General features: G+C 40.1%; 97 protein-coding genes, 2 tRNA genes and 2 riboswitches (1 of these 101 running past the window's edge). Of the genes, 36 read left to right on the top strand and 63 right to left on the bottom strand.

All coding sequences use genetic code 11. The features are described from left to right. The 4 genes in view from D2V08_RS00510 to D2V08_RS00495 are tightly spaced (at most 8 nt apart) and all read right to left on the bottom strand, a layout consistent with a single transcriptional unit that may run on beyond the window. Positions 1-811, bottom strand: partial view of a bifunctional 3-deoxy-7-phosphoheptulonate synthase/chorismate mutase type II gene (locus D2V08_RS00510; protein ID WP_119606198.1) — the 5' portion only. Its footprint begins 272 nt before the window's first position; only the first 811 of its 1,083 coding nucleotides appear in the window; its start codon is at positions 809-811; its stop codon lies beyond the left edge, outside the window. A gap of 8 nt (positions 812-819) precedes the next feature. After that, positions 820-1,680, bottom strand: coding sequence for a prephenate dehydrogenase (locus tag D2V08_RS00505; RefSeq protein WP_119606197.1), 861 nt, complete (start codon positions 1,678-1,680; stop codon positions 820-822). Positions 1,681-1,683: 3 nt separating this feature from the next. Further along, entirely contained in the window at positions 1,684-2,826 is a 1,143-nt protein-coding gene (locus D2V08_RS00500; protein ID WP_119606196.1) for a pyridoxal phosphate-dependent aminotransferase, read from the bottom strand. Continuing rightward, the gene (locus tag D2V08_RS00495; RefSeq protein ID WP_119606195.1) at positions 2,826-3,653 is read right to left on the bottom strand and encodes a prephenate dehydratase; all 828 of its coding nucleotides are present in this window, start codon (positions 3,651-3,653) and stop codon (positions 2,826-2,828) included. Before D2V08_RS00495 ends, D2V08_RS00500 begins: the two co-directional genes overlap by 1 nt. 376 nt (positions 3,654-4,029) lie before the next feature. Between D2V08_RS00495 and gldA the strand changes: the two genes are divergently transcribed. Together gldA and D2V08_RS00485 are read left to right on the top strand one after the other, a co-directional pair. Then, a complete protein-coding gene (gene gldA, locus D2V08_RS00490; protein ID WP_119606194.1) occupies positions 4,030-4,923 on the top strand; it encodes a gliding motility-associated ABC transporter ATP-binding subunit GldA in 894 nt (297 codons plus the stop codon). A gap of 96 nt (positions 4,924-5,019) precedes the next feature. Then, positions 5,020-6,471: a pyridoxal phosphate-dependent decarboxylase family protein gene (locus D2V08_RS00485; protein WP_119606193.1), complete on the top strand. Its 1,452-nt coding sequence runs from the start codon at positions 5,020-5,022 to the stop codon at positions 6,469-6,471. Here the strand turns inward: D2V08_RS00485 and D2V08_RS00480 are convergent. From D2V08_RS00480 to metK, 21 genes are all read right to left on the bottom strand, one after another. Further along, positions 6,468-8,789 carry a TonB-dependent receptor domain-containing protein gene (locus D2V08_RS00480; RefSeq protein WP_147374016.1) on the bottom strand — a complete coding sequence of 774 codons (2,322 nt, stop codon included), beginning with the start codon at positions 8,787-8,789 and terminating at the stop codon, positions 6,468-6,470. The two genes, D2V08_RS00485 and D2V08_RS00480, sit on opposite strands and share 4 nt — an antisense overlap. 65 nt (positions 8,790-8,854) lie before the next feature. Continuing rightward, the gene (locus D2V08_RS17430) at positions 8,855-9,574 is read right to left on the bottom strand and encodes a helix-turn-helix transcriptional regulator (protein WP_220473363.1); all 720 of its coding nucleotides are present in this window, start codon (positions 9,572-9,574) and stop codon (positions 8,855-8,857) included. 42 nt (positions 9,575-9,616) lie between these two features. Next, entirely contained in the window at positions 9,617-10,633 is a 1,017-nt protein-coding gene (locus D2V08_RS00470; protein ID WP_245980443.1) for a serine hydrolase domain-containing protein, read from the bottom strand. Between the two features lie 135 nt (positions 10,634-10,768). Beyond that, on the bottom strand, positions 10,769-11,572 hold the full coding sequence (locus D2V08_RS00465; RefSeq protein ID WP_119606190.1) for a head GIN domain-containing protein: 804 nt from the start codon (positions 11,570-11,572) through the stop codon (positions 10,769-10,771). Further along, entirely contained in the window at positions 11,569-12,669 is a 1,101-nt protein-coding gene (locus tag D2V08_RS00460) for an acyloxyacyl hydrolase (protein ID WP_119606189.1), read from the bottom strand. Before D2V08_RS00460 ends, D2V08_RS00465 begins: the two co-directional genes overlap by 4 nt. Before the next feature lie 151 nt (positions 12,670-12,820). Further along, positions 12,821-13,774 carry a methylenetetrahydrofolate reductase [NAD(P)H] gene (gene metF, locus D2V08_RS00455; RefSeq protein ID WP_119606188.1) on the bottom strand — a complete coding sequence of 318 codons (954 nt, stop codon included), beginning with the start codon at positions 13,772-13,774 and terminating at the stop codon, positions 12,821-12,823. A 3-nt stretch (positions 13,775-13,777) separates the two neighbouring features. Further along, entirely contained in the window at positions 13,778-16,474 is a 2,697-nt protein-coding gene (gene metH, locus D2V08_RS00450; protein WP_119606187.1) for a methionine synthase, read from the bottom strand. Between the two features lie 10 nt (positions 16,475-16,484). Further along, positions 16,485-17,486, bottom strand: a complete 1,002-nt coding sequence (locus D2V08_RS00445; protein ID WP_119606186.1) for a homocysteine S-methyltransferase family protein — start codon at positions 17,484-17,486, stop codon at positions 16,485-16,487. Between the two features lie 71 nt (positions 17,487-17,557). Continuing rightward, positions 17,558-17,698: riboswitch (SAM riboswitch) on the bottom strand. Positions 17,699-17,839: 141 nt separating this feature from the next. Next, positions 17,840-18,601 (bottom strand): SDR family oxidoreductase, encoded by a 762-nt coding sequence (locus D2V08_RS00440; RefSeq protein WP_119606286.1) that lies wholly within the window; start codon positions 18,599-18,601, stop codon positions 17,840-17,842. Between the two features lie 138 nt (positions 18,602-18,739). Beyond that, positions 18,740-19,801, bottom strand: a complete 1,062-nt coding sequence (locus D2V08_RS00435; protein WP_119606185.1) for an NAD(P)/FAD-dependent oxidoreductase — start codon at positions 19,799-19,801, stop codon at positions 18,740-18,742. 75 nt (positions 19,802-19,876) lie between these two features. Beyond that, positions 19,877-20,653 (bottom strand): uroporphyrinogen-III C-methyltransferase, encoded by a 777-nt coding sequence (gene cobA, locus D2V08_RS00430; RefSeq protein ID WP_119606184.1) that lies wholly within the window; start codon positions 20,651-20,653, stop codon positions 19,877-19,879. Continuing rightward, positions 20,646-22,736 carry a ferredoxin-like domain-containing protein gene (locus D2V08_RS00425; RefSeq protein ID WP_119606183.1) on the bottom strand — a complete coding sequence of 697 codons (2,091 nt, stop codon included), beginning with the start codon at positions 22,734-22,736 and terminating at the stop codon, positions 20,646-20,648. Before D2V08_RS00425 ends, cobA begins: the two co-directional genes overlap by 8 nt. Positions 22,737-22,808: 72 nt before the next feature. Beyond that, the gene (locus D2V08_RS00420) at positions 22,809-24,056 is read right to left on the bottom strand and encodes a sulfate adenylyltransferase subunit 1 (RefSeq protein ID WP_119606182.1); all 1,248 of its coding nucleotides are present in this window, start codon (positions 24,054-24,056) and stop codon (positions 22,809-22,811) included. Between the two features lie 47 nt (positions 24,057-24,103). Beyond that, positions 24,104-25,012: a sulfate adenylyltransferase subunit CysD gene (cysD, locus tag D2V08_RS00415; protein WP_262696686.1), complete on the bottom strand. Its 909-nt coding sequence runs from the start codon at positions 25,010-25,012 to the stop codon at positions 24,104-24,106. 94 nt (positions 25,013-25,106) lie between these two features. Continuing rightward, positions 25,107-25,730: a phosphoadenosine phosphosulfate reductase domain-containing protein gene (locus D2V08_RS00410; RefSeq protein WP_119606180.1), complete on the bottom strand. Its 624-nt coding sequence runs from the start codon at positions 25,728-25,730 to the stop codon at positions 25,107-25,109. Positions 25,731-25,741: 11 nt separating this feature from the next. Then, positions 25,742-26,005 (bottom strand): DUF2061 domain-containing protein, encoded by a 264-nt coding sequence (locus D2V08_RS00405; RefSeq protein ID WP_119606179.1) that lies wholly within the window; start codon positions 26,003-26,005, stop codon positions 25,742-25,744. A gap of 180 nt (positions 26,006-26,185) precedes the next feature. Then, complete coding sequence (locus tag D2V08_RS00400; protein ID WP_119606178.1) at positions 26,186-26,593, bottom strand: RrF2 family transcriptional regulator; 408 nt, start codon at positions 26,591-26,593, stop codon at positions 26,186-26,188. 56 nt (positions 26,594-26,649) lie between these two features. Continuing rightward, positions 26,650-27,822, bottom strand: coding sequence for a trans-sulfuration enzyme family protein (locus D2V08_RS00395; protein WP_119606177.1), 1,173 nt, complete (start codon positions 27,820-27,822; stop codon positions 26,650-26,652). Further along, the gene (gene thrA / locus D2V08_RS00390) at positions 27,819-31,202 is read right to left on the bottom strand and encodes a bifunctional aspartate kinase/homoserine dehydrogenase I (protein ID WP_119606176.1); all 3,384 of its coding nucleotides are present in this window, start codon (positions 31,200-31,202) and stop codon (positions 27,819-27,821) included. The genes D2V08_RS00395 and thrA overlap by 4 nt, the downstream gene beginning before the upstream one ends. Before the next feature lie 83 nt (positions 31,203-31,285). After that, a riboswitch (SAM riboswitch) is annotated at positions 31,286-31,389 on the bottom strand. 109 nt (positions 31,390-31,498) lie between these two features. Next, positions 31,499-33,433 (bottom strand): CocE/NonD family hydrolase, encoded by a 1,935-nt coding sequence (locus D2V08_RS00385; protein ID WP_119606175.1) that lies wholly within the window; start codon positions 33,431-33,433, stop codon positions 31,499-31,501. 105 nt (positions 33,434-33,538) lie between these two features. After that, positions 33,539-34,792 carry a methionine adenosyltransferase gene (gene metK / locus D2V08_RS00380; RefSeq protein ID WP_119606174.1) on the bottom strand — a complete coding sequence of 418 codons (1,254 nt, stop codon included), beginning with the start codon at positions 34,790-34,792 and terminating at the stop codon, positions 33,539-33,541. 324 nt (positions 34,793-35,116) lie between these two features. On the opposite strand from metK, the gene D2V08_RS00375 reads away from it, so the two are divergent. The 3 genes from D2V08_RS00375 (at position 35,117) to D2V08_RS00365 (ending at position 37,967) form a co-directional block, all read left to right on the top strand. Further along, positions 35,117-35,734, top strand: coding sequence for a deoxynucleoside kinase (locus D2V08_RS00375; RefSeq protein ID WP_119606285.1), 618 nt, complete (start codon positions 35,117-35,119; stop codon positions 35,732-35,734). A gap of 101 nt (positions 35,735-35,835) precedes the next feature. Beyond that, on the top strand, positions 35,836-37,113 hold the full coding sequence (locus tag D2V08_RS00370; RefSeq protein ID WP_119606173.1) for a serine hydrolase domain-containing protein: 1,278 nt from the start codon (positions 35,836-35,838) through the stop codon (positions 37,111-37,113). Positions 37,114-37,250: 137 nt separating this feature from the next. After that, complete coding sequence (locus tag D2V08_RS00365) at positions 37,251-37,967, top strand: energy transducer TonB (protein WP_119606172.1); 717 nt, start codon at positions 37,251-37,253, stop codon at positions 37,965-37,967. A gap of 86 nt (positions 37,968-38,053) precedes the next feature. On the opposite strand, the gene D2V08_RS00360 is transcribed toward D2V08_RS00365, so the two are convergent. The 4 genes from D2V08_RS00360 to D2V08_RS00345 form a co-directional block, all read right to left on the bottom strand. After that, the gene (locus D2V08_RS00360) at positions 38,054-40,456 is read right to left on the bottom strand and encodes a sodium-translocating pyrophosphatase (RefSeq protein ID WP_119606171.1); all 2,403 of its coding nucleotides are present in this window, start codon (positions 40,454-40,456) and stop codon (positions 38,054-38,056) included. 116 nt (positions 40,457-40,572) lie between these two features. After that, entirely contained in the window at positions 40,573-41,100 is a 528-nt protein-coding gene (locus D2V08_RS00355; protein WP_119606170.1) for an inorganic diphosphatase, read from the bottom strand. A 76-nt stretch (positions 41,101-41,176) separates the two neighbouring features. Next, positions 41,177-43,672, bottom strand: a complete 2,496-nt coding sequence (locus tag D2V08_RS00350) for a DUF5686 family protein (RefSeq protein WP_119606169.1) — start codon at positions 43,670-43,672, stop codon at positions 41,177-41,179. 155 nt (positions 43,673-43,827) lie between these two features. Continuing rightward, positions 43,828-44,808 (bottom strand): pyruvate dehydrogenase complex E1 component subunit beta, encoded by a 981-nt coding sequence (locus D2V08_RS00345; RefSeq protein ID WP_119606168.1) that lies wholly within the window; start codon positions 44,806-44,808, stop codon positions 43,828-43,830. 167 nt (positions 44,809-44,975) lie between these two features. Between D2V08_RS00345 and D2V08_RS00340 the strand changes: the two genes are divergently transcribed. The 9 genes from D2V08_RS00340 (at position 44,976) to D2V08_RS00300 (ending at position 52,435) form a co-directional block, all read left to right on the top strand. Beyond that, positions 44,976-45,722, top strand: coding sequence for an electron transfer flavoprotein subunit beta/FixA family protein (locus D2V08_RS00340; protein WP_119606167.1), 747 nt, complete (start codon positions 44,976-44,978; stop codon positions 45,720-45,722). A gap of 16 nt (positions 45,723-45,738) precedes the next feature. Beyond that, the gene (locus D2V08_RS00335; RefSeq protein ID WP_119606166.1) at positions 45,739-46,707 is read left to right on the top strand and encodes an electron transfer flavoprotein subunit alpha/FixB family protein; all 969 of its coding nucleotides are present in this window, start codon (positions 45,739-45,741) and stop codon (positions 46,705-46,707) included. Between the two features lie 89 nt (positions 46,708-46,796). Next, positions 46,797-47,426 (top strand): bifunctional nuclease family protein, encoded by a 630-nt coding sequence (locus D2V08_RS00330; protein ID WP_119606165.1) that lies wholly within the window; start codon positions 46,797-46,799, stop codon positions 47,424-47,426. 9 nt (positions 47,427-47,435) lie between these two features. Next, positions 47,436-48,896 carry a NupC/NupG family nucleoside CNT transporter gene (locus D2V08_RS00325; protein ID WP_119606164.1) on the top strand — a complete coding sequence of 487 codons (1,461 nt, stop codon included), beginning with the start codon at positions 47,436-47,438 and terminating at the stop codon, positions 48,894-48,896. A gap of 184 nt (positions 48,897-49,080) precedes the next feature. Next, positions 49,081-49,905, top strand: coding sequence for a thymidylate synthase (locus D2V08_RS00320; RefSeq protein ID WP_119606284.1), 825 nt, complete (start codon positions 49,081-49,083; stop codon positions 49,903-49,905). An 83-nt stretch (positions 49,906-49,988) separates the two neighbouring features. Beyond that, on the top strand, positions 49,989-50,555 hold the full coding sequence (locus D2V08_RS00315) for an isochorismatase family protein (RefSeq protein ID WP_119606163.1): 567 nt from the start codon (positions 49,989-49,991) through the stop codon (positions 50,553-50,555). A 389-nt stretch (positions 50,556-50,944) separates the two neighbouring features. Then, on the top strand, positions 50,945-51,373 hold the full coding sequence (locus D2V08_RS00310) for a Dabb family protein (RefSeq protein ID WP_119606162.1): 429 nt from the start codon (positions 50,945-50,947) through the stop codon (positions 51,371-51,373). Between the two features lie 9 nt (positions 51,374-51,382). Continuing rightward, positions 51,383-51,763: a VOC family protein gene (locus tag D2V08_RS00305; RefSeq protein WP_119606161.1), complete on the top strand. Its 381-nt coding sequence runs from the start codon at positions 51,383-51,385 to the stop codon at positions 51,761-51,763. Between the two features lie 15 nt (positions 51,764-51,778). Continuing rightward, positions 51,779-52,435 (top strand): HAD family hydrolase, encoded by a 657-nt coding sequence (locus tag D2V08_RS00300; protein WP_119606160.1) that lies wholly within the window; start codon positions 51,779-51,781, stop codon positions 52,433-52,435. Between the two features lie 73 nt (positions 52,436-52,508). On the opposite strand, the gene D2V08_RS00295 is transcribed toward D2V08_RS00300, so the two are convergent. Together D2V08_RS00295 and D2V08_RS00290 are read right to left on the bottom strand one after the other, a co-directional pair. After that, the gene (locus tag D2V08_RS00295; RefSeq protein ID WP_100817310.1) at positions 52,509-52,805 is read right to left on the bottom strand and encodes an isoamylase early set domain-containing protein; all 297 of its coding nucleotides are present in this window, start codon (positions 52,803-52,805) and stop codon (positions 52,509-52,511) included. Between the two features lie 143 nt (positions 52,806-52,948). After that, on the bottom strand, positions 52,949-54,040 hold the full coding sequence (locus D2V08_RS00290; RefSeq protein WP_119606159.1) for an aminotransferase class V-fold PLP-dependent enzyme: 1,092 nt from the start codon (positions 54,038-54,040) through the stop codon (positions 52,949-52,951). 54 nt (positions 54,041-54,094) lie between these two features. Between D2V08_RS00290 and D2V08_RS00285 the strand changes: the two genes are divergently transcribed. Both D2V08_RS00285 and D2V08_RS00280 read left to right on the top strand, forming a co-directional pair. Next, positions 54,095-54,487 (top strand): 2TM domain-containing protein, encoded by a 393-nt coding sequence (locus D2V08_RS00285; protein WP_119606283.1) that lies wholly within the window; start codon positions 54,095-54,097, stop codon positions 54,485-54,487. Then, positions 54,484-54,975, top strand: a complete 492-nt coding sequence (locus D2V08_RS00280; RefSeq protein ID WP_119606158.1) for a dihydrofolate reductase — start codon at positions 54,484-54,486, stop codon at positions 54,973-54,975. The genes D2V08_RS00285 and D2V08_RS00280 overlap by 4 nt, the downstream gene beginning before the upstream one ends. A gap of 3 nt (positions 54,976-54,978) precedes the next feature. On the opposite strand, the gene murI is transcribed toward D2V08_RS00280, so the two are convergent. The 8 genes from murI to D2V08_RS00240 form a co-directional block, all read right to left on the bottom strand. Next, entirely contained in the window at positions 54,979-55,758 is a 780-nt protein-coding gene (murI, locus tag D2V08_RS00275; protein ID WP_119606157.1) for a glutamate racemase, read from the bottom strand. Between the two features lie 87 nt (positions 55,759-55,845). Continuing rightward, positions 55,846-56,355 carry an OmpH/Skp family outer membrane protein gene (locus D2V08_RS00270; protein WP_119606156.1) on the bottom strand — a complete coding sequence of 170 codons (510 nt, stop codon included), beginning with the start codon at positions 56,353-56,355 and terminating at the stop codon, positions 55,846-55,848. A gap of 50 nt (positions 56,356-56,405) precedes the next feature. Next, positions 56,406-57,227 (bottom strand): OmpH/Skp family outer membrane protein, encoded by an 822-nt coding sequence (locus D2V08_RS00265; protein WP_119606155.1) that lies wholly within the window; start codon positions 57,225-57,227, stop codon positions 56,406-56,408. Between the two features lie 98 nt (positions 57,228-57,325). Beyond that, positions 57,326-59,989, bottom strand: coding sequence for an outer membrane protein assembly factor BamA (bamA, locus tag D2V08_RS00260; RefSeq protein WP_119606154.1), 2,664 nt, complete (start codon positions 59,987-59,989; stop codon positions 57,326-57,328). Continuing rightward, a complete protein-coding gene (uppS, locus tag D2V08_RS00255; protein WP_119606153.1) occupies positions 59,961-60,701 on the bottom strand; it encodes an undecaprenyl pyrophosphate synthase in 741 nt (246 codons plus the stop codon). Before uppS ends, bamA begins: the two co-directional genes overlap by 29 nt. 1 nt (position 60,702) lies before the next feature. Further along, positions 60,703-61,386, bottom strand: a complete 684-nt coding sequence (gene porG / locus D2V08_RS00250) for a type IX secretion system protein PorG (RefSeq protein ID WP_119606152.1) — start codon at positions 61,384-61,386, stop codon at positions 60,703-60,705. Between the two features lie 112 nt (positions 61,387-61,498). Beyond that, positions 61,499-62,380, bottom strand: a complete 882-nt coding sequence (locus tag D2V08_RS00245; protein ID WP_119606151.1) for an NAD kinase — start codon at positions 62,378-62,380, stop codon at positions 61,499-61,501. A gap of 1 nt (position 62,381) precedes the next feature. Further along, positions 62,382-63,038, bottom strand: a complete 657-nt coding sequence (locus D2V08_RS00240) for a CBS domain-containing protein (protein ID WP_119606150.1) — start codon at positions 63,036-63,038, stop codon at positions 62,382-62,384. 86 nt (positions 63,039-63,124) lie between these two features. Between D2V08_RS00240 and D2V08_RS00235 the strand changes: the two genes are divergently transcribed. The 7 genes from D2V08_RS00235 (at position 63,125) to clpX (ending at position 70,185) form a co-directional block, all read left to right on the top strand. After that, complete coding sequence (locus D2V08_RS00235; protein ID WP_119606149.1) at positions 63,125-63,841, top strand: pyridoxine 5'-phosphate synthase; 717 nt, start codon at positions 63,125-63,127, stop codon at positions 63,839-63,841. Next, positions 63,841-64,611, top strand: coding sequence for an alpha/beta fold hydrolase (locus D2V08_RS00230; protein WP_119606148.1), 771 nt, complete (start codon positions 63,841-63,843; stop codon positions 64,609-64,611). Before D2V08_RS00235 ends, D2V08_RS00230 begins: the two co-directional genes overlap by 1 nt. 136 nt (positions 64,612-64,747) lie before the next feature. Next, positions 64,748-66,247 carry a G-D-S-L family lipolytic protein gene (locus D2V08_RS00225; protein ID WP_119606147.1) on the top strand — a complete coding sequence of 500 codons (1,500 nt, stop codon included), beginning with the start codon at positions 64,748-64,750 and terminating at the stop codon, positions 66,245-66,247. Between the two features lie 78 nt (positions 66,248-66,325). Continuing rightward, complete coding sequence (locus D2V08_RS00220) at positions 66,326-66,670, top strand: phage holin family protein (RefSeq protein WP_119606146.1); 345 nt, start codon at positions 66,326-66,328, stop codon at positions 66,668-66,670. Between the two features lie 99 nt (positions 66,671-66,769). Next, positions 66,770-68,092: a trigger factor gene (tig, locus tag D2V08_RS00215; RefSeq protein WP_119606145.1), complete on the top strand. Its 1,323-nt coding sequence runs from the start codon at positions 66,770-66,772 to the stop codon at positions 68,090-68,092. Positions 68,093-68,182: 90 nt separating this feature from the next. After that, on the top strand, positions 68,183-68,860 hold the full coding sequence (gene clpP, locus D2V08_RS00210; protein ID WP_119606144.1) for an ATP-dependent Clp endopeptidase proteolytic subunit ClpP: 678 nt from the start codon (positions 68,183-68,185) through the stop codon (positions 68,858-68,860). A gap of 89 nt (positions 68,861-68,949) precedes the next feature. Next, positions 68,950-70,185, top strand: coding sequence for an ATP-dependent Clp protease ATP-binding subunit ClpX (gene clpX / locus D2V08_RS00205; protein ID WP_119606143.1), 1,236 nt, complete (start codon positions 68,950-68,952; stop codon positions 70,183-70,185). Here the strand turns inward: clpX and D2V08_RS00200 are convergent. The 4 genes from D2V08_RS00200 to D2V08_RS00185 form a co-directional block, all read right to left on the bottom strand. Further along, complete coding sequence (locus D2V08_RS00200) at positions 70,182-70,721, bottom strand: hypothetical protein (RefSeq protein WP_119606282.1); 540 nt, start codon at positions 70,719-70,721, stop codon at positions 70,182-70,184. The two genes, clpX and D2V08_RS00200, sit on opposite strands and share 4 nt — an antisense overlap. 201 nt (positions 70,722-70,922) lie before the next feature. Then, complete coding sequence (locus tag D2V08_RS00195) at positions 70,923-71,372, bottom strand: hypothetical protein (RefSeq protein ID WP_119606142.1); 450 nt, start codon at positions 71,370-71,372, stop codon at positions 70,923-70,925. Between the two features lie 94 nt (positions 71,373-71,466). Beyond that, on the bottom strand, positions 71,467-72,576 hold the full coding sequence (locus tag D2V08_RS00190) for a helix-turn-helix domain-containing protein (RefSeq protein WP_119606141.1): 1,110 nt from the start codon (positions 72,574-72,576) through the stop codon (positions 71,467-71,469). A gap of 24 nt (positions 72,577-72,600) precedes the next feature. After that, positions 72,601-74,109, bottom strand: coding sequence for a GH3 auxin-responsive promoter family protein (locus D2V08_RS00185; protein ID WP_119606140.1), 1,509 nt, complete (start codon positions 74,107-74,109; stop codon positions 72,601-72,603). A gap of 98 nt (positions 74,110-74,207) precedes the next feature. Between D2V08_RS00185 and D2V08_RS00180 the strand changes: the two genes are divergently transcribed. From D2V08_RS00180 to D2V08_RS00165, 4 genes are all read left to right on the top strand, one after another. Further along, entirely contained in the window at positions 74,208-75,002 is a 795-nt protein-coding gene (locus D2V08_RS00180) for a DUF2797 domain-containing protein (RefSeq protein WP_119606139.1), read from the top strand. Positions 75,003-75,053: 51 nt separating this feature from the next. Further along, on the top strand, positions 75,054-76,331 hold the full coding sequence (locus tag D2V08_RS00175) for an APC family permease (protein ID WP_119606138.1): 1,278 nt from the start codon (positions 75,054-75,056) through the stop codon (positions 76,329-76,331). A gap of 96 nt (positions 76,332-76,427) precedes the next feature. Next, the gene (locus tag D2V08_RS00170) at positions 76,428-77,762 is read left to right on the top strand and encodes a YfcC family protein (RefSeq protein WP_119606137.1); all 1,335 of its coding nucleotides are present in this window, start codon (positions 76,428-76,430) and stop codon (positions 77,760-77,762) included. Positions 77,763-77,798: 36 nt separating this feature from the next. Next, positions 77,799-78,563, top strand: coding sequence for a DUF6090 family protein (locus D2V08_RS00165; RefSeq protein WP_119606136.1), 765 nt, complete (start codon positions 77,799-77,801; stop codon positions 78,561-78,563). Between the two features lie 140 nt (positions 78,564-78,703). On the opposite strand, the gene D2V08_RS00160 is transcribed toward D2V08_RS00165, so the two are convergent. The 3 genes from D2V08_RS00160 to sppA are packed head-to-tail and all read right to left on the bottom strand — an operon-like array spanning position 78,704 to position 83,951. Beyond that, complete coding sequence (locus tag D2V08_RS00160; protein ID WP_119606135.1) at positions 78,704-81,406, bottom strand: AsmA-like C-terminal region-containing protein; 2,703 nt, start codon at positions 81,404-81,406, stop codon at positions 78,704-78,706. Positions 81,407-81,441: 35 nt separating this feature from the next. Further along, complete coding sequence (locus D2V08_RS00155; RefSeq protein WP_119606134.1) at positions 81,442-82,149, bottom strand: queuosine precursor transporter; 708 nt, start codon at positions 82,147-82,149, stop codon at positions 81,442-81,444. Positions 82,150-82,190: 41 nt separating this feature from the next. Continuing rightward, positions 82,191-83,951: a signal peptide peptidase SppA gene (gene sppA / locus D2V08_RS00150; RefSeq protein WP_119606133.1), complete on the bottom strand. Its 1,761-nt coding sequence runs from the start codon at positions 83,949-83,951 to the stop codon at positions 82,191-82,193. A gap of 69 nt (positions 83,952-84,020) precedes the next feature. Between sppA and folK the strand changes: the two genes are divergently transcribed. Next, positions 84,021-85,166 (top strand): 2-amino-4-hydroxy-6-hydroxymethyldihydropteridine diphosphokinase, encoded by a 1,146-nt coding sequence (gene folK, locus D2V08_RS00145; RefSeq protein WP_119606132.1) that lies wholly within the window; start codon positions 84,021-84,023, stop codon positions 85,164-85,166. Between the two features lie 115 nt (positions 85,167-85,281). Here the strand turns inward: folK and D2V08_RS00140 are convergent, their stop codons facing one another. Next, a complete protein-coding gene (locus D2V08_RS00140; protein WP_119606131.1) occupies positions 85,282-85,821 on the bottom strand; it encodes an RNA methyltransferase in 540 nt (179 codons plus the stop codon). 147 nt (positions 85,822-85,968) lie between these two features. Between D2V08_RS00140 and mutS the strand changes: the two genes are divergently transcribed. The 5 genes from mutS (at position 85,969) to D2V08_RS00115 (ending at position 91,866) form a co-directional block, all read left to right on the top strand. Beyond that, positions 85,969-88,551 (top strand): DNA mismatch repair protein MutS, encoded by a 2,583-nt coding sequence (gene mutS, locus D2V08_RS00135; protein WP_119606281.1) that lies wholly within the window; start codon positions 85,969-85,971, stop codon positions 88,549-88,551. A 75-nt stretch (positions 88,552-88,626) separates the two neighbouring features. Then, positions 88,627-88,699: transfer RNA gene (locus D2V08_RS00130), tRNA-Gly, on the top strand. Positions 88,700-88,744: 45 nt separating this feature from the next. Beyond that, positions 88,745-88,829: transfer RNA gene (locus D2V08_RS00125), tRNA-Leu, on the top strand. 230 nt (positions 88,830-89,059) lie between these two features. Further along, positions 89,060-90,178, top strand: a complete 1,119-nt coding sequence (locus tag D2V08_RS00120; RefSeq protein WP_147374015.1) for a hypothetical protein — start codon at positions 89,060-89,062, stop codon at positions 90,176-90,178. Positions 90,179-90,981: 803 nt separating this feature from the next. Next, positions 90,982-91,866 carry a hypothetical protein gene (locus D2V08_RS00115; protein ID WP_119606129.1) on the top strand — a complete coding sequence of 295 codons (885 nt, stop codon included), beginning with the start codon at positions 90,982-90,984 and terminating at the stop codon, positions 91,864-91,866. Here the strand turns inward: D2V08_RS00115 and D2V08_RS00110 are convergent. The 9 genes from D2V08_RS00110 to D2V08_RS00070 all read right to left on the bottom strand — a co-directional run bounded on the left by D2V08_RS00110 (position 91,850) and on the right by D2V08_RS00070 (position 99,198). Beyond that, positions 91,850-92,419, bottom strand: a complete 570-nt coding sequence (locus tag D2V08_RS00110; RefSeq protein WP_119606128.1) for a hypothetical protein — start codon at positions 92,417-92,419, stop codon at positions 91,850-91,852. The two genes, D2V08_RS00115 and D2V08_RS00110, sit on opposite strands and share 17 nt — an antisense overlap. A gap of 6 nt (positions 92,420-92,425) precedes the next feature. Continuing rightward, entirely contained in the window at positions 92,426-93,475 is a 1,050-nt protein-coding gene (locus D2V08_RS00105; RefSeq protein ID WP_245980451.1) for a DUF6371 domain-containing protein, read from the bottom strand. Positions 93,476-93,479: 4 nt separating this feature from the next. After that, complete coding sequence (locus D2V08_RS00100) at positions 93,480-95,036, bottom strand: DNA primase family protein (protein WP_119606126.1); 1,557 nt, start codon at positions 95,034-95,036, stop codon at positions 93,480-93,482. 71 nt (positions 95,037-95,107) lie between these two features. After that, the gene (locus D2V08_RS00095) at positions 95,108-95,953 is read right to left on the bottom strand and encodes a hypothetical protein (protein WP_119606125.1); all 846 of its coding nucleotides are present in this window, start codon (positions 95,951-95,953) and stop codon (positions 95,108-95,110) included. A gap of 5 nt (positions 95,954-95,958) precedes the next feature. Next, positions 95,959-96,741 (bottom strand): helix-turn-helix domain-containing protein, encoded by a 783-nt coding sequence (locus D2V08_RS00090; RefSeq protein ID WP_119606124.1) that lies wholly within the window; start codon positions 96,739-96,741, stop codon positions 95,959-95,961. A 76-nt stretch (positions 96,742-96,817) separates the two neighbouring features. Next, a complete protein-coding gene (locus D2V08_RS00085; protein WP_119606123.1) occupies positions 96,818-96,997 on the bottom strand; it encodes a hypothetical protein in 180 nt (59 codons plus the stop codon). After that, positions 96,994-97,278, bottom strand: a complete 285-nt coding sequence (locus D2V08_RS00080; RefSeq protein ID WP_182835447.1) for a helix-turn-helix domain-containing protein — start codon at positions 97,276-97,278, stop codon at positions 96,994-96,996. Before D2V08_RS00080 ends, D2V08_RS00085 begins: the two co-directional genes overlap by 4 nt. Positions 97,279-97,690: 412 nt before the next feature. Beyond that, on the bottom strand, positions 97,691-97,924 hold the full coding sequence (locus D2V08_RS00075; RefSeq protein ID WP_119606121.1) for a hypothetical protein: 234 nt from the start codon (positions 97,922-97,924) through the stop codon (positions 97,691-97,693). 11 nt (positions 97,925-97,935) lie between these two features. Continuing rightward, positions 97,936-99,198: a tyrosine-type recombinase/integrase gene (locus D2V08_RS00070; RefSeq protein ID WP_119606280.1), complete on the bottom strand. Its 1,263-nt coding sequence runs from the start codon at positions 99,196-99,198 to the stop codon at positions 97,936-97,938. A 307-nt stretch (positions 99,199-99,505) separates the two neighbouring features. On the opposite strand from D2V08_RS00070, the gene D2V08_RS00065 reads away from it, so the two are divergent. Then, positions 99,506-100,423, top strand: a complete 918-nt coding sequence (locus tag D2V08_RS00065; protein WP_119606120.1) for a TolB family protein — start codon at positions 99,506-99,508, stop codon at positions 100,421-100,423. A 15-nt stretch (positions 100,424-100,438) separates the two neighbouring features. Here the strand turns inward: D2V08_RS00065 and D2V08_RS00060 are convergent, their stop codons facing one another. The 4 genes from D2V08_RS00060 to D2V08_RS00045 all read right to left on the bottom strand — a co-directional run bounded on the left by D2V08_RS00060 (position 100,439) and on the right by D2V08_RS00045 (position 105,179). Then, on the bottom strand, positions 100,439-101,752 hold the full coding sequence (locus D2V08_RS00060) for a serine hydrolase domain-containing protein (RefSeq protein WP_119606119.1): 1,314 nt from the start codon (positions 101,750-101,752) through the stop codon (positions 100,439-100,441). 60 nt (positions 101,753-101,812) lie between these two features. Beyond that, on the bottom strand, positions 101,813-102,613 hold the full coding sequence (locus tag D2V08_RS00055) for a helix-turn-helix transcriptional regulator (protein WP_119606118.1): 801 nt from the start codon (positions 102,611-102,613) through the stop codon (positions 101,813-101,815). Positions 102,614-102,739: 126 nt separating this feature from the next. Further along, complete coding sequence (locus tag D2V08_RS00050) at positions 102,740-103,450, bottom strand: gluconate 2-dehydrogenase subunit 3 family protein (RefSeq protein ID WP_119606117.1); 711 nt, start codon at positions 103,448-103,450, stop codon at positions 102,740-102,742. Between the two features lie 4 nt (positions 103,451-103,454). After that, the gene (locus D2V08_RS00045; RefSeq protein WP_119606116.1) at positions 103,455-105,179 is read right to left on the bottom strand and encodes a GMC oxidoreductase; all 1,725 of its coding nucleotides are present in this window, start codon (positions 105,177-105,179) and stop codon (positions 103,455-103,457) included. A 223-nt stretch (positions 105,180-105,402) separates the two neighbouring features. Here D2V08_RS00045 and D2V08_RS00040 point away from each other — a divergent pair, with 223 nt between their 5' ends. Together D2V08_RS00040 and D2V08_RS00035 are read left to right on the top strand one after the other, a co-directional pair. After that, positions 105,403-107,778: a S9 family peptidase gene (locus D2V08_RS00040; protein WP_119606115.1), complete on the top strand. Its 2,376-nt coding sequence runs from the start codon at positions 105,403-105,405 to the stop codon at positions 107,776-107,778. Positions 107,779-107,859: 81 nt separating this feature from the next. Next, complete coding sequence (locus tag D2V08_RS00035; RefSeq protein ID WP_119606114.1) at positions 107,860-109,104, top strand: NRAMP family divalent metal transporter; 1,245 nt, start codon at positions 107,860-107,862, stop codon at positions 109,102-109,104. A gap of 1 nt (position 109,105) precedes the next feature. Here D2V08_RS00035 and D2V08_RS00030 read toward each other — a convergent pair whose 3' ends face one another. From D2V08_RS00030 to D2V08_RS00020, 3 genes are all read right to left on the bottom strand, one after another. Next, positions 109,106-111,052, bottom strand: coding sequence for an OmpA family protein (locus D2V08_RS00030; RefSeq protein ID WP_119606113.1), 1,947 nt, complete (start codon positions 111,050-111,052; stop codon positions 109,106-109,108). A gap of 1 nt (position 111,053) precedes the next feature. Next, the gene (locus D2V08_RS00025; protein ID WP_119606112.1) at positions 111,054-112,043 is read right to left on the bottom strand and encodes a PorP/SprF family type IX secretion system membrane protein; all 990 of its coding nucleotides are present in this window, start codon (positions 112,041-112,043) and stop codon (positions 111,054-111,056) included. 1 nt (position 112,044) lies between these two features. Continuing rightward, the coding region (locus D2V08_RS00020) for a T9SS type B sorting domain-containing protein (protein ID WP_119606111.1) at positions 112,045-115,343 on the bottom strand (3,299 nt) is incomplete at its 5' end.

Here is a 115,343-nt window from a genome sequence, read left to right as displayed (position 1 = left end):
TATTGTATTCCGCTTCCTCATCAGTCTCTTTTCTAATACGAAGATCTTTCATCATCTGAACCAAGGTTTTTGGGGTTACCTGCTGAGCGGCATCACTCCAAGCATTGTCCGGATCATAATGTGTTTCTATCATCAAACCATCAAAATTCAAATCCAACGCAGTTTGAGAAACATCAAAAACCATATCGCGTTTTCCTGTAATGTGACTTGGATCGTTTATGATGGGCAAATCAGGGAACTTGGTCTGTAACTCAATGGCCAACTGCCATTCTGGAATATTACGGTATTTGGTTTTTTCGTAAGTGGAAAATCCTCTGTGGATAACACCCAACTTCTCAATATTGGCAGAATGCAATCGTTCCACAGCTCCCAACCAAAGGGATAGATCAGGGTTTACTGGATTCTTCACCAAAACAATTTTATCGGTTCCTTCCAAAGCATCGGCAATTTCTTGAACAATGAACGGACTTACGGTAGAACGTGCACCAATCCACAACAAATCAATATCGTGTTCCAAGGCTAGGTCTACGTGTGCCCTATTGGCAACCTCTGTAGCGGTTTTTAGACCGGTCTCTTCCTTTACTTTTTGCAACCACTTCAAGCCAATGGCCCCTACTCCTTCAAAATTTCCTGGACGAGTTCTTGGTTTCCAGATTCCGGCACGGTAGTAGCTTACATCGGTATCCTTAAGCTCATGGGCTATTTTCAGCACTTGGTCCTCGGTTTCCGCACTGCACGGACCTGCAACTACCAATGGATGACCCAAATTCATATCATCCAACCATTTTCTCATTTCCTTTTTGTTTTCCATAATACTCTCTATTTTTTTGTAAGTGGTATTCCTTTTAGTATTTGTTTTATTTTATTGGTGTTACTCATTTCTAGGTGGACATTCTCAAAATCATTGTCCAAAATCATTTGCTTAAAAGTGGTAAGGTTTTGAATGTACTCTTCCAATGTTTCTACAACATTATCTTTATTCTGTTCAAAAATTGGCGTCCACATATCGGGTGAACTTTTTGCCAAGCGAACCGTACTCTCAAAACCACTTCCCGCCATGTCAAAAATATCACGCTCATTTTTTTCTTTCTCAATAACCGTCTTTCCCAACATAAAAGAGCTGATGTGTGATAAATGAGATACGTAGGCGATGTGTTTATCGTGTGCTTCGGGGTTCATATACCGAATTCGCATGCCTATTTCCTGAAAAATAGCCAATGCTTTTTCTTGAAGCTTGAATGCTGTTTTTTCTACTTCACAAATAATCATGGTCTTGCCCGTGTACAGACCTTCGAATGCTGCTGCTGGTCCGGAAAACTCGGTACCTGCAATAGGGTGACAGGCCATAAAATTTCTTCGTTTTGAATGATTGGCAACTTGTTCGCAGATCAAGCGCTTGGTGGAACCTGCATCTACCACCACGGTCTCATCTCCTGCAGCATCCAGTATTTTGGGCAATTCGGTGACCAAAACATTCACCGGAATACCTAAGTAAACCAAATCTGCCGTTGCCAAAGTCGAATAATCTCCTTTTTTATCAATGATTTGAAGTTGTAAGGCTTCATCCAGATGGGCATCACTTTTATCCACACCAATGATTTCTACTTCGGGATGCAACTTTTTTACATCCTTAGCAAAAGACCCGCCAATTAATCCAACTCCTATGATGACTACTTTCATAATCTAAAATCTTTCTATGGCTTCCTTGATTTTGTCCTCTTTTACACAAAGGGAAAAACGAATATAGCCTTCACCATTGCTTCCGAATATGGTTCCCGGCGCAATGAAAATATTTTTATCGTACAACACTTTATCTATAAATTCTTCGGATGGTTCAGCTCCTTTGGGCAATTTGCACCACACAAACATTCCCACCGCATTTTTATCGTAAGTACAACCTAATTTGTCTGCCAGTTGGAACATCAGTTCCCGTCTTTCGGTGTAGACCTTATCCAATGCCTCGAACCATTCGGGACCACTTTGCAAGGCAGCAATCGCCCCTTTCTGAATACCGTAGAACATTCCTGAGTCCATATTGCTCTTCACTTTCAACACTGCATTGATGTGTTCCGCACTTCCAAGTACCATTCCCACACGCCAACCTGCCATATTAAAGGTCTTGCTTAAACTGTTTAGCTCCAAAGTGCAATCTTTTGCTCCTTCGATAGACAAAATACTGGTCGGGTTACTGGAGAGCACAAAGCTGTAAGGGTTATCGTTCACCAAAAGTATCTGGTTGGAATTGGCAAAATCTACAAGCGACTTTAACTGTTCCATATTTGCAGTAGCGCCAGTGGGCATATGTGGATAACTGATCCACATTAATTTCACTTTGGACAAGTCTTTCTTGGAAAGTTCCTCCAAATCTGGAAACCAACCATTTTCCGCTTTCAAATCATAGGTGACGGGTACACCACCCACCAAATTAGTGACAGAGGCATAGGTTGGGTAACCCGGATTGGGCAACAATACCTCATCTCCCTCATTTAAAAAGGCCATACTAATATGCATGATTCCTTCCTTGGAACCCATCAAGGGCAATATCTCCGCATTGGGATCTACCGATACTTCAAACTTTTGCTGATAGAAGTCGGCAATGGCCTCCCTCAATTGAGGTAATCCTTGGTAGCTTTGATATTGGTGTGCCCCCGCCTCGATTATAGAATCCCGAAGCGTTTCCAACACCTGCGGCGATGGTGCCAAGTCCGGACTACCAATTCCCATATTGATGATGGGCTTGCCCTGGGCAATCAACCCCCTTACTTCCCTTAATTTTTTAGAGAAGTAATATTCCTGTACGCTATTTAACCTATCTGCTGTTACCATTACAACAATGCATTTTTATATTCACCCAAAACCCTAAAATCTTCGGCCATGATCTGCAATAAAGATTTTGTTTTGGCAAAGTGTTCGTATTTATCAAAAGTGACATCGACAAAAAAAGCATACTTCCAAGGGGTCTCGATTACGGGCAAAGACTGAATCTTGGTCAGGTTCATATTGCAATCGCTCAGCACGTTCAACACAGTGGCCAAACTCCCTCTTTTGTGATCGGTTATAAATCGTAAAGATGCCTTATTGATCTCTTCTTCTGGAAGTACTTTATTTTGTTTTTTGAGGATGATGAACCTCGTGGAATTGTTCACAATGGTCTGGATATTGTCCGCAATAATTTCCAAATCGTATAAATCAGCCGCCATTTTAGGGGCAATTGCAGCAATATGCTCTAAATTTCCCTCATTGATTCGTTTCGCTGTTTCGGCCGTATCCACACTTTCCACTAATTTAATTTGAGGATGTGCCTTAAAAAACTCTTTACATTGCAACAGCGCCATGGGGTGTGAATGTACCTCTTTGATATCATCAAAAGTTTTCCCCTTCATAACCATAAGGTTATGGTGGATGTTAAGGTAGTGCTCCCCAATTACATGAATGTTATTGTGATATACCAGATTGTAATTAGAGATAATAGATCCTGCGATAGAGTTTTCTATGGCCATAATTCCTTTGTCAGCAGTGCCTAACAATAGGTTATCTACTACCGCGTCAAAAGAGCTGCATTCGAGCAAATCAATCTTATCTCCGAAAAAATCCGTGGCCACCTGATGGTGGTTCGATCCTTTTATTCCTTGTATGGCGACTTTTAATTCCATTGCAAAAAAAAAGCCCCGATTGTATCGGGACTTTATAAATTGGTTATACTTTAAACGTATCTACAATAGTCCCGCTCCTCTTTGAAAAAAGAAGTAAAAATAAAAACGGTTCCAGAAATACGTGTTTGTCATCTTGTTATTAATTAAAGGCTAATTTAGGTATTCAATCCGAAAAGGACCTGTATTCACAAATTTTTTTTGATATTTCTCAAAAAAGCCATTTTAACTGCACATTATTTTACAGAAACCATACTTTTTTAAGAATTCTTACTCCTATGATTATTTCCCCATGATTAAAAACCATGCATCCTGGATTTTGAAACCCAAGGATTAAAACATCTAAAAGTGTATTTTTGGAATCAAGAAATTATTTTGAATGTCCATCACCGTACAAAACATTACAAAAACCTTTGGTTCGCAAAAAGCACTGAACAACGTTTCGTTCACTATCAACAAAGGTGAAGTCGTAGGTTTTTTAGGTCCCAACGGGGCCGGAAAGTCTACCATGATGCGAATTCTCACCACATATTATAAAGCTGATAATGGTGAAGCAGCCGTAAATGGCTTTGATGTTTTAGAGGCTGAAAAAGACGTTCAAAAAAGTATTGGCTATCTCCCAGAGCATAATCCGCTGTATTTGGAAATGTATGTAAAGGAGTACTTGGCCTTCAACGCAGATGTGTACAAAGTAGACAAGTCCAAGATCAATGATGTTATTGAACAAACCGGGCTATCTCCCGAGGCCCACAAAAAAATCGGTCAGTTATCCAAAGGATACCGCCAACGCGTAGGTCTTGCTGCCGCCTTGTTGCACGACCCAGAAGTTTTGATTCTTGATGAGCCCACCACAGGACTAGACCCCAACCAATTGATCGAGATCCGAAAACTGATACGTGAAATTGGGAGAGAGAAAACCATTCTACTATCCACTCATATTATGAAAGAAGTGGAAGCTGTTTGCGACCGCGTAATCATCATAAACAAAGGGGAATTGGTGGCAGACAAAAAACTAGAGGAACTTCGCGAAGCGGAAGAACAAATTATTGAAGTGGAATTTGACTATCGCGTAGAAGAACAACTATTGCAGCAAATGCCCAATGTTTCAAAGGTAAAAAACACGGGAGGCTTTGTTTACGAAATCACTTTTGGCACATCAAAGGATATGCGACCAGTGGTATTCGATTTTGCCCATGACAATAAATTAAAGACCCTCCAACTCAGTAGAAAGAACAAAAACTTGGAGAGCCTCTTTACGGAACTCACTTCCTAACTTTCTTTTTATCCCAATTGATTGGACAACCGTCCAAAATGGGATGGAAAACCGTTCCAAATATGGTACTTTTGCGGTTCAGTTGAAACAGGACTTATGAAGAAGAACAAAGCCAGATTGGAACTTTCCAAAGAAGAAATGAAAAGCTATGGGTATCAAATTGTGGATGCCATAGTGGAACATCACGCTACACAAGACCAAAAATTACCTGTAGCACTTGGGTCCCGCAAAGAAATGGATTCGCTTTTTTTGGAAGAGGCCCCAGAAAAAGGTTCAGACCCATCCCAAGTACTCGACTTTGTTTTGGAAAAGGTAATGACCAACAGTGCCAACTTGGCTCATCCGAGATCATTTTCATTTGTTCCTGGTCCTAGTAATTATATTAGTGTTATGGCCGATGCCTTGGCCACAGGTTATAATATTTTTTCTGGGGGATGGGCCGCCAGTCCTGCTGCAGCTGAACTAGAGATTGTAACCATTCAATGGTTATTAAAGGTTTTTGGTTTTCCGAAGAAAAAAGGTGGAGGTATATTTACCAGTGGTGGTTCCATGGCCAACCTTACCGCTGTTGTTACCGCTCGCAGAATAAAATGTGGCGATGATTTCTCCAAAGCGGTCATCTATTTGTCCGATCAGGCACACTCTTCCAACATTAAAGCAATTCGGGTGTTGGGCTTCAAAAAAGAACAGATTAGGATAATTCCCACTGACAATGAACTCAAGTTTTCTGTAAACAAATTGAAGAACTGCATTGCCAAAGATAGATTAGAAGGACTTCAGCCATTTTGCTTGATTGCCTCTGCTGGAACCACAAACACTGGAACCGTGGATCCCTTGGTGGAATTGGGGAACATTTGCAAGAAAGAAGATATTTGGTACCATATTGATGGTGCCTACGGTGGAGCGGCTATCTTATCCAAAAAAGGCAGACAGGCCATGAAAGGGATTGAAAAGGCAGATTCATTAACCGTGGATCCACATAAATGGTTCTTCCAACCTTATGAAATGGGCTGCCTATTGATAAGAAATCATAAAAACCTGAGCCATACATTTACCGAAAAACCTGAATATTTAAGGGATATCGAGGGGAATACCTCCGAAATCAATTTTTATGACCATGGGATTCAGTTGACCCGTAGATTCCGAGCCTTAAAATTTTATATGTCTTTAAAAACCTTTGGTTTAAAAGAATTCCGAGATGCTATCACCTACAATATTGATTTGGCCGAAGAAGTGGAAACGATGTTGAGAGGCAGTAAGAGTTGGGAAGTTGTTTTCCCAGCCACCTTGGCCGTTATTAATTTTAGATACAACCCTATCAATAAAAAATACTCGGAGAAGGAGTTGGATAAAATCAACCAGTACATTTCAGAAAAAGTAGTGGAATCACGCAAAGCTTTGCTTGTCACCACTATTTTAAATGGACAAATTGTACTACGAATGTGTTTGATCAATCCAAGAACCACTATGAAAGATGTTACGGATACCTTTGAGCTTTGCAAAAAATATGCGTTGGAGATTGAAGAGGAATTGGCAGGTAAAGTCTAATTGATTCGATTTAGGTTTTCATCAACATCTTTGTTCTTGAATTTGGAGGTTTTGTTACCAAACTTATATTTTACGGCAACAGCAATTTCCCTGGCATCCACAAAATAGGTTCCGTTCGCCTCTACTCCATTTATGGAATAACGCTCCTCAAAATTCATGGCTTTGGTGATATCATTCAAGCGGATAGCACATTGGAATTTTTCAAAAAAAGTTTTGGTCACAGAGGCGTTCAGGACCAACATAGCATTCCTAGTATAAATTCCTTCGTTACGTTCGGTCATCATCCATCCGCCAAAAGAAACAATGGTACCTGTGGCAACTTTAAATTGTTGGTCGGTATAAGCATACACATAAGGCTTTGCTGTTGCTAAAATCGCTGAAGAATCCTTGATCTTATTATAGTTTAAACTCACAGAGGTCGTGGAAGTCCAAATTTTGTACGAAAATGGCAGGGTAACCCCTGCGTAAAAACCCGACTCCTTTTCCAAATTGGTAGGCGAAAGGGTTGCTGTGGCATCCGGTGTTTCATAACTTATGGCATAGTACGATGGATTGTCCTTTTGGTAAACATCCATAAAAAATGATTTGTTCTTCCATTGCAGATTGGAAGTAATCCGGTGGGAAATAGTAGGCAACAGGTTTATATTATTGGTAGCTTCCAAAAAAGGATTGATGAATACCGAAACGGAGCTAGTTTGCGAAAAATTGGGCCTAACAATATTTCGAGAATAGTTCAATGAAAGAGTTTTGGTACTGTCCAACTTAACATTGAGACCAGCTTTGGGAAAAATTCTAGTGCTTTCTCTATTGACCAGAGGACTTGTTTCGTTGTTCAGCATACCATTTACATTATTGTGTTCCACCCTAACCCCAATGTTAAGTTCCAGTTTCTTATTCAGATTTGAACTAAAGTTCAAATAGGAAGCATACAGCTGTTCTTTATAATCATAATCAGCATTTACTTCATTTTGGGCATCCAATTGCTGAACATTGGAATGGGCATTGGCCCGTCCTTCGTTCCAACTTACCCCAAATTCACTTTTTAATTTATCGGAAATTGCATGTTCAACATCACCTCTAGCGGCAAAAGAACCTATTTTGTATTCTTGGTATCTGGATTCATCCAAGGAAAAACCTTCATTGTTGTAATTGTTAAAAATATCCGTGTCCAACTTTTGCTTGAAGGAAGAATATTGGATTCCCGTGAAAAGATTCCAATCGGAATCTATCTTTTTATTGTAATTGAAATTGCCACTAAAGTATCCTCGACGATTATCGTTTTTAGGTTCGGATAAAATTTGATTCTCTTCGACTCCATCCCGAACAAAAGTGTTTGTTTCAAAATCAGCATCGTCCATTTGATGCTTCATTGTGGTATTGAAGGATACATAATCACTATCGTTAAAAGGGTAGTAAAATCCAAGACCACCATTAATTTGAACCCTTTTATTATTTGGAATCAGCACCAAATAATCCGAATAAATGTCCTCCTCGGGAATTGCAAATTCAAAAGTATTGCTCTCCCATTGCCCAATTACATTATAATTGAGATTGCCCCGAACACTCCATTTTCCATTGGAAAAACTTCCGTTGGAACTCAGGTAATTGTTAGTATTTTGCCTAAAAGATATCGTTTCGCCAAGACTCAGGGTAACTCCCTTATCCGTACTAGTCTTTATATGAATCAAAAGCACAGCTTGGCCTTCAGCTTCATATTTGGGTGATGGATTGTTGATAAGTTCAATGCTCTCAATCCCTTCTATGGACAACCCTTTGAATTCATCCAAACTGATACGCTGATTGCCCAAATAAATTAAAGGGCTCCCTTTAGAAATCACCGAAATGGATTCACGATCTGGTGAAATTTGAATATTGGGAACTTTTGAAAGGACTTCCATAGCATCCACGACGGAAGCAAAAACAGGATTTTGTACATCAATCTTAAGATTGCCATTAGCTGTGGTTATGGGATTTTTCAAGGCAGTGACCTCAACAGCTTCAAGCTCGGTCAATTGATCTTTCAACTGAATAGAAAATTCAAGATTTTCACCCAAGATAATCTGCTTGGAATATTTTTTAAAACCCAAAGCAGATACTTCTAATAGATACTTGCCTCCATTTACCTCATTAAATAAAAACTCGCCATTCACCAAGGAAGTGTAAGCTATTAAATTTTCTTTATTGGAATCAAACAAAAGGACATCTCCAATAGAGACCATCTGATTATTTTCATCAACAACACTTCCCTTAAAAGTGAATTGTTGTTGACCATAACTTGAAATGTATAATGCAAAAAATAAAAAAGAAAGCTGCTTCAAAACGGTTCGATTTTGAAACAAATTACGAGGGTAAATTGGCTCAGATAAAGCCTAACAGGTCTGATTTAGGTGCTAGCACCCGTACTATTTTCCAACAATTCCCGCCTATTGGCCACATTTAATTTACTGTAAATGTTAGTGATGTGGCTTTTTACCGTGCTTAAACTAATATAAAGTTCGTTGGCTATTTCCTTATTGCTTTTGCCTTGAAGGATAAGGTTGCGAACCAATGTTTCCTGTTTGCTCAACTTGGGAAGAATTGATTTGTTTTGTCCCTTTCTTTGCCTTACCACCGCATAGGCCAATAATAATATAAGTGCAATTAGACCAATGTTCACCGACCTACTCCATTTTAATTTCTCCATTACCTTCTCTTGGTTGATATACGCCAGTTTCTCTTCCAGAAAAAGATATTCGGAGGGAGAAATGTTGCTATCTTTTAATTTCCCCAGCAATGACACGTAGTAAGATGGATTATCGGCAATATCCCTGTTCAAAAGACTTTTCTCCTCTAAAACTTTAATAGCAATGAGCTTTACCTTCAATATTTTTAGTGAATCTCGTGCATAAACCGTCAACTGTTCTTCCTTTTCACTTTCAGTTAACCCTGAAGTATGCAGCACTTGCTCAAATTTTTTAAATTTTTTCCATTCTATCGAGGTTAACCCACTGTCAAGACTATCGGTTTGCAAAAAAACTTTTTCCAAAGAAAAATTTTCCCTAGCATACAAGCTTGTGGTAAACATCTGCACTAATAAGAATAAAAGGAGTGGTAAATATTTCAAAATGACCGTGTTTGGATTAAATTTCAGTAAAAATCTTGAGGTTCACAAATTCAAAACTGAATCAATCGCCTCATCCAAAATAGGTTGCACCTTTGGGTCTGTACAGTTAATGAGAATAGCAACCACTTTTTCCTTTTCGGGATAAACAAAAAGGTTGGTATAGGCGCCAACGCTATTTCCAACGTGTCCTACAAATGGTCTGCCCTTGGCGTCTTGGCTAACTTGAAATCCGAGACCGTAGTAAGTGGGGTTGCCATCGATAATTTGAGATCTCAATAACTGGTCGTAGGTTTCTTTTTTGAGCAATTTTTGCACTAAGATGGCTTGTCCTAATTTTGCTGCATCCTTACAGGTTGATAAGTATCCTCCACCAGCCAGTTTGTAAGTATTATTTACCTCAACTGCCTTTTTGAAGCATAACGACCTTTTGGCATAGAACTCTGCTATGCTTTCAACTGCGCCCGAACTGACAATTTTTTGCGGTGCAAAAGTGTTTTTTAAACCCAAGGGTTTCAATATATTTTCCTTTACGTATTGTTGAAATGATACCCCACTCGCTTCTTGCATTGCCAAGGATAACAACACAAAATCGAAACTATTGTAGAGATAACTAGTTCCTGGCTCGAAAAACAAGGGATCGTTTTTAAAGACCTCTATCCCTTCTTTAATAGAATAATCTTGATTCAAGGCAAATTCTTTGCCCCGATACCCACGAATCCCTGCTGTATGACTCGCCAATTGCCGAAGCGTAAAATCATATTTCTTTTTGGGGTAGTAGGGCACATAGGTGTAAAAAGATTCATCCAAATCCACGATGCCATCTTCCATCATTTTGCCCAATGCCAATCCTGTGATGCATTTCGAAATACTGGCGATGCGAAAAACAGTCCGCTTTGGGTCAATTTTTTTCCTGTTTTCCAAATTGGCAAAACCATATCCTTTTTGATGTTGGATTTCTCCTTTCTCCAAAATGATCACCGCCAAACCGGGCACTTTTTTTTCTGCCACCAGATTATGGAAAAGAGCATTGGCTTTTTCCAACCCGTGTAATCCTTTCATCAATTTCACCTTTGGAAACGGAACGAACAAGTTTTTGATATGTGTAAAAAGATTTCCCAAGTACTCGATTTAAACTTCGAAATTAACGAGAAATAGTATAGGCCATGACGATTTATGTCATAGTTTGAAGCTATATCAATCTTGGAATATCAATCTACCATTGAATAATTCCTCAACATCTACCTCCGTAGGTCGATTCACGCTAATCACATCACCTGTGCCACGAATCACGCCGCTTAAACTTTGTTGCGGATTCACAAACACATCGTTGGAACCTCTGTGATTAATGGTTACACTTTGTGCAACTAATTCTTCCGCCTCAATCCTTGAATCCCCTGCTGCTACAGTCACAATAAAATTTTCAGTATTTCCTTGAAGATTGAAATAGGCTATTCCATTTACTACGATTCTAACTGTGGTTGCATTTAAATTCAAATCAAAAGAGCCATCCGTCGTAGCAGCATCAGGATTGTTAAAGCTTTCTGCAACCAAATTAAGACTTGGATAATTCAATATACCATCACTGGAAATGGGCAAGCCTGTACTGCTTCGTATTTCTGTAATATTAGGTGAGGTGACATAAATTGTGGTCAATCCATAATCCCTAACATAATTGCAGCTGTTTTCGTTCCGCAATATCAATCGGTCATCTTCTACAACGGCAGAAACATCATTTAACAGATATTCTCCTGTCTCTACCTCTACTTGTTGTTCAGTACCCTGTTTTAAAACTACATTCAAGTTTTCGAAAACAGTTATAGTACTAAACTCTGGAACATCCAATGTTACTAGAACTATCTCTCCTTCATTCTGAAAACAATCTGGTACGTTGTCACCGTTGCAGGAAATCAACAGAAAGGCAAATAGCATCAGATACACCCCTAAAGCTCCTTCAAGGAGATACTTTGTATTTTGTATTTCATACTTCCTCCGTTTCATAATCTTACCCCTATTCCAAATTCAACCGCCTCTGCTTTGGCTCCATGTGATTTTAAAGTTATGACGCCAAAGATTTTATCTCCAAAGTATCGTTTCATCCCAATTCGGTTATAAACCTTTCCCTCAAAATCAAATGGATAATAAATATAATATCCCAACTGGGCCACAACACTTATTTTATTCACAAAAAGCTCATGCCCCACAAACAAGCCCACTCTTTTATAATCAGTGTCAGGGTCTACGTTAAGTTCGGGAAATGCAATGGATTGATATCGAATCAATTCTTTTAGAAAGTTAGAAAAGAAAACGTCGGTTCCCAATTGAATGGCACTTCGCTTGCCCAAACGTTTATCCGCATAAGCAGAAACAATAGCAAAGCCATACCTTCCCATATTAATCACATCACTTTCGTTGGCACCTCCCCTCAGTACTAAATTATAACGAACGGGTTCCGTAATTTTCACTTTAGATTCTGGCTTTAAATAATTATATACTGCTTCCTTATCAAGATTATAAGTCAAGCCAAGATTAAATGCAAATGTGTTGGTAGATGTATTGGGCGCCTTAAAATTAGCATTGGAATAGTGAATAAAGGAAAGTCCCGCATTCACACCCAAACCTGCAAAGAGGTTTTCCTTATGATAGTTCAACATTAATAAGGTGCTACTTAAAATATGACTTCCGTAAGCGTTATTTCTAAAATTTTCATCCTTATTATAGGGGTTGGTATTATAGGCAATTCCTTGGGCTATTCTAAGTTGAAGGTTTCTATTTAAAAGATAGAAGTTGTAATGTCCGTATACACTATACAGTTCACCTAATGTTGGGTTATTGGTATTTTGATAAACAAATGTGTAACCGGTATCAGGATATCCAAAATCAGCCTCCCATTCTTTATGTCCATAGGTTTTTCTACTAATACCCAAAATTACGCCGCCAGGATGATCGGTAATCAAATGGGAAATATCGGGATTGTGCAAAAGAATAGAACCGTAGAACAGGTTAGCATCAAACACAAAATCCTTTGAAACTTCGGTAGTTTGAGAAATTCCAAAAAATGAAATCAACAATAAGATTAGGCAAAGTAGGTACCTCATGGGGCGCTAAAGTAGCAAATTAAAAAAACACCTTTGTTCATCGAACAGGAAATTACTTCAAAAGACAATCTTGTCATTCTGAACGCAGTGAAGAATCTTTTTAATCTCTTCAAAGATTCTTCGGTCATTATTCTCCCTCAGAATGACATCTTTAAAAAAGTTCCTTTGCAATTGCCTTTACATTATCTGATTTTCCCATAGAGTAATAATGCAATACGGGCACTCCAGCATCTCTTAATTCCTTAGATTGTTGAATGGCCCATTTCACCCCAACTTGACGTACTTCTTTATTGGTTTTGCAGGCCTCAACGGCATCAATTAAATCTTGAGGAAGATCCACCCTAAAAACTTGTGGCAATAAATGCAAATGCCTTTTTACAGCAATGGGTTTAATCCCCGGAATAATGGGCACATTAATTCCCATTTCCCTAGCGGCCTCCACAAATTCAAAGAATTTTTGGTTGTCAAAAAACATTTGGGTCACTACATAATCCGCACCCAAATCCACTTTTTGTTTCAACCGCTTTAAATCAGATTGCAAGGATGGTGCTTCCATATGCTTTTCAGGATAACCTGCCACACCAATGCAAAAACTACTCAAATCACTAGATTCAATGGTATCGTGCAAATAATTACCCTCATTTATATTTTGAATCTGTTCTACCAATTCGGTGGCATATTGATGTCCTCCTTTGGTAGGCGTAAAATATTTTTCCTCTTTTCTGGCATCGCCTCGTAGCGCCATTACATTTTCTATCTCCAAGTACTGGCAATCTACCAATAGGTATTCGGTCTCTTCTTTAGTGAAACCACCACAAATCACATGGGGCACGGTATCCACATCGTATTTATGTTTTAATGAGGCGCAAATGCCCAAGGTTCCGGGACGAGTGCGGGTCAGTTTTTTGTCCAACAGCCCATCTTTTTCTTTGTAAACATACTCTTCCCTAGAGGTGGTCACATCAATAAAAGGCGGTTTAAACTCCATCAAAGGATCAATATTGTTATACAGTTCCTGAATGCTTTTTCCCTTTACAGGCGGCACAATCTCAAAACTAAACAGCGTTTCTCCCTTTGCCTTTTTTATGTGTTCTGTTATTTTCATTGGTTAATCGTCAACTATATTAGGAGCCAGCCATTTTTGAGCCTCATCCAATTTAATATTTTTTCGCTCAGCAAAATCCTGAACTTGATCTTGCTTTATTTTTCCCAATCCAAAATACTTGGCCTGTGGATGCCCAAAATAGTAGCCGCTCACACTGGCAGCTGGCCACATGGCTAAACTATCGGTCAGCTTAACTCCTATTTTTTCTTCTACGTCCATCATATCCCAAATGGTGAGTTTTTCCAAATGGTCAGGACAAGCAGGGTAGCCTGGAGCTGGTCGTATTCCACTATATTTTTCTTTGATCAACTCTGTATTGTCCAAGTTTTCATCCACCGCATAGCCCCAGTATTTTGTTCGTACTTCTTTGTGAAGATATTCGGCAAAAGCTTCCGCCAATCTATCAGCCAAAGCTTTAATCATGATGGAATTGTAATCATCGTGATTCTTTTCAAACTCAATAGCCAACTCTTGGGTACCAAATCCAGTGCTTACACAAAAACACCCGATGTAATCCTTAATTCCAGAATCCTTGGGAGCAATAAAATCCGCCAATGCTATATTGGGAACTCCTTCGCGTTTTTTCAATTGTTGACGAAGGGTCCTAAAAATGAAGGTTTCTTTCCCGGTCTCGACTCCGCTCGAACTGACAACCTCAATGTCGTCTTCATTAATTTGATTGGCCAGAAACAAACCGAAGATAGCCTTGGCTTTCAATAATTTTTCATCTAGAACCTTTTTCAAAAGCAATTTGGCATCTTCAAAAAGTTCGGTGGCTTGCTCTCCCACTACATCATCCGTTAAAATATCAGGATATTTACCATGCAGGTCCCAACTACGGAAAAATGGCGTCCAGTCGATAAATTCTTCCAATTTGGTCAAATCAAAATCCTCCCAAACTTGAATACCCAATTGATTCGGTTTTTTTATGTCTGATGGGTTCCACTCAATTTGAAGTTTATTCTGCCTAGCGTGTTCCAAGGTCAGATATTCTTTTTGCTTGGAACGATTTAAAAATTTATCCCTAAAACTTTCGTAATCCAGTTTGATGGATTTTTTATACTTGACAGAGGTCTCATCCTGAAGTAAATCACCCACCACTGTTACAGCTCTCGAAGCATCGTTAACATGCACCACAGCTTGACTGTATTGTGGGTCGATTTTTACTGCCGTGTGGGCCTTACTTGTGGTCGCACCACCTATCAATAAGGGAACATCAAAGTTTTGACGCTCCATTTCCTTGGCCAAAAACACCATTTCGTCCAATGATGGGGTTATCAAGCCGCTCAAACCAATAATATCAACTTGTTCTTCCTTTGCCTTATTGATGATTTTTTCCGGAGGTACCATCACTCCCAAATCCACAATTTGGTAATTATTACAGGCGAGCACCACGCTTACAATGTTTTTTCCAATATCGTGCACATCACCTTTAACGGTGGCCATCAATATTTTGCCCGCCGCCTTGCTATTTTTATCTTTTGATGCTTCAATATAAGGAGTCAAATAGGCTACGGCTTTCTTCATCACCCTTGCGGATTTCACCACTTGTGGCAAAAACATTTTTCCACTTCCGAAAAGATCTCCAACCACATTCATTCCTGTCATCAAGTTACCCTCGATTACCTGTAAAGGTTTCGCTGCCTGTTGGCGTGCTTCCTCTACATCTTCAATGATGTATTGATCTATTCCCTTAACAAGAGCACGGGTAATACGATCTTGAAGCGGTTCTTCTCTCCAAGAGAGATCTACTTTTGATTCTTTTTTTGTGCCTACAACAGTTTCTGCAAACTCTAACAATCGCTCCGTGGCATCGTCCCGTCTATCTAACAGCACATCTTCTACATGTTCCAATAAATCTTTAGGGATATCGTCATACACCTCCAACATAGTTGGGTTTACGATTCCCATATTCATCCCCGCTTTTATGGCATGAAACAAAAAGGCCGAGTTAATAGCCTCCCTGACAGGATTGTTCCCTCTAAACGAGAAGGAAACATTACTTACCCCACCACTAACGCTACAATAAGGAAGATTCTCCTTCACCCAACGGGTTGCTTCAATAAAATCGATGGCATTGCGCCTATGCTCTTCCATTCCCGTGGCCACTGGGAAAATGTTCAGGTCGAAAATGATATCCTCTGGAGGAAAATTCACCTTGTTGACCAGCACATCATAAGATCGTTTTGCGATTTCAATACGACGTTCCAAATTATCTGCCTGCCCCACTTCGTCAAAGGCCATAACAATTACGGCAGCCCCGTAACGCTTGATCAACTTGGCATGGCGAATAAATTCCTCTTCTCCTTCTTTTAAACTGATAGAATTCACCACACATTTACCCTGTACCACCTGCAATCCAGCTTCGATGATTTCCCATTTGGAACTATCAATCATTATAGGCACTCGTGCAATATCAGGCTCAGAAACGATTAGGTTCAAAAACTTGACCATGGCCTTCTTACCATCGATCAAACCATCGTCCATATTAACATCAATAATTTGGGCGCCGCCCTCCACTTGATCTCGGGCAACGTCCAAGGCCTCATCAAATTTTTCTTCCTTGATCAGCCTTAAAAACCGTTTGGAACCTGCTACATTGGTGCGCTCCCCCACATTAATGAAATTGCTTTCCGGGGTCACAACCAAGGGTTCAAGGCCACTTAGTTTTAGATATCGTTGTTCTTTCCATTTTGCCATAAATCCTAAACTACGCTGGAGTCAAAAGTTTTCTCGGTTTATAATCCTTTACCACATTGGCAATAGCTTTTATGTGCTCTGGAGTAGTTCCGCAACAACCTCCCACAATATTCACTAGACCTTTGTCCACATATTCCTTAATTTGAACGGCCATTTGTTCTGGCGTTTCATCGTACTCACCAAAGGCATTGGGCAATCCCGCATTGGGGTGTGCGGAGGTGGCAAATTCTGATTTTGCCGAAATTACTTCCAAGTGAGGTACTAATTGTTCAGCTCCCAACGCACAATTGAATCCAACAGATAAAATCGGGATATGTGAAACCGATATCAGAAAGGCCTCTGCGGTTTGTCCAGACAATGTTCTTCCCGATGCATCCGTAATGGTTCCACTAACCATAACCGGCACTTCAATATTACGTTCCTCTTTTACCTCTTCAATGGCAAAAAGGGCTGCTTTGGCATTCAAGGTATCAAAAATGGTCTCGACCAACAAAAGGTCGACGCCACCATCGAGTAAGGCCTCTACTTGTTGTTTATATGCCATTCGGAGTTCATCAAAAGAGATTGCACGATACCCAGGGTCGTTGACATCGGGGGACATACTGGCTGTTTTGTTGGTCGGCCCCATACTTCCCGCCACAAATCTGGGCTTGCTTGGGTCTTTATCCGTAAATTCTTGGGCTACTTGCTTTGCAATCTTTGCAGATTCATAATTCAGTTCGTACACCAATTCTTCCATACCATAATCGGCCATGGCAATTGTTGTTCCTGAAAAAGTATTGGTTTCGATGATGTCTGCACCCGCTTCCAAAAACGACCTATGCACCTCTTTGACGGCCTCTGGCTGAGTCAAGGACAACAAATCGTTGTTTCCCTGTAAATCACTTGGCCAATCCTTGAAACGTTCTGCTCTAAAATCAGCTTCTTGGAATTTATAGCGCTGTAACATGGTGCCCATGGCCCCATCCAACACTAAAATCCGTTTCTTCAATATATCTTCAATTTTTTCCATAGTACAATTTACCTTCAAAAAAGGATGTAGTGAGATCAAGAAAAGTGCGTAGATGCTGTGCTGTATGCTTTACGTTATCCTTCCCCTTACTAGTTAAACTTCCTAAAGGTCTTGAAACCAGTTCAAGACAAGGGTAGAATGTAGCACCTTCTCGAAGTCGAGGGTTGCTAAGGCTTCACAGGGTCCAATCCCTCCACCTTTCTTGATAACACTTTCAACTTATTAATGAACTGAACTGCAAAGAAACGGCACTCCTTAGTGAAAAGCAAAAAAACCCCTTTAATTTTTAGAAAACCAACAATAAAAAACGGATTGATTGCTCAACCCGTTTTTTTGGGTTTTTGTGATGTTTTTTAAATCATAATGCCACCTGAAACTTCGATACGCTGTGCGTTGATCCATTTGGCCTCTTGGGTGCATAAAAAAGCGACCACACCACCAATGTCGTCGGGCTCTCCGACTCTGCCAAGAGCCGTGAAATTAGTTATGGCCTCCCGTTTGGTTTCGTTGGTCTTGTTCTCTCCTCCTCCAAAATCGGTTGCCACGGCACCTGGAGCTACGACATTTGCCCTGATTTTCCTGTCCGCGAGTTCCTTGGCCAGATATCTTGTAAAGACCTCTACACCACCCTTTATGGCTCCATAGGCCGATGAGTTGGGAAGACTGAACCTTGCTAAGCCAGAGGAGATATTGATAATCCTTCCTTCATCATTCAGATAAGGCAAAGCCTTTTGGGTAAGAAAATAAACTCCTTTCAAATTAATGTTCACTAATTCATCAAACTGCTCTTCGGTTGTTGACACAAAAGGCTCATAAATTCCGATTCCCGCATTGTTAATGAGAAAATCAAACTTGGATACGCCCATAATCTCCTTCAAACTTCTTTCCAATTGTCGGTAAAAGGCATCAAAAGTTTTAACATTGGAAGTATCCAGTTGCAGTGCCAAGGCTTTTTGTCCCAATTCCTGGATTCTTGAAACTACATCTTCAGCCATTTTTTTATTGGTGTGATAGGTCAGTACCACATCTATACCTTTTTGAGCAATATTTATAGCAATATCCTCACCCAATCCGCGGCTTCCGCCGGTAACCAATGCTATTTTACTATTTGCCATTTCCCCGTTGATTTTAATTTTCAAACAAATTTAATGGGTTCATCTCTTATAAGTAGTTTTAAATCCATTTTTTCCAAAAACAAAAACACCCTCCAAAATCACTTTCAAAAGGTGTCTCCGAGAACTATATAATTGATTTTAATTGATGCTCTGTACTACTTCTTTTTTGGCTTCTTTTTTAGATCCATCAAATCCTTGCACACCACCCACCGTAGTATACTTCATTACAAATCGCTTATCTGGATTGATGATTTGATAGGCAAATTGGCACATCACAGCTGCTTCGTGGAATCCTGACAGAATCAACTTCAGCTTACCTGGATACGTATTGACATCTCCAATAGCAAATACTCCCGGAAGATTGGTCTGGTAATCCTTTGCGTTGTTTACTTTGATGGCATTTTTCTCTATCTCCAGGCCCCAATTACCAATGGGCCCAAGTTTGGGAGATAATCCAAACAACGGAATAAAGTAATCTGTTTCCACGTAGGTTGGTTCCTTCTCTTCATCGTTATACTTGATCACTACCGCATGAAGGTCTTCCTTACCATGGATTTCCTTTACCTCAGCTTTGGTGAACAATTGAATTTTCGCCAACTCGGCCAATTCACGTGCTTTTTCCACAGAATCGAGCGCTCCTCGGAATTCATTTCTTCGGTGTACCAAGGAAACTTCGGAGGCTATATCGGCCAAAAAGATGGCCCAATCCAATGCAGAATCTCCGCCACCCGATATCACCACTTTTTTATCCCTAAATTGCTCCGGATCCTTGATCATATACTCGACTCCCTTGCTTTCAAAGAGTCCAATATTTGGAATCATTGGTTTTCTTGGTTCAAAAGAACCAAGTCCGCCGGCAATTACAACAACCGGTGCGTGGTGTTGTGTTCCCTTGTTGGTGATAACGATATAGGAACTATCTTCTTGCCTATCCAAAGTTTCCGCACGTTCTCCCAAAGTAAAGCCAGGTTCAAATGGTTTGATTTGTTCCATAAGGTTATCCACCAAAGTACCCGCTAAAATTTCGGGATAGGCTGGAATATCATATATGGGTTTCTTTGGATATATTTCTGAACATTGCCCTCCGGGTTGTGGCAAAGCATCGATTAAATGACACTTAAGTTTGAGCAGTCCCGCTTCAAATACAGTGAATAATCCCGTTGGCCCTGCACCGATTATAATGATGTCTGTTTTTATCATAATTCTCCTTTTTGAATGATCTTGAAGCCCCCTTCGACTATGCTCAGGGTAACATACTTCGACCTGACATTTTGATTAAATTTTTTCTAGCAATTCTTTTCCCTGATTTTGATATTCATTTTGAATATCCAAGAGTTTTTGGCGATGGTTCACCACTTCTCCTATAATAATAATGGCTGGATTGGATAACTGCTGCTCCCTTGCCTTGTCCTCAATGGAAGCAACAGTGCTAACTCCAATCTTTTCATTTTCAGTTGTCCCATTTTGAATAATGGCAACCGGTATATTTTCTTTTCCTTCTCTTTTGAAAAGTTCCATGATTTCCCCAAGCTTGGACATCCCCATCAAAATAATGACCGTTGCATTGGATTTTGCAGCCAATGCCACATCCGTTGAAAGTTTGTGTTCTTTGGTAGTTCCGGTAATTACCCAAAAACTTTCGGCTGTACCTCTCTTGGTGACAGGAATATTTTGTGATGCTGGAACGGATACCGAAGATGAAATTCCAGGCACTACGGCCACATCAATTCCATATCCAGATACATACTCCATCTCTTCAGCACCTCTTCCAAAAACAAAGGGGTCACCACCTTTTAACCGGACCACTTGTAATCCATGAGTGGCTCTTTCAACAATCAAATCGTTAATTTGTTCTTGTTGATACGCGTAGCATCCTTTGCGTTTCCCTACAAATATTTTTTCGGCATTCGTGGCATATTCCAATAACTCTGTGGACACCAATGCATCGTACAAAACCACGTCTGCACGCTGCAGGGCTTTGATTCCTTTTAGGGTTATTAAATCCACATCACCTGGGCCTGCACCCACCACTGTCAACTTTCCTTTACGCATGTTCCAACTCTAATTTTCTAAACGTCTCCAACTTCTGCAAAACAGTTTTGGCATCTTCCAAGTAGCTTTTAGCAAAGGCTTCGGATGGTTCGTTCTTGTTCAATTGAAGGGCTACTTCCCCAATCCCTCCCTCAAAGGCTATTTTACCTTCTTCCACATACAGCTTATCAAAATCCCTGATAATGCTTGCATGGGTATTTACCTTTACTTTCTCCGCAGTCAATAATGCCTTGGCAGAATTCACAATGGATTGATAGGAATAGTAGATACTTGCCGCCCATTTTCCTTCGTTGATAGTTTCTTCGGCATTTTCTATTTTCTCTTGGCTTTCAAAGAACAATGTGGCCACCAAGTCAACGATAACACCAGCACATTCCCCAATTCCTATTTCTTTTTTATACTTTTCTTCGTTGCCCCAGTCGATAAAATCATCTTGGGCTAGATTATCCACATCCGTTAAAGGCTTTAGGAAGTCGTAGAAATAATGTTGCCCTTTTTCCTCATAATAATCGATAAAAGATGCTCCGTTTCCATTGGCTTCAAAATCATCCAAAATGAGACGTAAGGCTTGCGGACCTCTTTTACTTGGAATCTTGGCAACTTTATCGGCAAATCTTGCCTTTCCATCACCAAAATTTCCTCCACCCAACAAAACCTGAAGAGCAGGTGCCACCAATTTATCCTTGGTTCTCACGGACATTCCTTGGAACCCGATGTGAGCCATATTGTGCTGTCCGCACGCATTCATACATCCACTAATCTTGATGACAACATCTGGATTTTTGATGTAATGTGGGTATTCTGCCTTGATAACTCTTTCCAGCTCATCGGCGATTCCTGTACTGCTGGCAATACCTAAGTTACAGGTATCCGTACCTGGGCAGGCTGTAATATCCAACGCCTTGTTATACCCTGCTTCGGCAAAGCCCAATTTCTTTAATTCTTGGTAAAAGAAAGGAACCAATTCCTCCTTCACATAAGGAATCAATATATTTTGTCTAAGTGACAAACGAATCTCCCCGGCTGCATAGTCCTGAACCAATTTTGCTAGCTCACGAGCTTTGTCAGTATAGAAATCACCTAAAAGCACTTTGATACCAATGGCGACATAGCCTTCTTGTTTTTGGGGCACCAAGTTGGCGGACTTCCATTGTTCGAAAGCTTCTTGGTCCTCTATGGAAGCTTTAGGAGTTTCAACCTCAGTTACTTTTACTTCAGGATATTCTTCAATATTGATTGGGTAGGTTTGATGAGGGATGGCCAATTGTTCTTCTTCAAGCAATTTTTTGAAGCCATCCAGACCAATGTCCTTTAACAAAAACTTCATTCTGGCTTTTGCCCTACTTTTACGCTCTCCGTATCTATCAAACACACGGATTACACCTTCCATTAAAGGAATAATTTTATCGGTGGGCAAAAAGCTGTACAGTTCATCGGCGTGGCGTGGTTGTGACCCCAATCCACCGGCCAACATCACCTTAAAACCCCTTTCTCCATCTTTCACCTTGGCAATAAAACCAAGATCATGCATATAGGAAAGTCCTGTATCGGCATCACTGGCGGAGAAGGAAACCTTGAACTTTCGTCCCATTTCCTGACCGATGGGGTTTCTTAAAAAGTATTCGAAAACAGCTTGCGCACAAGGAGAAACATCGAAAGGCTCATCTACATCAATCCCAGCGGTTTCGCTTGCGGTTACATTACGAACCGTGTTTCCACAGGCTTCACGAAGGGTAACCTTGTCTTTTTCCAGTTGTGCCCAAAGCTCAGGCGTACGTTCCAAATCCACATAGTGAATCTGAATGTCCTGACGGGTTGTGATATGCAATCTTCCTCTGGAATATTCGTCGGAAACATCTGCAATTCGGAGCAATTGATTGGAGCTTACCTTTCCATACGGCAACTTGATTCGAATCATCTGCACACCTTGCTGACGCTGACCGTAAACACCGCGGGCCAATCGTAGACTTCGGAATTTTTCCTCATCAATATTTCCACCTTTGAACTGGCGAATTTTCTTCTCCAATTCAATGATATCCTTTTCTACAACTGGGTTTTCTATTTCTGTTCTAAAACTTTGCATAATCTAGTTTTCCTATCTATTTAATAGAGTTAATACAAATAAACTCCCTTTCTTTCCGCCGAAGCAGAAAAACTATTCAATAAATCCTACGCCTGCTGTTGTGTTGGTTCGACTGTCGATTATAATGAAAGAACCATTGGTACGGTGGTCCTTGAACCTATCATAAAAAATAGGTTTGTTCAGCCTTAAGTGCACTTTGGCAATGTCGTTCATTTGAAGTGAGGTTACATTCTCCTCAATTCCCGAATAATCCGGATTAATTTTATGCTCGATGGCATCCACCTTTGCCAACACCTTATTTACTCCATGTTGAAGCACGTATTTTCCCCCTGGAGTAAAGTTATCGCTATCCATCCATGATACGGTTGCGGTCAATTGTTTGTCCATGGTTGGCAAGTCATCAACTTTCACCAACATATCTCCCCTACTTACATTTACCTCGTCTTCCAAAGTAATTGTTACTGAAGATCTTCTTGGTGCTGTTTGATATTCTTTATTGTAAAAATAAATGTCTTTGATTTTGGATCGGGTCATAGAGGGTAGTACTACTACTTCATCACCCACACTAAGCTCTCCACCATATACTTTCCCAGCAAACCCACGAAAATCGTGAAAATCTTCAGTCTTTGGACGGATTACATACTGAACGGGAAAACGCGGAGTCCCTGTATTGTAAACATCTTTTTGATCTAATTCCTCTAAATGCTCCAATAAGGTTTGCCCTTTGTACCAAGGCGTATGTTCGGAACGATTTACCACGTTGTCACCTTTTAAAGCACTAACAGGAATAAAGGTTATGTTTTGATCTTGATAATCTCTTTTTTCCATCAATTCCTCGAAATCGGTTTTGATGTTGTTGTACATTTCTTCAGAGAAATCCACCAAGTCCATTTTATTGATGGCCACAATCACATCTTTTACCCTCAAGAGGTTATTGATGAAAAAATGACGGTGCGTTTGCTCAATCACTCCTTTTCTAGCATCTATCAAAATAATGGATGCTTGCGATGTTGATGCTCCTGTAACCATGTTTCGAGTATACTCTACATGACCAGGGGTATCAGCAATAATGTAACTTTTAGTCGGTGTGGAAAAGTATATATGGGCCACGTCAATGGTGATACCCTGCTCTCTTTCAGCCACTAATCCATCGGTTGCCAACGAAAAATCAAGATAATCGTATCCTTTTTGTTTACTGGTTCTTTCAATGGCCTCCAATTTATCGTCGGTCATTGATTTTGTATCGTACAGTAATCTTCCGATCAAGGTACTTTTGCCGTCGTCTACACTACCTGCTGTTGCTATTTTTAAAACTTCCAATGCTTTATTTTTTAGATTTCCACTTTCGTGGAAATTACTTTTGATTTTTAGAAATATCCTTGCTGTTTACGTTTTTCCATGGCTGCTTCGGAACGTTTGTCATCAATCCGTGCGCCTCTTTCCGAAATTCTGGAATCCCTAATTTCCGCCACTACTTTATCAATGGTATCGGCGTATGACTCTACTGCTGCCGTGCAGCTCATATCTCCCACAGTTCTAAAACGAACCATTCTTTCTTCTACTTGCTCATCATCTGCCCTAAACACTACGTCATCTTCCGCAGACCAAATCAATCCATCCCTGAGGAAGGTGTCTCGTTTGTGCGCGAAATAAATGGAAGGAATTTCTATACCTTCCTTTTGGATATAACTCCAAACATCCAATTCGGTCCAGTTGCTGATTGGGAACACCCTTACGTTTTGACCTATTTCAATTTCACCGTTTAGCATATCGAACAATTCTGGACGTTGATTCTTTTCGTCCCATTGTCCAAAATCGTCACGCACGGAAAAAATACGTTCCTTGGCTCTTGCTTTTTCTTCATCTCTGCGGGCTCCACCGATACAGGCATCGAACTTAAATTCCTCAATGGCATCCAATAAAGTTGTGGTCTGCAACATATTTCTACTGGCGTATTTTCCTGTTTCTTCTACAACTTTTCCCTCATTGATGGAATCCTGAACATTTCGCACAATCAACTCTACACCAAGCTCCTCAACCAACCTATCCCTAAACTCGATTGTTTCTGGGAAGTTATGACCAGTGTCGATATGCATTAATGGGAATGGTATCTTGGCCGGCCAAAATGCCTTTTGAGCCAAACGTACCAAGGTGATGGAATCCTTGCCTCCGGAAAATAACAGGACAGGTTTTTCAAATTGTGCTGCCACTTCGCGCATGATGTAAATCGCTTCGTGTTCCAGAGCATTCGCACTAGGTCTTTCAACGTCGTTCAAGGTCTCTGGTTTTTTAATTTCTTCTGTGAGTGTACTCAAAGTTTTATTTTGTTTTTACCTCTCGCTGATGCTCAAGGTGATCATTCATATTTTATTAGGTATGCAAACCACATTCCCGGTTTGCCAATACTTTAGTTGGGTCGAAATATTTATGTTCGTTGGGTAATTCCTGTTCTTTCAAATAAGCATCCAATTGGGTATCGATCCAATGGTAGAACGGACTTACTTTTAACACTCCGTCCTTGCTCAAACTCAAAACATCCAATGAATCCCTATGTGCTGTTTGCCCTTTACGAAGGTTAGTAAACCAAACATCGGGTTTGTGCTCTTCCATCGCCCTGCGGAATGGCTCCAACTTTACTTGCTCCGTGAACTCTTTGTGCAATGGATTGTCAATATCTGGAATACCCATAACCGCATCACGATGAGCGGATGTCTGCTTTGGAACGTATAGTTTTATGTTAAGCCCTAAACGAGTTATCAACTCCTCGGCATGCTTGTACGTTTGCGGAGTATTGTAACCCGTATCGCACCAAATCACGGGAATTTTATTATCCACTCCAGTGACAGCATGAAGAATGGCCACCTCATAAGGCCTAAAATTGGTAGTAACCACGGATTTTTTGCCATGACCAATGGCCCATGAGATAATTTCTTCTGGTGGTATTCCCTTAAACTGGCGATTCAAATTCTGTATTTCTTCTTGAGTCAATGCCATTGTCCTATATTTTATTTACCCCATTTAATGGAGTTCCATATTCTTTCGTGAAAAAAGTAAAGTACCATCTTGGTGACCAACTCAACCAATCCAATTGAAAAAGCCAAACTTAGTGTTCCTGTTACAAGCCATGATATTAAAATGGTATCCAATGTTCCTACAACCCTCCAACTTACAGACTTAGCAATGCTTCTTTTAGGACTTTCAGAAGTACTGTCTTTGGTATAAGTACTTTTCTCCTTCTCGTTCTTTATAATCAGCTGATCGGTAACCATTTTCACTTAAATTAATTATCCTATAGGATTAGTAGGAATTTCAAAAGTAAAATTTATTTTTAAAAGAAAAAGTAAAACATGACTTAATATTACTTTTGTCCGATAGTTTTAGTAGATTATGTAAAAAGGATACCGGATTTTTAAAAAATCTTACTGGATAAGCTTCAATTTTAAGGAACGCTACAGTAAATCTGCCAATGTGTTATTTCTGTAGACATCTAGAGCGCTATCTCTTACCTGAAGCATTAATTTGTGCACGGAACATTCTTCCTCATTAGGACAATCATCGCACTTTTCGTAGAAATTAAGGCTAACGCAGGGCACCATGGCAATAGGTCCTTCCAAAACGCGCATTACGGTGGTCATCAAAATATCTTCCGGCTCCTTGATAAGGTAATAGCCTCCCCCTTTTCCTTTTTTGGACCCTAACAATCCGTTTCTTCGAAGGGTGAGCAAAATACTTTCCAGAAACTTTTGGGAAATATTCTCGTGCTTGGCTATTTCCGCAATTTGAATGGGTTCCCTATCCTTTACTTTGGCAAGAAATGTAAGTGCCTTTAATCCGTATTTTGTCTTCTTTGAGAGCATCACACGAATATAGGGAAAATTAACAATCTACCCCCTAAAAATAGCCTTCCATAGCATTAACCCAGCGCCTGTTTTATATCCGCAATAATGTCATCGATATGCTCCAATCCAACAGAAACCCGAACCATACCATTGGAAATCCCTACAGCCTCCCGTTCTTCTGTTGTCAACTTACTATGTGTAGTAGATGCAGGATGCGTTACAATACTTCTAGCATCTCCCAAATTGGCGGATAAGGACAGTAACTGAATACTATCGAAGAATTCTCTGCCCGCTTCCAGACCTCCTTTTACTTGAAATGCCACAACACATCCACCAGCTTTCATTTGTTTTTTGGCAATTTCATGCTTTGGGTGCGATTTCAAAAATGGATATTTGACCCATTCAATTTTATCATGACTTTCTAAATAGGTTGCCAATTTTAAGGCGTTTTCACAATGTCTATCCACTCTAATCGCCAAAGTTTCTAGGCTTCGGGACAACACCCATGCATTAAAAGGAGACAAAGCAGGTCCTGTAATTCGGGAAAAACGATATACTTTATCCATCAAGTCACCACTACCTACCGTGATTCCAGCCAAGACTCTTCCCTGTCCGTCCATCAACTTAGTACCAGAGTGAATGACTAAATCCGCTCCAAATTTTATGGGTTGTTGTAAATATGGCGTCGCAAAACAATTGTCTACAATAAAAATGAGGTTGTGTTTTTTGGCAATCTTGCCCAACACTTCCAAGTCCAGCACATCTACCCCTGGGTTGGTAGGCGTTTCAGCATAAAGTATTTTGGTATTGGGTTGAATCAACCCTTCAATTGTTGATAAATCGTTGGCATCAAAATAGCTTGTGCCAATGTTCCATTTGGGAAAAAATTGCGTAAACAAGGTATGGGTAGACCCAAAAATACTCTTGGATGATATCACATGGTCTCCAGCATCCAATAAAGCTGCCAAGGTGGAAAAAACTGCTGCCATACCCGAAGCATAGGCAAAACCATTCTCGGCACCTTCCATCTTGCACACTTTTTCAATAAGTTCGTTCGAATTGGGATTGGAATACCGCGAATAAATATTGCGTTGCTTTTCCTCCGCAAAAGAGGCACGCATGTCCTCCGCGTCTTCAAAAACAAAGCTCGATGTCATATAAATGGGGCTGGAATGCTCCAAATTTTGACTGCGCTCCATTTGGGTTCTTATTGCTTCTGTTTCGAATTTTTTGCCCTTATTGCTCATATCTTTTCTGCTATTCTTAAAATGTCACCAAATACTCCTCTTGCCGTAACGGCGGCTCCGGCGCCAGCTCCTTGAATCACCAAAGGGTGCTCTCCGTAGGATTCCGTGTAAATCTCTATTATGGAATCGGAACCTTTCACCTGCCCCAAGGCACTTTCTTTGGGTACGGAAACCAATTTCACATCCAAAACTCCTTTGTCTTGCTGTAAATCTCCATGTAAATCTCCAACATAGCGCAAAACATAACCTTGTTTCTGGTCCTCCTTAATTTTCCTATAAATGTCATCCATCTCTCCGATGCGACCCATAAATTTCTCAAAATCCAAGGTTTGAAGCTCCTCAGGAATCAGGTTTTGTACATCAATATCGGAAAACTCGTTTTGAAGGTCCAGCTCCCTAGCCAAAATCAACAATTTCCTTCCCACATCATTACCAGACAAATCCTCCCTTGGGTCAGGCTCGGTAAACCCACTTTCCATCGCCTCCTTCACAATCTCCGAAAAGGAAACATCTTTCTCTGAAAAGGTATTGAAAATATAGCTCAACGACCCAGAGAACACCCCTTTGATTCGGGTAATGTTCTCCCCTGATAAATGTAATAACTTAATGGTATCTATCAGCGGAAGCCCTGCCCCCACATTGGTTTCGTAGAGGTATTGCTTTTGATTTTTATCTAAACACTTCCGTACCGATTTATATTTCTCAAAACTAAGTGTGTTTGCAATTTTGTTTGATGAAACCAAATCAAATCCATGCTCAATCAATGATTCGTATTGCTCCACAAATGTTTTGCTCGCCGTATTGTCTACAGCAATCAGATTTTCTAAATGATGTTGCTTGGCGAAGGCAGTAATATCTTCAATTTGATAGGGCTGTCCCTCTTTTTCCAAACGTTTTTTCCAATCTGCGCCAACACCAGAAGCATCCAAAAGCACTTTTCTTGAATTTGCCACGGCAAACACTTTTAAATCTATGCTTTTTCGCTCTGCAATACTTTTATCAGAATCCAAGATCTGACTTATCAAAGTGCCTCCCACATTACCATGTCCGAACAAGGCCAAATTGATTTTCTTTGCAATTCCAAAAATTTGCCCATGTATCACATTGATAGCCTTGTGCAAATCGGATTTCTTCACCACCATACTCACATTCTTGCCTGTAACCGTGTTATTGAACAGTAAGGGCGTGATTTGGTTTTTAGCCAGGGCATTGAACGGTCTATGGAAGCTGCTTAAATCCATTCCCACAATGGAAATAACCGAAACATCCTTTACCACCGAAATCTGGTTAATGTCCTGGGAAGAGTAATCCGTCTCAAATTCTTGGTCAAGCACTTTTTTGGCCTTGTCCGCTTGGGATTCATCCACAACCAAACCAATACCACGCTCGGAAGAACCTTGGGAAACAATACCCACACTAATTCCATTTTGGCCTAAAGCTCTAAAAATCCGCATGTCAACTCCAACTTTACCAAGCAGACCCCTACCCTCTAAATTAATAAGGGCCATATTGTCCAACACCGAAAGGGATTTAATTCCTCCATTACCGCTTTTTGGACCAATTAAAGTTCCCTCGCTATCATCATTGAACGTATTAGAGATACGCAACGGGATATTTTTCTCAATCAATGGAATTATGGTCTTCGCATGAAGAATGTTGGCACCAAAATTCGCCAATTCGTTGGCCTCACTATACGATATTACATCGATTACCTTCGCATCTTGCACCAAGTCCGGGTTTGCGGTAAAGATACCGTCCACATGTGTGTAATTGATTAGTTCGCCTGCATCCAAGAAATTGGCCAGCAAAGCCGCCGAATAGTTGGTACCGTTTCTTCCTAATGTCGTGGTAACCCCTTCCTTATTGGAGGCAATAAAACCAGTAACCACAGGAATAGTTCCTGATTCCAGATTATGGAAATAACGTATCACATTTTCTTTGGAAAGTCCCTCGTCTACCTCTGCATTGCTAAAACTATCATCTGTTTTAATAAGTTGACGAGAGTCGAGTAATGTTGCCTTGATTCCTTTTGCATTTAAGGCGGCAGTCACATATTTACCAGAGATCAATTCACCATAGGACAACACTTCATCCTTGGTTTTGAGACTGTAATCCCCTGTTAGGGAAACCCCATTCAATATTTTTTCAATGGCAGCCAATTCATCATCAATGGCAACACGTTCAACATTGTTTTTCTGATAATCTGCAAACTTTTTCAAATCAGTCTGAAAATCAGCTCCCTTGGCAGCTTTTTCCAACAAGTTTTCCAGTTGGTCCGTGGCCTTACCCCGGGCGGAAACTACAACTGCGAAGTGCTCTTTATCTTCATATCTTTTGTTGATGATATTCAAAACGCGTTGGATGCCTTCACCGTTGGCCAAGGACTTTCCACCAAATTTTAAGATTTTGATTCGCTCCGTGTTCGTCTGGAAAACGGTCTCCAACAATTTTTCCAGCTGCTCAAACTCCATCAAAAAGGCATCGTGACCGTGTACCGATTGCACCTCACCATAAGTGACATTGGTATTGGCCTGAGCCAATCTTTTAAAAGTTTCTTTGTTCTCTTCCGCCGTAAAAAACAAATCAGAATTAACCCCAATAATATGGATTTTGGTATCACTTTCCTGTAAAGCCTTGAAAGCCTCTTCCCCATTACGGGTGATATCTATGGACTTCAACAGTTGGTTCATCAATTTATAGGCGGACAGCTGAAAACGTTCCTGCAGCTTTTTACCGTGATGCATTAACCAAGATTCCACATTAAAAACCTGTAGTTCTTCGTTGGTGCTTCTTTTAAATCTTTCTTTGAAGGATTCTGGCGTGCGGTAACACAACATGGCATGCATACGGGCATCGTGCACGGGTTGTTTGGAATTTACCAAAAACTGCTCTTGAATCTGACAGTTGGCAATCAGCCAATCCGTGGATTTCCAATCAGATGCCACGGGAATCAAATGCTCTGTGATATTTGGGTTTAGGGCTGTCATTTCCCAAGCTATGCCACCTCCCAACGAGCCACCGATAATGGTGAAAAGTTTATCAATCTTTAATTGCTCCAATCCCCAGAGGAACATTCTCGCGATATCTCCAGCTACAAAATCCTTATAGTTTTCAATAATGAAACCATCAAAACCATTGCCAGGAATATTAAAAGATAAAATGGTATACTTCTCGGTATCGATACATTTTCCGTCACCAATCAAATCGGACCACCACCCATCTTTTCCAGCAACATTGGAATTCCCCGTGAGCGCGTGGTTCACCAAAATAATGGGCGCCGTATGCAACGGTTTCCCAAAAACTTGATAGGACAATTTCAAGTCCTGAACGGACCCGCTCAACGTTTTAAAATCTGATATGGCCAAATGCCTTAAATCCATATAAACGACTATAGACCCTCAAAAGGGTCAAAAATTAATAAATAGTAAAGGTTATAAGAAAGAAGGGGCAGAAACCACCTGTGATGTTATCTATTCCCAAAGGGATAGAATGTAGCACCTTCTTGACTAGGGTCAAGGGTTGCTAAGGCTTCAACGGGTCTATTCCCTCCACCTTTCTTGATAACTAACAATACGTGTTTGAACTTCGTGGAACAAATATACTGATGGAAAAATTGATTTTCCTAATCTTTTGGAAAATTTTCATCAAACAACCTTGCCCCACGAACTTCTATTTTCTATTTCGACACCGTAAACTCAATATTGGAATCGGTAAAAACAGTATGCGTTTGTGTTTTGAAATCATCTTCATCCGCCTTAAAGATATTCTCCACATATGTCTGCGGGTTCAAATCGATAAGCGGGAACCAGGTACTCTGCACCTGAATTTGCAATTTGTGTCCTTTTTTAATGGTATGGAACACATCCTGAAGCTTGATGTTCACATCGGTCTTTTGATTTGGCGTGAATGGCTCTGGCTCGGAAAAACTGTTCCTAAAACGTCCACGGAGCACTTCACTCCTTACCATTAAATGGTAGTTGCTCATTTTAAGGTGGTCTTGCATTTCCTCGTTGGTCTCCGTTTCCGGAGGGTGAACATCAATTACCTTTACGATCCAATCCGCTGCAGTTCCCGTTGTGGCCACTTTTAGGTTTGCCATAATGTCTCCAGCCAAGGTAAAATCCTCGTCCATCACATCGGTTTCGAATACCAAAACATCGGAACGTCTGGCAGCGAAACGCTGATCATCTGTCATATATTTTCTCGGTGTGAAAACTGTCTTCACATCTTCGGAATATGGAACAGGTTTTTTTACATTGCTGATAAATTGAATTCCCGTGGTTTCTTTTTGCTCGGAAGTGAGTTCTTGGTCATCGGATAAATACATGGTTTGTTTGGTCGCATTTTCTGGCGGCCAAGTTCCATACTGCTTCCATTCTTTTTTTCCTGTGTCGAATACAAAAGCTTCTGGCAATCCTGAATCCATATCGCCTTCTCCTTTTAGGAAATGATTGAAGAATTTGGTTTCGATTTTTTCTTGAAAAAATAAGGAAATGGAATCCCCAAAATAGTAGTTGCCCACTACATTTCTTTCCCTGTCTCTAGCCCAACCTCCATGATCCCAAGGACCAAATACCATGGTATTGTAATTACCATCGTTATACTTTTCAATGTTTTTGTAGGTTTCAAGAGGTCCTGAAAGATCTTCGGCATCAAACCAACCTCCTACAATCATAGTGGCCACATTACTTTTCACATTTTTAAGATGTTGTATCAACCCTCTACTTTGCCACATGGCGTCATAATTAGGGTGTTCTTTCAATTCGTTCCAAAAGAAATCATCCGTTACACCTTCGGGACGCATGGTGGGAGTATCTGCAGTTTCGTATTCAAAAAAGTAATCCAAATTTTTGAGGGGCCCTGCATCCAAAAAGAATTGATATTGGTCCTCCGTAGGTAATTTTGGCAATGTGTACCATGCCGTATCAATAGGTTGGTCACCATTGGGTCTTGGCGTTCCAAAAAGCGACGTAGCTCTAAAATAACTTAACAAATAAGCACCGTTATGGTGAAAATCATCAAAAAAGAAATCCCCGATACAAGCTTGTGGTGAAGAGGCCTTTAGCGCGGGATGCGCATCCACCGTTGCGTAGGTGGCATAAAACCCTGGATAGGATATTCCCCAAACCCCTACATTTCCGTTATTGTTCTCTACATTGTTCACTAACCATTCAATGGTATCGTAAGTATCAGAACTTTCATCCACTTGGTCATCGGAGGTTTTATTGGGAATATAAGCCCTCATATTTTCATAATGCCCTTCGCTAAGCCATCTTCCCCGCACATCTTGATAAACAATAATATTACCTTCTTTCATCAAGTGCTCATTAGGACCTATTTTAGTTCTGAAATTATCTTCTCCATAAGGTCTTGAACTATAAGGAGTCCGTTGCATAATGATAGGGTACTCTTTGGAAGTATCCTTCGGGGAGTAAATGGTGGTATGCAGTTTTATCCCATCCCGCATTTCAATGTCGACTTCCTTCTTAGTGTAATTGTCGGCGACATAGGTGTCAACCTCCTGGACCTCGGTCTTGGTTGTTTTTTTACAACTGACGGTCACCGTCAACATTAAAATACTCAGAAACAGAATTCTAACGGAACTTCTCATATGTACTCTTTTTGATAGGCTAAAGCTACTAAAGTTAACGGGAGTATGCCAATAAAAAAGGAGCCCTATCGAAGCCCCTTTTCATCTTTATTTTATAAATAATGGTTATAAACCAAAAGTCTCTTTCACCTTATCCACCATATCCAGTTTTTCCCATGTGAACAACTCCACTTCTTTTTCGATTCTACCGTTGTAAGGAGATTCAAAAACCTTGGTCACGGTTCTAGGTTCTTTGCCCAAATGACCATAAGCAGCGGTCTCCAAATAAATCGGGTTACGTAATTTTAAGCGTTCTTCAATGGCAAAAGGTCGCATATCGAAAAGTTCCGATGCCTTTTTGGCAATCTCTCCATCGGTCATGTCAACATTGGAAGAACTATAGGTGTCCACAAAAATGGATGTGGGCTCCACCACTCCGATAGCATAGCTTACCTGTACCAAAATCTCACCGGCAACACCGGCAGCCACCAAATTCTTGGCCATGTGGCGCGCCGCATAGGCCGCACTTCGGTCCACTTTGCTCGGGTCTTTTCCACTAAAAGCACCACCTCCGTGGGCTCCTTTTCCTCCGTAGGTATCCACAATAATCTTTCTTCCCGTAAGGCCAGCATCACCGTGAGGACCTCCGATCACAAACTTCCCCGTTGGGTTGATGTGATATTTTATATCGTCCGTAAATAATTTTTGAATGCTCTCAGGCAACAACTTCTTTACTTCTGGAATCAAGATATTGATGATATCATCTTTGATTTTGGCCAACATGGTATCATCGGCATCAAATTCATCGTGTTGGGTAGAAACTACAATTGTCTCTATCCGTTGCGGAATATTATCATCGGAATATTCAATGGTCACCTGTGCCTTTGCATCAGGACGTAAATATGGAATTCGGATTCCCTCTCTTCTTAAATGGGCCAGAACCTCTAAAATCTTGTGAGAGATATCCAACGCCAAAGGCATATAGTTATCGGTCTCCGTGGTGGCATAGCCGAACATCATCCCTTGGTCACCTGCACCTTGTTCCTCCTTGGTACCGCGGTCAACTCCTTGATTGATGTCCTGTGATTGTTCGTGAATCAATGAAATTACCCCACAGGAATCCCCACTAAATTTATACTCTCCTTTGGTATACCCAATTTTATTGATAACCTCGCGGGCTATACTTTGCAGGTCAACATAGGTATGACTTTTCACTTCTCCAGCCAAAACTACCTGGCCAGTGGTCACTAAAGTTTCGCAGGCCACTTTACTCTCTGGGTCAAAGGCCAAAAAATTATCCAACAATGCATCACTAATCTGATCCGCAATCTTATCTGGGTGCCCCTCACTAACGGATTCTGATGTAAATAAATACGCCATTTCTCTTATTTAAAATGAAGATTTGACAAAAGTGCGAAGAAGTCCCAAACCCTTATTGAAGAGATATCAGCAGAAGCTGACAAGAACTGCTTTAGCATTTTTCGTATACCCTTTAAAGGTAACCGAGGTTGCAATCAGTCAAATCTTTCCTCGTTTTTGAAGTGCAAAAATACGTATTTGGAACATATTTTAAAACTTTGTTTTCCCCTAATATAAGATGGGGTATTTAAACCAGTTTTTTTTCTTCAAGAGGATATACTTTGTATATTGCGACGATTAGAAATTCTCTGGTTACCATACACCAACTTAAAACAATCACACCCCATGCATATTGCTGTAGCAGGAAATATTGGCGCTGGAAAAACGACTTTAACAAACTTACTTGCAAAACATTATAAATGGGATGCCCATTTTGAGGATGTGGTGGACAATCCATACCTCGACGATTTTTACACTCAAATGGAACGATGGAGCTTTAACCTTCAAATTTACTTTTTGAACAGCAGGTACCGTCAAATCCTGAAAATTAGGGAAAGTGGGAAGAGTGTAATACAGGATCGGACCATTTACGAGGATGCCCATATTTTTGCGCCCAACCTCCATGCCATGGGGTTGATGACCAACCGTGATTTTGAAAATTACAAAGGGCTTTTTGAGTTGATGGAAACTTTGGTGCAACCGCCCGATTTGATGATTTATCTACGTAGCTCCATCCCCAACTTGGTAAGCCAGATTCATAAACGTGGACGTGATTATGAAAACTCCATTTCCATTGATTATCTCAGCCGTTTGAACGAACGTTATGAAGCTTGGGTAAACACCTACGAAAAGGGCAAGTTGCTCATTTTTGATGTGGACAATCTAGATTTTGTGGACAACCCAGAGGATTTAGGCGAAGTGATCAACCGTATAGACGGGGAGATTCACGGGTTATTTGAGTAGGAGCTCTTTTACTCGACTGCTTTTCCCGATTCTTCTTTACAGACAAAATATTAGGTATCTTTAGATGCTTTTGCACGCTAAACAAACTAATATTCAGTTATATGAAAACTTTGCATCCAACCAAATATGCAACTTTACTGTTTGCATTCCTCCTCTTTTTTACCAATAATGCCCAAGAACTCACCAAGGTTTCACCAGAAGAAGTGGGCATGTCTTCTGAACGTTTGGAATATTTGACGCAAACCTTTCAGGATTATATTGATGAAAATGAATTGCCAGGCGCTACAATACTAGTAGCCCGAAAAGGCAAAACCGCCTATTTTGAAGCATTCGGGAGAAATGATTTGGAGAACAATGTTCCGATGACCAAAACCTCTATTTTTAGAATAGCCTCGCAGACCAAGGCCATTGTAAGTACAGGCATTATGATGCTCCAAGAACAAGGGAAATTATTGATTACCGACCCAGTCGGGAAATACATTCCTGCTTTTATGGAGACCACGGTAGCTGTAGGCAAAGACGATGGTTCTTATGACATTGTACCGACCAACAAACCTATTACCATTCGTGATCTCTTGACACATACCTCAGGCGTATCTTATGGAGAGGGAACTGCATCGGATCTATGGGAGAAAGCAAAAATCCAGGGATGGTATTTTGCCGATCGCGATGAACCCATATTGGCCACAGTAACCCGAATGGCCGACCTTCCATTTGAGTCACAGCCTGGAGAACGATTTGTATATGGCTACAACACGGATATTCTTGGAGCTTTAATAGAAGTAATTTCAGGAAAACCGTTAGATACTTTTTTAAAGGAAAATATTATTGACCCTTTAGGAATGGCTGACACCCATTTTTACTTGCCCAAGGACAAAAAAGAGCGTTTGGCCGTGGTGTACTCCTCAACTGAAGATGGTTTGGAACGTGCACCGAATCCCGGAGGCATGGTGGGGCAAGGGGCTTATGTGGACGGACCTCAAAAAAGTTTTTCAGGTGGGGCTGGACTTTTAAGCACCTCAATGGACTACACGAAATTCCTGCAAATGATGCTGAACAAAGGAACTTTTAACGGAAAACGTATCCTTTCCCCAAAAACCGTTGAGCTCATGACGGTAAATCATTTGGGTAAAGCAACTTTTCCATGGTCCGGAGGCACAGGGTTCGGTCTTGGATTTTCAGTTGTGGAGGACTTGGGCGATCGCGGCCTTCCAGGGTCGGTCGGTGAATATGGCTGGGGCGGCGCCTATCATTCTTCCTATTGGGTAGATCCAAAAGAAAAATTGGTGGTTGTTTATTTCACCCAATTGATTCCTGCAGGAGACATTGATGATCATGGAAAATTAAGGGCTCTAATCTATCAAGCTTTGGTGGATTAAACTTTTATTTCTATTTCCCTCAACCAAATAACCCGTTCACTCATTGGCGGTTTACTTCGGTTCTTTTTCAAAGTAGTTTAGGATTGGGATAAACCCATAGCTATTAACTACGCCCTCTAGGCGAAAACTTTGAAATTATGGATCCGAAAAAAAATCCGCAAATCGAATTAAAACGAAACAGTCTGCTCTACTTTTTTGTAGGGATGACCTTGGTACTTCTGATGGCCTATTTGGCCTTGGAATGGAAAACCTACCACAGCGATGATGTATGGGATGTCAGTAGTTTTACCGTGGATGAAGATTTGATGGAAGATGCCACCATTCTAAAACTGAAGCTACCAGATCCTCCCAAACCTAAAATTCAAGCACCTCCCAAAATTGAAATCGCAGAGAACGATGAGGATATTACGGAAACCTTTATTGAACCCAATGATGTTGACCAAGACACCAAGGTAGCGGATATTGAGGATGTGGCCGTTGCAGAGGAGGAAATTACGGAAGAGATTCCTATTGTATTAGTAGAGAATGCACCTGTTTTTCCTGGCTGCGAAAATGAAGAAACTGAAGAAGACAAAAGAGATTGTTTTCAAGCAATGGTTCAAAAACATATAAGAAAGAATTTCCGATATCCTGATCCTGTAAAAGAAATGGGGCTACAAGGCCGTGTAAGTATTATGTTTACAATTGAAAAAGACGGAAGTATTGACAATGTCAGGCTTCGTGGACCTCATAAATCCCTAGAGGAAGAAGCAGCTCGCATTATTTCAAAATTACCCAATATGAAGCCAGGACAACAAAGAGGAGTCCCAGTAAAGGTTTCATATTCCCTTCCGATCACATTTAAATTGAACTAGTTCATATCTCGACTACACTCGATGTGACAGCATAAAAAAACCACGCCAAATGGCGTGGTTTTTCCAGCTTTGCTATAAAGCGAGAGCTAATTCTTTGCCTCAGCACTCTTATATTCTTGTATCATTTTTTCCAATTCTTCTTTGGTATCGGCAGTAAACTCTTCGGTTTCCTCTACCATTTCACCGTTTATACTTGTACTGGAAGTGACAATGGCTTTGTAAGCTCTGTCCTCCGTATTGCTCACCTCAACCCGAATTTGTTTTTCCACCGCTTTGGTTTCTTTCATCCCTTCTTCGGTAATGGTAATCATGGTACCATCTTCTTTTAACATGCCCACTTCATCAGCAGGAGCAAGACTTACCAAACTAGGTGCAATCACCAAGGCAACTACAGACATCAATTTAAGCAAAATATTTAAAGAAGGACCCGATGTATCCTTAAAAGGATCACCAACGGTATCACCTACTACAGCAGCTTTATGGGCATCAGTACCTTTTCTCCCTTCACTTTCAATGGTTTTTTTAGCGTTGTCCCATGCACCACCTGCATTGGATTGGAAAATAGCCATTAAAACCCCAGCAGTAGTCACACCTGCTAAAAGTCCACCTAACATCTCAGCACCGCCAATAAAACCAACGGCAACTGGAACGGCAATGGCCAACAATCCTGGAAATACCATTTCTTTAATGGATGCTTGCGTGGAAATCTCCACACATTTTTGATATTCGGCCTTACCGTCTGCTGCTTCAAAAATCTCCATATCCTCTTTACTGGCTTTGGAGAGGTCCGAATCGTACTTACGCATAACGGCCAAAGCAGCTTTCAATTCCGGAATATCCTTAAACTGACGACGTACTTCTTCAATCATGGACATGGCTGCTCTACCTACTGCATTCATGGAAAGGGCTGAAAATACAAAGGGAAGCATCCCTCCTACCAAAAGTCCCGCCATAATATCAGGTTGGGAAACATCAATAGATTTAACCCCAGCTGTTTTCATAAAAGCAGCAAAAAGAGCCAATGCAGTCAACGCTGCAGAAGCAATAGCAAAACCTTTACCTATAGCAGCCGTAGTGTTTCCTACAGCATCCAACTTATCTGTTCTTTCGCGAACTTCTCCTGGAAGCTCTGCCATTTCGGCAATACCACCAGCATTATCAGATATAGGTCCATAAGCATCAACAGCAAGCTGAATACCCGTATTGGCCAACATTCCTACCGCTGCGATTGCGATTCCGTACAATCCCGCAAAATGGTGAGATACCAAAATAGCCGCAGCTATCAATATAATTGGAATTGCAGTGGACATCATTCCAACTCCAAGACCAGCAATAATGTTGGTTGCGGAACCTGTTTCGGATTGACGAACAATCGAGTTCACAGGTTTTGTTCCTGTTCCTGTATAATATTCTGTTACTTTTCCAACCAACAAACCAGCTACCAAACCAGCTATAGTTGCCCAGAATACACCCATCGCTGTAAATTCCTTACCGCCCTCGACCCAAGATTCGGGTAACATGGCGTTAATTATAAAGTATGAAGCAATCAACATCAAGCCTGCTGATCCAAATTCTCCAATATTTAAAGCTGTCTGAGGGTTTCCGCCATCTTTTACACGAACAAAAAATGTTCCGATGATGGACATTATGATACCAATGGCAGCCAAGGCCAACGGTAAATACACAGCACCAAGGCCATCAAAAGCAGCTTGGAACTCTGGTAATCCGGCAAAAACAGCACCTAAAACCATTGTACCGATTATAGAACCAACATACGATTCAAAAAGGTCAGCACCCATTCCTGCCACATCCCCAACATTATCCCCAACATTATCCGCAATGGTTGCAGGGTTCAATGGGTGATCTTCTGGAATTCCTGCTTCGACTTTACCCACCAAATCAGCTCCTACATCAGCAGCTTTGGTATAAATACCTCCACCTACACGAGCAAAAAGTGCTATGGATGATGCTCCCAACGAGAAACCTGAAAGTACATTTAAAACTTCAGCAAGTTCCCAGCCTTGTCCGCTGTAAATCATAAAGAGTCCGCTCAGTCCCAAAACACCAAGTCCAACAACTCCGAGCCCCATTACTGCCCCACCGGCAAATGCAACTTCTAGAGCTTTACCCAGTGAAGTTCGAGCAGCGTTGGTAGTTCTAACATTAGCCTTGGTTGCGACTTTCATTCCGATAAATCCAGCAAGAGCCGAACAGATGGCCCCTACAACAAAGGAAACGGCAACCATGCCATTAGAGCCTGCTTCATTACTACCTTTAAAGAAGAGCAAAGCAGCCACACAGACCACGAAGATGCTCAATATTTTATATTCAGCCTTTAAGAATGACATTGCCCCATCGGCAATGTTCTTGGCAATTCTTGCCATTTTATCGTCCCCGACCTCTTGTTTAGAAATCCATACGTTCTTTATAAACACATAGAGAAGGCCCAAGACACCAAATACGGGCAAAAATTTTACGATTAATTCCATAGATTGATTTGTTTAGTATTTTACAATGGCAGCTAATGTAGTAAAATACGAAGTAATAAAAAAAATGCGCCTTTAATTATTAAAAGCGCATTTTTTCAATGTAATTCTTATGCAATCTATATCGTGAAAGTTCTTTTCTTTTTATGGTCACTTTCATCGTAACGTTTAACGCATTCTTTATAGATTTTAACGGCTTCGTTCACATCGCCCCAACCGCCAACATCTACTTTCTTCTCTTCCAAATCTTTATACACTTGAAAGAAGTGTTCTATCTCTTTTAATCTATGCGGATTCAATTCGCTGATATCGTCTCTTTTGCTCCAAATGGGATCAGAAACCGGTACACAGATAATTTTTTCATCTGGACCTTTCTCATCGGTCATATGGAACACACCAACTGGCTTTACCTCTACTACCACCATAGGATAAGTTGGCTCGGTACAAAGAACCAATACATCCAATGGATCACCATCCAATGCCAAGGTTTCTGGAATAAACCCATAATCGCCAGGATACATCATAGAGGAAAATAAGGTTCGGTCAAATCGGATTTTGTTGAGTGTAAAATCGTATTCGTACTTGTTTCTGCTACCTTTGGGAATTTCTACCAGTACATCAAAGGTAATACGTGGTTTTTTAGACATGTTAGTGATATATTTATAATGCAAAAATAACCAGTATAACTGGAATAGCCCCCATAATTTGGCTGTTTCGTATTAATTAAAAATTAAATCCGAAGGTTCCAGTTATCCCAAATGCTCGGGCATCTGGATTTTGAAGATAATTTCCTCGAAAGTTAAAGTCTATCCGAAGTATTTTAAATATGTTTCCCACACCAAAGGAGTATTCCCAATACACTTGATCCTCTGGAGCTATCAACGGAATATTGGTTGGGGAGCTCAGTGCAATATTTTCTTCGGACAATTGCCCCCAAGCACCTCTTACGCCCACAATTTCCCTTAAATTGAGTTTACGCAAAAATGGGATACGTGAAAACAAACGGCCATTGAAGTTATGCTCCAAATGTACCGTGGCATAAGTATCCGTTACAAACTCGTAGAAATCCAAATTGGGAAATGCATTATATAACGAGAACAAAGTCTGGTTACCCGGTATCACACTTAATAACCCCAATGGCACAGCGCCAAAGGTTTTTCCCAATTCCACACTACTGGTCAACCTGCCAAAACCTCCCAATTGCCATGGTTGGCGATAAGAGAATTGTATTTTCTCATAATCAAAATCACTTTCCAAAAATCCATCTACACCTTTGGTATATTTAAGAACAAGGGTACTATAATCATCATTGATATTAGAACGTTCCACACCATAACCAATGGTACGTTTACCAGGTGTATAAATTAATGTGGTATTGAGGTCGAACTGCTTTACTTCTGATGCAACACCTGTTGGCGAAGCCGGGTCGACATAATCCAAACTAAATGCATCTGGTAAGGCAGAGCTCAATGTCCGGAATGAGCCCCCTACGTTGATCCTAAAATTCTTCACAGGTTCCATTTCCACATTTAAGGTAGAAAGGTTTATGTTGGTCAGTCGGTTGTTGGAACCAACGGTTACTAGGGAGGAAGAAGCTATACTCCTTCCCATAACATCATTGGTACTGGTTAAACTAAGGCCCAACTGTTCAATATCCCTGCGATTTCCACCCGATACTATGAGCCTATTTTTCCGGTCGAGCAAAAACTTACCGGAAAATCCATGCTTAAACTTTTTATCATTGAAACCGTAGGCCATATAGCCTTCCAAACGCCACATATCGTTCTGTCCAAAATAGGTCCGTGCACCCGCTCGCAAGCGAATACCTTCTGCATCATTGTATCCAAAAGTACTGTATATGTCTCCAATATCGACGTTCCACTTATCAATTTCCACATAACCTGAACCAAGAATACTAACAATATCATAATAGGTCCGGAACTTAGGAACTGTCTTTAAGGTATCGAGCAATTCAAAGATTCCCGATTCATCCTCGTTCAAACTTTCCAGTCTGGCATTTTTCCAGAAAACGCTATCCTGAGAGAACACCCTTGGATCATAAGGGTCGGCAACGGCTTTATAAAATTCTTCAGAACGGGGATTGTCAAATTTATAATTATCAAAAACCGTGGTCCGCTTGCCATACACTCCGCGTGACTTTTCTTTTTTAGAAAAACTGAAATCACTCAACATATAATCCCGTTTCAACAGAAATACGGAATCGCTCACCACATCAAAATCCTGTTCAATATAAATTTCCTTTACCCAGTTGATGTTGGCACTCTTGGTGACCTGCAGGTTAATCTTCTTAATGGCATAAGTGGTGTCGTTTACCCAAAAATCACCTTTAAAAGTGAGTTCATTCTTCCGTCTAGGATAATAAATAATGTTGTAGCACCACTTATTGTCAATAAAAGTACTGTCGGACAATACGTAGTTATATACATCAACCCCTGTTTTAGAAAGTGGGCTGGTGAAACTCTTATCAAAAAATTTGAGGTAATTATCGTAAATATCGTAATCGGAATAGAGGTCTTCCACGAAAGCGGTTATGGATTGGTTACCGCTAAATCCAGAGTTTTTATTCCCAAGGACATCTTCCTTTTCTTTATCCAAAATATTATCACCATATACTTTGGAAAAGGTTTCGTTCAGAAACATGGGCAAATAGGTTTTTCCTGTTATTCGCGATGTATCCAAATCCTCGAACATAAACTCTAGCCCTTTGAACAGTTTGCTTTTGATCAGGGCACTATCAATGGTATTAAGGTCAAATTCTATTTTTTCATACTTATCGTACTGGTACTGCTTGAACTTACGAACACCGTTTTCCCGTTTTTTGGACCATATTTTTCGAAGAATATCAATGGCAGGATTATCCTTTTTGGATTGTTTTCCTGTATAAATGACCACTTCTTGAAGTTGCTCGGCGGATTCCATCAACACGATTTCCATGCCGTAGTTCACTTTCTGATTTAATGGTATCTCTTTGGTTTCATATCCTATGAAAGATACCTGAATGGTTTTATAGGTTTCATCGGACTCTAGATAAAAATGTCCGTTATCGTTGGTGATAGTTCCTTCAGAGGAATCAACGAAAATAATATTGGCAAAGGCAATGGGCATACCGGCATCATCGGTAACCACACCTTCGATTTTAGTTTGTGCAGTAACACTAGCAATAAAGAGTAGAAAAAAAACAGAAAAGAATCTTTTCATAGGCAGATATAAGGGACAATGGGCAAAACTCAATAGTTTTAACCCACTAAACTTAGGTCAAAGTTGGTTTAAAGTAATTTCTAATCAAAAAATATTCCCTAAAAAAAGCCCCATCAACAAAGTTGACAGGGCTAATATACCGTACAAATATGATTTTATAGCTTATATAACACTTTCTTAACAGCCTTAATAACGTCTTCGTGATTTGGCAACCACTCTGCTAAAAGTACCGGAGAATAAGGTGCTGGCGTATCTGCGGTGTTCAGTTTAACAATGGGCGCATCCAAATAATCAAATGCCTTGTCCTGAACATGATAGATAATTTCAGTAGCTACATTTCCAAAAGGCCATGCTTCTTCCAAAATCACCATTCTGTTGGTTTTCTTCACAGAGTTCAGAATTGTTTCATGGTCCATTGGACGCACAGTTCTTAAATCAATGATTTCACAACTGATGCCATCTTTTTCCAATTCATCTGCAGCTTTATAGGCCTCTTTGATGATTTTACCAAAGGAAACAATAGTTACATCAGTACCTTCCCTTTTAATATCGGCAACACCCAATGGAATGGTGTATTCGCCTTCAGGAACTTCTCCTTTGTCACCATACATCTGTTCAGATTCCATAAAAATTACGGGATCATCATCACGGATAGCCGATTTCAACAATCCTTTGGCATCGGCAGGATTGGAGGGAACCACAACTTTTAACCCAGGAGTATTCGCAAACCAGCTTTCAAAAGCTTGTGAATGCGTTGCTGCCAATTGCCCTGCAGAAGCCGTAGGCCCCCTAAATACGATTGGACAATTGAACTGCCCGCCAGACATCTGACGAATTTTAGCAGCGTTGTTTATTATTTGGTCAATTCCTACCAAGGAGAAATTGAATGTCATAAATTCTATGATAGGTCTGTTGCCGTTCATTGCGGAACCAACGCCGATACCGGAAAAACCAAGCTCCGAAATCGGGGTATCAATAACCCGCTCTGGTCCGAACTCATCCAACATGCCCTTGGAAGCCTTATAAGCACCATTGTACTCAGCTACCTCCTCGCCCATCAAATAAATGGTATCATCTCTTCGCATTTCTTCGGACATAGCCTCGGCTATTGCCTCCCTAAACTGTAATGTTTTCATTAAATCGTACTAAATATTTATAGTCTGCTTAAAAACGCAAGCAAAAATAGCAAAAACTACCCGAAAATAGCTTGGGGAAAATCCAAAAAAAGAACAAAATTTATTATGCATGCATAATAAATTTCGGATTTTATAACTATATTTGGGCACACAAACCTTAAGTATATATGAAGATTTTAGTTTGCATAAGCAACGTACCGGATACTACTTCCAAAATCAATTTTACGGAAGGCGATACCAAGTTTGACACAAACGGGGTTCAATTTGTTATTAATCCAAATGATGAATTTGGATTAACCCGTGCCATGTGGTTCAAGGAAAAGCAAGGAGCTACCGTCCATGTAGTCACCGTTGGAGGTCAGCAGACCGAGCCGACCATTAGAAAAGCACTTGCTATTGGTGCCGATGAGGCCATTAGGGTAAATGCTGAGCCAAAAGATGGTTTTTTTGTGGCCCAACAGCTGGCAGAAGTGGTAAAAAATGGTGATTATGACCTTGTAATTGCCGGACGGGAATCCATCGACTACAATGGTGGCATGGTTCCTGGAATACTTGCCACATTATTGGACATGAACTTTGTAAACACCTGTATAGGATTGGAAATCGATGGGTCGAATGCAACCGCTGTTCGCGAAATTGATGGAGGTAAGGAAAAAATAACCGCTTCGCTTCCCCTAATCATTGGAGGTCAAAAAGGATTGGTTGAAGAAAGTGATCTTCGCATTCCTAACATGAGAGGTATTATGATGGCTCGAAAAAAGGCCTTGAACGTGGTCGAACCTGTTGATGCCGCACAGCCTACTCAAGACCAAAAATTTGAAAAACCTGCGGCTAAAGGCCCCGTTAAATTGGTCGATGCCGGAAACGTAGGTGAATTGGTCGAACTACTGCACAACGAAGCTAAAGTTATCTAAACAAGATTAAGAAATTATGTCAGTACTAATATATACAGAATCCCTTAAGGGAAAATTCAAAAAAAATGCCTTCGAAGTAGCCTCTTACGCACATAAAGTGGCTCAAGAACTAGGCACAACAGTTACCGCAGTTTCTTTTAATGCTGAAGATGATGCCTCTTTGGGAACATATGGAGTTTCCAAGGTTTTAAAGGTTTCCGATGAATCATTGGCGACGTTCAATGCCAAAGCCTACGCCGAAACCTTGGCACAGGCCGCAAAAGCAGAAGATGCCAAAGTAATTATCTTAAGTTCCAGTGCGGACACCAAGTTTTTGGCCCCTATCCTTACTGCAAAATTGACTGCTGGATATGTACCCAATGTAGTGGAAGCCCCAGAAAGTACTTCGCCCTTCGTAGTGAAGCGAACGGCTTTCAGTAATAAAGGGTTCGCATTTACCGAAATTTCATCTGAAATCAAGATTATTGGAGTATCCAATAATGCCTTCGGGGTTATGGAAAATAATGTTTCTGCTTCTGTTGAGGACTTTGACCCATCATTGAACGAGGATGCCTTTAGTGTTAAATCCGCAGAAGTGGACAGGGTAACAGGTAAAGTAACCATCGCAGATGCAGATATAGTTGTATCAGGCGGTAGAGGACTTAAAGGACCCGAAAACTGGGGCATGGTCGAAGAATTGGCCGATGTCTTGGGAGCGGCAACCGCTTGCTCCAAGCCAGTATCCGATATGGGATGGCGCCCACATAGCGAACATGTTGGACAAACAGGAAAGCCAGTAGCAAGTAATCTTTACATTGCCATTGGTATCTCCGGAGCTATCCAGCATTTGGCAGGAGTAAGTTCATCCAAAGTAAAAGTGGTCATCAATAATGATCCCGAAGCTCCTTTCTTTAAGGCGGCAGATTATGGAATAGTTGGGGATGCCTTTGAGGTAGTGCCCGAACTCATCGAAAAATTAAAAGAATTTAAAGCCCAAAACGCTTAAATTTTGTTAATTTGCCCATTGCAAGGGGCTGTTCAGATAACTGGCAAAGCCACTTATTTGAACGGCCCTTTTGCTTTAGGAGGAGATATATGAGTTTAGTACGGTTAAAAATAAAGGGGATATCATACAGCCAAACACAAAATGGCGCGTATGCCCTTATTTTAAATGAGGAGGAGGGAGACAGAAAACTTCCCATTGTTATAGGCGCATTTGAGGCACAGTCCATTGCCATTGCTTTGGAGAAAGAGATAAAACCGCCCAGGCCCTTGACCCATGATTTGTTCAAAAACTTTGCGGACAGGTTTAAGATTGTGGTCAAACAGGTGATTATCCATAAATTGGTGGATGGCGTGTTTTACTCCAGCCTAATTTGTGAACGAGGGGAAGAAGAAGAAATCATTGATGCAAGAACCAGCGATGCTATTGCACTGGCCCTTAGGTTCAACGCTCCTATTTTTACTTACAAGACTATTTTGGACAAAGCAGGAATCTTCTTGAAATTTTCTTCCAAGGAGAAGAGTGAAGACGATGACGACAGCATCATGGTCGATGAAATCCTTCAAGAAGGCGAAGCAGTAGAGATAGAATCCGGTTCCGACACCCACGGTTACCGAGAAATGTCTCTAAAAGAACTCCATAAAGAGTTGGATAAGGCAGTAGCCAGCGAAGACTACGAAAAGGCTGCCAAATTGAGGGATGAAATTTCCAAGCGCAAATAAAAAACTTACATGGCGAAAAAGACCCAAAGTTTACTCTTACTTTTACTAGTTTGTTCGGTCGCTTTCGGCCAAAGTTCGTTACCCGCTGATTCACTTAATGTAGCCATTGGCTCAACTATTACAGAGAGTATTCCTCAAGAGGAAGTGGCAGAAATAATCCCCAACCAAGGTTTTACCATTACTACTTTGTTGAGAGGTGCATTGGGTATGGCAGTGCTCATTTTAATTTCATTTTTTTTCAGTTCCAACAGAAAAGCCATCAACTGGAAAACGGTAGGTATTGGTTTATCATTACAAGTATTGATTGCCATAGGGGTATTAAAGATTCCATTGGTTCAATACATCTTTGAGCAGGTAGGAAGTATTTTTGTTAGTATTCTTGACTTTACCCGTGCAGGCAGTCAATTCCTGTTTGAAGGGCTTGTAGTAGATATGGATACCTTTGGCTATATTTTTGCTTTTCAGGTATTACCTACGATTATATTTTTCTCAGCCTTGACCTCTGTTCTCTACTACTTGGGCGTTATCCAGGTTGTGGTAAAATGGATGGCTTGGTTACTTTCCAAAACATTGGGTATTTCTGGAGCAGAAAGCCTTTCCGTAGCTGGTAACATCTTTTTGGGGCAAACCGAGGCTCCTTTGTTGATCAAGGCCTACTTGGAAAAAATGAACAAATCCGAAATCCTTTTGGTGATGATCGGCGGAATGGCCACCGTAGCCGGAGCCGTATTGGCCGCATATATTGGATTTTTAGGTGGAGATGATCCCGAGTTACGATTAATATTCGCCAAACACCTTTTGGCCGCATCGGTAATGGCAGCTCCCGGCGCCATAGTCATTTCAAAAATATTATACCCACAAACCGAAGAAGTAAACACCGAGGTAGAGGTTTCCTCGGAAAAAATTGGGGCCAACATCTTGGATGCCATTGCCAATGGAACCACCGAAGGGTTAAAACTTGCCTTAAACGTTGGTGCCATGCTTTTGGTATTTGTGGCTTTCATTGCCATGATGAACGGGATTTTGGGATGGATTGGTGACGTGACCACTTTTAATAGCTGGATTGCCGCCAATTCCCCTTATGAAAATTTCTCTCTCGAAGCCATTCTCGGAACCGTTTTTGCCCCGCTCATGTGGTTAATTGGTGTCGCCAACGAGGACATTATGCTCATGGGACAACTACTTGGGATAAAATTGGCCGCAAGTGAGTTTATCGGGTATATTCAACTGGCAGACCTTAAAGATGTAACAAGCGGCGTACATTTCTCTTACAATAAGTCTGTGATTATGGCCACCTATATGCTCTGTGGCTTTGCCAACTTTGCCTCAATCGGAATTCAAATTGGAGGTATTGGTTCTTTGGCTCCTGGTCAACGCAAGGTACTTTCCTCCTTTGGAATGAAGGCCGTTTTGGGGGGATCATTAGCTTCATTGTTGTCCGCCACCATTGCTGGGATGATTTTAGGGTAACACTTCACCGTTAATAAAGTTTTTATAAGTCTTTCCATTTTCTATTTAAAAAATTTGATTATTGAAGTAATTTCGATGGATTGATTTTTTGTCACATCGAGCAGTTACCTTGAGCGTAGTCGAGATGTCTTGGATTTCTCCTCTTTTATTCGTTCGAAATGACATTATTAACGGAACAGACAGCATGAAACAATACCACGACCTTCTTAAACACGTATTGGAGCACGGAAACCAAAAAGGGGACCGCACAGGAACAGGAACCTTGAGTGTTTTTGGCTATCAAATGCGATTTGACCTCTCCGAGGGCTTTCCTATGGTGACCACCAAAAAATTGCACCTCAAATCCATTGTCCACGAATTGTTATGGTTTTTAAAAGGGGATACCAATATTGGATATCTCCAAGAGAACGGCGTGCGTATTTGGAACGAGTGGGCCGATGAAAATGGCGATCTGGGCCCAGTTTACGGACACCAATGGCGCAATTGGAACAGCGAAGAAATTGATCAGATCAAGGAAGTAGTCGATACCTTGAAAAGCAATCCGAACAGTCGTAGAATGTTGGTTTCTGCATGGAACCCCAGCGTATTGCCTGACACCTCGGTTTCGTTTGCAGAAAATGTGGCCAATGGAAAGGCCGCTCTCCCACCCTGCCATGCTTTTTTCCAGTTTTATGTGGCCGATGGGAAACTATCTTGCCAATTGTACCAACGTAGTGCGGACATCTTTTTGGGAGTACCTTTTAACATTGCCTCCTACGCTCTGTTTACCATGATGATGGCGCAAGTATGTGGCTACCAGCCCGGGGAGTTTATCCACACCTTTGGTGACGCGCACATTTACAACAACCATATGGAGCAGGTGGAACTGCAATTGAGCCGTGACCCACGCTCCTTGCCCACCATGAAAATCAACCCTGAAGTAAAGGACATCTTCTCTTTTACCTTTGATGATTTCGAGCTCTTGAACTACGACCCGCATCCGCATATTAAGGGGGTTGTGGCAGTGTAAATGCAGCAAAAGGAATTATTTTACGATGATTTTGGTTGTATGTGGATTTTTTTAATCTTAAAAAGTTGGTGAAAATTTAATAAATGGAAAGTGATAAAGCCCTCCTTATAATTGATATGCAAAAAGGCTCATTCACACCCAAAACTCCACGATTTGATGCAATTGGAGTAATAAACAGAATAAACAGACTTGCAGATATATTTCGTAAAGAAGGATTTCCTGTCATTTTTGTCCAGCATGATGGAAATGGTACAGGGGAATTTGAAAAAAACACATTGGAGTGGGAATTATTGAACGAACTCCTGATTAAACCAACAGATATACTACTGGACAAATATGCCAATGATGTTTTCTATAAATCTGAACTTCAGGACAAACTCGCGGAATTGGGTGTACAAGAATTGGTACTAACAGGGTGCGCAACTGACTTTTGTGTTGAATCCACAGTACAATCAGCTTTGACAAAAGATTACGAGGTAACTGTAGTTGCAGACGGACATACTACGGGTGAAAGACCTCATTTAAGTGCAGAAAAGATAATTGAACATTATAATTGGGTGTGGCAAAATATGATTCCAACAAATGGAAAAATAAAGGTAGTAAAGTACAAAACGATAATAAAAACATTTGGCAGCAATGCTCAAAATTGATTCATGTTCTATTTTCCACTAGGAAAAAATCAATAATCTTTGATAATTAAGTGGATAGTTCTTTAAAAATATCCAGGAATTTATGGTCATATTCAGCTAACCTGAGTTTCATGGCTCTTGCAGCCTACAATTGTTCAAAACCTTACCGATTAACCGAAACGATGCTGCCACATTTTGAATTTCCCTTTGGGAAAAGGAGCCTTCCTCCACATAAAAATATTTGTGCGTCATACTGAACTGGTTTCAGCATCCCATCAATCATGAAAAAAAGCATATGAGACCCTGAAACAAGTTCAGGGTGACGGTAAAATAGTTGATGTACAACCAGGAACAGTACTAATCTGTAAAATTGTACATTTGATTCAAATCAGTATAAACAAGTAATTCCCATGAAAACCACCGCTATTACCCTTTTTGCCGCGCTATTATTTGCCAGTTGTGGCGATCAAACCAAAAAAGAAACCGCCGAAGAACAAGAAGAAGAAACTGTGGAAAAAACAGAAGAAGTAACGGGGCCTCAATTGCGCCACGTAGTATTGTTCAAATTTAAGGAGACATCGAGCGCTGAAGAGGTACAACAAGTGGAAGAGGCATTTAATGCATTGCCATCAAAAATTTCCGAAATAAAAGGCTACGAATGGGGCATGAACAACAGTCCGGAAAACCTAAACAAGGAACTCACCCATTGCTATTTATTGACCTTTAGCAGTGAAGCTGACCGAGACACCTATCTTACCCATCCCGACCATGTGGCCTTTGGCGATATTGTAGGTCCACACATAGCGGATGTTCTCGTGGTTGATTATTGGACCAAATAGACCCTTTCAATGAATTTAAACCAGATAACGGTCCCTTCGCTTGATTTAACAAAATCAATCCCTTTTTATGAAACCTTAGGGTTAAAATTAATCGTTAAATCCCTTCCCCATTACGCAAGATTCGAATGTCCAGATGGGGATTCCACATTTTCTTTGCACCAAACAGAGGAGTTGCCAAAAGGAGAAGGTATTTACGTTTATTTTGAGTGCAAAAATTTAGATGAGCAGGTTGAAATTTTGAAACAAAAAGGGATTCAATTTGATTTGGAGCCCACGGACCAAAAATGGCTATGGAGAGAAGCAAGGTTAAAAGATCTTGATGGAAACCAACTCATTCTTTTCCATGGTGGAGAAAATAGACTAAACCCTCCTTGGAGAATCGACAATTGAACAAATTTGAACTTTATGGAAATAAAAGGTGTAATATTTGATTTTAATGGCACCCTTTTTTTTGATACCCACTTACATAATCAGGCTTGGGATGTTTTTTTAAAGAAGCATTCCTTAGCGCTTACCCACGAAGAAAAAAACTTTAAAATCCACGGTAAAAACAATGCCGAAATCATGTCCAACCTGTTTTCCAAAGATTTATCAGAAGACGACATAAAAACCTTAAGTATAGAAAAAGAGGATATTTACCAGTCGCTCTGTTTAAAAGAAAAGATGGAGCTAGCTCCCGGAGTTTTGGATTTTTTGGAATATCTGGACAAAAACAATATCCCATTTACCATTGCAACGGCTTCCGACCTATACAATCTGCAGTTCTATTTTGAACACTTGGAACTAAAAAAATATTTTGACTTGAACCAAATCGTTTACAGCAATGGAAAGATAAAAAGTAAACCCCACCCTGAAATCTTTTTAAAAGCTATGGATGTTTTAAATATCGATGCCAGTGAAACATTGATTTTTGAAGATTCGACCTCAGGAATATTGGCTGCTGAAAATTCCAGGGCTAAAAAAATTATTATCGTGGACTCGGCCAATAATGACTATAGCAAATGGAATTATGATGTCATCACCTCTTTTAAGGAAATAGACACCTCTATTTTTAAAAAATAGCTGCCCCTTCTGGTAATTAAAAAAGGAAAAACCACCATCAGTTTGGGGAACTTGATGGTGGCTTAACAATGATTTACACTTCCAATACCGCATTTTCTGCACCGGCATAGTCGTTCCACTGGAAACGATCTGCCTCAGCATCGTTGGTATAATTGCCATCGATTAAATATCTAAACTCGTAGCTATTTTCTACAGGTAGATCAAACGTTCCTTTAAAGGTTCCGTTCTTCAATTTCTTCAAGCTGCTTTTCTTGGGATTCCATTTGTTGAAATCTCCCACTACTGCAACAGTCTTTGCCTCTTCTGCAGGAACTGAAAAAGTTACTTTACAAACAGGCTTGCTTTTTAAGTATTGTTTCTTGATTGCCATGGTACTACAATTTTAATTTCGGCACAAAACAATACATAAAACTGTTTATTTACAACAAGTTAGAATCGATTTATCAATTTGATAAAATCCGCCTAACCACAAGGTCACTTTTAGCAAATAAAGTTGCTATTTTTTGTCATATATCACTTTGACGACCAACGCTTTAATAGTGTTGCAATAACATCTATCTCTTCTTCGGTATTGTAAAAATGAAAACTCAACCTAATACCTCCTCCCCTTAGGGATGCCACTATATTTTCTTCCGTTAATTTATTGAAGAGCTTCTCATCTCCCTTTATATTAAAAATGGTACTGTGCTGTTTTCTCTTTGTAATGGTCGGCTCCAAAAGATCCAATTCCGAAAAAGCCGTCAACGCTCTTTTTGATAGTTTTTCCAATTGGGCCTGCACATTTTCCATCCCTATTTCATCCAAAAAATTGATTGCAAATTCCAAACTTCCAAAATTTAAAGAATCCAGATGACCGGGCTCTAAAAATTTACAGAAGGTTATGCTGTTCCGTTTGGAAGCATCATTATTCACAGAGCCGTTCCCAATGCCCTTCAAATCAAATTGGTCCGTTACCCCATCCTTTACAAGGTAAAATCCATTACCGTAACCGGCCAGCAACCATTTATATGCGCTGGCTCCCAAAATATCGATACCAGATTCTTCAAAATCGAAGGCCTCGGTCCCCAAAAATTGGGTACCATCGGCCATAATAATCAAATTGGGGAATTCCTTTTTTAAATCCTTTAAAAATTCAAAATCAATGCGGACACCGTTCACCCATTGCACCAAACTGAGGGCAAGGATATCAACATCCCCCTTCTTCACTTTGGCATGAATACTTTCTTCCATGTGCTCATCCGCATCCACATAGTCCCGCTTAAAGTTTCGGGTTTCGAAGGGCCAGTTGACACTTGGGTAATCCTTGTTGACCAACAGTACCTTTTTATCCTTGGACATCCCTTCCAACAACAGATTGAATCCTAAAGTAAAATTCGGGACCAAGGCCACATTTTCGGCCTTACAATTAAAAAATTTACCAACTGTTTTCTTGATTTCGGGCATATGTGCAAAACTCTTGTTCTTCATTTCGCTGCCGCCGATAAGGAAATCCAAGTCGTGCCCTTGGCGCCACTCCATCAAATCTTCACTCAATAGACCTGCGGAAGCCGTGTTTGCATAAATACATTGATTAAGAACGGGGAATTTTTTTCTTAGGTTTTGCATGTCGGTATTTTTGGATACAATTCAGTTATCTTTGTTGATAAAGATAGCCATTCCATGTTGTCATTTGGTAAAAAGAAGAAGTCCGAAATAGATTTAGAACAGCACGAACTTTTGGAAAATGCCCATAAACGCATCAAACAAAAGAAGAGGCTGTTCTCCCATTTTGTGATTTTTTTGATCGGAAGTGTATTTTTGATTCTTGCCAATAAGGTTTTAAAGTACGGAGAAGCTTACGATTGGTCTATCTGGATTGTATTGGTCTGGACCTTTCTGTTCGCCCTGCATGCCTTTAATGTTTTTGTGACGCACAAGTTTATGGGACAAAACTGGGAACGACAACAACGTGAGCGATTAGTTAATATTCAAAAAAAACGTATCGGCGAAATACAGAAAGAAATAGAGACGGACTTCCCACTTTCTAAAATCAATAAAAAAAAAGATCAGTGAAGAAATTGATCATTATTGCAGCGGCAGCGGAAAACAATGCATTGGGCAAGGACAATGATCTTGTTTGGCATCTACCGGATGATTTTAAACGATTTAAGGCGTTGACCTCGGGCCACAAGATTATAATGGGCAGAAAGACCTTGGAGAGTTTTCCAAAACCCCTTCCCAATAGAACGCACATTGCCATTACCCGGGATGAGGACTATACACCCAAGTTTCCTTGTACTGTGGCGCACTCCATTAGCGAGGCCATTGGTTTAGTGGAGGACAATGAAACAGCCTTTATTATTGGTGGGGGCAAAATTTACAAACAGTCCATGGCGATTGCTACGGATATTGAACTCACAAGGGTTCACGGCACTTTTGAGGCCGATGCTTTTTTTCCAGAGATTGATGAAGAACAATGGGAGTTGGTGAACGAAGAATATCATCCAAAGGATGATAGGCACAAATACGACTTCACCTATCTTACTTATAAAAGAAAGTAACACCTAAAAATCCAAATAAGTCACTTGGGCTGCAGGCCGATCAATCAAATCTTTTAAAACTTCTACGTTGGCGTTGGTGTGAAAGATATATTCTGGCCGGTGCGTTGCTGTGGAAAGTAAATTATTTCGATCCAAAATGGCTTTAGTTTGGCGTGCCACCGCTTCCCCTGAATCAATTATGGTAATATTTTGCGGTAAAATATCCTTTAGTACCGGAATCAAATATGGGTAATGGGTGCAACCCAAAACCAGGCAATCTATATTTTGTTCCAGCATAGGTTGTAAAAATTCATTTAAGAGTTTCTTCATCTCCGGGGATTGCACCTTACCGGCTTCAATAAGTTCAACCAATCCTTTTCCCTCCTGTTCCAAAACAGTGATTCCTTCGGCAAAGAGTTTGGAGGTATTATGGAACAAACTACTAGATAGGGTCCCCTTGGTGGCCAAAACACCAACTTTTTTGGTCTTGGTATGCAAAGCAGCGGGCTTGATCGCAGGTTCAATACCAATAAATGGAACGGGGTAATGTGAACGGAGGTAGTCTATTGCATTTGTTGTCGCCGTATTGCAGGCCACTATAATCATTTTACAGCCACGATCGAGGAGAAGTTCTGTGTTTTTGATACTAAGCCGTAGAATTTCTTCCTTGGGCTTTTCACCATAGGGCGCGTTGGCACTATCGGCCAAGTAAATAGTATTTTCATAAGGAAGCATTTTTGCCACTTCTTTCCAAATAGACGTGCCTCCCACCCCTGAATCAAAAATTCCAATAGGTTTTGCCATACCTAAAAATAGTCCCTTAAATTATTATAGCATAAAAAAACCGCCCTTTAATAAGGACGGTTTTTTAAAATATTGTAAAGGCTCGGTTTAGAAACCTAATTCTTGTTTTACTTCTGGCAAAAGGTCTTTTCCTTTGGCAACGATCAAGCTCAATCCTGGGCTAGCATCGATTACATAGTCAAAGCCTTGTGCTGCTGCAACTTTTTCGATAGCTGCTTTTGCTTTATCAGAAATTGGAGCGAACAACTCTTGTTGCTTCTTTTGCATTTCTTGCATTGCAGCTTGTTCGGCCTCTTGAATATTCTTTTCGAACCCTTGAAGCTCTACAGCTCTTTGTTCGTTTTCTTCTCTTGTTTTAGAAGTAGCTTCGTTCTGGTATTGTGTATACTTGTTTTGAAGCTCTGTCATAGAGCTTTGAATGTCTGCTCTGTAGGTTTCCTGTAATTTCTTCAATTCAGCTTGTGCAGCCTTCATCTCCGGCATTTCAGACAATAGTTGCTGTACGTTAATATGGGCAACTTTGCTCTGTGCATTTACAAAACCCGTAGCCGCAACAAACAATACTAGCGCTACAGCAATCCTTTTTACATTTTTCATGATTCTCTACGTTACTTTTTTGACTTTAAATTTAGTGTTTCAATATATAATTATCCTATTGAATCCTTTTGTTGTTCTTGCGCTTTTTTTCGTTCTTCCAATTTGGCTTTTCGCTTGGCCTCGCGCTCTTCCAATAATTTTTTTCTTCTTGCTTCGTATGCTTTTTTTCGGTCTTCCCTTTCCTTCAGTTTATCCGCCCTTCTTTCTTCGGCCGCCTTCTCTCTTTCCTCTAGGGCTTCCGCCGCTTTTTCCTGCCTTTCTTTCAAGGCCTCACTAATCTGGCCCTCCTCTTCTTTAAACTGTTCCAAACGGCTTTGCTCCTCTTGTTTTTTCTTGGAAGCACTCACTTTTCTCGTGCGTCCTATTTCCCTTAAAACCAAGTCGCTGATATCGTGGCGTTTTTCGGAATACAACATTACAACATCTGCCGATTTATCAAAAATAAAATCGTATCTTTTATTACCTCCTATTTTTTGCACCTCATTGAAAACTTGGTCTTGTATAGGCTGTATCAAAAGTTGTTTTTGTAACACTAAATCACCCTGTGGCCCAAAACGGTCTTGTTGATAATCCAACATTTCTTTTTCCAAAATCTGGATTTCCTCTTCCCGTTCTAAAATCAGCTCATCGGTAAGAAGCACTTTTTCTGCCATCAAATCTTTTTTCATCTGATCAATGACACTTTGCTTCAGTTCAATTTCTTGCTTCCATTTTTGGGCCTTGGCATTCAATTGTTCCGTCGCATCCCTGTACTCCTCCACATTTTCCAGGATATACTCCATATCCACATATCCTATGCGCACTCCCCTTTGGGAGAACCCATGTAGGGTAGACATCAAAACAACTAATGTTAAAAGAACTTTGGTATTCATCTTTGATTCCGCATTTTACATAGAAAATATCGTGCCAAAATTACTATTTAATTTAAAATGAGCTATTTATAAATTAGTAATACACGTTTTTCCATTGATTAAAACTGCTGCCCGATGATGAAGTGTGTTTGCCAGCCACTTGGTCCGACGGATCCTGGACGGGCATCTGTATCGAAGCCATAACCAAAATCAATTCCCAAGAGTCCGAATGCCGGCATAAATATACGCAGCCCCACTCCGGCAGATCTTTTTAACTCAAACGGATTATAATCATTAAAATTGTTGAAGGCATTACCTGCCTCTAAAAAAGATAGTGCATAAATCGAAGCTGATGGCTTTAACGTAAGTGGATAACGCATTTCCAAAGAAAACTTATTGTAGATAGTTCCTCCGTCCTGCTCCAAGTTACCTGTAATGGCATTTGTGATATATGGAGTTAGTGACTGGTTCTCGTATCCACGAAGCTGCACAACATCCCTACCATCCAAGGTAAAGTTTCCGAGACCATCACCTCCAACATAAAAACGCTCAAAGGGAACATCACCAATATCGTGGTTGTAAGCTCCCAAAAATCCAAATTCTGCATTGGTGCGCAGAACCAGTTTATCCACAATTCTGGTATACCAATCTCCTTTAAACTTAATCTTGTAGTATTCCAACAACTTAAATCGTTCCTCTTCCAATTCCTCCAACTCACCTCTCAGCTGGTTAAACTCAAGCTGTTCTTCTGCCGATCCTGGTTCCCCAATTTCAAAGAGTCTTCGGGTAGTGTCGTCGACATCTTGTCTCAATTGTTTGTAATCTTTTCCACTGAAAAGAGAGTAAGGTGGCGTGAACTTGGCAGTCAACTCAAAATTAGAACCTGACAACGGAAATATCCTACTAGGTCCTTGGGAACTCCTTGAAATTCCAAAAGTATAACTTAAGGAGTTGGAACTACCGTTACCAAAATTGAAAAGCCCACTGTTGTAATCATTAAAATCATACAACTGATAGCTCAATGAATGTGACAAGGTAAAGAAATCGTCGGGCCATTGTACTCGTTTTGCCAAACCTGCAGAAACTCCTGTAATTGCAAAACCACGGGATTTATCCACATCCAATCTACCATTCTGGTTGTAACCGGTCGCAAATTGTTGCGTTCTAGAAAGGGACAGATTGAATCTTACCGGTTTTTTACCTCCCAACCATGGTTCCGAGAAATTCAAACTGTAAACACGGAACGTCCTACTGGCCTGCAAACGCAAAGCAAAAGTTTGGCCATCTCCCATAGGAACAGGCTTATAAGCTTCTTTGTTAAAAATGTTCTTTAAGGAAAAGTTACTAAAAGAAAGTCCCAATGTACCTATAAAGCCTCCGCCACCAAATCCACCTTGCAATTCTATTTGACTAGAACCGGATTCCACTAAACTATAGTTAACATCCACCGTTCCCGCATTTGGGTCTGGATTAATAATATCCGGAACAATTTGTTCAGCATCAAAAAATCCAAGCTGACCCAATTCTCTGATTGTCCTTACAATATTCTGCTTGCTATATTTTTGACCGGGCCTGGTACGAATCTCCCTGAATATTACATGATCATTGGTTTTATCGTTACCAGATACGGTTACATGGTCCAAAAAGGTCTCTTTACCTTCAATAATTCTTATTTCAAAATCGATAGTATCGTTGACGGCAGATACCTCAACTGGGTTAATACTGGAGAATAAATAACCATTATTTTGATAAAGGTTGGTCAAATCCTCAGCATCTGGTTTGGAATCGTCCGCAATGCGTTCCTTGAGCAATACTCCATTATACGTATCCCCTTTCTTGATTCCCAAAACTTGGCTCAATTGCCGATCAGTATAAACAGAGTTCCCAACAAAATTAATTTCACCAAAGTAGTACTTATCACCTTCCTCTACTTTGATGGTGAGCTCAATATTCTTTTCATCCAACTTCACAAAAGTGTCCGACAAAACCCTGGCATCCCTGTAACCTCTTTCTGCATATGTATCCACAAGGTTTGAAAGGTCTTCTTCAAAATCAGCAGATATGTACTTTGACTTCTTCCAAAAACGGTAAAACTTTTTCTTCTTGGTGTTTTTCAAAGACTTCTTAAGTCTTTTATTAGACAGTTTTTCATTGCCAACAAAGTTGATACTCTTAATTTTCACCTTATCACCTTTGTTTACGTTGATTACCATGTTCTGGACATTTGTCCCTGTGGTATCGGTAGAGGTGGCAATAGCAACCTTTGCATTAAGAAAACCTTGCTTTTTGTACTTGTTCTGAAGATAGTTTTTGGTATTGGCAATTAAACTTTCTGTAATCTTCTTGCCCTTTTTAAGGTCCGTATCTTCGATGATGTCTTCAACTTTTCGCTTTTTGACACCATATACAATCACATTATTCAAGGTTGGGCGTTCTGTAATATTGAGTTCCAGAAATATCCTATTATCCTCGATTTTCGTGTAGAACATCTCAACGTTGCTGAACAAATCCAAGTTCCACAACTTTTTAATCACAGCACTTATTTCATCTCCCGGCACCTTGATGGGCTGTCCAACTCGCAAACCGGTATAGCTTTTTACAGTCTGCTCGTTATAGCTTTGTAACCCTGTTACGGTTAACCCTCCCAAAATATACTGCTTGCCTTCTTCAAAGTCGGTCTCTTGGGCAATACCGTGGGCTGAAAATAAAAATAATGGGATAATAAGGGTTGAAAGGATGAAGTTTGTAATACCCTTAGTTAAGTTGTTCGCTCGTTTTTCCAAATCGTCGTTCTCTATTTTGGTAACTTAATATGGCCTCTACCAAATGGTTTTCTCTAAAGTCGGGCCAAAATACATCAATAAAATATAATTCGGCGTATGCAATCTGCCAAAGTAAAAAATTACTTATCCTACATTCACCGCTAGTGCGTATAAGTAGGTCTACATCAGGCAAAAAGTGCGCGTAAAGATGTGTATTTATAACTGTTTCATCAATATTTTCGGGGGAAATTATGTTATTTTTAACTTTGGTCGCTATCTCTTGAACCGCGGTTTTTATCTCTTCTCGGGAGCCATAGCTCAATGCGAGCGTTAAGGTCATACCTGAATTATTTTCCGTTTTGGACATGACCTCAGTTAGTTCTTTATGGACTTTTTGGGGTAATGTGTCTATTTTACCTATTGCCCTTAACCTTATATTATGCTTGTTCAAGGTCTTTAATTCCTTTTTTAGGACATTTACCAAAAGCCTCATTAAAGTATCTACCTCATTCTTCGGACGCTTCCAGTTTTCAGTTGAGAAGGCATAAAGGGTTAAAAAGGGAATCTGGAGTTTTGCACAATTCTCCACTGTTTGGTTAACGGCTTCCACTCCATTTTCGTGTCCAAACATGCGAAGCTTGCCACGTTGTTTTGCCCATCTGCCATTACCGTCCATAATTATGGCGACATGCTTTGGCAGTTTATTTTTGTCTACGTCCTCTAGTGTGTGCATTTTATTGAAAACAATCCTGGCAAGGCTTACGTCCAAAGGTATAGGTCAATGTTATACCTGAAAAAACGTACCAGTCGTCGCTCAATATATTCCCGAATCGGAATTGCTCAAAATTGGAACCTTCTGGGTTACTCGCGTCCAAATTGTCCGTAAAAGTATATCTGGCCCCAATTTCGGCTCCAAGAATCAGAAATTGATTTAAACGATACTTAGCCCCAACCGTCATTGGAATTGCAAAACTACCGTCTTTTTGGTTAATATCCTGCATTTGAAGGGCATCAATATAATTAAAATCGTACCTAAAGTAGGTAAACCCAGTGTAAAGGTAAGGTGTGAAGGCGGGTCCGAGCTTATGAAGATTGTATTCCACAAAGTTAATTTCCAGTCCAGCGGAAAATTCCAAAATGGAATTATCCGCCACATAGCCCCTTTGTTGTCGGGATTCCATGCTGGATTTAGTATCATCGGCAGTAACTTCGCCATAAAGTACGCTTGCACGCCAAGCATAGCGTTTCCCTTTGTTCCACTTAAAGATTCCTCCAAAGGCGGGCCCCGAAGGCAAGATGTAATTGGTCCTTCCCACATCACCTATCATGTTGGCGCCTCCGGCAAACACACCTATCTCGTAGGTCTGTGCACTTACCTTGATCACACAGCATAGAAAAACAGCCAAAACTATCCGCATACTATCCAAAAAGTTTGAAGAATTAAGAGTAAAGGAAGGTCAATAGATTTATATTTAGAATTGTTCTCCTTTGTAAAACAGTTTTTCGCTCCTTTTATTGTTTTTGAAGTTATCAATTGCGTCGATCTTCCCCCCAAAGTAATTTGTTACGCAATGTTTTCAAAAAGCTTTCGGATTTGTACTCAATCATTTTAATGGTAAAGTCCGCTTTTTTGATTCGGATTTCCTTATCATTTGGGATATCGGCGATACGCGAATCCAAAGAAACCAAATGCGTTTGTTCCCTACCCGATACCTTTAACCTAATTTGGGTACTATCAGAAATAACCAATGGACGGGCATTAAGGTTATGCGGAGCAATCGGCGTCAACACTAAGGATTTTGCAGAAGGTGCAATTACGGGGCCACCGCAACTCAAAGAATACCCAGTTGAACCGGTCGGGGTGGAAACAATCAATCCATCGGACCAGTATGAAGTCAAATATTCATCGTCCAACCAAGTTTCCACAGTAATCATGGAAGTCGTATCCTTGCGGCTGACAGTGATTTCATTCAGGGCAAAATTGAGCCCATTGAACTCATCCGATTCGGAATTGAGTTCCACTTCCACCAAGGTACGTTCCTCTATGGTATAGTGTCCTGCAACAAATTCCGTTACAAGCTTGCGAACATTTTCTTTTTTAAAGGTTGACAAGAATCCCAAGCGACCGGTATTGACCCCGACAATGGGGATTCCGTAGTCTTTAATATAGGTAACGGCCCTTAACATGGTGCCATCGCCACCAAAACTCACAAACATATCAAAGGAAGAATCCAATCCCTTAGATTGGGTAAATGTCCCTTTTACTTGTTCTTTGGTGATTGTAGCCACTAGCTCATTGAAGTTTTCCTCAACATAAACAGATGCACCCAACTTCTTCAATTCGTCCAAAAGTTCCTCTACACAAAGCTGGTCCTCTTCTTGAAAAGACTGACCGTAAATGGCTACTTTCATACTAAACGTTAAGATATTTTTCTAGATAGTCGGAACGCTGTTTCAAATCTTCCAAGAACTGATCATCGCTGTTCCCAAATACAATGGTGTAGTTATACCTTCTAAAAGTTTGGGCCACCTCGTTTAAACTCTGCGTACCGACTTTTAAGGTAATTTGAACAATATCATTCTCGGACTCGGTGATAAACGCCCCCAATAAACGGGCATTGTTCCCCTCCACAATTTGGGCAATTTCACTAAAGGAGTAATCTTTCACTCCAATCGACACCACCAAAATGGCACCTGGTTCCCTGAAGAAAGGAGTATCAATAAATACATCCACAACATCTTCAAGATCATAGTAACCAACAATTAAACGGTCTTCATCCAAAACCGGCAATATATTGGCTTCGTTCCTAGAGAACATTTCTAGCACATCCAACCAAGCAGTCTCCTTGGTTACGAAAAAGTCTTCCATTTCAAACCTAAAATCATCAATTTTCTTCTTGGGCTCAAAACAGGCAAGATCATTTTCCGACAACAATCCCAAATAAGCACCATTTTCAGTAACACCCACATGGGAATACGTGGTCTCTTCAAAAAAGGTGATTACGTCCTTCAAGGTTTGTGATACCTTAAAAACTGGAACTGTACCGATTATTTTATCTTGAATGTTCATAACAATTCTATTAGGTGCAAAATACTAATTTAAAATAGCAAAAGGCATGCCGAATTCTTATTTTTGACAATCTAAAAAAGAACTCCATGACAAAGTTGAGTGTCAACATAAATAAACTGGCTACTTTACGAAATTCTAGGGGCGGTAATGTACCCAACCTGATAACTTCGACCAAGGACATCGAAGCTTTTGGCGCACAAGGCATCACAATTCACCCAAGACCCGATGAGCGCCATATACGCTACCAAGATGCGCGAGACCTTAAAAAAGTGGTAACTACGGAATTTAATATCGAGGGGAACCCCATTCCGAAATTCATTGATTTGGTACTTGAAGTAAAGCCTACCCAGGTCACGTTGGTGCCCGATGCAGAAGATGCCATTACCTCAAACGCAGGTTGGGACACCATTAAACACAAGGATTTTCTGGTTGATGTAATCAAGACGTTTAAAGAGAATGGTATCCGCACCTCCATTTTTGTTGATCCCGATGTAGAGATGGTAAAAGGAGCTGCAGCAACAGGTACAGACCGAGTAGAGCTTTATACCGAAAGCTTTGCTGACGAATTTGCCAAAGGCAATAAAGAAAAGGGCGTAGCTCCGTTTGTAGAGGCAGCCAAAATGGCACACCAAGTTGGGCTAGGGCTCAACGCTGGGCACGACCTTAGTTTGGACAATATCAAATTCTTTAAAGAGCATATTCCACATCTTTTAGAGGTATCCATCGGGCATGCCTTAATCTGTGAATCCCTCTATCTGGGTCTTGAAAATGTGGTAAACATGTATTTACACCGATTAAAATAATGGAGATATTACATTCGAAAATATTGGGCAAAGGACAACCTTTTATAATCCTACATGGTTTTTTGGGCATGTCGGACAACTGGAAAACCCTTGGTTCCAAATATGCTGAAAATGGATTTCAAGTTCATTTGATAGATCAACGAAACCATGGGAAAAGTTTTCATTCCGATGAGTTCAATTACGATTTATTGAGTGATGATGTCATTAATTATATGAATCATCTCAACCTAGATTCCGCCATAGTCTTGGGCCATTCCATGGGAGGCAAAACAGCTATGCAACTGGCAACCTCACATCCTGATAGGGTAAAAAAACTCATTGTTGCCGATATTGCACCAAAATTTTATCCCCCACATCACGATTTTATATTCAATGGACTTTCCCATTTGGATTTTGATAAAATATCCGACCGAAGAGAAGCAGATGATAAGCTCTCCAAATACATAAAGGATAGAGGGATTAGGCAGTTCTTGTTAAAAAACCTGTATTGGGTCGAAAAAGAAAAACTAGGTTTTCGCTTTAATTTTGACGTGCTCAAGGACCGAATGGAGGAAATCGGTGAAAACATATTTCCAAACGCAATTTATGACGGCCCCACGCTGTTTTTGCGAGGAGATCGCTCCGAATACATACAACCCGACGACTCTTCCGAAATCAAAAGACACTTTCCCAACGCCAAAATCGAAACCATTGATAAAGCTGGGCATTGGTTGCATGCAGAAAATCCAAAACAGTTTTTTGAAAAGAGTTTCAAGTTTTTGAATTCTTAAAATTCACCCCTTTTTATTATGCATGCATAATTTTTTTACCCATTTAATTGTCTGTATGACAAATTTGATATAGATTTGGTTAATTCTGGTTTTACCATAACGATTAACATAAACTAACTGATACAGATTATTTGATATGAAAAAGTTTTATGCCCTACTCCCATTCCTAGGCTTATTCTTGATTGCATGTGAAGATGATACTCCGATCGACACACCAGACCCAACCCCAGTAGAATATACATCAGGAACTGCAGATTTCACCAAATATGTGGCAGTTGGAAGCTCTCTAACTGCTGGATATTCCGACAATGCACTTTTCATTGCAGGTCAGGAAGCATCATTCCCAAATATGCTAGCTCAAAATTTCGCACTTGTCGGCGGAGGAGATTTTGAAATTCCTTTTATGGCGGACAATTTAGGAGGCATGACACTCGGCGGAAATCAAATCACAGAAAATAGATTAATCTTATCCTTTCTTGGTGAAAGTCCAGCTCCTGTACCAGTTTCAGGTACTGGAACCACTGAGGTTTCGAACAAGTTAACCGGCCCCTTCAATAATATGGGGGTTCCCGGCACCAAAAGTTATGAATTATTGGCACCTGAATACGGTAGTGTAACTGGTGTTGCCATGGGTACGGCCAATCCATATTTTGCAAGATTTTCATCCTCCGAAACTGCAACGGTAATCAGTGATGCTGCAGCACAAGGTGCTACTTTTTTCACTTTGTGGGCCGGTTCCAATGACATCCTACTTTATGCCGTAGGTGGCGGTACCGGTGTCAATCAAGCAGGGAACTTGGACGCAACAACCTATGCCAGAGAAGACATAACAGACCCAACCCTTTTTGCAGGAGTAATCGACGGTGTGCTAGGCACCTTGACAGCCAATGGGGCCAAAGGTGTTATCGCCAATTTACCTAATGTAACAGATTTACCATATTTTACCACAGTACCTCACAACCCCATTCCTTTGGATGAAGCCACCGCTGCCTTCTTGAACAGTGCAGAGGCTTATGGAGCATACAATGCTGGTTTGGCACAATTGCAGGGACTTGGCCTAATCACCGAAGATGAATTGGCACAAAGAACTATAACATTTAATGCTGGTGAGGGGAATCCTGTTGTCATCATGGACGAAGACCTTACTGATCTTACCGGTTTCAACCCCGCATTGATCAATATGAGACAAGCCACTGCAGATGACTTAATGGTACTTACTTCAAGAAGTTTTATCGGTACGCTTGCAGACCCAAACAACCCAACCTCTATAAATGGAGTTGCAGTTCCATTGGCAGACAAATGGGTTTTGACCCCAGAGGAACAAGATATAGTGGAAACCGCTTTAACCTCATATAACCAAACCATTGCTGGTTTGGCTGCCGCTTACGACCTTGCATTTGTTGATGCCAACGCTTTGTTGAGCAACCTTAACACTAACGGTGTCCAACTAGGCGACGGAAGTGTTGTTACAGCAGAGTTTGCTACAGGAGGAGGGTTTTCATTGGATGGAGTTCACCCCGCACCAAGAGGCTATGCCATTGTAGCCAATGCCTTTGTTGAAGCTATCAATACAAAATACAATTCTAATTTGCCCGGTGTTAATCCTTTGGATTACACTGGACTATATATTGACTAAACAAACATTATTTTCTTTATCTTAAAGGCACCGTTAATCGGTGTCTTTTTTTATTATTAAAACCTTAAAAACACATCTATGAAACTTATTATAAGATTATTGCTGAACGCCTTGGCTGTTGTGATACTTTCTTACGTGCTACCAGGTGTAGGAGTCGATTCCATGCTTACAGCTATTATCGTTGCCATTGTGCTAAGTGTTCTTAACTTTTTGGTAAAGCCGATTTTAGTCATTTTAACCTTGCCCATTACCATTCTAACCCTTGGGCTTTTCCTTCTGGTAATCAATGCGATAATTATTCTTTTAACATCCAATCTTATTGATGGATTTCAAGTTACCAGTTTTTGGTGGGCCATCATTTTCAGTCTTTTGCTCTCATTTTTGCAAGCTATTTTACACTCTATTTTAAAAGAAGACCAATAGAAATCATATGGTTTGAAAGTCAACGGTTTAAAAAGTTGGTGACAAGACAAAAAAGAGTTACTTTTGCATCCCATTTTTGAAAAGCAAATTAGGTAGGAGATGAATATAACCAAAGAGCAGATTGACGATCTTAATGCAGTTGTGAAAGTTGCTGTAAGTAAAGAAGACTATCAAGACAAAGTAGAGAAAATCCTAAAGGATTACAGAAAACAGGCCAATATTCCTGGCTTTAGAAAAGGACAAGTTCCCATGGGACTTATCAAAAAACAGTATGGTAAAGCTGTTTTGGTAGATGAGGTAAACAAATTGCTTCAAGACAATCTGAACAAATACCTTACCGAAGAAAAATTGGATGTTTTGGGTAATCCACTGCCAAAACAACAAGACGATTTTGATTGGGACAAGGACAATTTGGATTTTGAATTTGAATTGGGGTTGGCACCAAGCTTCGACGTTAACTTGAAGACCAAAAAAGCGGTTACCCAATATAAAATTGTAGCCGACAAAAAAATGATCAAAGAACAGGTGGAACGTATTCAAAAGCAATACGGAAAATTGGTTTCCAAGACCGAAGTAGGGAAGACTGATGAGATTACAGGTTTCTTTACAAATGAAGAGGAAGAAATCGATCACAAGGCCACCATTGAAATGGATAAAATCAAGAGCAAAAAAGCTATTGATACCCTTGTTGGCAAAAAAGTTGGTGACTCCGTTACACTTTCAACCAAAGGACTTTTTAAAGAAGACTACCTCCTTTCCAGTGCTTTGGGTATTGCACAGGACAAAGCAGACGGCTTAAAAGTTAACGTTACTTTCACCATTGAAGAAATCAACGAAAGAGAGCCTGCAGCTTTGGACCAGGAGCTTTTTGATAAATTGTTCGGTGAAGGCAAAGTGACCTCAGAAAAAGAATTGAAGGACAAAATCAAAGAAGATTCGGAAAAACAGTTCGAACAACAATCTGATCAAAAGTTGTTGAACGATATCACCGAAAAATTAATTGATGAGACGAAATTCGAGCTTCCTTCCGAGTTCTTGAGAAAATGGATTCAGATCAGTGGAGAAAATCCACTTACCGAAGATGAAGCCAAAGAGGAGTTTGAAAAATCTGAAAAGGGACTTCGTTACCAATTGATCGAAGGTAAGATCATCCAGGAAAACGAACTTCAAGTTCAGTTTGATGAGCTGAAGGATTTCGCTAAAGGATTCATCAAATCACAGATGGCGCAATATGGCCATATGGACCCTAAAGAAGAAGAATTGGAAAGTGTTGCCGCAAGGGTAATGAGCAATCAGGACGAGGTAAAAAGACTATCTGAACAACTGATGAGCCAAAAACTTTTGGACCTTTATAAAGAAAAGGCCAACCTTAAGGTGAAGGAAGTCTCTTATGACGACTTCATCAAGGAAGCATACAGCTAAGGCTTCGCTAAAAGAAAAATAAGTATCTTTACGGTGCCGAAAAGCCAATTTTTCGGCACCTTTTTTTTAAGATAAATCGAGTCAAATCCTATGGATTACGGAAAAGAATTTAAAAAATACGCTACCCAACACCATGGCATAAACAGCATGTACTATGATAAAATCATGAGTACCATGTACCCTATGAACATGACACCAAATATCATCGAAGAAAGGCAATTGAACGCAGTTGCCATGGATGTTTTCTCCAGATTGATGATGGACAGGATTATTTTTATGGGAACCGGAATCAATGATCAGGTAGCCAATATTGTACAGGCGCAATTGCTTTTCTTGGAAAGTGCCGATGCCTCCAAAGACATTCAAATATACATTAACTCCCCAGGAGGAAGTGTGTATGCAGGATTGGGTATTTATGATACCATGCAATTTATAAAGCCAGATGTGGCCACCATTTGTACTGGGATTGCCGCATCCATGGCAGCCGTGCTACTTTGTGCCGGACACGAAGGCAAACGAAGTGGATTGCCTCATTCAAGGGTAATGATCCACCAACCACTCTCCGGAGCACAGGGTCAGGCCAGCGACATTGAAATTGCAGCCCAAGAAGTACTCAAAATCAAAGATGAGCTTTATGAAATCATTTCCAAGCACTCGGGCCAAACTTTTGATAAAGTCTACGAAGACAGTGATCGTGATTTTTGGATGAGGGCACCAGAGGCCAAAGAATATGGAATGATCGATGAAATATTAGTTAGAGAAAAATAAGAAACCTCTATAATGGATTAAAAAACAATCGGTTAACGCAGAACAAATCGTATTTTTTTGCGTTATTAATGGTTGAAGATTAAAACAATATGGCAAAGGAAAATTTGGAATGTTCTTTTTGTGGTAGAAAAAAGCCGGAAACCAATTTATTGATAGCCGGTCTTGATGCGCATATTTGCGACAGATGCATAGAACAAGCTCATAGCATTGTAGCCGAAGAGTCCAAACAGACTAAAAATCAAGATTTATCTTCTGAATTGGTTTTAAAAAAACCTATGGAGATTCACGATTTCTTGGACACATTTGTGATTGGACAGGAAAGAACAAAAAAGGTGATGTCCGTAGCGGTGTACAATCACTATAAAAGATTGTTACAGACCAAGGGCAAGGAGGAGGATATCGAAATCCAAAAGAGTAACATAGTTATGGTTGGGCAAACCGGTACAGGTAAAACCCTTATCGCCAAGACCATTGCCAAAATGCTAAATGTACCCCTTGCCATTGTTGATGCAACAGTATTAACAGAAGCTGGTTACGTTGGAGAGGACGTCGAAAGTATTTTGACCCGTTTGTTACAAGCTGCAGACTACAACTTGGAAAAAGCAGAGCGTGGTATTGTTTTTATTGATGAAATAGACAAAATCGCCAGAAAAAGTGATAATCCATCCATTACCCGAGATGTTTCCGGGGAGGGTGTTCAACAAGGTCTTTTAAAACTTTTGGAGGGCACCACAGTTAATGTACCACCTAAAGGTGGCCGTAAACACCCTGACCAAAAATTCATCGAGGTCAATACTGAGAATATTCTTTTTGTTGCCGGTGGAGCTTTTGATGGCATAGAACGTATCATCACCAAACGCTTGAACATGCAAGCCGTGGGTTATAGTGCTTCCAAAGCCGAAGAAAACCTGGATCAAGAAAATATCCTTCAGTACATCATACCAAAGGACTTAAAGGAATTTGGACTTATCCCGGAAATTATAGGAAGACTTCCTGTACTTACCCATATGAATCCCTTGGATGCCAAAACGCTTCGCGCCATTCTAACGGAGCCTAAGAATGCCATCATAAAACAGTACGAAAAACTGTTTGCCATGGATGACATTGAATTCACCATTACTGATCAGGCATTGGATTACATTGTGGAAAAGGCTGTGGAATATAAACTTGGTGCAAGAGGTCTTCGCTCTTTATGTGAAGCCGTGTTCACGGATGCCATGTTCACACTGCCAAGCAGCGATGAAACAGAATTCAAGGTCACAAAGGGTTACGCTGAGAAAAAACTATCCTACGAAACGGTCAAAAAACTAAAGGCAGTTTCTTAAACCAAGTTTTTGGTGATATTTTCCAATAACTCCAAACTGATTTCTGAAATTATTTTCTCGTCAGAGTAAAGAGTATGTCCAAAATTGGGAACAATTTTAAGATTCGCCCCTACACTTTTGGCCCACTTTAAACCAGGCTTGGATTTATCGCACTCACCGTAAATTAATTTAATATTGGCATTGGGTGATTCTTCTTCCAACTCAATTCCCAAAGCAGAGATCGCGGTAATGGTTTTAGCAGGTAACCCTTTTAGAGATGCCTTGTAAACTACCGTTGCACCTGTACCAAATGCCAAATAATGTGCTTGCTGGGTTTCTTTTTTAATCAAGTTGGATACCGCTCTATCAATAGCTTTTTCATTAAATGCTCTATCAATATTTTCTTCCGATGATATGGAAACATCCACATTGCCCAATTGTTGACAATCGTGGAAAACAATATCGTAGTACTGTTGAAGGTATCCAAAATAAGAGGCTATCCATAGTCCCTTTTTAGCCCCCCACTTATCTGAGATTACAACGAGTTTTTCTGCCATGACCTTAATGGTTTTGTGTTTATTTAAAAGATTTGTTCCGGGGAATTTCATCATTAAACGTTGTAAATCCTCTTTTATTTGTTCAAAAGAAATGTTTTTACGACGAATGGTTCAAATTTACGAAAACGTTTTCGTAAATTCATTTTTATTATACAATATGTTCATTTTTATGTGTATTCAGTCAATTTTTATTCGGAAGTTTTAAAACCTTTGTCCTACGGAAATACCTGCCCAAGGCAGGAATTCATCCTTATCAAAAATTATGGGACAAAAGGTCAATTTCAAGAACCCTTTTTTATTTGCGTAATATTTTCGATAACCAATATTGGGCAATAAAAATCCAAAATTACTGGACGATAGACTACTTAAATTCAAAGTAGTGGTAACACCCAGTTCTATAAAATTTCCATTTTTTACATCTTGGAGATAATATAATCCCAAGGGAGCGGTAACATTGGCATCGTCAAAAGTTTCCCAAAAACTAACACCAACACCTGCTCGAACATTAACATGTGAATTATCAAAAAACTGACGCTCATAATTAACGGAAAACTTTGGGCTAGCTCCCCCTAGCTCACCATAGATCAAATTATCTTGAGCCCAAACAAAACCAGAAAAGAGTACAATACTAAATGTGATAAAATTTTTCATGACGGTATATTTTAGTTTCAAACCAAAACTAGCGTCACATAAAAAAGTAGGTGTCCCAAAACATCCATTACGGAAAAATCAGGACAAGTTGCTATTATTGATTACGATAACTCAATGGAGTCTTACCGCAAATCTTTTTGAATGAAGAATAGAATGCGGACTTCGAATTGAAACCGCACTCCAGTCCTATAGCCACAATAGTATAATCTTTATACTCAGTATCGGCCAAAATACGTTTTGCTTCCGATACCCGCATGGCATTAATATAGTCGGAAAAGTTTTCACCTCCATGTTCATTGATAACCTTGGATAGTTTGCTGGTTCCCATTTCCAACTCATCGGCAAGAGCGTTTAAACTAAATAAAGGATCAAGATACCGTTGGTTGGTTTTTATGTACTCATCGATGGAAGCGAAAACACTTTGTTTTTGGATTGATTCCTGTTCCACGCTTTGTACAGGTTTTCTTTTTGCCAAAATAGAACGCAGCCCAATCCTATCTTTCAATACCACATATTGAAAAAAACCTTGATAGCCAACCCAATAAATCAACAGGGATGAAAAAAAGCGCAGCGGATAATAACTATAGAAAGGATTTTGATTTTTTGCGAGGGTGTTCAAAATCACAGTGAACATCCAGAACAGGAACACTATACCCCCTAATCTTAAAAACCATTTAATCCAATTGAGATTATCCATTTTTAAAATTTCTGGATATAAATTCTTGTAATGAAATAGTAAGCGTATGGATTTAACATAGAGAAAAATAGAATACGAAAGTGCGACCATATCTTCGGCCAAGTTAAACCTACGCACCACAGAAACATCGAATATGTCCCTTTGAACCATGTATATAATGAACAGTCTAACCATTATTCCAACGGCAAAAAGAATCAGGGATACCCAAACAAAGGGCCATCGTTTCTCTTGTATACCGAGATAATAAACCAAAAATGCATAAAACGAAGGCACAATCAATAAATACCATGGAAAGATAAAATGCCCTCCTAAAAAGGGTTGGTAAAAAAAGTTTTTCTCCAACAACCAAGTCTGAAAATTATTGAGCGAAAGAAAGAGAACAAAAAGATTCAGAAAAATCACTTGAATCTCAAACTTTTTCCGAATCAAAAAAGTGCCGATCACAAACAAAAAACCATGCACGGCTCCTATGATCAGAAAAAAATCAAAGATTTGCTGAAAATTCATAGGGTTGAGGTTGGTTACACTAATTTAATTCATTTGCAGGAGCTCTTCAATATAGTTACGTTCATTGGACAACCTTGGAATCTTGTGTTGCCCTCCTAATTTGTTCTTGGATTTAAGCCAATCATGGAACAAGTTTTTACGGGCAATATGTACTTTTGGCATTTTTAAAGTAATGTTGTTATACCGTTTGGCCTCGTAGTCCGAGTTAAGGGCCTTTAAAGCGTTATCCAATACTTCAGTAAAATATGCCATGTCTTCTGGCGGCTTTCTAAATTCTATAATCCATTCATGGGCACCCTTTTCCTTACCGGTCATAAAAATTGGGGCGGCAGTGTAATCCATAATTTCCGCCTCGGTTTTTTCGCAAATTTGTTTTAAAGCTTCCTCTGCATTTTCAATAATCAACTCTTCACCAAAAACATTGATATGGTGTTTGGTGCGGCCGGTAATCTTTATTCGATATGGATTTTTGGAAGTAAACCGAATGGTATCCCCAATTTTATACCGCCATAATCCAGCATTGGTAGTAATAATCATGGCATAGTTAACACCCAACTGAACTTCCCAAAGTGGAATGGCCTTATCTCCTTCCCCATTGGCATCTATTGGGATAAACTCATAAAAAATACCATAGTCCAACATCAACAAAAGCTCATCGGAATTATTTTGATCCTGAATACCAAAAAATCCTTCGGATGCATTGTAGGTTTCATAATAGTTGAATTTCTTACGGGGCAATAGTTTTTTGTACTGATTCTTATAAGGCGTAAAACTTACCCCTCCATGAAAATAGACTTCCAAGTTTTCCCAAATCTCGAAAAGATGGTTCTTTCCTGTTTTCTCCAAAACCTGATTGAGCAATACCAACATCCAAGACGGAACACCTGCTAAACTGGTTACATTCTCTCTAATACTTTCTTCGATAATGGCCTCTAATTTGGATTCCCATTCGGTCATTAAAGAAACTTTATTGCTTGGCGTACTGCTGTACTCGGCCCACAATGGCATGTTATCGATCAATATGGCAGAGAGATCGCCAAAAAAAGTTCCATTGTCCTCGTAGAGTTCTTTACTGCCTCCCAACCTAAGACTTTTACCCGTAAACAATTGGGAGTTCTCATTATTGTTCAAATACAAACACAACAAGTCCTTGCTAGATTTATAATGACAATCCTCCAATGCCTCCGTACTTACAGGAATAAACTTGCTCTTTGCATTTGTGGTTCCGCTACTTTTTGCAAACCATTTAATGGAAGTAGGCCAGAATAGGTTCTGTTCACCGCGACGAGTACGTTCAATAAGCGGTGCAATATCTTCGTAAGTTACAATGGGAACTCGATTTCTAAACTCATCATATTTTGGCAAGTCTTGAAAACCATATTGCTTACCGATCATGGTGTCTTTGGAAAAGTCCACGAGCTTACGCAATACCTCATCCTGCACATCCAAGGGATACTTTAAAAAAAGTTCTATCTGATGATAGCGCTTTCTTAATAACCAAGAAGCAATGGAGTTGAATAATGGTATTGGCATTTTAGGTATCTTTAACCAAAGAAAATTAGGTTGGCGTAACTGCTAAAATAGCTTTTCTAATACTCATTTTCAAATAAGATAAACACATTCATTTTAATATGCTATACGAAGGAGTCCTAAGAAAGATGCGAACGGAAATTGGAAGTCCCATTCAATATTTTTTGGTTTTTGAAAATGACTTTATCAATATGAATCAAGCGTTGAACAAAGAACTTCAGATAGATTTCATAAAATATCAATGTTTGAACTGTGGGGAGGACAAACCTATTTACCGTCAGGGATTTTGTAAATCTTGTTTTTTTGAGACACCCCTCGCCGGTGATTGGATCATGAAACCTGAATTGAGTACCGCCCATTTGGACAAAGAGGACCGTGACCTTGAGTTTGAAAAAAAGATGCAGCTTCAGCCACATATCGTGTACCTGGCAAACTCCAGCAACATTAAAGTTGGGGTTACCCGTAAAGCTCAAATTCCCACTCGTTGGATTGACCAAGGTGCGCATGAGGCCATTGAAATTGTGGAGGTACCCAACCGCTATTTGGCAGGAATTACCGAAGTAGCACTTAAGGAGTTTGTTAGTGACAAGACTAGTTGGCAAAAAATGCTCAAAAACGATATTGAGGATGTGGATCTGGTGGAATGGCGCAATAAATTAAAAGCGGACATTCCCGATGAGGCCATCCAATATTTTTTGGATGATCGAGAAGAAACCCATTTAGAATTTCCCGTATTGCAATATCCCGCAATGGTAAAAAGTCTTAATCTGGATAAAACTCCTAGTTATAAAGGAGTTTTGAAAGGTATCAAAGGACAGTACCTCATTTTTGAGGACAATACGGTATTCAATGTTAGAGGCAGTGAGGGATATTTTGTGGGTATTGATTTTTCATAGCACCTACAATGGTTTAAGTTAGACTCAACATTCCAAAAACCCAATCAAATCATGAGCGAAAAAATCAAACTCACCGAGGCGATTTCCATTGGTATTGGAGGTATGGTAGGTGGAGGCATTTTTGCTGTTTTAGGATTGGCCGTAACCTTATCCAAAGGTGGAACACCCTTAGCTTTCCTTTTAGCGGGAATATTGGCACTGATAACCTCTTACAGTTATGTGAAGCTTTCCAAAAAGTATCCGGACAGGGGTGGAACGGTAAAATTTATCAACCAAGGGTTTGGAAAAACCCTCTTTAGTGGGGGCATCAATAATTTGCTATGGATCAGTTATATCATCATGCTGTCGTTATACGCTTCGGCATTTGGTTCCTACGCTCCAAATCTACTTGCGCTAACAGGAGGTGAACTGGATTTTCATATTTATGCAAGCGCCATTATCGTATTGGCTTCCATCATCAATTATTACAGTATTAAGGTAGTAGGGATGATAGAGTCCTATGCAGTGGTCATAAAGCTTGTGATTCTAATAGCATTTATCGGGATTGGTCTATATGGATTGATAGGCAACCCGAATCTGGAACAGTTATCCCCAGAAAACTGGGAAGCTCCTTTACAACTTTTAACAGGAGGTATGGTCATTTTTGTCGCTTATGAAGGTTTCGAGTTGATTGCCAACTCAGCTCCCGATATCAAAAATCCAGAAAAGAATATTCCAAGGGCGTACTACATTTCAATCATTTTCGTGGTTTTGCTCTACATTATCATTGCTGTGGTAACAGTTGGATCCCTTTCCTTTAATCAAATTAAAACCGCAGAGGATTACGTACTTGCCGAAGCAGCAAAACCGATGCTCGGACAAACTGGTTTTACCATAATTACTATTGCAGCACTAATTTCTACGTTTTCAGCCATAAATGCATCCCTTTATGGAGGTAGCCGTGTCAGTTATGAAATCGCAGAAGATGACGAACTCCCCCACCAATTCACCTATCAGTTATGGAATCAACCTATCGGCCTACTGATTACAGGTATTCTAACTCTTACTTTAACGAACACCTTAGAGTTGGAAAGCATTTCCACTGCCGGAAGCGTAGGTTTCTTGCTCATTTTTTCCATGGTAAATTTCGTTGGTTTTAAGTTATATGAAGAAATCAAATGCATTAGAATAATTCCCATGCTTGGGTTCATCTTATGCATTATTGCTACCATTGTTTTGCTACAGCAGCAATTTTCAGCAAATAGAACGGGTGTTATTGTTGCCGTCTCTATCATCGGAAGCTGTTTTTTAATTGAGTATATCTACAAATGGGTGGAAGGGAGCAAATAATTACGCCTTTTTTTTTCATATCTAAAATCAATAAAAAAGCTTATTTTCAGGAAGTTATACATTTATACCACCACCAAACTTCTAAAACCAGCTTAAATGAAAAAATTCCCAAATGCCTTCGTTATACTCCTCGGAGTTATACTTATTGCATGGATATTTACTTATCTGATTCCCCAAGGATCCTATGAAAGAATACTTGACGAAGAAACTGGTGTTACTAGGGTGGTCAACGATTCTTACCAACAAATAAATGCTAGTAGTCCATCGGTTCTAGATCTTCTTGTTTCCATTCCCCAGGGAATTTCCGGAAGAGCCGACCTCATTATTCTTATATTATTGATAGGGGGTTGTTTTTACCTCATTGAAAAAACAGAAGCCTTTAACCAGGGATTGATAAGATTGGTTTCTTCCCTTAAGGGAAAAGAAAGTCTGGCACTAATACTACTAGCTTTACTTTTTATATCAGGGGGAGCAACCATAGGTCTTCAAGAAGAAGTGGTCGCCCTGACCCCTATTTTACTCTTGTTTGGCAAAAGTTTGGGATACAATGCCTTCACCATGCTCTTTGCCAGTTATGGCTCTACGGTCGTTGGCAGTTCCTTTGGCGCTTCCAATCCCTTTGGAGTTATATTGGCACAGAAAGAGGCTGCACTACCCTTACTTTCCGGTAGTTCGCTGAGACTTATTGTACTTTTGACAGCTTCAATAGTTTGGATACTTTATCTTCTTTATTATGCCAAGAACAATAGGATAGAAAAAGTGAAAATGACTTCACAAGGCACCTCATTTAGCCAAAGCAGCAAAATAATCCTACTGCTCTTGGGCATAACTTTTTCCATTGTAATTTTTGGAATTATACAGTTTGAATGGGGCTTTAGTGAAATGTCGGGTTGCTTTTTTGCTCTTGGCATTGTATGTGGACTGGTCGCAAAAATGGGCTGGAACAAAACTGGCGAAACCTATATTGCAGGGATGAAAGAAATGGTGTTTGCAGGCATCATAATCGGTTTGGCCAACAGTATCTCCATTTTATTGACCGAAGGAATGATTATGGATTCCATTGTTTATGGGCTGTTTGGTCCCTTACAAAATTTTTCTCCAGCTGTATCCGGTGTGCTCATGATGGTCTCACATGTCTTTTTACATTTTCCCGTTCCCAGTTATTCCGGGCAGGCAATTTTGACACTGCCCATATTGGTCCCCCTATCTGATTTAATTGGATTATCAAGACAAATTTGTGTGTTGGCCTATCAATATGGAGCTATAATGGTAGATATGATTGTTCCTACCAACGGGGCATTGATGGCCGTAATCGCCATCGCAAACATCCCCTATAACAAATGGTTCAAATTTGCCCTAAAACCTACCCTGCTCATGCTATTGATTGGTGCATTGACTATTATATTTGCTGTAGCTACAGGCTATAATTAATCATTTTAAGTTTATACCGAAACTGAACTACCAACCATGCTCAAATTTTTTAGAAAAATCAGGAAGGAATTGATCGCCGAGAAAAAAGTCAGTAATTATCTATTATATGCCATTGGTGAAATTGTTTTGGTGGTTATCGGAATCTTGATTGCGCTTGCCATAAACAATGCCAATGAAGACAGCATCAAAAACAAAAAAGAACAAGCTTATCTCGTTGGACTTAAAAGTGAGTTTGGGATAAGCAAGCTAAAGCTAGAGGAACTCATCAGGGTAAATAAAGTGAGCTATGAAGCAGCCCAAGACATTGTTCACCTGATGGACAATGAGGAAAATCCATCTGAAAAGGAACTGTCCAAATTGTTTATTGATGCCTTTGCTTCTGATATTTTCTTCAATCCCAACAATTCCCTTTTGTTTGAAATGATCAATTCTGGCAGCCTCAAGGATATCTCGAATGATACTTTGAGAATTAGACTCACCAATTGGGTTGCCACCTTGGATGATATTACCAATCAAGAGAAGTTTCTTGGCGAACAACGGACCAATATTGTGAATTGGTTTAGGACCGCAGGGTATAGCATTCGTACCATATTGGACTATACCGGAATGTCTTCCCAATTGGGTATACAAAAAGAGAATGAACCAACCAGCAACTTATCCGCCTTAAAATCCATTGCTTTCGAGAACAATATTTTGTTATTTATCATCACCAGTCAATCCACGGAAAACGAGCACTACGATCCATTGATGAAAAGTCTGGATGAAATTCTTAGTTTACTGGATAGTGAAATAAAGGAATAAAAAGAGGCTGTCTAAAAAGTATTGAAACCCGTCATTCTGAATTTATTTCAGAATCTCATCATATTGGCAAACAAATTATTATGAGAACCTGAATCAAGTTCAGGTTGACGAAAATTCACATTTTAGACAGCCTCCCCGTTTTAGTTTACCGTATCTTTCTTTTTTTTCTTGAGCAGTCCGCCCAAAATGGATTTTGCGGCATTTTTTACCTCGTCCTCTTTTTCGGTTTTTGTACTATCTGTGGATGTGGTGTCTTTTTTACCACCCAATATATTTCCAATGGCCTCTTTTACACCATCTGACTTAGAAGTTGTGCTATCTGATTCATTCTTTTTAAACACATCGGACAACAGGTCTTTGGCTTTATCCTTGCCTTGGTTCACCAATTTATTCTTTTGCATCTCCACCAATTTGGAAGTCAGGGTCTTTACACTGGAAGTTAAATCCGTACTCACAGATGGATTGGTAAAACTTCCCCCAATATTTGCCGTTACGGGCACGGTGACCTCTCCAAGGCTTTCATCATTCATTTGGGAGATCAATTTATTTACTTCGGAGCCCAAATATTTGGCTGGCACGTCCAAGGTGGCCTTGTACTGCATTTGCTTATCAAAGGTATGGCTACCATCAACATTAATGTTGATATCCTTATACTTTAGCGTGAACGGCTTAACCTTAACGGAACCATTATCAAAACTCAAAGCGGTTTTTAGGCCATCCAAATTGATTTCCTTGGTATCCAAAAAGTTCAGTTTACTGTCCAATGAAGAAACCAAAGGCGCCTTTTGGGCATCCAATGTTGGAGATAATAGTTCTGCCAGTAAGTTTCCGGATATAGTTGCTAAGTTCGGAGTAAAATCATCCTTAAGATTGCCAGCAATTTTAATATCGGAGTTCAACTTACCTTGAAGTGCACTGGCCAAAGGTGTCAACACCTTAAAAAGCTCCAAGCCTGCAAAGGATTCACCAATATTGAAATTGCTCATCCCTAAATCAATATCGAAGGTAGAATTTTCTTGCTTGGTGGATACCGACCCGGACATTCCCAAAGTACCACCGAATAAATCTGAAGTAAGGTTTTTTACGGTAGCGGTTTCATCTTTAATAAGGAGGGTGCCTTTTACATTTTTCAAGTTTAGGTTATCATAAACCACCGTATTGGCAGATGCCTCTACCGTGCAGTCCAAGAACGAAGGTATTTTTATTCGCTCTTCCCCCGTTGTGGTAGAACCCGTTCCGTTTTCTGAAGTTTCAGATGCTTCCTCAGTTTCCTCGACCATAAAGTCGTTTAAGGCAAACTGGTTGGAAGCAAGTGTAAAGTTTCCTTCAATATTTTCATTGTTGAACATAAAGCCCAACAAGTTGGTCAACGTACCCTTGGCATCAAAGTCGGTGCTTCCCGTTTTTCCCTTAAAAGAGTCCAAAGTAACCGTGTTGGGGTTAAAAGTAACTGCAGCGGTATTAATGGCAACAGGGTTTTTGAGTTCTTCCGAAGCATATTCAAACCCAGATACAGAGGCCTTTCCACTAGTCTTTGTATTTTGATATTGCTTTTTCTCCACGGATGCCATGTCAAAGGCAGTGGTAACATCTGCATTTAGAATACCTTTGAGGTTGTAATCCTCGGGAACGGGATAAGCCTGCGAAATATTCGCCAAGTTGATTCTTCCGTCCATATGGGCATTTACTTTGGTATTGCCCATCAATTCCCTGATTTTTGCGTTCAGGTTGAACTTATCCTCATCAATTAGAAAGGATAATTTGTTAATGTTCACATAAGTATCCTCAGTGATTCCTGTTTCGTTGTTGATTTCGGTATCGATATACACATTGCGTACCGATTTGGGCAAATCAGGATACTTGAAAGATGCATTTTCCGAATTGATGGCAATTTTGAAGGCCGGAATATGCCCATCATCTACCACACCTTTAAATTCGCCCTTTACTTCAAAATTACCAGTGGTCTGAACATTCTCTATGTTTGAGGCATAAGCTTCGGGAATTACGGCCAAAAAGTTTTTAAAGTCCGAAGATGGTGTTTTAAAAGTGATGTCCACTTCTTGATTGTCTTCGTTCACCTTTACAAAACCATCGAACACCAAAGGCAATTGATTGATCATGGCCTTGTTCTCCAAAAAGGAATATTTGTTCTCACTTAAATCGATTCCGATAAGTGCATCCAAATTGATTTTGTTTTTGTTCAGATATTTGGTGCTGTCCATTTCAAAGGACACCAAAGCGTCGGTAAGGGTTTTTAATTCTGATTTTTCCAAGGAAAGGTCACCCGTTCCCGAATGATTCATTTCAGAAATTTCCAATTTCATTCCACTGCCTAGGTCCTCATAAATAATTTCGGAATTGGTAATGGCATAGGAGTTCATATTCAGTGTAAAGTTGTCGCTAGATTCCTCAGATGTAGTGGAAGGTGTAGGTTCACTTTCTTTTGCTATGTCGTAATTCGCATTACCCTCTGCATCGGCCTTAATGTGCAACTTGGCGCCATCAATGTTCAAGGTTTTGATGACAATCGGTTCATCGGCTGATTTAAATAATTCTTTTATGGACATGGCCAGTTCTATCTCTGACGAGGCAAACAAGGTGTCACCCTCAAAAGGAGCCTTATTGACCAAAGACAATTTAGTGAGCTCCACATTGGCATTTGGAAAGCTTTTAAGCAGGCTTAGGTTGGCGTCGTCAAAATCCAAAGTAGCATTAATGCTATTGTTGACTTTGTTCTTGATAATTTCTTCAATTTTACCTTGAAGAAACAACGGGACCGCAATAATAATTGCTAGTAGGATAAGTAGGGTTATTCCGGTAATTTTTAGGACTTTTTTCTTCATATGTGATTGTTTTACAACAAATTAAAGGAGAAGTATCAATCCAAAGAAATTTCTTCCCCTATTTTTAAGTTAAATCTTTTTCGCATTAGATATACGAAGAAATAGAGCAAAGGAGTGTCGAGCAGGGCAATCATCATTTTAAAAACCACTCCGCTAATCAACAATCCATAGAACTTGTCCCAAGGAAGTACACCAAAAATGCACAAAAGGCTTACCACGGTAAGGGTGTCAATAAACTGTGATGAAAAGGTCGAAAAATTATTTCTGAGCCAAAGCATTCTGCCCTTAGTAATCCGTTTCCAAAAATGGTAAATGGTAATATCGATATACTGAGCACCCAAATAAGCCAACATAGAAGCCAACACCCCTAGAGGCGATAAACCAAACACAGTAGTGAATGTGGCATCATCCACCGGTGATGATGGAATGGCACTGGAATAATTGGCCAATAAAATAATCCCCATGGAGAAAAATGAAGCGAAAATCCCAGCGGTAACCACTTGGTTTGCCTTTTTCTGCCCGTAAATCTCCGAGACTAAATCGGTAATCAAAAAAGTGATGGGATAGGGCAAAATACCTACCGAAAGTTCAAAAAGTGGAGCTCCAAAAACGGTAACGTCACCAAACGGACTCCACGAAAAAAACTTTTGAAAAATAAGGTTCGATACGACCAAGGAGGTGATAAACAAGGCTCCTAAATACAGATAGATGGAAAATGCTAACTTCTTGTCCTTTTGCGTCATATGTTATTTAAAAGTTCCACTTGGGAACATTTATGATCGACTTATTTTACATTTAAACTAAATGGCATCTTGGCCTGGATTCCTTCTTGCTTGGTAAAGTGTTTAAACTCCTTTAATATTTCGTAGGCTTCGGAGCCTATTTCTTCCTGAATGATGGATTCCCCTATTTTTGTTTTTACGGATCCAAAGTCCTCCATAAACCGTTCAAAACCGGATTTGTATTTGGGGTATTTACGAATACCATAATCTTTCAATCCGGCCATTTCAGCAGCTGCGGTAATAGCATCATCCAACGTACCCAATTCATCCACTAAACCGAGGGCCTGGGCATCCACGCCGCTCCAAACTCTACCCTGAGCAATTTCATTTACTCGTTCCACAGGTATGTTACGACCTTGTGATACTCGGTCCAAAAAGGTCTCATAGGTCTCCTCAATGCTCTCTTGCATCACACTACGAAAGGAATCGGTCATCGGTTCAAAAAACGAATAGTCTACTGAATTTTTATTGGTGCCCACCTGTTCCGCATTCACACCAATGTTCTCGGCAAGTTCATTTACATTTGGTATAGTTCCAAAAACCCCAATAGATCCAGTTATGGTAGTAGGCTCTGCAAAAATCTTGTCACCCCCTACTCCAATATAGTAGCCACCCGATGCAGCCACATTTCCAAAGGAAACCACCATCGGTTTTTCTTTTTTGGCCAATTGCATTTCTCTCCAAATAATATCAGAGACCAAAGCACTCCCTCCTGGGGAATTCACACGAAGTACAATAGCCTTTACGCTCTCATTGTCAACGGCTTTGTGCAATGCATCCACAATAAGTCCTTGTCCAATATAATTCTTCCCGCCTTCTCCAAACAAAATTTCACCTTGGGCATAAATCACCGCAATCTTATCCGAGCCTTTATGGATTTTCTTTTTGTTGGCCTTTTGCACATAGTCCATGAGCTCAACATAATTCAATTTATCATCCTCATCAACCCCCATCTTTTCCTTTAGAAGGTTTTCATATTCATCAAAATACAAAGTCCCATCCAAAAGACCGGATGCTACGGCATACTCCGGGGTTCTTCCGCCAAGGGTATCCGCAATTACATTTAAGTTTTGAGGCGTCATGTTTCTGGATTCCGAAATATCGTCCACAATAACACTCCAGATTGAAGTAATCAATTCTTTGATCTGGGTACGGTTTTCATCACTCATGGAATCGGAAAGAAAAGGCTCTACGGCACTTTTGTACTTCCCATGTCGGATGACTTCCATTTTAATCCCTGATTTTTCTTGAAGTTCTTTATAAAAAAGCACTTCGGTGGCCAACCCTTTAAAGTCCAAAACACCAACAGGGTTAACATACACCTCATCGGCTGCACTGGCCAAGTAGTAATCTCTTTGTGCATATACATCGGCATGTGCCATGACAAATTTGCCCGAAGACCTAAAATCCAACAAGGCCTTCCTTATTTCCCGGGTCTGGGCCATACCGGCCCGTAAAAACCCGGTAGTAAGACTAATCCCTTCAATATTATTATCATTCTTGGCCACTTCAATTGCATGCAAAATTTCGTCCAAGCCAAGTTCTGCATCCCATAGCGGAGCAAAAGGATCCGTTTCATCTTTGCCTGCATAATCCGATATTGGTGTAACAAAGCTAAGTTCCAGCACAGAGTTCTTTTTCACTACAACACCATCATCAGCACTTCCTATTAGGGCCATAAAGATGAAGAACATGCCAACAACAATCATAAATGCTACTAAGCTCCCCAAAATTGAGGCAAGTAGGTTTCTTAAAAACTTCATTCAGTAAAATTTAATACGCTTCAAATATAACCATTGTAGTATTGTTTTGTTTACTTTGTTTCTTCGATTATGGGTAGAAAGCAAAAGGTATATCTTTCATTAGGGAGTAATTTGGGGAATCGTCATGCGAACCTCCAAAAAGCCATTTTTCGTATCCAACAGAAGGCAGGTTCCATCTTGGATATTTCTTCGGTTTACGAAAATCCGGCGATTGGCTTCGAAGGCGATCAATTCCTAAATATTGTTGTGTCATTATTGACACCTCACACACCAGATGCATTACTGAATATATTATTACAAATAGAACAGGATTTTGGAAGAATCCGTTCCGAAGATGGTGGGTATAGTTCCCGAACTTTGGATATTGACATTATTTATTACGGCTCAGAAATCGTTAACAATGATGATTTGATGATTCCCCACCCCCAAATGCAGCATAGGAACTTTGTTTTGAAACCTTTGGGTGACATTGCACCACAATTTTATCATCCAGTACTGTACAAGGATACCCGAAACCTATTGCAAGAGTGCAGGGACAAAAGCCAACTTACCAAGACCAAGCACAAGCTTTTTAAGGATAGGTCGGGCCTTTTTTCCCAATTACAGCTGATCGCTATCGAAGGAAACATTGGGGCCGGCAAAACCACCCTTTCCAAGATGATCTCCAACGACTTTAATGCCAAATTGGTATTGGAGCGTTTTGCAGACAACCCTTTTCTTCCAAAATTTTATGAAGACCAAGCTCGTTATGCATTTCCTTTGGAAATGTCTTTTTTGGCCGATCGGTACCAACAGTTTATGGACGATACCTCACAGTTTGATCTCTTCAAGAATTTTATGGTGAGTGATTACGATATTTTTAAGTCGCTCATATTTGCGAAGGTCACCTTGCAAAAAGAAGAATACAACCTATACCGAAAGGTTTTTAATTTTATGTACAAAGAGGTAAGAAAGCCAGAGATCTACCTTTATCTCTATCAAAATACCGAACGGTTATTGGCCAACATTAAAAAAAGGGGACGTGACTATGAGCAAAATATAGACCCGGAATATCTAGAAAAAATTAATAGGGGATATTTGGACTTTATTAAAAGCCACCCTAACCAAAATAGCATCATTCTGGACATGGGCGAACTTGATTTTGTACACAATCCCGATGATTACGAATTCATTTTGGAAAAGCTGGAAGACAACATACTTTTATCAAACATTTAAGAGAATTTTTGGAAAATGTTTGGATATAACGAATGGTTTTATTTTATTAGCATCCTCTAATCGAGAAACTAACTAACTCAGACTTTATATATGGCCCTGTTTTTCAGGGCCTCTTTTATTTTAAAGCACTTTGTTTAGACCAAATATCCCATACCACTACCCCAGTACTTACAGAAATGTTTAAAGAATGTTTGGTTCCAAACTGCGGAATCTCCAAAATCACATCACTTGCTGTAACCACTTCTTGTGAAACCCCTTTCACCTCATTGCCGAAAATCAATGCAACGGTTTCTTCGCCAATTACTTGATAATCATTGAGCATTACAGCATTCTCTGCCTGTTCCACTGACACAATTCTCACACCGCTCTGCTTTAGTTCATCAACCAATTCCAAAGTGTTTTTTCTGTATTCCCAATCCACACTTTCGGTAGCACCCAAGGCCGTTTTACGAATGTCTTTGTGGGGAGGAGTCGCCGTAATTCCACAGAGATAGATTTTCTGAACTAAAAAAGCATCGGCAGTTCGGAACACGGAACCGATATTGTTCAAACTACGGACATTGTCCAAAACAATGATGATAGGAGATTTTTTTGCCTCCTTAAAACTGGACACATCCAATCGCTCCAGCTCGCTATTTTCCAGTTTTCGACTCATTTTTTAAACATTGGGGTAAAAATATCAACAAAAATTTTTGATGGTTGATGAAAACAATATATTCGTTTCCATCCCAATTTTGGGCAAAAGTAACAGAATTAAATCGCTTTGGCAGCCAAGAAAAAAACAAAGAAAGTAACCCCGTTGATGCAACAGTACAATACCATTAAGGTGAAACATCCTGATGCTTTGTTACTCTTTCGTGTTGGGGACTTTTACGAGACCTTTGGGGAAGATGCGGTAAAGGCCGCCAAAATATTGGGTATTATCCTTACCCATAGAAACAACGGTGGCGATAAAACTGAATTGGCAGGGTTTCCACACCATTCGCTAAACACCTATTTACCAAAATTGGTAAAAGCTGGGCAGCGCGTGGCCATATGCGACCAGCTGGAAGACCCTAAACAGACCAAAAGTATTGTAAAACGAGGGGTAACAGAGTTAGTTACACCCGGCGTTGCCCTAAACGACGATATTCTGAGCGCAAAGAGCAATAACTTTTTGTGTGCTGTACATTTTGGGAGAAACAAGTTGGGGGTTTCTTTTCTTGATATTTCCACAGGGGAATACCTGACCTCCGAAGGTTCGGTGGAACAGGTGGACAAATTGCTCCAGAATTTTTCACCAAACGAAATTTTGGTCCCTAAAAGCCACAAGAAAGATTTTGTAGAATGTTTCGGCAATCAATTTCATAGTTTCTTTCTGGAGGATTGGATTTTTCAGGAAGATTATGCCCAAGAGAGCCTGAACCATCATTTTGGGACAACAACCCTAAAGGGTTTTGGCATAGACCATCTTAATCACGGGATTATTGCATCCGGTGCGGTTTTACATTATCTGTCCGAAACACAGCATAGCCGATTACAGCATATCAATAAAATACAGCGTATTGCCGAGGAGGAGTACGTGTGGATGGACCGCTTCACTATCAGAAACTTGGAACTCTACCATTCTCCGCACCAAAATGCGGTAACCTTGTTGGACATTATCGACAAGACCATTTCCCCAATGGGTGGGCGACTTTTGAAAAGATGGTTGGCCCTTCCATTAAAAAATGTGGAAAAAATCCAACAACGGCACCAAGTGGTCTCTTTTTTGAAGGATAAAGAAGAACAACTGAATAAAATTCAGGGCTACATCGAGCAAATGGGAGATTTGGAGCGATTGATTTCCAAATTGGCCACGGGGAAAATCAATCCTAAAGAAGTGATTCAACTCAAAAATTCCTTGGAAGCCGTTGTTCCTATTAAACAATTGGCACAAAATGCCAATAATGATTCCTTGCAACATATTGGGGAACGCTTGAACGATTGCGAAGCCCTGCGTTCAAAAATTAAAGAAGTACTCAACGAGGAGGCTCCTGTGAACATTGCCAAGGGCAGCACCATTGCCCAAGGCTATTCCGAAGAACTGGATGAACTGCGAGGTCTTGCGTTTTCCGGTAAAGATTACTTGGACAAAATGCTGGAGCGCGAGACCAAGGAAACAGGAATCACTTCGCTAAAAATTGCATCCAACAACGTATTTGGCTACTACATCGAGGTTAGAAACACCCACAAGGACAAAGTCCCCGAAAGCTGGATACGCAAACAGACCTTGGTCAACGCGGAACGTTACATTACGGAGGAGCTGAAGGAATACGAATCCAAGATTCTAGGCGCTGAAGAACGTATTTACCAACTCGAGCAACAACTTTTTGAGCAATTGTTGGTCTGGATGCAGGAATACATTGCTCCTGTGCAGCTAAATGCTCAACTTATTGCGCAATTGGACTGCCTTTGCGGTTTTGCCCAACTGGCCAAGGAGAATAACTATGTTGAACCTGTTGTCAACGACTCCACCGACATCGATATCAAGGAAGGAAGACACCCCGTTATTGAAAAGCAATTACCCATTGGTGATGCGTATGTGACCAACGATGTGCTCCTTAACCGTGAGGAACAGCAAATCATTATGATCACAGGGCCCAACATGAGTGGTAAATCGGCTTTGTTGCGGCAAACCGCACTTATTGTATTGTTAGCCCAGATGGGGAGCTTTGTGCCCGCATCGGGAGCCAATTTAGGTGTCGTGGACAAAATATTCACTCGTGTTGGGGCGAGCGACAACATTTCGATGGGCGAATCGACCTTTATGGTGGAAATGAACGAGACCGCTTCCATTTTGAACAACCTCTCGGAGCGCAGCTTAGTTTTATTGGACGAGATTGGTCGTGGTACCAGCACTTATGATGGAATTTCCATTGCATGGGCCATTTCCGAATATCTGCACGAGCATCCTGCCAAGGCAAAGACCCTGTTCGCTACCCATTACCACGAACTCAACGATATGACCAATACATTTGGCCGTATCAAAAATTATAATGTTTCGGTAAAGGAATTGGAGAACAATGTTATTTTCTTACGTAAGTTGGTGCCGGGTGGCAGTGAGCACAGTTTTGGAATCCATGTGGCCAAAATGGCGGGTATGCCCCAACAGGTGATTCAAAAAGCGAACAAAATCCTCAAAAAACTGGAAAAATCGCACTCCAGTGAAGAGGTAGGCGACAAACTTCAGGCCTCCCAAAACGAGATGCAGTTAAGCTTTTTCAATTTGGACGACCCCTTGTTGGAAGAAATCAAAGAAGAAATATTGCACTTGGACATTGATACACTGACCCCTGTGGAAGCTCTAATGAAACTCAACGAGATCAAACGACTGTTAGGAAAAAAGAAAAAGGCTTCTTCCTAAAAAAATTCTTTTATTTTAATAGAAATGTTATAAATTTGCATCCGCGCTTGGTAAAAGTGCAGAGTTCTTTAAAATGCGAAAATAGCTCAGCTGGTAGAGCATCACCTTGCCAAGGTGGAGGTCGCGGGTTCGAATCCCGTTTTTCGCTCGAACAAGAAACGCTGCTTGCAGCGTTTTTTTGTTTCAAGTCCAGGCTCGAGTGGTGGAATTGGTAGACACGCCGGACTTAAAATCCTGTGGGCATTATGCCCGTGCGGGTTCAAGTCCCGCCTCGAGTACATTTAAAATCCGTATTTAGCTAATTAACAGCTTTTTACGGATTTTCTATTTTATTTATGTACGGTTTTTGTATTGTTATGACTTTACCCATTAAGTTCTACCCATAACTCCTAAACACACTAAAGAAACTCCTAAGAAAGAATAAGACTGTTAAAATTATTATATTAGGAAGCTCCAAATTAATTTTAGAATAACAACCCAATTATATAATTACTGCCAATTAATCCTTATGAGAGAGTATATAAGTAAATTAAATGATAGAAACTTAAATAGGAAAAAGGCAACAGGTATAACGAATTATGTCCTTTACTCTTTAATAATCGTTATAACCTTTAAGGTAATTGATTTACTGAAGTCCATTAATTTCTCAAGTATTGAAGCCTACAACCTATCTAAACTATCTTGGTATTCTTTCTGCTTGTCTTTTTCGCTATTTTTTATTCATCTTAGTTTTGTAAAGTCATTCAAGAATAATTCCTCGTTACGTGTTCTTAGGGCAACTAAAAATCGGGGTACATATTTTGTTAATGTAATTGGGATATTTATGTTTCTTTCGCCAATAATCCCTGCCTTTTTCATGCTTAAATTAGGTTATGAAAGCACCTATCTACGCATTTATACTCCAATTGAAGTAGCATTGATTATACTAACTATTTTCAACTTAATTTTTATAATCCTCATCTTATTCAAAAAAGACAAAAAGTTGTTTACCGCAATAAATAAAAATGAAAGAGACAACATATCAATTTTTATATTCATTGTATCATCATTTGTAGTTATCGCAACAATCTACTCAATTGTAAAGCTTCATATTCCATTCAAGATTGATTTAGTCACCTTTTGCCTTTTGATTTTCGCCGCTTTAGTAATTTTTGACAAGGTTATATCTAACTTTACGGACGACACGTTCTCCAAAGATTTAGAAAATCTTGAGTATGAAATTTACTTAAAGAACCTTAAGGATAACGAAATAAGACATATTTTACAATCAAAATATATGGGGTTCTTGGTGGAAGATTGGATTAAATTCAAGTTAGATGAGATTAATAAAAAGCTTAAAAGCTTTAGTGAAGAAGACTCAAAAATAAAATTACAGGAAATGGAACTTCGAAATTTGGATAAAGCGGAATATCCAATTGAATTTGATGGGAGAGAGAAAAAAATTAAAAAATTGAGAACCAATTTACGCAATCGAGCATTGGACTACTACGAAACTAATCACGATGAAATAAAGGAAATCGTGGATACGGATCCAACTATAGAATTGGAACATTCTGAAAAGCTTAAGAGTCTTTTGGACCTCCTTAAATCAAATCTTAAAAGTGCCGAGTATCTAAAGCATTCATAAATACTTTGTACACCATCAAAACAACACTTTCAACACGAATCGTGTTACTTTTTTTTCAAAAATGACACTCTATTAACTCAATAAACACAGGCGTTTCAAGAGAATAGTGTCGAAAGTGTTACTTTTTTTACAAACTTTTTCTGAGGAAAATTATAATTAGATTAAAGCTACTACTATATATCCTAGAATAGTTTTGAAAATTTTTGACACTTTTAACACGATTTGGCTGAAACCCTTGTAACCATAGGGGTTATATGAGTGTCATTTTTGAAAATTTTCGACACTGTACCGACACGATTAGTGTTATTTTTGACACTTTCCACTTGAAACCCTACTCTCAGGACCTTAAAACCCCAATAAAATGATTTAGTGTTGAATTCATTCTATACCGGGCGCATCCATCCACGTTTGACACCCTCCCCCGGTCCCAACCCGTCCCATTTGTAAATTATTTCTTACTTTTATCTTAGCACGCTTGAAAACTGGTAATTTTATAATTGTGCTATTAAACCCTTGGAGATATTCTGAGGGTTTTCTTTTGTATCAATATAAGATCATGGTTTAACGCTGGCACACCAAAGCCCGGGACCAACTTTCCAAACTCTAGCCTTTGAGTGTATCAAAATATCCCCTCCTAAAATTGGTACACTATTAGAGCTAAATACAACTACCGTACAATTTCTAAAACGCCCTACCTACAAACCTTTGATTATTGGTTATTTGAAATTTTAAGAGTACTCCTATTTAGAGTAAATCCTTTATACTTAGTTATTCATTTCCATTAGTTCCACTATATTTAAGGAATGGTAGTTCAATATCTAATTCTAGCAATCACATTATTATTATTGTTGCATGACAACCTTAAAATATTTGATGCCTTTGAACAATATAAAAAAGTAACCTTTTATGTTCTCATTGGCTCCTTGTTCATTCTTGGCATTATTAATTTGGTTAATGAGGAAAAAAGAGAGTCAACATTGTTGGAGCAAACGGAAAAAACCTATAACAAAACAATTCAAATTATTGGAGCTGTAGAAAATAGTGTTACAACTTTAGGCGAAGCTAAGGAAGAAATAATCGCTATCGATAGTGTTATTTCTATAGTTAAAGAGGACATGTCTGGACAATTAGACTTAATGGATCAGGCAGTTTCAAAATCCAAAGAATTAGTTTCCTTGGAAGAAATGAAATTTGATTCCGAAAAACCCAATATATCAATAACCTCAGAGGAGTTTGAGTTCAAATTTGACACAATAAACAATTTAGAAGGCGCATTAGAGATATTCTACTTTGTTAGAAATGGTGGTCATAGAACAGCTGCCAACGTAAGCAGAAAAATTTTGGTGATTATTGGCAAAAAAAATGGCAAGTACTATGTTTTATATGAGAATGGAAACGAAAATAAATTCCTAGGCAATATTCTTGGTGATTTCAAAACCTATGTTAAAAATAGTATTGTAGCTAATTTTAATGACTATAATGCTTTCAATAGAGACACCAACCATTTAATTTTAATAATAAAGCCATTTTATACGGATGAAGCAACAAAAGCCCTAGATAGTACTCGTTATATTTTTCATGTCCCAAATTACGGACAAGATGAAATGAAAATGCATGCGGAAGATGATGAGATTAGAGATTTGACTGATAGTATTTTGAAAGCGAAAGGAATTAATGATTTTTATTAAATAAATATTTTTTATTATCGCTCATACTAACCCCCTCAGCCTCTTTTATGGCCTTTAGGCATCGTTTGTACTTCTTGGTCATTTTGCCCCCGTGGTACTTTTTAAAACGATAGGAATTGATTTCTTTACGGGCTTGCTCAGCTTTAAATATAATTCCAAAGTTCTTATCCATATCCTTGATCCTTTGGGATTTGATTTGGCTACGATACAAGAGCTTAAAATGACCTATTGAAGCAACAACTCCATCAACAAAATAAAGCTTGTAACAGCCTTTGCCAGTCTCCGGGCATTTGAATTTATAGCCCACCCCTCCCAAATGGTTATATCTTGGGATCAACTCTATCTCCACCCTCTTATTTTCTCCTCTGTAGGAGTAATGGAATATCAATAAAGGTTTCTCCTCCATTGTAGAGGCCACTATTGTTAGGTTGTAGATCTCATTATTGGATATGAATTTTTGGGTACAGTCCGTTACTCTGTTGGGCTCAAAAAAACCGTTGGATCTTAGAAACTTGGTCGAGATGCTAGCGCAATCCTCAAAATACGTGCTCATTGTCAATTACATTAAATAAAGATCGGCAATATCTTTACCGTTCTCCAATTCTACCTTATTCTCTAAAAATCTACTGACTTGGATATTAAAACCTTTCGAGCTAAGCTCATCCGCTCTTTGCTGCCATTCCCCGGCACTCCCTTTGTCCGGGAATAATACTACCTTATTTGATTTTAAAGGCTCGAGCATTTTCTCATTTATGGCAGTTTTGGACCCGCAGGCCATCCAAGTTGTCTTATTGCTCAAAATGCTCATTACGATAGCCGTCTTTTCAGATTCAACTATGGCAACTGGCTTGTTTTCAAGTAAGTGCAATCCAAAAAGGCATTGGTTAAGATTAAAGCCGCCACCCTTTTCGATTTTGTTGTGTAGCCAATTGATTTGTGGATAGGGCTCTTTAACCCTACGTCCGTTATTTTCAGAATAGAGCATTATTTTGCCAGCTCGTATATTTTGGCCCCGGTCCATCTGTAAAAAGCAAGTGCTGTTATTCCAAAATAGATTGGTTGCACCGGAGCCATATCTTTTAAAGGCCCTATCTACAAGCTCGGAATCAAATTCTGTTTTAAGGTATTTGGTAAGATTGCAATCCACCCCAGCATTTAGAACCTCATCAACCTCCTCCCTTTGGAGAAAGCTTGGCTCCGGTTCCGGGATCGGCTCGAAATCAGTCAAGGAAACAAAGCCGCCCTCCTTATTGACGGCCTTGCTCTGAGCTGCTGAGTAGTCGAGATCACTATTTTTCAAAAAATACTCTTTGATCCAAACCTCACGGCCCTCAGTTTCGAGGACCATGGATTTAGGGACAAAATGTATATTACAGTTTTCATCCGTTAGCCTGTAGGCCTTGGAATTGTAATCTACCAAGCTCAGGAATTTGATCCCGAAATAAATATCATCCTGTTTGGGGCTTTTGAAATATCCGCAGTTATCGGAGCGGTCGCACCTCCCGTAATCTCCATCCAAATAGTTGCCCGTCTCACGGTCCACATAGCGAACAAAACGCTTTTTATTGCAAGCGGGGCATACAAATTTTTTGGAGGACCTATCTAGTATATATCTAAAATTTTTCAGCCTCTTTGTCTTTTTTAAGTTCTACATAGGCTACATTCCCTACATTCATCCTCTTAACAAGTATTGCATTTTTATCGAGCTGTTTGGCAAAATTCAATTTTGAAAATGGCTTTGTGCCAGCATCCCTGCAATAGCTCATGTATTTAGGGTAAAGCTCAGTAATGCGTGTATAAAATTTGTCGGAGGTGCTATATCCTTCGTCATCCAAGAACATTAGAGCCGAATTACTCTCCCTTTTGTAACGCTCTCCAATATTATCAACCTCAGCACATTGAGAAAAGCCCCTCTGTCTCAATATCCTTTCCAAGCCCTCCAGAACCAGTTTGAAAATCCCGGAGAGTTCCCCGGCCTTAATTATTTTGTTGACTAAATCGACGTCCCTCTCCTCCCTCGGGATAGTAACGTCAAACGGAATAATAAGGAACCGCCTGAAAAATCCCTCTGTATGCTCAACTTGCGGCAATACATTACACGCAAAAATGAACCGGGCGTAATCATGCAAAATAAAAGCCTCCATGTATGGCTTCCTTGCCTCTACGGGTTCCCCGCTTGCCAACTGTTTAAAAAAGTCAGATTCCAAAGAGCCGGATAGCTCGCTAGCAATATTTACAAGCTTATTTCCAATATTGGCCCTTTGGTACCCTTTTTGATCGGTCAAGCTCGCAAGGCTATAGTTTGAGACGTTGTTACGTCCTAAAAGCTCTTGGATAAGCTCCAAGGCTACGGACTTCCCGTTTGCTCCCTCTCCTTTGAATATTACCATCTTTTCAAACTTGCAACGCTTGTTTTTTGTGAGCGTGTAAGCAACGGTTTCAAAGAATATTTTTCTGAGGTCCGGGGATGGTAAAACACGCTCGAGGTATTTCTCGAATAAAGGTGCCTTGGCCTTTGGGTCGTAATCGAACGATAGTTGATAGGTTAAAAAGTCGTCTTGCCTAAACTCCCGGAGCTTACCCCCTTGGTCTCCTATTTCGTAGCATCCATTCTGTAGATTGATCAATACCTGATCGTCCAACGAATCGGCAATATCGAGGTAGTTCAAACTCATAAATTCTTTAAAGAGTTCATCCCTAAAGGTATAGTGCTTTGACATTGTTGTCGGGACTCCGATCTTTACAGAAAATTCACCAAGGAAATATTTGTATTTCTCCCCGTCCAATTTCTCCCAAAATCTTCCATTGTAAATATAAGGGTCCCCCACTCTTTTGCTGAAAACCCAGCCTTTGCGCTCAGCTATCCTTTGCAGCTCGACAATCGAATAGATGAGGTAGTGTTTTTGGTTGACCTTGCAATCCTTGATTTTCTTGCCTAGCTCAATTAACCTAGCTTGATCCTCTTTTCTGTTCTGATCTAATTGAGTCATTTCTTCCCTCCATTCAGTCAATTTTGGATAGGCTAGGAGTTGGAAATCAACGGGCTTGGCTTCATTGGTAATGGTTTTTAATATTTCTCTTGCTGTAGGTTGATTAGGTTTGTCCTCGGTCAATGCTTCTATTTCGCTCTCGAGGTCATCAATATTTTTGGTAGATTTGTGGTGGTTCATTGTAGGTGTCTCGCTTGTAATGAATTATTGAAAAAAAGCCCCTGTTCGCAGCAAGGGCTTTTTTGTTTGTTCTATTGGGTTGCCTGCTTGTTGGTAAATCCTGTAATCACTTTTTCAACATCATTCGAGGATTTGAATTTGCCAGCTAACTGGCTGTTATCCATAATGTTTTGAAAGTGTGGTTTTAATTTTTCAGTATCTAACTTAACAGCTCCGTATCTGCTATCGGCACAAATTAGGTATAGGTTTCCGGCCCTATCCTTGGAAAACTCTTTACCCTGCTTTTTACTGGTATCCGCTGTTTTCGCTACCAACTCCTCCAAAGCCTCTGTACTATTGAATCCTGCCTTGGTGGTATCTAGGTCAACAGAGGCCATGGCCTTAACCAACTCCGCAAGATGCTCATCCGAGCTTTTTTGTCTCTCTTGCTCAAGTCTATAGCTGTTAGCATGGTTCCATAGGCCCGAGCGCAAGGAATACTTATCATAGGGCTTATCCTTTTCATCTTTTAATTGTCGGTGCAATTTTGACCAGTCTACCAAAATTTTGGCCGGTTCTTCTAGTTCGTTAGGATGCACTTCTAATGTCTCCTTGCCTTTTGAAACGAATAGGTTTGTGGTTTCGCTCTTTACCTTGATTAATACACCATTCTCTAACGCTGAGGTAAATGCTGCATCCGCAACAATATCCCTCAAAACATAAAGCTGCTGATTTGGGTTAATATCATCCGCATTTGGCAAATTTTTAGTTAGATTCTTTGCCAACTCCTTTACTCGCTTTTGCCTTGCGGCCTCGGCTTTCTTTTTGGCCTCCTCGGTTTTACTGTAGGCCATAGGCTTGGCTTTCTTGGCCTCCTTTTTTTTCGCTGCCCTGTACTGGGCCAATAGCTCTCTTGCTGTTGTGTTCTCGGTGCTCATAATAATTAAAATTTAAGGTTAAGTATCTCTGATTTAAAAAAATATAGGCGTCGGCCTATTCGGGTATATGGGATTTTTTTGTCCCGGACCCAGTTTGAAAGAGTGTTACTGCATATATCCAGCTCTTTAAGGACTTGTTTACGAGTTAGGACTTTCTCCTCCGCATCTGCATTTCTTAGCTCTCTTTTGATCTGATCTAATAGCTCGGTACGAAGCAAACTCTCCCTATATTTTGAGTCCATAGTTTTGAGAGTGCCGTTTATGGTTGCATAGAAAGTCTTAACTATAAGAGCTGTTCTGTTGTGGTCGAATAACGGACAGGGCTCTGATCTTTCACGGCCCCATGCCCAGCCATTCAATTGGGCCAGCTTATCTAATCTTGGATGGTCCACGTAGTCATCCCCGTAAGCTTTGATAAGTTCATAAGCAAGGTTAACAGAGTCTTTACCGTAGTCTAATTCCAAATAATTTCCGGTAAGGTCGCGGTATCTTTTGGATATAAACTTAGGACCAAAATCGCTGCTTACCTGATTCCAATGGATTACGGTCCCCCCTTTAGCTCTTAATACATCAAGGGTTGCTTTGAAGTCAAAAATTACAGCTGCCTCATCGTCGAGGTTATCGACTTGAAAGGATAGGTATTCATCATTGTGATAAATGAACAATCCCCATACCTCCTTATATCTATGCTCATCGAAAGGAGATCTCGCGAAGTGAACAATTACTGGATCTTTAATTGCTTTTAGTCTTTCTCTTGGATTGGTGTTAATTGTTTTTGGTCTGTTCATTGCTAATTTGTTTTAATTGTGTCTCACTTATATATGACAAAGACGAGCTTAATTTTATAAAGTGTTATTAACTTTTTTAATAGGCCGCATATCTGAGCTCATCTTTATAGTAGTATTTTTTGCGATCCTCAATCCCTACCGGGTTGATTCCGTTCTCTTTAATCATTTTCCTAACGTAGCCCATGGAACGGCCTAGAAATTCCGGTATATCCGGGGTTGCAATCAAAAATTCGTTGTCTTTTAATGAGTTACTCATTGCTTTACTGGTTTTATGGATTTTAATAATTCACTCTTTTTATAGTACCTCCTGGATCCAATTGCGTAGGCTTGAATTTTACCAGCATTGGACCAATGCCAAAGCGTACTGCTGTTTATTGACAAAAACTCGCAAGCTTGCTCCCTAGTCATTAGCTCCTCTCCATCACTTTTGTTTTTAAGGTGTTTGGTTAGCTTGGTAAATTGCTCCTCTAGTTTGGAGTTTATTATTTGCTCTAGCTCCTCTTGGGTAAGATTTTGTAAAATGATTGAATTGTGCATTGCCCGTCTTGATTTGGTACGAGACAAGTATATTGGCATATGTCATGCAAACAAACTATAGTTATTAGACGTTGTTAACTCGGAAAATAGAATTAAACACCTTGCATACAGTTGTTTATGATTTATTTTCTAAAATTATTTGGTCATAGTACTACTACTATGATTAACAAAATTTGGATTCAAAAGGCTAGAAGTCCAATACGGGAAAGAAATACCATTACTATGACTACCAATAAAAAAACCCAACCGGATAGGCTGGGTTTTAAATCAATCTTATGGGAAATATTAAAAGCGAGAAAGCCTTGGCTAGAGGCTTGATAAAGACAACATTACACTATAATCCAAAGCCTAACAACTAGAAAATTTCCTTTTGCTAATTAATTACCAACCGGACCAGTTGACAACTCCAACATCAAGCCACCTTGGCGTAATCTTTCAGGATCTTGGACCATTCTATTAATACCTCGTCCGTATCTTGGCAGGTATCGAACACCACCTCTAAAAGTGGCTTTATCTCCTCCACTTTCTCAAATTCCAAGACTGCGAGCTCTATCGCATCATCTAGGCCCGGCCGCTCCTCGCTGGCAAATGCCGCATCCAGTTTTCTTGTTATCATTTCCTCGATTCTAAGTCCAGTAAAATCCATGCTTTGTGTTTTTAATTAAAGTATTCGTAAGCATCAAGGGCTATATCCTTATTGCTCTTTTTTATGTAGTTCAAAAATGTTTTTTCGGAGCTATGCCCGGTTATATTGATTAAGTAGCTGGTAGGGACCTTGCCATAGTAATTTGTAGCAAATGACCTCCTACCTATGTGGGAGCTGACCAATTCCCATTTCTCGTATGTATCCGCCACGTGCCTGTAGGTCCCCTTTTTAGCTTTCGGGGTAATATTTAGCCTTTTGGTCCCCTGTACCTCATCTTTTAGCCCGGCCTTTTCGCAAACAAGCTTTATATAGTCGTTGTACTTCTGATCTGATATAGGCCGGGGAAATTCTCCCTCTCTTTTTTTAAGGACCTCCCTAGCATCCCGGCTAAATGGAATGGTCATCAGCTTTTTTGTTTTTTGCTGCCTAAACTCCAAAAGGTGTTTTCCATTCTCTACCCGGATCATATCCCTTGTAAACCTCATAAAATCGCTTACTCGCTGCCCAGTATAGCAACTGATCAAAAGCCAGTCCCTTGCATTGTCCAAATGCTCGTTTGGCAATTCCAGCCCCTTTATTTTTTCAATCTCCTCCGTGGTCAAATAAACGTGGTTGACCTCTTGCTTTCTAAGCCGTAAGCTATTTAACTGGTGATGCGTTTCAAGTCCCAAATAATGGGCATGGAAACAAAGGGTTTTGATTGAAACGAGCTCCCTAGATTGGGTGTTTTGGGAATACCTCTCCTTTTGACTGAACTCTTGAAATGCCTGTTTGAAATCCTCATTAATTTCCTTTATCAATATGGTTTTTCTTAAATAAGCTTGGAGCCGCTGCATTTTGTGCTTTGTAACGTTTAACCTACGGACCGCTTTTGCATCCAGCTCGTTCTTGCGGTAGTCTTTGTAGAAATCTATGTAACTGATCAAATCCTTTGGTATTCCCCGCTCAGAGTCCCCCGCTGGGTTGTAGAAACCCTCCAAGGTATTGACCAGCCAATCCTTATTTATGCTGCCTATATCGGTTTTGTCAAACTCATCCAATACGTGAGCCTGTATTCGGGCCAATTCGGTATTGACCGCATTGTAGGTATTTCGTTGGTCCACGTCCCTAATATCCTTTAGGTTCCTTTGGTGGGTAGTCTCCCAATATTCCTTTGAGACTTTCAATTTGGTTTTCGCCCCTATTACATAATCCTTTTGATTGCGATAAAGCAACCGGATGGTTAAAAAGGATTCCGGGCGTTTGGATCGGTATAAAAAATTTACTGTTGCCATACAGTACAAATATAGAATAATTTGTACGATAATTGTACGGTTAACTGCAAACAAAAACAAAACCATGCAAACAAATGCAAGAACATCAATTTCCTTAAACTACTGTATTTATTGGTTTTTAAAAGGTTTTTCCTAATATTCAAAGGCCTTTGTACAATTTGTGATTTTGCAAATTAGTGTTCCCGCCTCGAGTACAGAAAAACCCTTTAAACGTAATGTTTATAGGGTTTTTTGCTTCCAATGGTTTTTAACCCCTATATAATTCAATTTATAGTTAAGTTTATAAGATTTAAAAATTTAACTTATCATGTACCGACTATTCTTTGCTATGTTATGTTCCCCACTTATTCTGTTTGCCCAAATCCCGGATGAAAAAAAAGTTATCAGTCACCTTTATATATATGACATGGAGTCTGGAAATTCTCGTCTAGTTTTCTCAGAAGAACGTCATTTTGAGGCTCCCAACTGGTCAAGGGACGGAAAATACCTTTTGATAAATAGTGATGGAAAACTGGAAAAAATAGGCCTAAACGGAGAACATCTAGGGATTTTAAACACAGGTAAAGTTCAACAGGCAAACAATGACCATGGATTTTCCTTTGATGGTGAAACTTTATTCATTTCGAGTAGCAAACCTGAAATTGAAGGATGGTCATCCTTTATTTTTAAAGTTGATGCCAATGGAGGTGTTCCCAAACAGATAACCCCCAATTCCCCTTCTTACTGGCACGGAGTTTCCCCAGATGGAAAAAACATAGTGTACTGCGCTGAAAGGAACAATAATTTTGATATCTATAAAATTGATGTTCAGGGTGGTGAAGAAGAAAGATTGACCGATACGGCTGGTTTGGATGACGGACCGGAATATTCACCAGATGGGAAATACATCTATTTTAATTCTTACCGTTCGGGAATGATGCAGATTTGGCGGATGGAACCTGATGGGTCCAACCCGGAACAAATGACATTTGATCAACACTCCAATTGGTTTGCCCATATTGCACCAAACAATAAGGTTGCAACTATAATCACCTATTTGGAGGACCAAAAACAAGCACATCCCTTTGGAAAACAGGTAAAGCTGCGACTTTTGGATTTGAACACCAAGGAAATTTCCGATCTGACCCCTCCATTTTATGGAGGTCAGGGCACCATAAATGTACCTTCATGGAATCCTGATGGAACCAAGTTTGCCTATGTTAAATACGAATTGAAGGACTTGTAACCTATAAATCCTGCCTTAATTCCGTTTTCCCTCTACAACAATCCCTTTCCATCCCATTAAAGCATCGTACGTGCCCGATTTATTTTTAATGAATTCAAAAGATTCGGGCTCTTTCGGGTTTTCGAAAAAAACGGTGGGAGATTCCGCTTTAAGCTCCCCTATTTTTTCGCCTTCTTGAAATACGGAAAGCTGGTTGTTTTCAACCTTAATCTCCAAAACCAAACCATCAAAATCGGCAAAGACGTAGGAGCCTTCATATTGTTGAAGTACCTCTTCATCCAACGTAATGGCTTTTCTGTTGATTTCCTTTGGATATTCCACTGGTTCAGACTTCAATAACTTCACCATATCGTCAATCGTGTCGAAAAATGGCATTTCATCATAATTGGCCAACAACACAAAATCAAAGTCGTTCAACAAATCAGTGTACACTTGAGCACGAATGCCCTTTGAGCCACCATCTTTGGCAATGATGGCATTCTCATTTTTTAAAGCAGAAGCATATGGTTCATTTTTTACATGGTCCAAAAATTTTTTCAAATCGGTCACCGTAGAAAATATCCGGGCAGTCCGAAACTCATCATGCTGAATATTGTCCACCTTAACCGGTAGACTATCTTTGAGCACATGGTTTTGCGCCATATTTTTTATCCTATCTTCCTTGGTAAAGAAGTGAGCCCCGCTGTTATCCATTCCCAGTGGTACAAATATTTCATCTACCACACATTGCGCAAATGATTTTTCGTATGCCTTCGACACAATGTTATATAAAACCTCATAACCCACATTGGAATATTGCGCATCAGTACCTGGTTCAAACAAAAGATTCTCCTGTTTGGCCAGTACAACAATTTCATCTGAAGTTAAATCGTATTCTTGCCCCTCTAAACCCGACAATTCCCTTGGGAGTCCTGAACTATGTTCCAACAGCATCTTCATTGTGATATCTTTTCCTTTGGGAAAACCTTCAAAAAACATATCCAAGGTCTGGCTCATCGAAAGCTTTCCTTCTTGCTCCAATTTGGTCACCAAGAAATAGGTCATCAATTTAGAAATGGAATGAATATCGAACTGGGTATCCACGCTCACATAAGTTGAACTTTGAGAGTCTTGGTTCAAATTATAGGCTTTTTCCAAGAGTAAGGTATCATTTTTATAAGCCAACACCACCCCATTGAATTTTTGCAAGGCCGTAAGTTTTGTAAAATACGTATCCAAGGAGTCTTTTACAGACTCCATTTTGGGTGACAATTCCTTATTTTCAACGCTGCTTTTGTCCACACATCCAAAGCACAATAACATCACCAAAGCCGTCCAACAATATTTCATAATTTAAATTTTATGCAAAGAAGACATAATACACCAACAATTAATTGTAAAAATGGAAACCTATTGGTGACGGAGCAGGAACTGGGGTAAATTATTAAAAAACTGCAACGGCTTTACCCCGCACACCTTTTTAAAATCATTGATAAAATGGGCTTGATCGAAATAGCCGTAATCGTAACTGAGTTGGGTGAGTGAAACATTAGGGTGTTTGGCCTTAAACTTGACCAAATCCAATATGCGAACGGTAATGATAAATTTTTTCAAAGTGTACATTACTTCTTTTTTAAAAACCTTTCCCAAATACTGTCTTGATCGATTAAAATGGTCGCTCAATTCGTTCACCGTGACTTTTCCCTGTTCTTCATAAATATATTCACAGATTTTACGGACCAGTTCCATGGAAGGTGTTAAGCTGAACTGCATATCCCTCATCAAGTTTTCCGCCAAAACAAAACGTCCTGCGGCATCATCCATTTCAAAAACTTGTTGGTAAAATAACCTTAATTGGTCGTCAAAACCATCAACATCCACTACACCAGATTCTTGCAGAGAAGAGAAAAAGCCAGCATTCACCCAAGGTTGCAGCTTAATCGTAAAAAAGGTGAGGGAACTCTCTGCTTCTATACGGTATGGAGGAGTTACATCATGAATGGTAAACACCTTACTGGTAATTGGAACTCTTTTTTGGTCATTCCCATAATAAAAGGTACCTGCAGCCTCTTTAAAAAAGATGAAATCATAACAACAATCATCTATCACTGGAATACGCCCTATCCCAACAATATCATCCACATGAAGATAATAACATTCTCTATACAAATCATCCAAGGGATGCTCAGGATAATATGTTTTTGCAATCATCTCAATTAAATTGTCTTTTAATAAAGTAATAAAATGTGTTTAGAAATGTCCTATTAAATTTCATCTAAAACATAAAAAGGCCCAATCCCTAAAGATTGAGCCCTATTTTACATCTTGGGATTAATTTTAGGTCAACAGATTCCCATCCTCGTCCCACTCGGCAATAATGCCACGCTTTCTCTGGTCCACACACTTGGCCAGCCATTCCTCATCATAAGATACGCCATGCTGTTCCAATACATCATCTGGAACCCCATCCCATACATTGGGCATATTACCCTTGTATCCTATCTCCTCTATACCAATTTTAGAAGTATAAAAACCGGTCATGGTCAGGTTACGAACCAAGGAGAAGAAATTCACCTCAAATGGTCGTTCATTTCCTGGCACTTCGGGGTCATAAAAGGCAATTTCATCCAAAATGGCTTTTTGTTGCTCTTCGGTGGCTGTTTTAAATTCCACGCCGTACTCGGTGTTGCTTTTATGATCTAACCACATTATTCCACCACGAATATCGGGCTGAAAGGACTCGTTGTCTTTGCACATAAACTCAATAAAGCTAACGACATCGGCATCTGATGCGCCTTTGAATTCTTCCGAGGGAGGTAAAATAAGGTCACATAATATGGTAAGGGTTTCTACCTCGTGCGGATTTAAAAATTGCTCATCCTGCAGTTCATTGATCAATTCTGTTTCCAAGGGAACCCTGCCCGGATAAGTAATTTTTGGTGCTTCCACCAATTCTTCAGTTCCTGTTGAGGGCTTACACCCATGGACGGCCAATCCACCGGCCACGGTACCCAGCATAATCGATTTTAAACTCTTTCTTCTGTCCATGTCCTTAAATGTTTTGTTGTTTCAATTGCTCCACAATGTATTCCGAAGCTCTCATGGAGAGTGCCAAAATGGTCCAAGTACAGTTCTTATCTGCCTGTGATGTAAATGGTCCAGCATCAACAATAAATACATTGTCCACGTCGTGCAACTGTTGATATTTGTTGGTTACCGAAGTCTTGGGATCATCTCCCATTCGAGTGGTTCCCACTTCATGAATAATATTACCTGGGTTGTGCAAGCCGTAATTGGTGTCCTTGCCTGGTTTATCCCCTAAAGGTTCACCGCCCATATTGATCAAGATTTCCTCAAAAGTATCTTGCATATGTTTGGCTTGGTTAATCTCAAACTGTGACCATTTGTAATGGAATCGCAACACGGGGATACCAAATTCATCTACGGTGGTCGGGTCTATCTCGCAATAGTTATCTTTTCGTGCAATGGACTCACCACGGCCAGCCATACCCACTACGGCACCGTAATATTTCTTGGCATCACTGCGCAATACATCGCCATAGCCACCAACCTTGGTCCCAAAAAACTTGTTGAACTCATTGGCATTGAATCCAAACCCGTAACTGGGCATTCCCATACCGCCCCACACTTCAATGTGGTAACCCCTTGGAAAATCCAACTTGGAGTTGTCTCCCCACCAAGGGGAGTATACGTGCATACCTCCTACCCCGTCTTCGTTATAGGAAACTTTCCGGTTCATTAAACTTGGAACAAAGGCTGCTCTACCAGCTCCTGTGGAATCGTGCAAATACTTTCCAACAACATCACTACTGTTGCCCAATCCATTCGGGTGTTGTTTGCTCTTAGAGTTCAAAAGGATTCGCGCCGAACTACAGGCCGAAGCTCCTAGAACCACTACTTTTCCTTTCAGTTTATATTCTTTTCTATCTTCTTTGTTGATATAGGACACCCCGGTGGCTCTTCCTTCATCGTCCGTGGTCACTTCGCGAACCATACAATTGACAAAAAGGTCAATTTGACCTCCATTTTTCTGAGCTGGGAAAATTAAACAGGTTCCTGCGGAGAAATCAGCATATACTTGGCATGCCCGATTACACTGTCCACAATAAAAACAGACTCCCCGGTCCTCGTTTATTTTTTTGGTGAGCATCGACATCCTTGAAGGATATACAGGAACATTACTTTTTCGTGCTCCCTTAATATAAAAAAGCTCGTGCAACCTAGGTTTTGGTGGTGGTAAAAAGAAACCATCTGGATCATTGGGCAACCCTTCGTTGGTTCCAAAAACTCCGATCATCTTATCTACCTTATCATAGTAAGGTTTTACATCTTCATAACTTATGGGCCAATTGTCCCCATGGCCATCCACATCTTTATGCTTAAAATCCTTTGGTCCAAACCGCAAGGAAATCCTGCCCCAGTGGTTGGTTCTTCCACCTAACATTCTAGATCGGAACCACTCGAATTGGGTCCCATCTTTTTGGGTATAGGGTTCACCTTCTATATCCCATCCTCCATAGGCGGCATCAAAATCACCAAAAGGGCGATAACGGGTACTTGCTCCCCTACGTGGACTTTCGTAAGGCCATTTTAATTGCGTTTGATGTTCTTGTTTGGCCGGGTCAAAGAATGGTCCGGCTTCAACAACGGCTACTTTTAACCCCGACTCTGAAAGTACTTTGGCGGACATACCACCTCCCGCTCCAGAGCCAACTATGATAGCATCATAGACCGTGGAATTTTCAATAATTTGCATTGATATTAGTTTGGTTTAGTTTTAAATGGTTCTAAATCAATCCATTACTCTTACAATAAAAAGATATGCATTGATTCAATTTACATCTTGTACGTATTAAAGATACTTTTTCTGATAACAAATATGGGTACTTTTTCAACTTTTCCTTTTCGGATTGCATTCTAGAAACTCATCAAAATAGCCGATATTTGAAGAACAAACCACCTTAAACCGCACAATCACTATGGGAAGATTTTTTACGCTACTCGTGCTCTTTCTTATCACCTTTAATTCGCTTTTAGCTCAAAAAGGAAATAACTCGACCCTTAAAATAAAGGATATTATGCAAGGAGATGACTTTGTCGGTCACAGGCCGTCCAGTCCTTATTGGTCGACCGATGGACAAACCCTGTATTTTGACTGGAATCCCGACGGAGCACTAAGTGATTCAATCTACGCCTATTCCGTCAACAGCAAAGACATTAAAAAAGTACAATTTTTAGAGGCTAATGCACTTCCATCTTCTAGATTGACCTATAACCAAGCCAAAACGGAAGCTGTTTACTCCAAAAACGGAGACATCTTCTTGTTAAATATTGACACGTACACTTCCAAACCTATAACCAAAACCCAGAGCCGGGAAAGCAATCCGCATTTTACCGATAATGGAAAAAGCATAGCTTTTGAAAAAGATGGGGGACTTTTTACATGGAATATTGCTTCCGGACTCTTGGAGCAAAAAACACAATTTGTAAAATCCAAGGAAAAGGAACCACAACGCGACACTAAAGATGAATGGCTCTACCAAGACCAGTTGGGAATTTTTGATGTATTGCAAGAGCGCAAAGCGAAAAGAGATGCCGGGAAAGAAATCAGTAAAAAGTTAGAAGCTCTGGAGCCTTTGGAAATTGAAACCAAAGGAAAACGGGTCATCAGTCTTCAAATTGACCCGTCGGGCTCCTACATTACCTACGTTTTGATGGACCGTCCAGAATCCAAAGGAACCATTGTACCTCATTTTGTGACGGAATCTGGATATACCGAAGATCAAAACACCCGTTCCAAAGTAGGTAACGAGCCAACGCAATACGAAATGTTTGTGTACGATATCAAAAACCGTAAAAACTATCCTGTGGTTTTGGATAATCTGGAAGGGTTGGATTATGTTCCAGAATACACCAAAGATTATCCTGACAAAACCTATGAAAACGAAGACCGTATCGGTTTTATCAATGGTCCAACTTGGAACACCGATGGCTCAAAAGGCATTTTGGATATTCAAGCCAACGATTACAAGGATCGGTGGATTGTATTACTGGACCCAAAAACTGGAAAAGTAGAACAGTTGGACCGCCAACATGATGAGGCTTGGATTGGAGGGCCCGGTATTGGCAGATGGAGCGGTGGTTCTTTGGGATGGATGCCCGATGATAAAAGCATATGGTTCATGTCCGAAAAAACGGGGTATTCCCATTTATATACCATGAGCCTAAACAGCAAAAAAGCAAAAGCCCTTACTTCTGGAGAATTTGAAATTTATGGTGCTTCGTTATCAAAAGATAATAGCAGATGGTATTTCACATCGAACAAAACCCATCCGGGCGACCGTCAGTTTTACACCATGCACTTAAAAGGAGGCAAATGGGAAAAATTGACCAATATGATTGGTAGAAATGATGTAGTACTATCCCCCAATGAGGAGAAAGTGGCCATTCTCTATTCCTACTCCAATAAGCCAACGGAGTTATTTATTCAAAATAATCCCATTGAAACAGGTGGAAATCAGCAAGCGGTGCAAATTACAAAGTCGAACAGTGATGACTTTAATGCGTATAAGTGGAAGGATCCAGAAATCATTACGTTCAAGGCATCCGATGGTGCAGAAGTTCACGCAAGACTGTATCAACCCGAATCTTCGGTGAAGAATAAAGCAGCCGTAATTTTTGTTCACGGAGCAGGTTACTTGCAGAATGCCCACAAATGGTGGAGCTCTTATTTTAGGGAGTATATGTTCCACAACCTTTTAGTGGATAATGGCTATACCGTACTCGATATTGATTATCGTGGAAGTGCTGGTTACGGTCGAGATTGGCGCACAGGCATTTACCGACACATGGGCGGCAAGGATTTATCCGACCAAGTAGATGGTGCCAAAATGTTAGTGGATGAATACGGCATTGATGCAGATAAAATTGGTATTTACGGAGGCTCCTACGGCGGGTTTATCACCTTGATGGGTATGTTTAACGCACCTGAGACTTTTAGTACTGGTGGAGCGATACGTTCCGTTGGTGACTGGGCCACATACAACCATGGCTATACAGCCCGAATTTTAAATACTCCTGCTACTGATAGTTTGGCCTACAAGCGAAGCTCTCCCATCTATTTTGCGGATGGATTACAAGGCGACCTTTTGATTCTTCATGGCATGGTGGACGACAATGTGCATTTTCAGGATATGGTTCGACTTTCCCAACGTTTGATCGAGCTCGGCAAAGAAAATTGGGAAATGGCGGTCTATCCTGTGGAACGACACGGCTTTGTGGAACCCAGTAGCTGGACGGACGAGTATACCCGTATTTTTAAACTGTTCCAGAAATCACTTTTAGGTATAGAATAAATGGTTTCGCAAATAGAGGAAACGAGAAAACTTTCAACAAAAAAACATATCTTCCTGCCTGAAAATTAACAAACAAGCTGCATGAAGGCATTGTTGAAAGCACTCGGCCCCGGCCTATTGTTTGCCAGTATGGCCATTGGCACATCACATTTGGTGTTATCCACAAAAGCAGGAGCCCAATATGGATGGATTATGGTAATTCCCATTCTTTTGGCCAATCTGTTCAAATATCCTTTTTTTGAATTTGGTATTCGGTACACTACGGTTACAGAAAAAAGTCTGATTGAGGGATATACCAACTTGGGCAAGACTTACTTATACATTTACGCATTTGTGACCCTAATTTCCACCTTTACGATATTGGCAGCTCTTTATGTGGTTACGGCAGGCTTGTTCATGAACCTCTTCGATGTGACTTCTTTAGGTGCAGGAACCATATCCTTAGGATTATTTGTTTTTATAAGTTTGATTTTGATAATTGGCAAATACAGATTCCTTGAAAACTCCTTAAAGGCTGTAATTACCGTTCTATTTGTTGCCTTGTTGGTCACTACAGTGATGGTGCTCCAAAAAGGTCCTGTTCCTGACAGTGCATCGTATCAAAGACCAGAAATTTTTAATGAAGTTGGGATTTTATTCTTGATCGGTCTTGTGGGATGGATGCCCACTGCGGTAGAAGCATCGGGCTGGGTGAGTCTTTGGGGCATGGAAAATCTAAAGACCATGAAGAATAAACCCTCCCTTAAACTTGCGCTTCAAGAATTCAATGTAGGCTATACTTTGACGGCAGTTTTAGCTTTGTTTTTTATGGTAATCGGCTGGATGACCTTATACGGTACCGGAACCGAACTTAGTGGCAACGCTGTGGTTTTTGCCGACCAATTGGTCAACTTATTCACCACCCACATTGGCAGTTGGGCTTACTTTTTTATTGCCGTTGCTGCATTTGCGACCATGTTCAGTACCTGTATGACGGCACACGATGCTATCTCCAGAGTAAGTTTGGATGTGCTCCAAAAGCTTTATCCTAAAAGGAATATCTACAATAGAAAACATGCCTTTGCCTTGATGGTTATTGTGATGGCTTGGATCAATTTTATTGTCATCAGCCTTTTTAGTGCCAACATGGGAGATTTGGTTGGGCTAGCCACTTTTGTATCTTTCGTTTTTGCTCCACTTTTAGGTTGGATGAACCTAAAAACGGTTACGGGAAAAGATGTTCCAAAGGAACATCAACCTAAAATAGGGCTAAAAGTTCTTACCTATTCAGGAATGGTCTTTCTATCGTTATTTGCCTTGTATTATTGCTGGGAACTGATGATGTAATCTAATCAAAAAGAACATTATCGTTGAGCACCACCACCAGGGAACGTTGGTTTTGTTTGTGCAATCCTTCTAAACAGAACACACCATTAGTACAGTTGTTCAATATTTTATCCTCTCCATACCCAATGGAATATAAAATACTGGTGGCAGGAACACCGTTTTCCACCAAGTATTTCTTAATAGCATCGGAACGCCCTTGGGTAAGCCTAAAATTGGTGCTGTTACCTCCTCTACTGTCTGTATAGGTCTCTATTCGCAGTTGAACCTGAGGAAATGCTTTCACAAAATCGACCACCTTATTCAACTCGCTCTTGATTTCATCCGTTAGCTTCGTTGAGCTCGTGTCAAAATAGAAATCGTCCATTTTTACAACTTTCTGGCCTTCGCGCTCTTCCACCAAATCATCGTACAACGAAATTCCTATATCAAAAGAGCTATTTTGTAGTGCATCCAATTCTTCTCGTTTGAATTGCTTAATGTATCTTGAATACCTTTCTTTTGTAGCGTCGATTATCACCTCAGTTTCGTATGGGATTTCCAATCTATATTGGCCATCTTCATCAGAAGTTGTCTGTGCCAACATATTACCATCCATATCCCATAGGCTAACAACGGTGTTTGGAACTACGCTGGAGGTACGATGATCGTTTACAACTTCACCCTTGAATGTCAATGTTTTGAGACCAGGCTTTTCATCTACCTTAAAACCATAAATATCATCTTTGCCTTTACCTCCAGGACGGTTGGATGCAAAATAGCCCAACAAACCATCGCCTTGGTTTTTAATAATCAATCCAAAGTCATCAAATTCGGTGTTTATTTGATCACCCAAATTAATGGGAAAACCAAAGTCTTCACCTTCCATATTGGATTTATAAATATCCATTCCCCCAAGTCCATAAAACACATCGGAAGCAAAGTAAAAACTGTCCTCAAAAATAAAAGGAGCAATCTCGTTACCCGATGAATTTATTCGTGGTCCGAGATTTATTGGTGCGGACATTACCTGTCCATTATTAGTATACACGAAGTAAATATCGGTTCCTCCGTAGCCATCTTCAAAATCGGCTGAAAAATATAGTTTGCCATTCGCATCATCATAAAAAGGATAGTAGAAAGAAGTGCTCAAATCTTTTAACAACAACTGATAAGACCCACCGATGGTTTGCTTTGCGATAGACAATGCATTTTTTCCGTTGGAATCGAAAGAAAGTTCTCCATTTTGGGTGTTGGACACTACATAGAACACACTGTTCAAAGCTGAAGAAAATGAAGGTGTGGCCTTATGATAATCGGTGTCTTGCAATGCTTCAAAAGTATGCAGGGACATGATTTGTCCAGAGGTTTGGATCTCCGATTCATAAATATTGAAATACCCCTCATTACCGGGTTCGTACCGTAATTTTTTGTTTACTTGACGACCACTTGAAAACAAAAGTTTATTGTTGTAGAAACTTGGTGCAAAATCCGTTTTGGGGCTATTGGCCTCTAAGTTGAAAATTTGGTAATCCAATTGATTTACTCCAGAACCATTTTGCATTAATTGGTTGTTGAATTCTATATTCTCAATCAACTCTTTTGGAAAGCCAGAGGAAATACTGGCCAAAAAGTCTTCTTTTCCCTTTGCATTGGGTGATTTGGAAAGGCTTTGCAACATTTTGTTGTAATGATGGCTATCCATCAACGTATCCTGATCATAAATCTTTATGTATGCTTCGGAGGCCTTTTCAAAATTATTGGTTTCGAAATAGGCGTCGGCTAAGTTCAAGAACTGTTGCTTGGTTAAAGTTCCTTCGGATAGCTGTTTTTCATATGCCTGAACCGCTTTTTGGTATTCGTACTGAAAAAAGAAAACATCTCCTTCGGTTTGTTTCTTTTGGGCAAAGCAAAAAACGACGCTCAGCAGTGATGTCCATAGTGTTATCTGTATTTTATTTGCTTTGCTCATGTTAGAAAAATCTTGGGGAATCAATCTGTTTTCCTTTATTTTTTGACTTCTTGTTCTTTGATTTGCTATTGCCGGAACCAAAACCGCCCCTTCCAATATAAAATTTCAAAATAGCTTCATGGGAACCGCCACTGTACTCACCTAGGCCATTGGTGTTATAGTCATAAGAATACCCTATAAACATGGCGTTGGATATCTGAAATCCTGCCAATCCGCTCACAGCATTATCAAACCTGTAAGAAGCCCCGATGGTCAGTGCATCTATAAATTGAAAATTGGCCGATAGGTTTACCGTTACTGGGGAACCTTGGAGATAATTCATTAAAAAGGCAGGTTTAAATTTGGTACGATCGCTCAATTCAAACACATATCCTCCAATAACATTGAGTTGCATATAATCCTCCACAATGGTGGCCACTTCGTCATTATATAATTCATCGGTCAAAAAATTGGGAACGGAAGCTCCCAAATACCAATCTTCTTCGTGATACATAAAAAGTCCAGCACCAACCGTTGGATAAAAACTACTATAATTTCCTCCTAAAAGTGAAGGGTCGGAACCTTGTTCAAAGGTACCTTCCGAATAATCAACATTTAAAGATGAGCCGCCTGCATTCAATCCAAAAGAAAGTTTAGTATCGTCGGACAATTGAATTTCATATGAATAGGCCACATCGAAATAGGTTTGCTTGGAGGGTCCCAACACATCGTTCACAATATTGATACCCAATCCCATTTTCTCATTATTGAAGGGAATATTGGCCCCTCCACGTATGGTGGTTGGCGCTCCAGGGATGTCCACCCATTGTGCGCGGTACAGGCCAATTATTTCAGGAGTTTCTACCGTGCCCACATAGGCCGGGTTAAAACTCCCTATATTGTACATGTACTGGGTATACTGAGGCTCCTTTTGTGCCTGAGCAAGCTCTATGGCCATAAAAAGCACTAGTAGAACAATTCTGTATTTTGAAAAAATTGTTGTATCTGGCATTTTAGTTGTTCCTTACAATTTGAATCCATCCTTTTACCACATCCGTTCCATCTCCATTAAGGTCCAGAATATAGAAATATGTACCCTTGGGCAACTGTCCGTTCTTTCCTGTTCCATCCCATGAACTATCATATCCGTCCATTTGGAAAACACTGTTTCCATAGCGATCAAATACTTCGAATGTGTTGTTTGGATATTGTTCGTGACCTACCAAGGTCAGTGTATCATTCCATCCATCCCCATTGGGCGAAAAGATATTACATATGGTACCTGGATCTTCGCATTGACTTCTCTCTGCATTTACCGTCACGGTATCCGAGTTGTTTTCGGTAATAGTAGCATCTGCTGGGAAGGAAGAAATCAAAGTAGCTGTATTCTCCAAATCCTCCAAATCATTAATAGTTGCAGTAATGGTCAGTATTGCTTCCTCAACATTTGCAGCCATTTCCGGAATGGACCATTCTCCGGTCCCTGGATCGTAATCTCCCAATGAAGCATTATGGCTGCTATATGTGAAAGAAGATGACAACACATCAGAAACTATGACATCCAACACCCTTGTTAAATCGTTGTTGGAAACTGTGATTTCGAAGGTAACCTCACCACCGATTAATTTGGATCTGTTATCCTCTACAGTTTTGGCAATACCTAAATCAATATCTTCATTAATCGTTACCGTTGAAGTATTGTTTTCAGTTATAGTGTTATCCGCAGGGAATGAAGACGTCAACGTAGCGGTGTTCTGTAGAACTGCCGACTCGGTTACCGTAACTGATATTTCCAGTGTAGCTTCGGCGTCTGAGGCGGTCATTTCCGCTATGCTCCATTCTCCCGTATTAGGATCATAATTTCCCATAGAGGCTTGATGGCTTTCATATTGAAAAGATGGATCTAATACATCAGTTACAACAATATCCAATACACGGGTCATATCGTTATTTGACACTGTGATGACAAATACCGCTTGATCTCCTTCTAAATAAGGACCACTTTCTTGGAGCTCCTTTGTAATCGCCAAATCAATGTCCTCAGGATTACAATCCGGGGTCAAGAACGGGTCACAAGCATCTAGAGGATCTGTTGCATTTTCTGGAACTGCCGTTGTACTTATATCATCTATCACCAATACTTCTTCTCCATCGGTAAGACCATCTCCATCGGTGTCAGGGTTGTCAGGGTTGGTACCCAAGGTGGCTTCTTCACCATCGGAAAGACCATCTCCGTCCGAATCCACCACACAATCACTTACAGAAATAGTCACTTGTACCGAAGGATCTGTACAAGGTGCTTCAGCTGTATTAGTAGTATACTCGAATATATAATTTCCACTTGGCAATCCAACAAAATCGACCGTATTACCCGAACCAATAACCAATGTTCCGTTAGATGGATCGGTAATAATGGTCCAGGTTCCGGAATCTGCTCCAGCAAGCCTATCGTCCAAGTCTATACTATTTGGTCCGCCATCACCCACAACATTACAAGCAACAGCATTCGTTGGAGTACCTGCATTGGGTGCAGCATTAATAGTTGCTACCACTTCTACGCGCTCTGTTTCACAACCATTGGCCGAAGCCGTTACATAGAATGAAGTAGTTTCCGATAAGGTATTTGATGTAAACGTATCACTTGTTCCCACGATATTTCCTCCTGTTGGAGCATCGTACCATGTGTAACTAATATTACTGTCATCCGTAACTGAAGCAGTGGCTGAAAGTGTCAAAATGGATGCACCACAACCAGCATCTCCCGTTGTACTATCTATGGTCGGCGTAAAATTGCGAACCAAGGTTATAGGTAATATGGGACTGGCACAGTCGTTGGTTTCATCGTAAAAGAATCCGTAATAGGTTCCTGGTTCCACAACTGCACCTCCATTTAAGTGCGCCCCTGTTACGGTCGGGTCATTACTGGTACTCCATATAAGCACCGTCCCCGAAGGAGCCGTGGTACTCGTTAGATAATCGTTTAAATCTGTATTCACTACATCACAGAATTCAATGGTAGTATTGTCCCCGTTAAATTGAGGTGCCGTATTCCCCGCATCACAAGGACCGGAACAGTCGTTAACAGTAACGGTAACATCCACACTTTGGTTGGCACATGTTCCTTGTGCCCCTGTAGTGGTAAAGGTAAATATGTAATCTCCTTGTGGCTGACCATCAAAATCAACGATGTTGCTGCCATTTATAGAAATGGATGCTCCAACCGGAGCTGTTGTTAACTGCCAAGCGCCTGGATCAGCACCGCTCAAACTATCATCCAAATCCACCAAGGTGTCCCCATTACCTGCATCACTACATGTTCCCAAATTGGAAGCAATCCCAGTGGTTGGTGTAAAACTTTGAGTCAAGGTTACCGGCGTAGCATTGCTAAAACAATCATTTAAAGCGTCGTAAAAGAACCCATAATAAGTGCCTGGAGCGCTCACGACACTACCCCCCAAATAGTCAACCGTTACCGAAATATCGGAGTTTGTACTCCATCTCAATTCCGCACCCACCGGTGCTGTGTTTAAAATATAGAGATCCAAATCCTGATTAAAGTCATCACAAAAAGTAGTGACTACAGAACCATCTAAAGCAGGTGCTGTTGTGCCGGCAAAGCAAGTTTCTTTTGTCGCTGTATTTGTTGCCGGCGAACCATCTCCATTTACATTGGAAAGAATTACGGAAAGAGTAAGAGTTCCATTAGGAAGGCCACTTAAATCTGTGTTGATCTGTTCTGATGCAGAACCAACTACCCCTGTACTTATAACAGGAGTCCCGCCCCCACTACTTGAGATGGAATATTCATAATCGGCTCCAATCTCCGCCCCAGTGATTGTAAAACTTACATTATTTTCGTTGGTTTGATTTATGGGGTCTTGATCAAAACTCACCGTATAACCCGAAGGCACTGCTGTATTTTTAATGGCTGTATCTGTTGCTGGATTACCAGGACCGAATAAATCTGTTAATACAACACTTAATGCTATTGTTCCATCCGGCAAACTACTCAAATCTATATTATTAATATTTTGTGTAGCACTTATTATTAAACCACTATCTGATATTGTACCCACTCCACCACTGCTACTAAACGTGTAACTATAAGTAGATAAAAGCTGAGCACCAGAAAATGTAAAGCTTACATTGCTTTGATTTGTAATGTTAATTAAAGATTGATCAATAGAAACAGTATAGTCAGCTGGTGCAGCCGTATCCTTTGTCGCAGTATCCGTGACCGCACCACCTGTACCGTTCCCGTTGGTCAGGGTCACGCTAAGGGTGATCGTGCCGTCGCCAAGGCCGCTAAGGT

Origin of the sequence: Flagellimonas lutimaris (assembly GCF_003581615.1) — a bacterium.
GTDB lineage: Bacteria > Bacteroidota > Bacteroidia > Flavobacteriales > Flavobacteriaceae > Flagellimonas > Flagellimonas lutimaris.
This window is presented reverse-complemented; position numbering and strand designations above follow the sequence as displayed.

What these genes read in the sequence shown, in the direction of transcription:
- D2V08_RS00505 (WP_119606197.1), bottom strand. Translation starts at nt 1,680, where the DNA reads ATGAAAGTAGTCATCATAGGAGTTGGATTAATTGGCGGGTCTTTTGCT.
- D2V08_RS00500 (WP_119606196.1), bottom strand. Translation starts at nt 2,826, where the DNA reads ATGGTAACAGCAGATAGGTTAAATAGCGTACAGGAATATTACTTCTCT.
- D2V08_RS00495 (WP_119606195.1), bottom strand. Translation starts at nt 3,653, where the DNA reads ATGGAATTAAAAGTCGCCATACAAGGAATAAAAGGATCGAACCACCAT.
- gldA (WP_119606194.1), top strand. Translation starts at nt 4,030, where the DNA reads ATGTCCATCACCGTACAAAACATTACAAAAACCTTTGGTTCGCAAAAA.
- D2V08_RS00485 (WP_119606193.1), top strand. Translation starts at nt 5,020, where the DNA reads ATGAAGAAGAACAAAGCCAGATTGGAACTTTCCAAAGAAGAAATGAAA.
- D2V08_RS00470 (WP_245980443.1), bottom strand. Translation starts at nt 10,633, where the DNA reads ATGAAAGGATTACACGGGTTGGAAAAAGCCAATGCTCTTTTCCATAAT.
- D2V08_RS00465 (WP_119606190.1), bottom strand. Translation starts at nt 11,572, where the DNA reads ATGAAACGGAGGAAGTATGAAATACAAAATACAAAGTATCTCCTTGAA.
- D2V08_RS00460 (WP_119606189.1), bottom strand. Translation starts at nt 12,669, where the DNA reads ATGAGGTACCTACTTTGCCTAATCTTATTGTTGATTTCATTTTTTGGA.
- metF (WP_119606188.1), bottom strand. Translation starts at nt 13,774, where the DNA reads ATGAAAATAACAGAACACATAAAAAAGGCAAAGGGAGAAACGCTGTTT.
- metH (WP_119606187.1), bottom strand. Translation starts at nt 16,474, where the DNA reads ATGGCAAAATGGAAAGAACAACGATATCTAAAACTAAGTGGCCTTGAA.
- D2V08_RS00445 (WP_119606186.1), bottom strand. Translation starts at nt 17,486, where the DNA reads ATGGAAAAAATTGAAGATATATTGAAGAAACGGATTTTAGTGTTGGAT.
- D2V08_RS00440 (WP_119606286.1), bottom strand. Translation starts at nt 18,601, where the DNA reads ATGGCAAATAGTAAAATAGCATTGGTTACCGGCGGAAGCCGCGGATTG.
- D2V08_RS00435 (WP_119606185.1), bottom strand. Translation starts at nt 19,801, where the DNA reads ATGATAAAAACAGACATCATTATAATCGGTGCAGGGCCAACGGGATTA.
- cobA (WP_119606184.1), bottom strand. Translation starts at nt 20,653, where the DNA reads ATGCGTAAAGGAAAGTTGACAGTGGTGGGTGCAGGCCCAGGTGATGTG.
- D2V08_RS00425 (WP_119606183.1), bottom strand. Translation starts at nt 22,736, where the DNA reads ATGCAAAGTTTTAGAACAGAAATAGAAAACCCAGTTGTAGAAAAGGAT.
- D2V08_RS00410 (WP_119606180.1), bottom strand. Translation starts at nt 25,730, where the DNA reads ATGGCATTGACTCAAGAAGAAATACAGAATTTGAATCGCCAGTTTAAG.
- D2V08_RS00405 (WP_119606179.1), bottom strand. Translation starts at nt 26,005, where the DNA reads ATGGTTACCGATCAGCTGATTATAAAGAACGAGAAGGAGAAAAGTACT.
- D2V08_RS00400 (WP_119606178.1), bottom strand. Translation starts at nt 26,593, where the DNA reads ATGCTCTCAAAGAAGACAAAATACGGATTAAAGGCACTTACATTTCTT.
- D2V08_RS00395 (WP_119606177.1), bottom strand. Translation starts at nt 27,822, where the DNA reads ATGAGCAATAAGGGCAAAAAATTCGAAACAGAAGCAATAAGAACCCAA.
- thrA (WP_119606176.1), bottom strand. Translation starts at nt 31,202, where the DNA reads ATGGATTTAAGGCATTTGGCCATATCAGATTTTAAAACGTTGAGCGGG.
- D2V08_RS00385 (WP_119606175.1), bottom strand. Translation starts at nt 33,433, where the DNA reads ATGAGAAGTTCCGTTAGAATTCTGTTTCTGAGTATTTTAATGTTGACG.
- metK (WP_119606174.1), bottom strand. Translation starts at nt 34,792, where the DNA reads ATGGCGTATTTATTTACATCAGAATCCGTTAGTGAGGGGCACCCAGAT.
- D2V08_RS00375 (WP_119606285.1), top strand. Translation starts at nt 35,117, where the DNA reads ATGCATATTGCTGTAGCAGGAAATATTGGCGCTGGAAAAACGACTTTA.
- D2V08_RS00370 (WP_119606173.1), top strand. Translation starts at nt 35,836, where the DNA reads ATGAAAACTTTGCATCCAACCAAATATGCAACTTTACTGTTTGCATTC.
- D2V08_RS00365 (WP_119606172.1), top strand. Translation starts at nt 37,251, where the DNA reads ATGGATCCGAAAAAAAATCCGCAAATCGAATTAAAACGAAACAGTCTG.
- D2V08_RS00360 (WP_119606171.1), bottom strand. Translation starts at nt 40,456, where the DNA reads ATGGAATTAATCGTAAAATTTTTGCCCGTATTTGGTGTCTTGGGCCTT.
- D2V08_RS00355 (WP_119606170.1), bottom strand. Translation starts at nt 41,100, where the DNA reads ATGTCTAAAAAACCACGTATTACCTTTGATGTACTGGTAGAAATTCCC.
- D2V08_RS00350 (WP_119606169.1), bottom strand. Translation starts at nt 43,672, where the DNA reads ATGAAAAGATTCTTTTCTGTTTTTTTTCTACTCTTTATTGCTAGTGTT.
- D2V08_RS00345 (WP_119606168.1), bottom strand. Translation starts at nt 44,808, where the DNA reads ATGAAAACATTACAGTTTAGGGAGGCAATAGCCGAGGCTATGTCCGAA.
- D2V08_RS00340 (WP_119606167.1), top strand. Translation starts at nt 44,976, where the DNA reads ATGAAGATTTTAGTTTGCATAAGCAACGTACCGGATACTACTTCCAAA.
- D2V08_RS00335 (WP_119606166.1), top strand. Translation starts at nt 45,739, where the DNA reads ATGTCAGTACTAATATATACAGAATCCCTTAAGGGAAAATTCAAAAAA.
- D2V08_RS00330 (WP_119606165.1), top strand. Translation starts at nt 46,797, where the DNA reads ATGAGTTTAGTACGGTTAAAAATAAAGGGGATATCATACAGCCAAACA.
- D2V08_RS00325 (WP_119606164.1), top strand. Translation starts at nt 47,436, where the DNA reads ATGGCGAAAAAGACCCAAAGTTTACTCTTACTTTTACTAGTTTGTTCG.
- D2V08_RS00320 (WP_119606284.1), top strand. Translation starts at nt 49,081, where the DNA reads ATGAAACAATACCACGACCTTCTTAAACACGTATTGGAGCACGGAAAC.
- D2V08_RS00315 (WP_119606163.1), top strand. Translation starts at nt 49,989, where the DNA reads ATGGAAAGTGATAAAGCCCTCCTTATAATTGATATGCAAAAAGGCTCA.
- D2V08_RS00310 (WP_119606162.1), top strand. Translation starts at nt 50,945, where the DNA reads ATGAAAACCACCGCTATTACCCTTTTTGCCGCGCTATTATTTGCCAGT.
- D2V08_RS00305 (WP_119606161.1), top strand. Translation starts at nt 51,383, where the DNA reads ATGAATTTAAACCAGATAACGGTCCCTTCGCTTGATTTAACAAAATCA.
- D2V08_RS00300 (WP_119606160.1), top strand. Translation starts at nt 51,779, where the DNA reads ATGGAAATAAAAGGTGTAATATTTGATTTTAATGGCACCCTTTTTTTT.
- D2V08_RS00295 (WP_100817310.1), bottom strand. Translation starts at nt 52,805, where the DNA reads ATGGCAATCAAGAAACAATACTTAAAAAGCAAGCCTGTTTGTAAAGTA.
- D2V08_RS00290 (WP_119606159.1), bottom strand. Translation starts at nt 54,040, where the DNA reads ATGCAAAACCTAAGAAAAAAATTCCCCGTTCTTAATCAATGTATTTAT.
- D2V08_RS00285 (WP_119606283.1), top strand. Translation starts at nt 54,095, where the DNA reads ATGTTGTCATTTGGTAAAAAGAAGAAGTCCGAAATAGATTTAGAACAG.
- murI (WP_119606157.1), bottom strand. Translation starts at nt 55,758, where the DNA reads ATGGCAAAACCTATTGGAATTTTTGATTCAGGGGTGGGAGGCACGTCT.
- D2V08_RS00270 (WP_119606156.1), bottom strand. Translation starts at nt 56,355, where the DNA reads ATGAAAAATGTAAAAAGGATTGCTGTAGCGCTAGTATTGTTTGTTGCG.
- D2V08_RS00265 (WP_119606155.1), bottom strand. Translation starts at nt 57,227, where the DNA reads ATGAATACCAAAGTTCTTTTAACATTAGTTGTTTTGATGTCTACCCTA.
- uppS (WP_119606153.1), bottom strand. Translation starts at nt 60,701, where the DNA reads ATGCACACACTAGAGGACGTAGACAAAAATAAACTGCCAAAGCATGTC.
- porG (WP_119606152.1), bottom strand. Translation starts at nt 61,386, where the DNA reads ATGCGGATAGTTTTGGCTGTTTTTCTATGCTGTGTGATCAAGGTAAGT.
- D2V08_RS00245 (WP_119606151.1), bottom strand. Translation starts at nt 62,380, where the DNA reads ATGAAAGTAGCCATTTACGGTCAGTCTTTTCAAGAAGAGGACCAGCTT.
- D2V08_RS00240 (WP_119606150.1), bottom strand. Translation starts at nt 63,038, where the DNA reads ATGAACATTCAAGATAAAATAATCGGTACAGTTCCAGTTTTTAAGGTA.
- D2V08_RS00235 (WP_119606149.1), top strand. Translation starts at nt 63,125, where the DNA reads ATGACAAAGTTGAGTGTCAACATAAATAAACTGGCTACTTTACGAAAT.
- D2V08_RS00230 (WP_119606148.1), top strand. Translation starts at nt 63,841, where the DNA reads ATGGAGATATTACATTCGAAAATATTGGGCAAAGGACAACCTTTTATA.
- D2V08_RS00225 (WP_119606147.1), top strand. Translation starts at nt 64,748, where the DNA reads ATGAAAAAGTTTTATGCCCTACTCCCATTCCTAGGCTTATTCTTGATT.
- D2V08_RS00220 (WP_119606146.1), top strand. Translation starts at nt 66,326, where the DNA reads ATGAAACTTATTATAAGATTATTGCTGAACGCCTTGGCTGTTGTGATA.
- tig (WP_119606145.1), top strand. Translation starts at nt 66,770, where the DNA reads ATGAATATAACCAAAGAGCAGATTGACGATCTTAATGCAGTTGTGAAA.
- clpP (WP_119606144.1), top strand. Translation starts at nt 68,183, where the DNA reads ATGGATTACGGAAAAGAATTTAAAAAATACGCTACCCAACACCATGGC.
- clpX (WP_119606143.1), top strand. Translation starts at nt 68,950, where the DNA reads ATGGCAAAGGAAAATTTGGAATGTTCTTTTTGTGGTAGAAAAAAGCCG.
- D2V08_RS00200 (WP_119606282.1), bottom strand. Translation starts at nt 70,721, where the DNA reads ATGGCAGAAAAACTCGTTGTAATCTCAGATAAGTGGGGGGCTAAAAAG.
- D2V08_RS00195 (WP_119606142.1), bottom strand. Translation starts at nt 71,372, where the DNA reads ATGAAAAATTTTATCACATTTAGTATTGTACTCTTTTCTGGTTTTGTT.
- D2V08_RS00190 (WP_119606141.1), bottom strand. Translation starts at nt 72,576, where the DNA reads ATGAATTTTCAGCAAATCTTTGATTTTTTTCTGATCATAGGAGCCGTG.
- D2V08_RS00185 (WP_119606140.1), bottom strand. Translation starts at nt 74,109, where the DNA reads ATGCCAATACCATTATTCAACTCCATTGCTTCTTGGTTATTAAGAAAG.
- D2V08_RS00180 (WP_119606139.1), top strand. Translation starts at nt 74,208, where the DNA reads ATGCTATACGAAGGAGTCCTAAGAAAGATGCGAACGGAAATTGGAAGT.
- D2V08_RS00175 (WP_119606138.1), top strand. Translation starts at nt 75,054, where the DNA reads ATGAGCGAAAAAATCAAACTCACCGAGGCGATTTCCATTGGTATTGGA.
- D2V08_RS00170 (WP_119606137.1), top strand. Translation starts at nt 76,428, where the DNA reads ATGAAAAAATTCCCAAATGCCTTCGTTATACTCCTCGGAGTTATACTT.
- D2V08_RS00165 (WP_119606136.1), top strand. Translation starts at nt 77,799, where the DNA reads ATGCTCAAATTTTTTAGAAAAATCAGGAAGGAATTGATCGCCGAGAAA.
- D2V08_RS00160 (WP_119606135.1), bottom strand. Translation starts at nt 81,406, where the DNA reads ATGAAGAAAAAAGTCCTAAAAATTACCGGAATAACCCTACTTATCCTA.
- D2V08_RS00155 (WP_119606134.1), bottom strand. Translation starts at nt 82,149, where the DNA reads ATGACGCAAAAGGACAAGAAGTTAGCATTTTCCATCTATCTGTATTTA.
- sppA (WP_119606133.1), bottom strand. Translation starts at nt 83,951, where the DNA reads ATGAAGTTTTTAAGAAACCTACTTGCCTCAATTTTGGGGAGCTTAGTA.
- folK (WP_119606132.1), top strand. Translation starts at nt 84,021, where the DNA reads ATGGGTAGAAAGCAAAAGGTATATCTTTCATTAGGGAGTAATTTGGGG.
- D2V08_RS00140 (WP_119606131.1), bottom strand. Translation starts at nt 85,821, where the DNA reads ATGAGTCGAAAACTGGAAAATAGCGAGCTGGAGCGATTGGATGTGTCC.
- mutS (WP_119606281.1), top strand. Translation starts at nt 85,969, where the DNA reads ATGCAACAGTACAATACCATTAAGGTGAAACATCCTGATGCTTTGTTA.
- D2V08_RS00120 (WP_147374015.1), top strand. Translation starts at nt 89,060, where the DNA reads ATGAGAGAGTATATAAGTAAATTAAATGATAGAAACTTAAATAGGAAA.
- D2V08_RS00115 (WP_119606129.1), top strand. Translation starts at nt 90,982, where the DNA reads ATGGTAGTTCAATATCTAATTCTAGCAATCACATTATTATTATTGTTG.
- D2V08_RS00110 (WP_119606128.1), bottom strand. Translation starts at nt 92,419, where the DNA reads ATGAGCACGTATTTTGAGGATTGCGCTAGCATCTCGACCAAGTTTCTA.
- D2V08_RS00100 (WP_119606126.1), bottom strand. Translation starts at nt 95,036, where the DNA reads ATGAACCACCACAAATCTACCAAAAATATTGATGACCTCGAGAGCGAA.
- D2V08_RS00095 (WP_119606125.1), bottom strand. Translation starts at nt 95,953, where the DNA reads ATGAGCACCGAGAACACAACAGCAAGAGAGCTATTGGCCCAGTACAGG.
- D2V08_RS00090 (WP_119606124.1), bottom strand. Translation starts at nt 96,741, where the DNA reads ATGAACAGACCAAAAACAATTAACACCAATCCAAGAGAAAGACTAAAA.
- D2V08_RS00085 (WP_119606123.1), bottom strand. Translation starts at nt 96,997, where the DNA reads ATGAGTAACTCATTAAAAGACAACGAATTTTTGATTGCAACCCCGGAT.
- D2V08_RS00080 (WP_182835447.1), bottom strand. Translation starts at nt 97,278, where the DNA reads ATGCACAATTCAATCATTTTACAAAATCTTACCCAAGAGGAGCTAGAG.
- D2V08_RS00075 (WP_119606121.1), bottom strand. Translation starts at nt 97,924, where the DNA reads ATGGATTTTACTGGACTTAGAATCGAGGAAATGATAACAAGAAAACTG.
- D2V08_RS00070 (WP_119606280.1), bottom strand. Translation starts at nt 99,198, where the DNA reads ATGGCAACAGTAAATTTTTTATACCGATCCAAACGCCCGGAATCCTTT.
- D2V08_RS00065 (WP_119606120.1), top strand. Translation starts at nt 99,506, where the DNA reads ATGTACCGACTATTCTTTGCTATGTTATGTTCCCCACTTATTCTGTTT.
- D2V08_RS00060 (WP_119606119.1), bottom strand. Translation starts at nt 101,752, where the DNA reads ATGAAATATTGTTGGACGGCTTTGGTGATGTTATTGTGCTTTGGATGT.
- D2V08_RS00055 (WP_119606118.1), bottom strand. Translation starts at nt 102,613, where the DNA reads ATGATTGCAAAAACATATTATCCTGAGCATCCCTTGGATGATTTGTAT.
- D2V08_RS00050 (WP_119606117.1), bottom strand. Translation starts at nt 103,450, where the DNA reads ATGGACAGAAGAAAGAGTTTAAAATCGATTATGCTGGGTACCGTGGCC.
- D2V08_RS00045 (WP_119606116.1), bottom strand. Translation starts at nt 105,179, where the DNA reads ATGCAAATTATTGAAAATTCCACGGTCTATGATGCTATCATAGTTGGC.
- D2V08_RS00040 (WP_119606115.1), top strand. Translation starts at nt 105,403, where the DNA reads ATGGGAAGATTTTTTACGCTACTCGTGCTCTTTCTTATCACCTTTAAT.
- D2V08_RS00035 (WP_119606114.1), top strand. Translation starts at nt 107,860, where the DNA reads ATGAAGGCATTGTTGAAAGCACTCGGCCCCGGCCTATTGTTTGCCAGT.
- D2V08_RS00030 (WP_119606113.1), bottom strand. Translation starts at nt 111,052, where the DNA reads ATGAGCAAAGCAAATAAAATACAGATAACACTATGGACATCACTGCTG.
- D2V08_RS00025 (WP_119606112.1), bottom strand. Translation starts at nt 112,043, where the DNA reads ATGCCAGATACAACAATTTTTTCAAAATACAGAATTGTTCTACTAGTG.